At 74.8% G+C, this 115343-nt stretch carries 92 protein-coding genes and 4 pseudogenes (2 of these 96 cut by a window edge); 60 read left to right on the forward strand and 36 right to left on the reverse strand.

The window, feature by feature from the left end; translation table 11 throughout:
• The 4 genes from ABFY07_RS19475 to dhaK all read right to left on the reverse strand — a co-directional run.
• Position 1 carries a 1-nt sliver of a polysaccharide lyase family 8 super-sandwich domain-containing protein gene (locus ABFY07_RS19475; RefSeq protein ID WP_346175707.1) on the reverse strand. Its footprint begins 2564 nt before the window's first position, so a 1-nt sliver of its 2565-nt coding sequence is all that appears in the window; only part of the start codon is in view: it crosses the left edge, with 1 base visible at position 1; its stop codon lies beyond the left edge, outside the window.
• 131 nt (positions 2-132) lie between these two features.
• On the reverse strand, positions 133-576 hold the full coding sequence (locus tag ABFY07_RS19480; protein WP_425428877.1) for a PTS-dependent dihydroxyacetone kinase phosphotransferase subunit DhaM: 444 nt from the start codon (positions 574-576) through the stop codon (positions 133-135).
• Positions 573-1178: a dihydroxyacetone kinase subunit DhaL gene (gene dhaL, locus ABFY07_RS19485; protein WP_346175797.1), complete on the reverse strand. Its 606-nt coding sequence runs from the start codon at positions 1176-1178 to the stop codon at positions 573-575. The genes ABFY07_RS19480 and dhaL overlap by 4 nt, the downstream gene beginning before the upstream one ends.
• 110 nt (positions 1179-1288) lie before the next feature.
• Positions 1289-2281, reverse strand: a complete 993-nt coding sequence (gene dhaK, locus ABFY07_RS19490) for a dihydroxyacetone kinase subunit DhaK (RefSeq protein WP_346175708.1) — start codon at positions 2279-2281, stop codon at positions 1289-1291.
• A 141-nt stretch (positions 2282-2422) separates the two neighbouring features.
• Here dhaK and ABFY07_RS19495 point away from each other — a divergent pair, with 141 nt between their 5' ends.
• From ABFY07_RS19495 to aroQ, 13 genes are all read left to right on the forward strand, one after another.
• Entirely contained in the window at positions 2423-4522 is a 2100-nt protein-coding gene (locus ABFY07_RS19495; protein WP_346175709.1) for a pyridoxamine 5'-phosphate oxidase family protein, read from the forward strand.
• Positions 4523-4705: 183 nt separating this feature from the next.
• The gene (locus tag ABFY07_RS19500; protein WP_346175710.1) at positions 4706-5620 is read left to right on the forward strand and encodes a carbohydrate ABC transporter permease; all 915 of its coding nucleotides are present in this window, start codon (positions 4706-4708) and stop codon (positions 5618-5620) included.
• A complete protein-coding gene (locus ABFY07_RS19505; protein WP_065967514.1) occupies positions 5617-6474 on the forward strand; it encodes a carbohydrate ABC transporter permease in 858 nt (285 codons plus the stop codon). The genes ABFY07_RS19500 and ABFY07_RS19505 overlap by 4 nt, the downstream gene beginning before the upstream one ends.
• Complete coding sequence (locus ABFY07_RS19510; protein ID WP_346175711.1) at positions 6471-7817, forward strand: ABC transporter substrate-binding protein; 1347 nt, start codon at positions 6471-6473, stop codon at positions 7815-7817. Before ABFY07_RS19505 ends, ABFY07_RS19510 begins: the two co-directional genes overlap by 4 nt.
• Positions 7814-8536, forward strand: a complete 723-nt coding sequence (locus ABFY07_RS19515; RefSeq protein WP_346175712.1) for a glycerophosphodiester phosphodiesterase — start codon at positions 7814-7816, stop codon at positions 8534-8536. The genes ABFY07_RS19510 and ABFY07_RS19515 overlap by 4 nt, the downstream gene beginning before the upstream one ends.
• A 163-nt stretch (positions 8537-8699) precedes the next feature.
• Positions 8700-9899, forward strand: coding sequence for an acyl-CoA dehydrogenase family protein (locus tag ABFY07_RS19520; protein ID WP_346175713.1), 1200 nt, complete (start codon positions 8700-8702; stop codon positions 9897-9899).
• Between the two features lie 347 nt (positions 9900-10246).
• The gene (locus ABFY07_RS19530; protein ID WP_346175714.1) at positions 10247-11149 is read left to right on the forward strand and encodes an oxygenase MpaB family protein; all 903 of its coding nucleotides are present in this window, start codon (positions 10247-10249) and stop codon (positions 11147-11149) included.
• A gap of 57 nt (positions 11150-11206) precedes the next feature.
• Entirely contained in the window at positions 11207-13555 is a 2349-nt protein-coding gene (locus tag ABFY07_RS19535; protein WP_346175715.1) for a serine/threonine-protein kinase, read from the forward strand.
• A gap of 54 nt (positions 13556-13609) precedes the next feature.
• Entirely contained in the window at positions 13610-15163 is a 1554-nt protein-coding gene (locus ABFY07_RS19540; RefSeq protein WP_346175716.1) for a phytoene desaturase family protein, read from the forward strand.
• A gap of 108 nt (positions 15164-15271) precedes the next feature.
• Positions 15272-16375: an NAD(P)H-dependent flavin oxidoreductase gene (locus ABFY07_RS19545; RefSeq protein WP_346175717.1), complete on the forward strand. Its 1104-nt coding sequence runs from the start codon at positions 15272-15274 to the stop codon at positions 16373-16375.
• Between the two features lie 88 nt (positions 16376-16463).
• Entirely contained in the window at positions 16464-18023 is a 1560-nt protein-coding gene (locus ABFY07_RS19550) for an acyl-CoA synthetase (protein ID WP_346175718.1), read from the forward strand.
• Positions 18024-18042: 19 nt separating this feature from the next.
• Entirely contained in the window at positions 18043-18738 is a 696-nt protein-coding gene (locus tag ABFY07_RS19555; RefSeq protein ID WP_346175719.1) for an alpha/beta fold hydrolase, read from the forward strand.
• A 59-nt stretch (positions 18739-18797) separates the two neighbouring features.
• Entirely contained in the window at positions 18798-19436 is a 639-nt protein-coding gene (aroQ, locus tag ABFY07_RS19560) for a gamma subclass chorismate mutase AroQ (RefSeq protein ID WP_346175798.1), read from the forward strand.
• Here aroQ and ABFY07_RS19565 read toward each other — a convergent pair.
• On the reverse strand, positions 19414-19800 hold the full coding sequence (locus tag ABFY07_RS19565) for a saccharopine dehydrogenase family protein (protein ID WP_346175720.1): 387 nt from the start codon (positions 19798-19800) through the stop codon (positions 19414-19416). The genes aroQ and ABFY07_RS19565 overlap by 23 nt on opposite strands.
• 36 nt (positions 19801-19836) lie before the next feature.
• Between ABFY07_RS19565 and ABFY07_RS19570 the strand changes: the two are divergent.
• Positions 19837-20173: pseudogene (locus ABFY07_RS19570) on the forward strand (helix-turn-helix transcriptional regulator); the annotation flags it as partial.
• Here ABFY07_RS19570 and ABFY07_RS19575 read toward each other — a convergent pair.
• On the reverse strand, positions 20125-21756 hold the full coding sequence (locus ABFY07_RS19575; protein ID WP_346175721.1) for an acyl-CoA synthetase: 1632 nt from the start codon (positions 21754-21756) through the stop codon (positions 20125-20127). The pseudogene ABFY07_RS19570 and the gene ABFY07_RS19575 sit on opposite strands and share 49 nt — an antisense overlap.
• A gap of 162 nt (positions 21757-21918) precedes the next feature.
• On the opposite strand from ABFY07_RS19575, the gene ABFY07_RS19580 reads away from it, so the two are divergent.
• The 5 genes from ABFY07_RS19580 (at position 21919) to ABFY07_RS19600 (ending at position 26424) form a co-directional block, all read left to right on the forward strand.
• Positions 21919-22725, forward strand: a complete 807-nt coding sequence (locus ABFY07_RS19580; protein ID WP_346175722.1) for a crotonase/enoyl-CoA hydratase family protein — start codon at positions 21919-21921, stop codon at positions 22723-22725.
• Between the two features lie 35 nt (positions 22726-22760).
• Positions 22761-23720, forward strand: coding sequence for a Zn-ribbon domain-containing OB-fold protein (locus ABFY07_RS19585; RefSeq protein ID WP_346175723.1), 960 nt, complete (start codon positions 22761-22763; stop codon positions 23718-23720).
• Positions 23717-24817 (forward strand): thiolase domain-containing protein, encoded by a 1101-nt coding sequence (locus tag ABFY07_RS19590; RefSeq protein WP_346175724.1) that lies wholly within the window; start codon positions 23717-23719, stop codon positions 24815-24817. Before ABFY07_RS19585 ends, ABFY07_RS19590 begins: the two co-directional genes overlap by 4 nt.
• A gap of 31 nt (positions 24818-24848) precedes the next feature.
• Entirely contained in the window at positions 24849-26015 is a 1167-nt protein-coding gene (locus ABFY07_RS19595) for a thiolase domain-containing protein (RefSeq protein ID WP_346175725.1), read from the forward strand.
• 166 nt (positions 26016-26181) lie between these two features.
• Positions 26182-26424, forward strand: a complete 243-nt coding sequence (locus ABFY07_RS19600; protein ID WP_346175726.1) for a DUF397 domain-containing protein — start codon at positions 26182-26184, stop codon at positions 26422-26424.
• A gap of 71 nt (positions 26425-26495) precedes the next feature.
• Here ABFY07_RS19600 and ABFY07_RS19605 read toward each other — a convergent pair whose 3' ends face one another.
• Positions 26496-27224, reverse strand: a complete 729-nt coding sequence (locus ABFY07_RS19605) for a leucine-rich repeat domain-containing protein (protein ID WP_346175727.1) — start codon at positions 27222-27224, stop codon at positions 26496-26498.
• 33 nt (positions 27225-27257) lie between these two features.
• Entirely contained in the window at positions 27258-27980 is a 723-nt protein-coding gene (locus ABFY07_RS19610; RefSeq protein WP_346175728.1) for a maleylpyruvate isomerase family mycothiol-dependent enzyme, read from the reverse strand.
• A gap of 51 nt (positions 27981-28031) precedes the next feature.
• Here ABFY07_RS19610 and ABFY07_RS19615 point away from each other — a divergent pair, with 51 nt between their 5' ends.
• Together ABFY07_RS19615 and ABFY07_RS19620 are read left to right on the forward strand one after the other, a co-directional pair.
• Entirely contained in the window at positions 28032-28634 is a 603-nt protein-coding gene (locus tag ABFY07_RS19615; RefSeq protein ID WP_346175729.1) for a CGNR zinc finger domain-containing protein, read from the forward strand.
• A 121-nt stretch (positions 28635-28755) separates the two neighbouring features.
• Entirely contained in the window at positions 28756-30801 is a 2046-nt protein-coding gene (locus tag ABFY07_RS19620; protein ID WP_428836961.1) for a phosphocholine-specific phospholipase C, read from the forward strand.
• A 61-nt stretch (positions 30802-30862) separates the two neighbouring features.
• On the opposite strand, the gene ABFY07_RS19625 is transcribed toward ABFY07_RS19620, so the two are convergent.
• The gene (locus tag ABFY07_RS19625) at positions 30863-31948 is read right to left on the reverse strand and encodes an isoafricanol synthase (RefSeq protein ID WP_346175731.1); all 1086 of its coding nucleotides are present in this window, start codon (positions 31946-31948) and stop codon (positions 30863-30865) included.
• Between the two features lie 249 nt (positions 31949-32197).
• On the opposite strand from ABFY07_RS19625, the pseudogene ABFY07_RS43175 reads away from it, so the two are divergent.
• A pseudogene (locus tag ABFY07_RS43175) lies at positions 32198-35281 on the forward strand (ATP-binding protein).
• 96 nt (positions 35282-35377) lie between these two features.
• Positions 35378-35878, forward strand: a complete 501-nt coding sequence (locus ABFY07_RS19640) for a hypothetical protein (protein ID WP_065967485.1) — start codon at positions 35378-35380, stop codon at positions 35876-35878.
• Positions 35879-36004: 126 nt separating this feature from the next.
• Here the strand turns inward: ABFY07_RS19640 and ABFY07_RS19645 are convergent, their stop codons facing one another.
• Positions 36005-38014: an N-acetylmuramoyl-L-alanine amidase gene (locus ABFY07_RS19645; protein WP_346175734.1), complete on the reverse strand. Its 2010-nt coding sequence runs from the start codon at positions 38012-38014 to the stop codon at positions 36005-36007.
• A 254-nt stretch (positions 38015-38268) separates the two neighbouring features.
• Positions 38269-39366, reverse strand: coding sequence for an aminoglycoside phosphotransferase family protein (locus tag ABFY07_RS19650; protein ID WP_346175735.1), 1098 nt, complete (start codon positions 39364-39366; stop codon positions 38269-38271).
• A 243-nt stretch (positions 39367-39609) separates the two neighbouring features.
• Here ABFY07_RS19650 and ABFY07_RS19655 point away from each other — a divergent pair, with 243 nt between their 5' ends.
• The gene (locus ABFY07_RS19655; protein WP_346175736.1) at positions 39610-41133 is read left to right on the forward strand and encodes a DNA-binding protein NsdB; all 1524 of its coding nucleotides are present in this window, start codon (positions 39610-39612) and stop codon (positions 41131-41133) included.
• A 65-nt stretch (positions 41134-41198) separates the two neighbouring features.
• On the opposite strand, the gene ABFY07_RS19660 is transcribed toward ABFY07_RS19655, so the two are convergent.
• Complete coding sequence (locus ABFY07_RS19660) at positions 41199-42695, reverse strand: PP2C family protein-serine/threonine phosphatase (protein ID WP_346175737.1); 1497 nt, start codon at positions 42693-42695, stop codon at positions 41199-41201.
• Positions 42696-43015: 320 nt separating this feature from the next.
• On the opposite strand from ABFY07_RS19660, the gene ABFY07_RS19665 reads away from it, so the two are divergent.
• The 5 genes from ABFY07_RS19665 to ABFY07_RS19685 all read left to right on the forward strand — a co-directional run bounded on the left by ABFY07_RS19665 (position 43016) and on the right by ABFY07_RS19685 (position 51583).
• The gene (locus ABFY07_RS19665; protein ID WP_346175738.1) at positions 43016-44440 is read left to right on the forward strand and encodes a HEAT repeat domain-containing protein; all 1425 of its coding nucleotides are present in this window, start codon (positions 43016-43018) and stop codon (positions 44438-44440) included.
• Between the two features lie 558 nt (positions 44441-44998).
• The gene (locus tag ABFY07_RS19670; RefSeq protein ID WP_346175739.1) at positions 44999-46129 is read left to right on the forward strand and encodes a glycosyltransferase family 4 protein; all 1131 of its coding nucleotides are present in this window, start codon (positions 44999-45001) and stop codon (positions 46127-46129) included.
• Positions 46130-46167: 38 nt separating this feature from the next.
• A complete protein-coding gene (locus ABFY07_RS19675; RefSeq protein ID WP_346175799.1) occupies positions 46168-47376 on the forward strand; it encodes a glycosyltransferase in 1209 nt (402 codons plus the stop codon).
• Positions 47373-50987: a hydantoinase B/oxoprolinase family protein gene (locus ABFY07_RS19680; protein ID WP_346175740.1), complete on the forward strand. Its 3615-nt coding sequence runs from the start codon at positions 47373-47375 to the stop codon at positions 50985-50987. The genes ABFY07_RS19675 and ABFY07_RS19680 overlap by 4 nt, the downstream gene beginning before the upstream one ends.
• 269 nt (positions 50988-51256) lie before the next feature.
• Entirely contained in the window at positions 51257-51583 is a 327-nt protein-coding gene (locus ABFY07_RS19685) for a WhiB family transcriptional regulator (RefSeq protein WP_346175741.1), read from the forward strand.
• Here ABFY07_RS19685 and ABFY07_RS19690 read toward each other — a convergent pair.
• Positions 51499-52545 (reverse strand): iron-containing redox enzyme family protein, encoded by a 1047-nt coding sequence (locus ABFY07_RS19690; protein WP_346175742.1) that lies wholly within the window; start codon positions 52543-52545, stop codon positions 51499-51501. The two genes, ABFY07_RS19685 and ABFY07_RS19690, sit on opposite strands and share 85 nt — an antisense overlap.
• Positions 52542-54197 carry an FAD-dependent oxidoreductase gene (locus ABFY07_RS19695; protein ID WP_346175743.1) on the reverse strand — a complete coding sequence of 552 codons (1656 nt, stop codon included), beginning with the start codon at positions 54195-54197 and terminating at the stop codon, positions 52542-52544. The genes ABFY07_RS19690 and ABFY07_RS19695 overlap by 4 nt, the downstream gene beginning before the upstream one ends.
• 116 nt (positions 54198-54313) lie before the next feature.
• Between ABFY07_RS19695 and ABFY07_RS19700 the strand changes: the two genes are divergently transcribed.
• Positions 54314-54982: a HemK2/MTQ2 family protein methyltransferase gene (locus tag ABFY07_RS19700; RefSeq protein ID WP_346175744.1), complete on the forward strand. Its 669-nt coding sequence runs from the start codon at positions 54314-54316 to the stop codon at positions 54980-54982.
• Positions 54954-55187 (forward strand): annotated as a pseudogene (locus tag ABFY07_RS19705) (CDGSH iron-sulfur domain-containing protein); the annotation flags it as partial. The gene ABFY07_RS19700 and the pseudogene ABFY07_RS19705, both read left to right, overlap by 29 nt.
• A 112-nt stretch (positions 55188-55299) precedes the next feature.
• Here the strand turns inward: ABFY07_RS19705 and ABFY07_RS19710 are convergent.
• Together ABFY07_RS19710 and ABFY07_RS19715 are read right to left on the reverse strand one after the other, a co-directional pair.
• Positions 55300-55806, reverse strand: a complete 507-nt coding sequence (locus ABFY07_RS19710; protein WP_346175745.1) for a mycothiol transferase — start codon at positions 55804-55806, stop codon at positions 55300-55302.
• Between the two features lie 107 nt (positions 55807-55913).
• A complete protein-coding gene (locus ABFY07_RS19715; protein ID WP_346175746.1) occupies positions 55914-57011 on the reverse strand; it encodes a hypothetical protein in 1098 nt (365 codons plus the stop codon).
• A gap of 272 nt (positions 57012-57283) precedes the next feature.
• Between ABFY07_RS19715 and ABFY07_RS19720 the strand changes: the two genes are divergently transcribed.
• Positions 57284-58693, forward strand: a complete 1410-nt coding sequence (locus tag ABFY07_RS19720) for a S1 family peptidase (protein WP_346175747.1) — start codon at positions 57284-57286, stop codon at positions 58691-58693.
• 24 nt (positions 58694-58717) lie between these two features.
• On the opposite strand, the gene ABFY07_RS19725 is transcribed toward ABFY07_RS19720, so the two are convergent.
• Genes ABFY07_RS19725 through ABFY07_RS19735 form a run of 3 tightly spaced genes read right to left on the reverse strand, consistent with a single transcriptional unit; the run spans position 58718 to position 61646 of the window.
• Entirely contained in the window at positions 58718-59005 is a 288-nt protein-coding gene (locus tag ABFY07_RS19725; protein ID WP_346175748.1) for a DUF1876 domain-containing protein, read from the reverse strand.
• Positions 59006-59015: 10 nt separating this feature from the next.
• A complete protein-coding gene (locus ABFY07_RS19730) occupies positions 59016-60407 on the reverse strand; it encodes a nicotinate phosphoribosyltransferase (protein WP_346175749.1) in 1392 nt (463 codons plus the stop codon).
• Positions 60408-60452: 45 nt separating this feature from the next.
• Positions 60453-61646 carry an acyltransferase family protein gene (locus tag ABFY07_RS19735; protein ID WP_428836962.1) on the reverse strand — a complete coding sequence of 398 codons (1194 nt, stop codon included), beginning with the start codon at positions 61644-61646 and terminating at the stop codon, positions 60453-60455.
• A gap of 256 nt (positions 61647-61902) precedes the next feature.
• Between ABFY07_RS19735 and ABFY07_RS19740 the strand changes: the two genes are divergently transcribed.
• Positions 61903-62808, forward strand: a complete 906-nt coding sequence (locus ABFY07_RS19740; protein WP_346175750.1) for an endonuclease/exonuclease/phosphatase family protein — start codon at positions 61903-61905, stop codon at positions 62806-62808.
• 30 nt (positions 62809-62838) lie between these two features.
• Here the strand turns inward: ABFY07_RS19740 and ABFY07_RS19745 are convergent, their stop codons facing one another.
• Positions 62839-63717, reverse strand: a complete 879-nt coding sequence (locus ABFY07_RS19745) for a LysR family transcriptional regulator (protein ID WP_346175751.1) — start codon at positions 63715-63717, stop codon at positions 62839-62841.
• Between the two features lie 182 nt (positions 63718-63899).
• On the opposite strand from ABFY07_RS19745, the gene ABFY07_RS19750 reads away from it, so the two are divergent.
• The 3 genes from ABFY07_RS19750 to ABFY07_RS19760 are packed head-to-tail and all read left to right on the forward strand — an operon-like array spanning position 63900 to position 66113.
• Positions 63900-64280, forward strand: coding sequence for a YybH family protein (locus ABFY07_RS19750; RefSeq protein WP_346175752.1), 381 nt, complete (start codon positions 63900-63902; stop codon positions 64278-64280).
• Between the two features lie 2 nt (positions 64281-64282).
• Positions 64283-65419 carry an FAD-dependent monooxygenase gene (locus ABFY07_RS19755; protein WP_346175753.1) on the forward strand — a complete coding sequence of 379 codons (1137 nt, stop codon included), beginning with the start codon at positions 64283-64285 and terminating at the stop codon, positions 65417-65419.
• A gap of 10 nt (positions 65420-65429) precedes the next feature.
• A complete protein-coding gene (locus tag ABFY07_RS19760) occupies positions 65430-66113 on the forward strand; it encodes an alpha/beta fold hydrolase (protein WP_346175754.1) in 684 nt (227 codons plus the stop codon).
• Positions 66114-66144: 31 nt separating this feature from the next.
• On the opposite strand, the gene ABFY07_RS19765 is transcribed toward ABFY07_RS19760, so the two are convergent.
• On the reverse strand, positions 66145-67095 hold the full coding sequence (locus ABFY07_RS19765) for an anti-sigma factor RsbA family regulatory protein (protein ID WP_346175755.1): 951 nt from the start codon (positions 67093-67095) through the stop codon (positions 66145-66147).
• A gap of 232 nt (positions 67096-67327) precedes the next feature.
• On the opposite strand from ABFY07_RS19765, the gene ABFY07_RS19770 reads away from it, so the two are divergent.
• From ABFY07_RS19770 to ABFY07_RS19785, 4 genes are all read left to right on the forward strand, one after another.
• A complete protein-coding gene (locus ABFY07_RS19770) occupies positions 67328-68215 on the forward strand; it encodes an alpha/beta fold hydrolase (protein WP_346175756.1) in 888 nt (295 codons plus the stop codon).
• A gap of 189 nt (positions 68216-68404) precedes the next feature.
• Positions 68405-68728, forward strand: a complete 324-nt coding sequence (locus ABFY07_RS19775; RefSeq protein WP_346175757.1) for a hypothetical protein — start codon at positions 68405-68407, stop codon at positions 68726-68728.
• 54 nt (positions 68729-68782) lie between these two features.
• The gene (locus ABFY07_RS19780) at positions 68783-69613 is read left to right on the forward strand and encodes an SAM-dependent methyltransferase (RefSeq protein ID WP_346175758.1); all 831 of its coding nucleotides are present in this window, start codon (positions 68783-68785) and stop codon (positions 69611-69613) included.
• A gap of 161 nt (positions 69614-69774) precedes the next feature.
• On the forward strand, positions 69775-70524 hold the full coding sequence (locus ABFY07_RS19785) for an N-acetyltransferase (RefSeq protein ID WP_346175801.1): 750 nt from the start codon (positions 69775-69777) through the stop codon (positions 70522-70524).
• Between the two features lie 42 nt (positions 70525-70566).
• Here ABFY07_RS19785 and ABFY07_RS19790 read toward each other — a convergent pair whose 3' ends face one another.
• Positions 70567-73365, reverse strand: a complete 2799-nt coding sequence (locus ABFY07_RS19790) for an AfsR/SARP family transcriptional regulator (protein ID WP_346175759.1) — start codon at positions 73363-73365, stop codon at positions 70567-70569.
• Positions 73366-73601: 236 nt separating this feature from the next.
• Positions 73602-74468, reverse strand: coding sequence for a pentapeptide repeat-containing protein (locus ABFY07_RS19795; protein WP_346175760.1), 867 nt, complete (start codon positions 74466-74468; stop codon positions 73602-73604).
• Positions 74469-74716: 248 nt separating this feature from the next.
• Here ABFY07_RS19795 and ABFY07_RS19800 point away from each other — a divergent pair, with 248 nt between their 5' ends.
• On the forward strand, positions 74717-75388 hold the full coding sequence (locus tag ABFY07_RS19800; RefSeq protein ID WP_346175761.1) for an enoyl-CoA hydratase-related protein: 672 nt from the start codon (positions 74717-74719) through the stop codon (positions 75386-75388).
• Positions 75389-75423: 35 nt separating this feature from the next.
• Here the strand turns inward: ABFY07_RS19800 and ABFY07_RS19805 are convergent, their stop codons facing one another.
• Both ABFY07_RS19805 and lxmK read right to left on the reverse strand, forming a co-directional pair.
• Positions 75424-76482, reverse strand: a complete 1059-nt coding sequence (locus ABFY07_RS19805; protein ID WP_346175762.1) for a T3SS effector HopA1 family protein — start codon at positions 76480-76482, stop codon at positions 75424-75426.
• Positions 76479-77627, reverse strand: coding sequence for a class V lanthionine synthetase subunit LxmK (gene lxmK / locus ABFY07_RS19810; protein ID WP_346175763.1), 1149 nt, complete (start codon positions 77625-77627; stop codon positions 76479-76481). Before lxmK ends, ABFY07_RS19805 begins: the two co-directional genes overlap by 4 nt.
• A gap of 328 nt (positions 77628-77955) precedes the next feature.
• Between lxmK and ABFY07_RS19815 the strand changes: the two genes are divergently transcribed.
• Complete coding sequence (locus ABFY07_RS19815; RefSeq protein ID WP_346175764.1) at positions 77956-78123, forward strand: hypothetical protein; 168 nt, start codon at positions 77956-77958, stop codon at positions 78121-78123.
• Positions 78124-78299: 176 nt separating this feature from the next.
• On the opposite strand, the gene ABFY07_RS19820 is transcribed toward ABFY07_RS19815, so the two are convergent.
• On the reverse strand, positions 78300-78773 hold the full coding sequence (locus tag ABFY07_RS19820; RefSeq protein ID WP_065967456.1) for a helix-turn-helix domain-containing protein: 474 nt from the start codon (positions 78771-78773) through the stop codon (positions 78300-78302).
• Between the two features lie 170 nt (positions 78774-78943).
• Here ABFY07_RS19820 and ABFY07_RS19825 point away from each other — a divergent pair, with 170 nt between their 5' ends.
• Complete coding sequence (locus tag ABFY07_RS19825; protein ID WP_346175765.1) at positions 78944-81481, forward strand: LuxR C-terminal-related transcriptional regulator; 2538 nt, start codon at positions 78944-78946, stop codon at positions 81479-81481.
• Here the strand turns inward: ABFY07_RS19825 and ABFY07_RS19830 are convergent.
• The 3 genes from ABFY07_RS19830 to nsrR form a co-directional block, all read right to left on the reverse strand.
• A complete protein-coding gene (locus ABFY07_RS19830) occupies positions 81429-82709 on the reverse strand; it encodes an MAB_1171c family putative transporter (protein ID WP_346175766.1) in 1281 nt (426 codons plus the stop codon). The two genes, ABFY07_RS19825 and ABFY07_RS19830, sit on opposite strands and share 53 nt — an antisense overlap.
• On the reverse strand, positions 82702-83265 hold the full coding sequence (locus tag ABFY07_RS19835; protein WP_346175767.1) for a ParH-like protein: 564 nt from the start codon (positions 83263-83265) through the stop codon (positions 82702-82704). The genes ABFY07_RS19830 and ABFY07_RS19835 overlap by 8 nt, the downstream gene beginning before the upstream one ends.
• A gap of 189 nt (positions 83266-83454) precedes the next feature.
• Positions 83455-83898: a nitric oxide-sensing transcriptional repressor NsrR gene (nsrR, locus tag ABFY07_RS19840; RefSeq protein WP_065967451.1), complete on the reverse strand. Its 444-nt coding sequence runs from the start codon at positions 83896-83898 to the stop codon at positions 83455-83457.
• Between the two features lie 129 nt (positions 83899-84027).
• Here nsrR and ABFY07_RS19845 point away from each other — a divergent pair, with 129 nt between their 5' ends.
• From ABFY07_RS19845 to ABFY07_RS19870, 6 genes and pseudogenes are all read left to right on the forward strand, one after another.
• Entirely contained in the window at positions 84028-84507 is a 480-nt protein-coding gene (locus tag ABFY07_RS19845; protein WP_346175768.1) for a cupin domain-containing protein, read from the forward strand.
• Between the two features lie 544 nt (positions 84508-85051).
• On the forward strand, positions 85052-86341 hold the full coding sequence (locus ABFY07_RS19850; RefSeq protein ID WP_346175802.1) for a beta-ketoacyl synthase N-terminal-like domain-containing protein: 1290 nt from the start codon (positions 85052-85054) through the stop codon (positions 86339-86341).
• 66 nt (positions 86342-86407) lie between these two features.
• Entirely contained in the window at positions 86408-93013 is a 6606-nt protein-coding gene (locus tag ABFY07_RS19855) for an SDR family NAD(P)-dependent oxidoreductase (protein WP_346175769.1), read from the forward strand.
• A gap of 279 nt (positions 93014-93292) precedes the next feature.
• Positions 93293-95971 carry a YfhO family protein gene (locus ABFY07_RS19860; RefSeq protein WP_346175770.1) on the forward strand — a complete coding sequence of 893 codons (2679 nt, stop codon included), beginning with the start codon at positions 93293-93295 and terminating at the stop codon, positions 95969-95971.
• A gap of 28 nt (positions 95972-95999) precedes the next feature.
• Positions 96000-96986 (forward strand): glycosyltransferase family 2 protein, encoded by a 987-nt coding sequence (locus ABFY07_RS19865; protein ID WP_346175803.1) that lies wholly within the window; start codon positions 96000-96002, stop codon positions 96984-96986.
• A pseudogene (locus ABFY07_RS19870) lies at positions 96983-97399 on the forward strand (GtrA family protein); the annotation flags it as partial. The gene ABFY07_RS19865 and the pseudogene ABFY07_RS19870, both read left to right, overlap by 4 nt.
• A 425-nt stretch (positions 97400-97824) precedes the next feature.
• Here the strand turns inward: ABFY07_RS19870 and ABFY07_RS19875 are convergent.
• Positions 97825-98367 (reverse strand): response regulator transcription factor, encoded by a 543-nt coding sequence (locus ABFY07_RS19875; RefSeq protein WP_346175771.1) that lies wholly within the window; start codon positions 98365-98367, stop codon positions 97825-97827.
• Between ABFY07_RS19875 and ABFY07_RS19880 the strand changes: the two genes are divergently transcribed.
• The 9 genes from ABFY07_RS19880 to ABFY07_RS19915 all read left to right on the forward strand — a co-directional run bounded on the left by ABFY07_RS19880 (position 98353) and on the right by ABFY07_RS19915 (position 106264).
• Entirely contained in the window at positions 98353-98988 is a 636-nt protein-coding gene (locus ABFY07_RS19880; RefSeq protein WP_346175772.1) for an ABC-2 transporter permease, read from the forward strand. The genes ABFY07_RS19875 and ABFY07_RS19880 overlap by 15 nt on opposite strands.
• A gap of 16 nt (positions 98989-99004) precedes the next feature.
• Positions 99005-99598, forward strand: coding sequence for a GNAT family N-acetyltransferase (locus ABFY07_RS19885; RefSeq protein ID WP_346175773.1), 594 nt, complete (start codon positions 99005-99007; stop codon positions 99596-99598).
• Positions 99599-99619: 21 nt separating this feature from the next.
• On the forward strand, positions 99620-101113 hold the full coding sequence (locus tag ABFY07_RS19890; RefSeq protein ID WP_346175774.1) for an ABC transporter substrate-binding protein: 1494 nt from the start codon (positions 99620-99622) through the stop codon (positions 101111-101113).
• Positions 101114-101157: 44 nt separating this feature from the next.
• On the forward strand, positions 101158-102897 hold the full coding sequence (locus ABFY07_RS19895) for an ABC transporter permease subunit (RefSeq protein ID WP_346175775.1): 1740 nt from the start codon (positions 101158-101160) through the stop codon (positions 102895-102897).
• A complete protein-coding gene (locus ABFY07_RS19900) occupies positions 102894-104168 on the forward strand; it encodes an MFS transporter (RefSeq protein WP_346175776.1) in 1275 nt (424 codons plus the stop codon). Before ABFY07_RS19895 ends, ABFY07_RS19900 begins: the two co-directional genes overlap by 4 nt.
• A gap of 153 nt (positions 104169-104321) precedes the next feature.
• Positions 104322-104402: a putative leader peptide gene (locus ABFY07_RS43180; protein WP_428836965.1), complete on the forward strand. Its 81-nt coding sequence runs from the start codon at positions 104322-104324 to the stop codon at positions 104400-104402.
• Positions 104403-104612: 210 nt separating this feature from the next.
• Positions 104613-105176 carry an NADPH-dependent FMN reductase gene (gene ssuE, locus ABFY07_RS19905; protein ID WP_346175777.1) on the forward strand — a complete coding sequence of 188 codons (564 nt, stop codon included), beginning with the start codon at positions 104613-104615 and terminating at the stop codon, positions 105174-105176.
• Between the two features lie 46 nt (positions 105177-105222).
• The gene (locus ABFY07_RS19910; protein ID WP_346175778.1) at positions 105223-105711 is read left to right on the forward strand and encodes a nuclear transport factor 2 family protein; all 489 of its coding nucleotides are present in this window, start codon (positions 105223-105225) and stop codon (positions 105709-105711) included.
• 148 nt (positions 105712-105859) lie between these two features.
• The gene (locus ABFY07_RS19915) at positions 105860-106264 is read left to right on the forward strand and encodes a VOC family protein (RefSeq protein WP_065967439.1); all 405 of its coding nucleotides are present in this window, start codon (positions 105860-105862) and stop codon (positions 106262-106264) included.
• A 48-nt stretch (positions 106265-106312) separates the two neighbouring features.
• Here ABFY07_RS19915 and ABFY07_RS19920 read toward each other — a convergent pair whose 3' ends face one another.
• Genes ABFY07_RS19920 through ABFY07_RS19940 form a run of 5 tightly spaced genes read right to left on the reverse strand, consistent with a single transcriptional unit; the run spans position 106313 to position 111482 of the window.
• A complete protein-coding gene (locus tag ABFY07_RS19920; RefSeq protein WP_346175779.1) occupies positions 106313-107062 on the reverse strand; it encodes a DUF6182 family protein in 750 nt (249 codons plus the stop codon).
• On the reverse strand, positions 107059-108288 hold the full coding sequence (locus ABFY07_RS19925; protein ID WP_346175780.1) for a hypothetical protein: 1230 nt from the start codon (positions 108286-108288) through the stop codon (positions 107059-107061). The genes ABFY07_RS19920 and ABFY07_RS19925 overlap by 4 nt, the downstream gene beginning before the upstream one ends.
• Complete coding sequence (locus ABFY07_RS19930) at positions 108285-109145, reverse strand: class I SAM-dependent methyltransferase (RefSeq protein WP_346175781.1); 861 nt, start codon at positions 109143-109145, stop codon at positions 108285-108287. The genes ABFY07_RS19925 and ABFY07_RS19930 overlap by 4 nt, the downstream gene beginning before the upstream one ends.
• Positions 109142-110851, reverse strand: a complete 1710-nt coding sequence (locus tag ABFY07_RS19935; RefSeq protein WP_346175782.1) for a GH3 family acyl-acid amido synthetase — start codon at positions 110849-110851, stop codon at positions 109142-109144. Before ABFY07_RS19935 ends, ABFY07_RS19930 begins: the two co-directional genes overlap by 4 nt.
• Positions 110838-111482: a hypothetical protein gene (locus ABFY07_RS19940; protein ID WP_346175783.1), complete on the reverse strand. Its 645-nt coding sequence runs from the start codon at positions 111480-111482 to the stop codon at positions 110838-110840. Before ABFY07_RS19940 ends, ABFY07_RS19935 begins: the two co-directional genes overlap by 14 nt.
• Positions 111483-111935: 453 nt before the next feature.
• Here ABFY07_RS19940 and ABFY07_RS19945 point away from each other — a divergent pair, with 453 nt between their 5' ends.
• Complete coding sequence (locus ABFY07_RS19945; protein ID WP_428836963.1) at positions 111936-114077, forward strand: AfsR/SARP family transcriptional regulator; 2142 nt, start codon at positions 111936-111938, stop codon at positions 114075-114077.
• Here ABFY07_RS19945 and ABFY07_RS19950 read toward each other — a convergent pair.
• Complete coding sequence (locus ABFY07_RS19950) at positions 114052-114969, reverse strand: methyltransferase domain-containing protein (RefSeq protein ID WP_346175784.1); 918 nt, start codon at positions 114967-114969, stop codon at positions 114052-114054. The two genes, ABFY07_RS19945 and ABFY07_RS19950, sit on opposite strands and share 26 nt — an antisense overlap.
• A 28-nt stretch (positions 114970-114997) precedes the next feature.
• Between ABFY07_RS19950 and pdxR the strand changes: the two genes are divergently transcribed.
• Positions 114998-115343: the start of a MocR-like pyridoxine biosynthesis transcription factor PdxR gene (gene pdxR, locus ABFY07_RS19955; protein WP_346175785.1), read on the forward strand. The gene runs 1208 nt beyond the window's last position; only the first 346 of its 1554 coding nucleotides appear in the window; its start codon is at positions 114998-115000; its stop codon lies beyond the right edge, outside the window.

A 115343-nucleotide genomic window follows, 5' to 3' on the forward strand; every position in this document is an offset into this window, starting at 1 on the left:
CGGGACGCTCCAGGGGGTCGGCCGGAAAGCGCTCGGCGCATTCAACCAACCCGGAGGTGCGCTGTCACTAGCCCGGACGCGCGTGGCCGGCACCGGCGTCTTCCCCATCCCGGGGGCGCTCCGCCGCAGGGGTCAGACCTTGCGGTAGTCGTACGCCTCCTCGGCGGCCCGCGCGACCGCGTCCACGTCCGCCCCGGCCGAGGCGGCGACGACCGCCGCCACCGCGCCCTCCACCAGGGGCGCGTCCACCAGCCGGGAGCCCTCGGGCAGCTCGTCGCCCTCGGCGAGCAGCGCCTTCACGGTCAGCACGGCGCTGCCCAGGTCGACGAGGACCGCGACCCCCGCGCCCCGGTCGACCGCGTGGGCGGCCTCGGCGACCAGCTCGGGGCTGGTGCCGAGCCCGCCGTCCGGGGTGCCGCCGGCGGGGAGGACCGGAGCGGTGGCGCCGCCGCCGGCCAGTCCGGTGGCCAGTCGCGCCACGGACTCGGCGACCGCGGCGCTGTGCGACACCAGAACCACGCCGACCAGCTTCTCCTCGCCCGCGTCACGCGGCGCGTCGTCGCTCACGGGACTCACGCCGCCACCTCCGCCAGGGCCGCGAACAGCAGGGCCGACGAGGTGGCGCCGGGGTCCTGATGGCCGATGCTGCGTTCGCCCAGATAGCTGGCCCGGCCCTTGCGGGCGAGCATCGGCACGGTCGCCAGCGCGCCCTTGTCCGCGGCCTCGCTCGCCGCGGCGAAGGACCCGCCGTCCGCGGCCAGCGCGTCCACCGCGGGGACGAGCGCGTCCAGCATGGTCTTGTCACCGGGCGCCGCCCCGCCGAGCTGGGCCACCGCGTCCACCCCGGTCCGCAGCGCCTCGGCCAGCTGCCGGACGGTGATCCGCTCGTCGTCGCCGAGCGCCTTGCCGGCCCGCCGCAGCAGCGTGCCGTACAGCGGGCCGGAGGCGCCGCCGACCTTGGAGATCAGCTGACGCCCGGCCAGGACGAGCGCGGCCCCGGGCGTGCCCGGCGGCTCCTTCTCCAGGGCCGCGGTCACGGCCGCGAAACCGCGCTGCATGTTGCTGCCGTGGTCGGCGTCGCCGATGGCCGAGTCCAACTCGGTCAGTCTGGTGGCCTCGCGGCTCACCGCCGCGGCCGCCGCGGTGAGCCAGCGGTGGAAGAAGGCGGTGTCGAACACCGGCTCGCCGGCGGATTCCCTGCTGGACGCGGACGTGGACACAGACGCCTCCTCAAATCGAACGGCCACCACGGGGACAGCGTGCGCGGCGGTGGTGGGGCGGGCCCCGGTCAACAGCCCCAGCGCAGTCCGGCGGTCCGGACCGGCGCGTCCCACAGCCGCAGCAGTTCCTCGTCGACCCGGCACAGGGTCACCGAAGCGCCCGCCATGTCGAGCGAGGTGACGTAGTTGCCGACGAGCGTACGTGCCACCGCGACCCGGCGCTCGCCGAGCACCCGGTGGACCTCGGCGGCGAAGCCGTACAGCTCCAGCAGTGGTGTCGCGCCCATGCCGTTGACGAGCACCAGGACCGGGTCGTCGGTCCGCAGGTCCTCCAGCACCGCTTCCACCGCGAAGTCGGCGATCTCGCGGGAGGTCATCATGGACCGCCGCTCGCGCCCGGGCTCGCCGTGGATGCCCACGCCCAACTCCAGCTCCCCGGCCGGGAGGTCGAAGGTCGGGCCGCCCTTGGCGGGGGTGGTGCACGCGCTCAGCGCGACGCCGAAGCTCCGCGACGACTCGTTGACCCGCCGGGCGAGCGCCGCCACCCGGTCGAGCGGGGCGCCCTCCTCGGCCGCCGCGCCCGCGATCTTCTCCACGAACAGGGTGGCCCCGGTACCGCGCCGCCCGGCCGTGTAGAGGCTGTCGGTCACCGCCACGTCATCGTTGACCAGGACCTTGGCGACCTGGACGCCCTCGTCCTCGGCGAGTTCGGCCGCCATGTCGAAGTTGAGGACGTCTCCGGTGTAGTTCTTGACGATGAACAGGACCCCCTCGCCGCTGTCCACGGCGGCCGCGGCCCGCGCCATCTGATCGGGCACGGGGGAGGTGAAGACCTCCCCGGGGCAGGCCGCGTCCAGCATCCCGGGGCCGACAAACCCCCCGTGCAGCGGCTCGTGACCGGATCCGCCGCCCGAGACCAGCCCCACCTTTCCGGCGACCGGGGCATCCCGGCGGACGATCACCCGGTTCTCGACGTCCACCGTCAAGTCGGGATGCGCGGCGGCCAGTCCGCGCAGGGCATCGGCGACCACGGTCTCGGCGACGTTGATCAGCATCTTCATATGCGTGTCCGTTCTCCGCCGGGTGGAGCTGTATGCGGGATGAAAATCCTACGGATCCGCTGCGCTCCTGGCACCCCTTGCGTATTGAGCCGGATGGATCAATGCGGAGAAAAAGGTATAAAAGCGTCATATGGTTCGCGCATGGAGAATACTGCCGCACCGGCGGCCGCGACCTCGCGCCCGCGCCCGCAACCCTTCGAGCCGGCGCGCCCCCGCCGCCACGCGCCCTGGCTCGGACTGGTGGCCGCCGGCTACGCCCTCGTCCAGCTCCTCGTGGTCATCCCGCACACCGCGCACGCGCTGGGCTGGGACGAGTCGGTGTACGTCTCCCAGGTCGACCCGCGCAACCCGGCCGCGTACTTCAGCGCCCCCCGCTCCCGCGGCATCAGCATGCTGGTCGCCCCGGTGGTCGCGGTGACCTCCTCCGTCACGGTGCTGCGGGTACTCCTCGCGGTGCTGTCCGCCGCCGCCCTGTACGCCGCCTTCCGGGTGTGGCGCCGGATGCTCGGCCCCGGCACGGTCGCCCTGGCCGCACTCCTGTTCGCCGGACTGTGGATCACCCAGATCAGCGGACCGTCGGTGATGCCGAACCTGTGGGTGGCGATCGGCGCGGTGGCCGCTCTCGGCTGGTTCCTGCGCGCGTCCGCCGAGCGCAACGCCCGCTGGTGGCTGGCCGCCGTCATCGCGGGCGTCACCCTCGTGCGCACCCCCGACGGCGGCTGGCTGGCCCTGCCGCTGCTGGGCGCGGCCGTCGCCGTCCGGGCCTGGCGGCCCGCCCTGCCCGCGCTGCTCGGCGGGCTCGTGCTGGGCGCCGCGCAATGGGTGGGCGAGGCGTACGCCCGCTTCGGCGGCGTCCTGGACCGGCTGCGGGTCTCCAGCGACGTCGAGGGCGGCATGGGGCTGCACTTCAACGTCGGGGCCGCGCTGCGCAGCCTGAACGGGCCGCAGCTGTGCCGACCGTGCGAGGTGCCGCTGCGCCACCCGGAGCTGACCGTGTGGTGGCTGGCCCTGCCGCTGCTGACCGCCGCCGCGATCGTCGTCGCCGTACGGGACCGCCGCGACCGCCGGGACCGCGTGGCCCGCCCCGGCGCCCCGCACCACGGTCACCCGCTGGCGCTGACCGTCCTGCCCACCGTCTGCGCCGCCTCGCTCGCCGTCCCGTATCTGCTGCTGATCGGCTACTTCGCCCCGCGCTTCCTGATGCCCTCCTACGCCCTCCTCGCGCTGCCCGTCGCCGAGCTGGTGCTGCGCACCGTCAAGGCCGCGCGCTCCCCGCAGCCCGTGGCGGTCGCGCTGGGCGTGGTCATCACCCTCCAGCTGGCCTCCCAGCACGTCGTGCTCGGCCACTTGGCGGCCCAGTCGGAGAAGGTCAACGGGGACTACCGGACGGCCGCGGAGGGCTTGCGCCGACTGGGGCTGCGGCCGCCGTGCCTGGTCGTCGGCGACCGCGCGCTGCCCATCGCGTACCACGCGGGCTGCGCCTCCGCCCAGACCAGCGGGAACAACCGGTCCATCACACCGGCGGCGCTCGTGCTGCGCTCCGCCCGGGAGCCCACCGCCCTGCTCACCCACCGCTCCCGGCCGCGCCCGCCGGCCTACGCCCAGACCTGGGTCGCCTTCCGGCTGCCCGGCACCGGCTGGACCGCCCATCTGCCCCCGGATCAGGCCCGCGAGCTGCAATCCAGACAGAAGGTGTCCGGTAATCCAGGGAGCATGGGCCCCATGACGACTGCGACGACGACCAGTTGGGCCGGTTTCGAGGCGGCGGAGCCCGAGTTCTCCGCCGTGGTGCGGGAGCGGTTCCAGCGCTATCCGCACCATGTCCTGGCCACCGTGCGCCGGGACGGCAGCCCGCGCGTGACCGGCCTGGAAGCGGACTTCCGGTTCGGGGAGCTGTGGCTCGGCATGATGCCGGACTCCCGCAAGGCCCTGGACCTGCGGCGCGACCCGCGCTTCGCGATGCACGCCAACCCCGGCCCCGACTCCGGGATGGACGGCGGCGACGTGCGGGTCAGCGGGCGCGCGGTGGAGGTGACCGACCGGGAGACGCTCGCCCGCTACGCCGAGGCGGTCCACCCGCCGGAGCCCTTCCACCTCTTCCGCGTCGAGCTGACCGAGGTGGTGCGCACCGCGGTGGAGGGCGAGGAACTGGTGCTGCAGACCTGGCGCCCGGGCGATGTCGTGCGGACCACCCGGCGGGGCTCGGACGACACCGCGTGGCGTGCGGAGAGCGGGAGTTGAGCCCTCGCCGCCCGAGATCAGTTCACGGAAGGAGTGAGAAAACGCCAGCCGCACATGTGAAGTAGGCCAAGTTGTAACACGACAAGGTGTTTCCTTCTCATCAACTCTGTTGGTATCCCTTGGGGCTGTCACCAGCACGTCCCAGGGGACCCTCGGGGCGCAGTTCGGAAGGATCCACTCTCCTTGTCTGCCATCGACGACGCCGGCCGCCGTCTGCGTGCCAGGCGCAGACGGCGCGACTATTTGCTCTTCGCCGCTTTCGCCGCCCCGAACTTCCTGTTCCTCCTGCTCTTCGCCTACTGGCCGGTGGTCTACAACGGCTATCTCAGCCTCACCGACTGGGACATGATCTCCCCGGCCAAGGACTTCGTCGGGCTCGGCAACTACGCCGACCTGCTGACCGACCCCGACTTCCGCACCACCTTGTGGACCACCGTCGTCTTCGTCGTCGGCATCGTGGCCGGCGGCATCGTCCTCGGGCTGGCCACCGCCCTGCTGCTGAACCAGCGGCTGCGCGGCCGCGACGTGGTGCGGACGCTGACCTTCGCCCCGTACGTGCTCTCCGGGGCCGCCGTCGGCACCCTCTGGCTGTTCGTGTTCGACCCCAACTACGGGTTGATACGCCCGCTGATGGCCCCGCTCGGGCTCACCGCCCCGGCGATGACGACCGACTCCAAGTGGGCGCTGACCGGCCTGATCCTGGTCTACCTCTGGAAGAACATCGGATTCGTCGCCGTGGTCTACCTCGCCGGCCTCCAGGGCCTGCCCCGGGAGGTGTACGAGGCCGCCGCCCTGGACGGCGCCGGCCCCTGGACACGACTGCGCCGGATCACCCTCCCGCTGCTCTCACCGGTCACCTTCTTCCTCCTGGTGACCTGCACCATCAGCACCTTCCAGGCGTTCGACGTGCTGGCCGTGATGACCGGCGGCGGCCCGGGCACCTCCACCTCCACCCTCAGCTGGTTCATCTACGACCAGGGATTCCGCGCCTTCGACGCGGGACGCTCCGCCGCCGGCGCGATGATCATGTTCGTGGTGCTGCTGCTGATCACCGCGGGACAGGCCCGCTACCTCGAGCGAAAGGTGCACTACCAGTGACCGCCCTCGACCCGGCGGCGCCCACCCGCCGCCCCGGCGGCCGGGCCCGGCGCCTGGGCCTGTACGCGCTCCTCGTCCTCGTCGCGCTCATCGCGGCCGGCCCGCTGTACTGGCTGGCCTCCTCGGCCCTGAAGACCAACCCCCAGATCTACGCCTACCCGCCCCACTGGGTCCCCACCGACCTGCGCTGGAGCAACTTCTCCGACGCCTGGAACGCCGCCCCCTTCGACCGGTTCTTCCTCAACTCCCTCGTGGTCTCCGTGGTCGGCACCGCCATCGAACTGTGCGCTGCGCTGCTGTGCGCGTACGCCTTCGTCTTCCTGCCCTTCCCCGGCAAGAAGTGGCTGTTCCTCTTCCTCCTCGGCGCCATGATGGTCCCCGGCCATGTCACCCTGCTGCCCAACTTCCTGACCATCGCCCAGCTGGGCTGGGTCAACACCTGGGCCGGGCTGATCGCCCCGGGCCTGGGGTCGGTCTTCGGCACCTTCCTGCTGCGCCAGCACATGCTGACTCTCCCCAAGGAAGTCATGGACGCGGCCCGGATCGACGGGGCCGGCCATCTGCGCACCCTCTTCCGGGTCGTGCTGCCCATGTCCCGGCCCATGGTGATCACCGTCGCGATCGTCGTCATGGTGACCAAGTGGAACGACTTCATCTGGCCGCTGATCGTGACCAGCAGCGCCGACATGCGCACCCTGCCGGTCGGCCTCCTCTTCCTGCGGGACCAGGAGACCTACGCCAACTGGGGCGCCATCCTGGCCGGCACCGTGATGGTGATCCTGCCGGTGCTCGTCGTCTTCTTCATCGCCCAGCGCTACATCATCGCCGGGCTGACCCAGGGAGCCGGGAAGTGAGCCACAGCCTCCCCAGCCGCCGGCGCTTCCTCGCCCTCGCCGCCGGGGCGCCCGCGGCCGCCGCGCTGCTGAGCGCCTGCGGCGCCACCACCGGGCCGGTGAACCAGCCGGGCGGCTCGGTCCCCGACCGGTACGCGGGGCGCACCCGCACCGTCCTGTGGTCCACCTTCGCCGACGTACCCGGCCGCGCCCTCCAGGACCTCGCGGACACGTTCAACCGGCAGCAGCGCGACATCTACGTGGACGTCCAGTTCCAGGGCACCTACGACGAGTGCGCCCAGAAGGCGGTCGTCGGGCTGCTGGCCGGCCAGGCGCCCGACCTGTGCGTGCTGTCCGACGTGAAGTGGTACCGCTTCTACTTCGGCGACGCGCTCGAGCCCTGGGACGAGTACATCGACCCCGGCGAGCTGCGCGCCACCTACAACGCCAGGCTGCTGGGGGAGGGGCGCGTCAGGGGACGCCACTGGTGGCTGCCCCTGGCCCGCTCCACGCCGCTCTTCTACTACAACCGCACCCTCTTCAAGAAGGCCGGAGTACCCGACCGGGCGCCCGAGACCTGGGAGGAGATGTACGGCTGGGCCAAGGAGATCACCCGGCTGAGGACCCAGGGCAAGCGGGTCGCGATGGAGGCGTACCAGAAGATCGACGGGGACTGGCAGTTTCAGTGCACCGCCTGGCAGTGGGGCGGCGCCTACTCCCACGGCCTGGACGTCACCATCGACCACGACGCCACCGTCGCGGCCGGGGAGTGGCAGCGCAAGCTGGTCCACAAGGACCGCATCGCCTACATGTCCACCGACCCGGCCGGGGACATGGGCAACCAGCTGATCGCCACCCTGATCACCTCCACCGGCGGGCTGCGCAAGATCTCCGAGATGGCCAAGGCGGGCGGCTGGGAGCTGGGCACCGGATTCCTGCCCCGCCACAAGGAGTTCGGCGTGACCACGGGCGGCGGCGGGCTCGGCATGTTCAAGCGGGTGCCCAAGGAGCGCAAACAGGCCGCGGCCGAGTTCGTACGCTTCCTGGCCAGGCCGGAGAACGCGGCCCAGTGGACCGTCCAGACCGGCTACCTGCCCGTCGTCCCGGCCGCCACCAAGTCCCCGGCGCTGGCCGGGCTGCTGAAGAAGGACCCCAACTTCTCCACCGCGGTCAGACAACTGCCGCACACCCGCAAGGGCGACCAGGTGCGGATGATGGTGCCCAACGCCAACGTCCAGATCTACACCGGACTCCAGAAGATCTGGACCGGCAACACCCCGGCCCGGCAGGCGTTCTCCGAGGTGGCCACACGGCTGCGCAAGGGCGTCGACCGGCACCGCCAGTCCATCGAGGAGCACCTGTGACCCCACCCGCCACCGCCGCCCCGCCCCCGGCCGCCCGCCCCCTGGTCTACGGCCACCGGGGCGCCAGGGCGGACGAGCCGGAGAACACCCTGCGCTCCTTCCGCCACGCCCACCGGGTCGGCGCCGAGGGCGTCGAACTGGACGTACGGGTCTCCCGCGACGGCCGGCTCGTGGTGATCCACGACGCCACCGTGGACCGCACCACCGACGGCACGGGCGAGGTCGCCTCGCTCTCCCTGGCCGAACTGCGGGAACTCGACGCGGGCCGGGGAGAGCGGATCCCCACCCTGAGCGAGGTCCTGGACGCCTTCCCGGGCCTGGTGCAGGTGGAGATCAAGGCCCCCGAGGCGGTCGAGGCCCTGGCCGAGCTGGACCGGCGCACCCCGCTGCCCCCGCGCGCGGTCCTCACCTCCTTCCACGCCGACATCCTCGACCGCGCCGCGCGGCTGCTGCCCCGGGTGGAACGGGGGCTGATCACCGCCACACCCGGCGAGGACCTGCCCGCCCGCGCCGCCGAGCTGAACGCCACCTGGGTCTGCCCGGAGCTGATACCGGAGCTGACGACCCGGCTGGTGGAGCGGTGCCACGCCCAGGGGGTGCGGGTGGACGCCTGGCCGGCCGCCGACCCCCGACTGCTGGCGCGCTGTGTGGCCCTGGGCGCCGACGCGGTCACCACCGACCATCCCGCGCTGATCGACGGGTGGCTGGGAGCGGCCTGACCGCCCCCGGGCCACCGCCGGTTCGGCCGGGATGTGCCGGGCCCGGACGCCGCCTCGGCGGATGCGACGTCCGGGCCCGCGACCCTTCCGAATTGTTGGAACACGTTCTACCGTGCCCCTCGATGACACGTGGCCGGGCCGACGTGAGACTCCAGGAGGGGCCGTGCACCTCGACTACACCCCCGACCAGCGGCGACTGCGCACCGAACTGCGCGCCTACTTCGCCGAACTGGTCCCCGACAACGCCTACGCCCGCTTCGCCGACCCGGCCGGCCAGAAGCGGTTCTACCGCGAGACCATCCGTCGGCTCGGCGCGGACGGCTGGCTGGGCGTGGGCTGGCCCCGGGAGTACGGCGGGCGGGGGCTGGGCCCGATGGAGCAGTTCATCTTCTTCGACGAGGCCGCCCAGGCCGGCGTACCGCTGCCCCTCATGGCACTCAACACCGTCGGGCCCACCCTCATGCGGTACGGCACCGACGAACAGAAGGAGTACTTCCTGCCGAGGATCCTCTCCGGGGAGATCGACTTCGCCATCGGCTACAGCGAGCCCGACGCGGGCACCGACCTGGCCTCCCTCAAGACCCGTGCCGTGCGCGAGGTGGACGGTGAAGGCAAGCCGACCGGCTACTACACCGTCAACGGACAGAAGACCTGGACCACCAACGGCGACACCGCCGACTGGGTCTGGCTCGCCGTCCGCACCGACCCCGAAGCCAAGCCCCACAAGGGCATCAGCATCCTGCTGGTGCCCACCAGCGACCCCGGCTACTCCTGCACCGTCATCACCACCCTCGCCTCCCACGACACCACCGCCAGCTACTACGAGAACATCCGGGTGCCCACCACCCGCCGGGTCGGCGCCGAGAACGAGGGCTGGCGGCTGATCACCACGCAGCTCAACTACGAGCGCGTCACCCTCGCCGCCCACGGCACGACGGCCATCCGTGCCCTGCGCGGCGTCCGGCAGTGGGCCGCCGACACCAAGCTCGCGGACGGCCGCCGCGTCATCGACCTGGGCTGGGTACGCGGCCGGCTGGCCCGCACCCACGCCAGGCTCGACGCCATGAAGCTGCTCAACTGGCAGATGGTGGACGCCCTCCAGCGCGACACCCTCACCCCCCAGGACGCCTCCGCCGTCAAGGTGTACGGCTCCGAGGCGCGCCGCGACGCCTACGCCTGGCTCATGGAGGTCGTCGGCGCGGCCGGCCCCCTCAAGGAGGGCTCGGCGGGCGCGGTGCTGCACGGCGAACTCGAGCGCGGCTACCGCAGCAGCGTCGTGTTCACCTTCGGCGGCGGCAACAACGAGGTGCAGCGGGAGATCATCTCCTGGATCGGTCTCGGGATGCCCCGGGTGCGCCGCTGAGCCCGAGATATTCCGTGCAGGCGTCGACGGGCCAATGGTGCGCTGTGCCGAGACGTCGGTGACACGGCCACCGGCACGGTCCGGCCGTCCAGCGGGACGTAGAGGGTGTCGCCGATGCGCTCGGTCCCGGAGCGCACCAGAGCCGGCGCGAACGTCCGCCCCAGGGCGTCGCTGCGGTAGCCGGAGGACGTGGCGGGGTTCGAGGCGGCGATCCGCGGCGTGATCTGAGCGTCCCCGTCCCGTGGCGGCCGGCGGCCGCTTCGAACGCTCGCCGCCGGGTCACGGACCCGACCCCCTCCCGCCTGACGGTCGCCGCGCGCATAGTCTGGTCGCGGGAGGTGATGGCCATGGCGCGCGGCCGGACGACGGGCGACCCGGGGCTGTACGGACCCGGTTCGGTCACCTGGCAGACCCACGGCGATCCCATGATGTGGATCGCGGGCGTGCGCGCGCTGTACCTCCAGGCGCTGCACCCGCTCGCGGTGCGCGGCGTCACGCAGAACTCCGACTTCCGCCAGGACGCCTGGGGCCGGCTGCTGCGCACCGCCCGCTTCGTCGCCACCATCACCTACGGCACCACCGAGGAGGCCGAGCGGGCGGGCGCCAGGGTGCGCGGCATCCACCGCCGGCTCACCGTCACCGACCCGGGCACCGGCGCCCGGCGCCGCGTCGACGACCCGGATCTGCTGCTGTGGGTGCACTGCGCCGAGATCGACTCCTATCTGCACGTCGTGCGCCGCTCCGGCTTCCCGCTCACCGACGCCCAGGCCGACGCCTACGTGGCCGAGAACCGCGAATCCGCCCGCCTGGTCGGCCTCGACCCCGCCCGCGTGCCCGCCGACACGGCGCGGCTCGCCGCGTACTTCAAGGAGGTGCGCCCGGCCCTGGCCCACACCCCCGAGGCCGGGGAAGTCGACGCCTTTCTGCGCCGACCGCCCGTCCATCCCCTGCTGGTGCCGGCGCGCGCGGCGTTGTGGGGGCGCGTCGCGGCACTCGCCTACGCCGCCCTGCCCCCGTACGCCCATGAGCTGTACGGCCGCCCGGCCCCCGACCCCGACGTGGTGACCCGCCGGCTCCGCGCGGCCGGCCGGGTGCTGCGCCGTATCCCACCCACGCTTCGCTGGCAGCTGCCGCCCAAACACATCCTGCGGGCCGTCGAACGGCTCGGGCCCGGCACGCGCCCTTCGGTCTACACCTTGCGCCACAACGCGGCCATACTGGACAACGGGGACGCGTCGAGGGCTCCATGACGAGCCGTCGGCTTCCACGGGGGCGGCGGGGGCACTCCCGCCGGAGGCAGGGGGACCATGGCGGAGACCAGGCTGATCCAGGGCCGGTACCGGCTGCTCGAGCTGATCGGGCGCGGGGGGATGGGTGAGGTGTGGCGGGCGCTCGACGAGTCGCTCGGGCGGCGCGTCGCCGTCAAGTGCCTCAAGCCGATGAGGCCGCAGCGCGACCCGTCCTTCGCGGAGGCGCTGCGTGAGCGGTTCCGCCGCGAGGGGCGGGTCGCGGCCTCGCTGCAGCACCGCGGGGTGACGGTGGTGCACGACTTCGGGGAGCACGGAGGCGTCCCGTATCTGGTGATGGAGCTGCTGGAGGGCCGCAACCTCAGCCAGCTCCTGGAGGACAACGAGCGGCGTCCGCTGCCGGTCCCCGATGTCCTGGACATCGCCGGCCAGCTCGCCGTCGCCCTCGCGTACACCCACGACCAGGGCGTCGTCCACCGGGACCTCAAGCCCGCCAACATCATGCGGCTGGCCGACGGATCGGTGAAGATCTGCGACTTCGGCATCGCCCGGCTCGGCCGTGACATCGGCTTCACGGCCCGGCTGACCGGGACGGGCATCGCCATGGGCACCCCGCACTACATGTCGCCCGAGCAGATCGCGGGCGGCTCCGTCGACCACCGCAGCGATCTGTACTCCCTCGGCTGCGTGCTGTACGAACTGTCCGCCGGCGCCCCGCCGTTCGACCTCGACGACGCCTGGGCGGTGCTCGTCGGCCACCGCGACACCACGCCCGAGCCGCTCCGCGGGCAGCGGCCGGAGATCCCCGAGCCCTTCGAGCGGGTGATCCTCGACCTGCTCGCCAAGGACCCCGAGGACCGGCCGCGCGACGCGTCCGACGTGGCCAAGCGGATCGCCCTCGCCCGGGCGACCTGGGGAGCCGGGCAGCCGCTGGTCCCCGCGTGGACCCTGCCGGGGTCCGGCGCGGACCTCCCCGCCCGCCCACGGCCGCGCCTGCCCGCGTGGGCCCGGCACATGAGCACCGGCACCCCGGCGGCCCCGGCCGCCCGGGCCGCAGAGCGGCCGGTCCCGCCGGGCGGCACCGGCGGGGGCGCGTGGACTGGCGGGGGCGCGAAGGGCGACGGGGGCCCGTCAGCGGGGGAGGGCGGGCTCACCGGGGCGTGGACCGGCGGCCCGGCCCCGCCCGCCCGGCCGCCCACGCCCGGTCCACCGCCCCCGCCGTCGGGCCTGCTCGCCACGCTCCGGCCGCCCACGCCCGGTCCACCGCCCCCGCCGTCGGGCCTGCTCGCCACGCTCGCCGTCCGGCACACCATCGGGGCGAGCCTGGCCCTCCAGGGCCGCTGGGAGGAGGCGGGCCGGACCCACCGGGAGGTCGCCGCCGAGCGGGAGCGCCTGCTGGGCCCCGACCACCCCGACACCCTCGCCAGCCGCTACGAGGCGGCATGCGCCCTGGGGCGGCTGGGCCGCCACGGTGACGCGCTGGACGAGCACGGGCGGGTGGCGGCGGGCCGCGAGCGGGTGCTCGGGCCCGACCACCCGGACACGCTGGCCGCCCGGCAGGAGACCGCCCTGGCGCTGAGCCGCCTCGGCCGCCACGCCGAGGCCCACCGGGTCTACGCCGCCGTGCTCGCGGCCCGCGAGCGGACCATGGGCGCCGACCACCCCGACACGCTGCGCTGCCGCCACAACCTCGCCTTCAACCTGGGCCGCCTGGGGCGGCTCGAGGACTGCCACCGCATGGCCTGCGAGGTGGCCGCCGCCCGCGCCCGGGTCCTCGGCCCCGACCATCCCGACACCCTGGTCACCCGCTATGAGGTGGCGTACGCGCTCGGCCGGCTGGGCCGCTGGAGCGAGGCGCTCCGCACCTACCGCGAGGTGGCCGCCGCCCGCGCCCGGGTCCTCGGCCCCGACCACCCGGACACCCTCGCGGCCCGCTACGAGGCCGGCATCAGCCTGGGCCGGCTCGGCCGCGGCGCGGAGGCCGAGGTCCTCTATCGCGCCCTCGTCGACGACCGCACCCGCGCCCAGGGCCCCACCCACCCGGAGACCCTGCGCGCCCGCCACGCCCTCGGCGTCAACCTGGGCCGCCTCGGCCGCTGGGAGGAGGCCCTGGCCGAGGCCCGCGACGTCGTCGCCCTCCGCGAGCGCGCCCTGGGCCCCGACCACCCCGACACCCTGGTCAGCCGGCGGGAGGTGGCGGTGGCCCTCGGCTGGCTCGGCGAGTGGACCGACGCCCTGGAGCTGTACCGCCAGGTCGCCCGGGCCCGCGAGCGGGTCCTGGGCGCCGACCACCCCGACACCCTCGCCGGCCGCGACGACGAGGCGCGCTGCCTGGAGCAACTGGGGCGGCACACGGAGGCCGGCGAGCTGTACCGGCGGACGGCGTCGGCGCCGCGCCGGCAGGCGTGAGACCCCGCCCCGCCGCGTCTGGCCCCGGGGATCACCGCGTGCTAGTCAGGAGGTATGCCTCACAGCGACGCGTACGACGCCGTCATCGTCGGCGGCGGCCACAACGGCCTGGTCGCCGCCGCCTACCTGGCCCGCGCCGGCCGCAGGGTGCTCCTCATGGAGCGGCTCGGCCACACCGGCGGCGCGGCCGTCTCCACGCGCCCCTTCGCCGGGCTCGACGCACGCCTCTCCCGCTACTCCTACCTGGTGAGCCTGCTGCCGCGGCGGATCGTGGACGACCTGGGCCTGCGCTTCTCCCTCGCCAAGCGGACCGTGTCCTCGTACACCCCCGCCGTCCGGGGCGGGCGTCCCACCGGGCTGCTGGTGGACGGCGACACCGCCCGCACCCGCGAGTCGTTCGCCCGGATCACCGGCTCGGAGCGCGAGTACGAGTCCTGGCGGCGGTTCTACGGGATGACCCGGCGGGTGGCCGAGCGGGTCTTCCCCACGCTCACCGAACCGCTGCCCACCCGCGAGGCGCTGCGCGCGCGGATCGGCGACGAGACGGCCTGGCGGGCGCTGTTCGAGCGGCCCCTCGGCGAGGCCGTCGAGGCGGCGTTCGAGGACGATTTGGTCCGGGGCGTGGTCCTCACCGACGCGCTGATCGGCACCTTCAGCCACGCCCACGACCCGTCGCTGCGTCAGAACCGCTGCTTCCTCTACCACGTGATCGGCGGCGGCACCGGCGACTGGGACGTGCCGATCGGCGGCATGGGCGCGCTGACCGACGCGCTCGCGGACGCGGCCCGCGCGGCGGGCGCCCGGATCGCCACCGGCTGTGAGGTCACCGCCATCGCCACCGACGGGAAGACCGCGGAGGTGATGTTCCGCGACGCGGACGGGGAGGGCCTGGTGGCGGCCAGGCATGTGCTGGTCGGCGCCGCCCCGCGGGAGCTGGCCGGGCTGCTGGGCGACGAGCCGCCGGCCCCGCCCGCCGAGGGCGCGCAGCTCAAGGTGAACATGCTGCTGCGCCGGCTGCCCGCGCTGCGCGACCCCGACGTCGACCCGCGCGAGGCGTTCGCCGGTACCTTCCACATCGCCGAGGGGTACGGCGACCTGGAGGCCGCCTACGGCCAGGCCGCGGCGGGCAAGCTGCCGTCGCGGCCGCCCTCCGAGATCTACTGCCACTCGCTGACCGACCCGTCGATCCTGGCCCCCGAACTGGCCCGCGAGGGCTGTCAGACGCTGACCCTGTTCGGGCTGCAGACCCCCGCGCGCCTCTTCGCCGGGGACCACGACACCGCGCTCGCCGCGCTCCTGGAGGCCACCCTCGAACTGCTCGACGCCCAGCTCGCCGAGCCGATCGCCGACTGCCTCGCGTACGACGCCGAGGGCATGCCCTGCATCGAGGCCAAGAGCCCGCTGGACCTGGAACGCGAGCTGCGGCTGCCCGGCGGCAACATCTTCCACCGCGAGCTGGCCTTCCCCTACGCCCAGGAAGGGACGGGCCGCTGGGGCGTGGAGACGCGCCACGCCAATGTGCTGCTGTGCGGCGCGGGCGCGGTGCGCGGCGGCGGGGTGAGCGGGATCCCGGGGCACAACGCGGCCATGGCGGTCCTGGGCCGGTAGGGGTCTCTCCGAATTGCCTGGCCGCGCGGCCCCAGGATGCAAGAAAATTCTGACGGAGCGTCAGAAAAACTCTTCCTTCGTCCGGCCCGCTGCGGCATCCTGCCGCCCATGGAGACGGGCCTGAGCAAGAAACTGGGTGTCGAGCACGCCATCTTCGGCTTCACGCCGTTCCCCGCCGTCGCCGCGGCGATCACCCGGGCCGGCGGGTTCGGCGTGCTCGGCGCGGTCCGCTACGGCGCGCCGGACGAGCTGGCGCGCGACCTGGACTGGGTGCAGGCACACACCGACGGCAAGCCGTACGGCCTCGACGTCGTCATGCCCGCGAAGAAGGTCGAGGGGGTGACCGAGGCGGACATCGAGGCGATGATCCCCGAAGGACACCGCCGGTTCGTCCAGGAGACCCTCGCCAAGCACGGCGTGCCCGAACTCCCCGAGGGCGAGGCCTCGGGCTGGCGGATCACCGGCTGGCTGGAGCACGTCGCGCGCGGCCAGCTGGACGTCGCCTTCGACTATCCCGTGAAGCTCCTGGCCAACGCCCTGGGCTCGCCGCCCGCCGACGTCGTCGAACGCGCCCACGACCACGGCATCCTCGTCGCCGCGCTCGCGGGCAGCGCGCGCCACGCGCTCCACCACAAGGACGCGGGTCTCGACATCGTGGTCGCCCAGGGCTACGAGGCGGGCGGCCACACCGGCGAGATCGCGTCCATGGTGCTCACCCCCGAGGTGGTCCGGGCCGTGGACCCGCTGCCCGTGCTCGCGGCCGGCGGCATCGGCAGCGGTGAGCAGATCGCCGCCGGGCTCGCGCTCGGCGCGCAGGGCGTCTGGCTCGGCTCCATCTGGCTCACCACCGACGAGGCCGCGCTCACCTCACCCGCCCTCACCCGCAAACTGCTCGCCGCCGGATCCGGCGACACCGTCCGCTCCCGCGCCCTCACCGGCAAGCCCGCCCGGCAGCTGCGCACCGAATGGACCGACGCCTGGGAGGACCCCGAGGGCCCGGACCCGCTGCCCATGCCACTGCAGGGGCTGCTCGTGGCCGAGGCCGTCTCCCGCATCCAGAAGTACGAGGTGGAGCCGCTGCTCGGCACGCCCGTCGGGCAGATCGTCGGCCGGATGGACACCAAACGCCCGGTGCAGGCCGTCTTCGACGACCTGACCCGCGGCTTCGAGCGCGCCATCGACCGGATCAACCGCATCGCCGGACGCGCCTGACACCGCCCGCCTCCCCGCCCCGCCGCCCCACCGCCCCACCGCCACCGAACCCCGCCCGTCACGCCGCCAGAAGGAGGACCGGACCCTCATGTCCCGTACACCCAACGGCTTCTGGGCCCAGGCCGCGCTCGAACCCGACCGCACCGCCCTCATCGCCCCCGACGGCGAGGAATGGACCGCCGCCCGGCTGCACGCCGACTGCAACCGGCTCGTCGACGGGCTGCGCGCCGCGGGGCTGCGGCGGGGCGACGCCTTCGCGGTGGTGCTGCCCAACGGCGCCGAGTTCTTCACGGCCGCGCTCGCCGCCACCCAGGCCGGCTTCTACCTGGTGCCCGTCAACCACCACCTCGTCGGCCCGGAGATCGCCTGGATCGTCTCCGACTCCGGCGCCAAGGTGCTGATCGCCCACGAGCGCTTCGGCCGGCAGGCCACCTGGGCCGCCGACGAGGCCGGCCTGCCCGCCACCCACCGCTACGCGGTCGGCGCCGTGGACGGCTTCCGCCCCTACGCCGAGCTGCTGGAGGGGCGCTCCGAGCGGCCCCCCGCCGACCGCGAGGTGGGCTGGGTGATGAACTACACCTCCGGCACCACCGGCCGCCCGCGCGGCATCCGGCGCCCACTGACCGGAGCCCTCCCAGAGGACGCCCACCTCGGCGGCTTCCTGCGCTTCTTCGGCATCAAACCCCGCGACGAGGAGCCCGACAACGTCCACCTGGTCTGCTCACCGCTCTACCACACCGCGGTGCTCCAGTTCGCCTCCTCCGCCCTGCACATCGGCCACCCCCTGGTCCTCATGGACAAGTGGACGCCCGAGGAGATGCTGCGCCTCATCGACACCCACCGCTGCACCCACACCCACATGGTCCCCACCCAGTTCCACCGGCTGCTCGCGCTCCCCGAAGAGGTCAGGCGGCGCTACGACGTGTCCTCCATGCGCCACGCCATCCACGGGGCCGCGCCCTGCCCCGACCACGTCAAGCGCGCGATGATCGACTGGTGGGGCGGCTGTGTCGAGGAGTACTACGCTGCCAGCGAGGGGGGCGGAGCCTTCGCCACCGCCGAGGACTGGCTCAAGAAGCCGGGGACGGTCGGCAAGCCCTGGCCGATCAGTGAACTGGCCATCTTCGACGACGAGGGCAACCGGCTCCCGGCCGGCGAACTCGGCACCGTCTACATGCGGATGAGCACCGGAGGGTTCGCCTACCACAAGGACGAGGCCAAGACCCGCAAGAACCGCATCGGCGACTTCTTCACCGTCGGCGACCTCGGCCTGCTCGACGAGGACGGCTATCTCTACCTCCGCGACCGCAAGATCGACCTGATCATCTCGGGCGGCGTCAACATCTACCCGGCCGAGATCGAGGCCGAACTGCTCACCCACCCCGCCGTCGCCGACGCCGCCGCCTTCGGCATCCCGCACGACGACTGGGGCGAGGAGGTCAAGGCGGTCGTGGAGCCCGCCCCCGGCCACGAACCGGGCCCCGAGCTGGAGCGGGCACTGCTCGCCCACTGCGAGGGCAGGCTGGCGGGATACAAGCGCCCCAAGTCGGTGGACTTCGTGACCGAGATGCCGCGGGACCCCAACGGCAAACTCTACAAGCGGCGGCTGCGCGAGCCGTACTGGAAGGGACGTGAGCGAGCGGTGTGACGCGGGTACTCTCGCCCCTATGCACACACTTGACGCGGTCGAGGTGGACGGGGTCGAGCTGACCTACCGGGTGTGGGGCCGGCGCGAGGCGCCGCCCGTCCTGCTGCTGGCCGGACTCGGCGCGGACGGCACCGACTGGCTGGGAATCGCCCCCGAACTCGCCCGCGCCCTGCGGGTGTACGCGCTCGACCTGCGCGGTCACGGGGCCAGCGACTGGCCCGGGGACTACGCCCTGGAGCGGCTGCGCGACGATGTCGCCGGCTTTCTCGCGGCCCTCGGCCTGCCCCGCGTCTCGGTCGTCGGGCACTCCTACGGCGGGGTGGTCGGCTACCTCCTGGCCCAGCGGTACCCGGGCCTCGTCGAGCGGCTGGTGATCGAGGACGCCCCGCCGCTGGTGCCCCAGGACCCGCCACTGGAGGTGCCCCCGCGCCCGGAGGGGCGGCTGGCCTTCGACTGGGCGGTCAAGACCCAGTTCATCGAGCAGCGCAACGCGCCCGACCCGCGGTGGGTCGAGGACATGGCGGCCATCACCGCCCCGACCCTGGTCATCGGCGGCGGCCCGGACAGCCCCATGCCCCAGGAGCTGCTGGCCGACATGGCCGAGCGAATACCCGACTGCCGGCTGGTCACCATCGACGCGGGCCACCTCGTCCACGAGAAGCGCCCCGAGGAGTTCCTGGCCGCCGTCCGGCCCTTCCTGGAGGCGGGGGAGTGACCGCGCACACCACCCGACCGCTGCGCCGCGCGCTGACCGCCGCCGCGGCCCTGGGCCTGATGGCCGCCGCGGCCCCGGCCGCCGCCGCGACCGGCCCCGGCCCGGCCGCCGCCACGGGTCCCGCTTCGGTTTCCGCTACGGCTTCCGCCTCCACGGGGGCGCCGGCCCGTCCGTACGACCGGCTGCTGCCGGTGGCCGACCTGTCCGCCCAGCGGCTGCTGACCGCCGATCAGGTGGCCGCCTCGAAGTACCGATATCCGGCTCCGCCGGGCGGGGGCACCGACAGCCCCATCGACGACCCCGTCCGCGAGCGGCAGGTCCTGGAGGCCGTGGCCGCGCGCGCCCGCGAGCTGGGCGCGGACCCGGAGGCGACCGTACGCGTCTTCCGCGACCAGATCGAGGCCAACAAGCTCGTCCAGCGCGATCTCTTCCGGCGCTGGGACGCCGACCCCGCCCAGGCGCCCACCGAACGCCCGGACCTGGCGAAGGTCCGGCTGGAGATCAACCGGATCAACGGCGAACTGGTGCGGGCCATCGCGGACTCGGCCGGGGCCCGGGCGGAGCGGTCGTGCGCGGGATGGCTCACCGCGGCCGCGGCCCACACGCGTCACGACAGGCGGCTGGACGCGTTGCACACCGCGGCGCTGGAGCGGTCGCTGCGCTCGGTGTGCGCGGCTACACCTGACGGGCGCCGCTGACGGACCAGCTGACCCCGTGGTCCCCGAGGAAGTCGAGGAAGCCGGCGGCGTCGAAGGCCTGGGCCGGGGCGAGGACCCCCGCCGGGGCGCCGTCGGCGGCGAGGCGGCGGGCCGCCTCCACCGCGATCACGGCGGTGGTGCCGTACGCGTCCGAGCCGCGCACCTCGCCCCGGGCGCTCCGGCCGCCGGCGCCCAGCACCTCCACCGCGAAGGCCCATCGCATCGCCTGGCGCTGCGCGGCCGTGGGGCCTTCCGGCACCTGCTCCGCCAGCTCGGGCGACAGCCGCGCGAACAGCTCGTACACCCCCTGGGAGGCGAGCCCCTCCACATGGCGGGTGGGCACATGGCGGGGGACCGTCACCACCGCGGGCAGCGGGAACCGCACCACGGCCGTCGGCGCCGAGCCGTCCACCGCGACCCCGCCCACCCCTGGACGGTGGAGACGCTGGGGGCAGGCCGCGGGGCTCTCCCGGGCGGCCTTCGCCCGGCGCTTCACGGCGCTCGCGGGCCGCTCGCCGCTCGCGTATCTGACCTGGTGGCGGATGACGCTGGCGGCCCGGCTGCTGCGCGAGTCGGAGCTGCCGCTGCGCGCGGTGGCCGAGCGTAGCGGCTACACCTCGGAGTTCGCCTTCGCCAAGGCCTTCAAGCGGGAGTACGGGGTCGCGCCCGGCGGCTACCGGCGGCGCGGTCAGGAGTCCGAGGCGGCGCCGGCCGCGACGTCCCTGGCCCAGCGGTAGTCCGCCTTGCCGCTGGGCGACCGCTGGATGTGGTCGCTGAAGACGACCGTACGCGGGATCTTGTAGCCGGCGAGCCGGGTGCGGCAGTGCGCCCGTACGGCCTCGGCCGTGAGCCGGTCCGCCCCCTGGCGGGGCTGGACGACGGCCGCCACGCGGCTGCCCCAGCGCTCGTCCGGCACGCCCGCCACCAGCGCGTCGTACACATCCGGGTGGGCCTTGAGTGCCTGCTCGACCTCTTCCGGATAGACCTTCTCGCCGCCGGTGTTGATGCACTGCGAGCCCCGTCCGAGGACCGTGATCACGCCGTCCTCGTCGACCGTGCCCATGTCGCCGAGCAGCACCCAGCGCTCGCCGTCCGCCTCGAAGAACGTCTCGGCGGTTTTCTTCGGGTCGTTGTAGTAGCCGAGCGGCACATGGCCGCGCTGGGCGATACGGCCGGGCTCGCCGGGGGCCACGGGCCGGTGCGTCGCCGGGTCGATCACCCGGGTGCGGGCGTTGACCCGCAGCCGGAAGCCCGTCTGGGGGCCGGCGTCCTCGGTGGCGGTGCCGTTGAACCCGGACTCGGAGGAGCCGAAGTTGTTCAGCAGCACGGTGTGCGGCGCCAGCGCGGCGAACTGGGCCCGCACGGTGTCCGACAGCACCGCCCCGGAGCTGCTGACGCTGAACAGCGAGGAGCAGTCGACGCCCTTGAGCGGGCCGGCCAGGGCGTCCACCAGCGGGCGCAGCATCGCGTCGCCGACCAGGGAGACGCAGGTGACCTTCTCCTTCTCGACCGTGCGCAGCACGTCCTCGGGCACGAACTTCCGGTGGAGGACCACCTTCTGGCCGAAGTTGAAGGCGATGAAGGCCGTGAGCGTGGAGGTGCCGTGCATCAGCGGCGGAGTGGGGAAGAACACCAGGCCCTCGCCGCCCGCCGCGACCCGCTCGGCCAGCTCCTCGGGGCGGCCGACCGGCTCGCCGGTGGGCGCCCCGCCGCCGAGCCCGGAGAAGAACAGGTCCTCCTGCCGCCACAGCACCCCCTTGGGCATGCCCGTGGTGCCCCCGGTGTAGATGATGAACCGGTCGTCGCCCGAGCGCGCGGGGAAGTCGCGCACGGGCGAGCCCTGGGCCTCGGCCTCCTCGAAGGGCACGGGCGCGGGGTCAGGCACCGGGCCGTCCCCGGCCGGGGCGCCGACCCGGACGAGGTGGCGCACGGTGCCGGCGCGGGGGAGCGCGGCGGCCACCCGGTCGCCGAACTCGGCGTCGTACACCAGCGCCGCCAGGTCCGCGTCCCGGTAGAGGTAGACCAGCTCGTCCTCGACATAGCGGTAGTTGACGTTCACCGGCACGGCCCGGATCTTCAGGCAGGCCAGGGAGGTCTGGAGGTACTCCACGCCGTTGTACAGGTGCAGGCCGACGTGTTCTCCCGGACGCACGCCGGATTCACGCAGATGGTGGGCGAGCCGGTTGGCGGCCGCGTCCAGCTCGGCGTAGGTCAGCCGCCGCTCGGCCCCGGTGCCGGGGTGGTCGAGATACACCAGCGCCTCTCTGCCGGGCACCGTGTCGACGATCGACTCGAACAGGTCGGCAAGGTTGTACTCCACGGCTCCTCCTGACCTGGCAGCGGCGGGCTCGGCGGTCATTGGAGCGCCGTACGGAAGAGATGTGAAGGCACACGGCCAATAAATCTGACTGGTCATCAGATTTCTCTTGAAGTCGTCCGGCACCTCCTGCAACCTGTTCTGGGTCGAGACGGGAGGACTGCCGTGACAAGCGGGACCGAACACCTGACGGTGGAGCGCGTCGGCGCGACGCTGGTACTCACCCTGAACCGTCCAGAGGCCAGGAACGCGCTCTCGCTGCCGATGCTGGTCGGCCTCCACGACGGCTGGGCCACGGCCGACGAGGACGACGACATCCGCTCGGTGGTGCTCACCGGGGCCGGCGGCTCCTTCTGCGCGGGCATGGATCTCAAGGCCCTCGCCGGCGGGGACGGAATGGCCGGACAGCACTACCGGGACCGGCTGCGGGCCGATCCCGACCTGCACTGGAAGGCGATGCTCCGGCACCACCGGCCGCGCAAGCCGGTGATCGCCGCCGTCGAAGGCCACTGCGTGGCGGGCGGCACGGAAATCCTCCAGGGCACCGACATCCGCCTCGCGGGCCGCGGCGCCACCTTCGGACTCTTCGAGGTCAGACGCGGGCTGTTCCCCATCGGCGGCTCCACGGTCCGCCTCGCCCGCCAGGTCCCGCGCACCCACGCGCTGGAGATGCTGCTGACCGGACGCCCCTACACCGCCGAGGAGGCCGAGCGGATCGGCCTGATCGGCCGGGTCGTGCCCGACGGCACGGCCCTGGAGACGGCCCTGGAGATCGCCGGGCTGATCAACGCCAATGGCCCGCTGGCCGTCGAGGCCGTCAAGGCGTCCGTGTACGAGACGGCCGAGATGACCGAAACCGACGGCCTGAAGTCCGAACTCGAACGCGGCTGGCCCATCTTCGACACCGCCGACGCCAAGGAGGGCTCGAAGGCCTTCGCGGAGAAGCGCCCCCCGGTCTACCGCCGGGCCTGAACACCTACCCGGCCGCGACGAAGGAGACGCACACCATGACACCGGCCCCCGCGCCCGAGGTGCTTTCCGCCCCTCTGGCCGTCGAGTTCCCCTTCACTCGCTCCCTCGGCCCCGTCCAGAGCGCGTTCCTGACCGGGCTGCGCGAGCGCACCGTCCTCGGCGTACGGACCGCCGACGGCCGGGTGCTCGTGCCCCCCGTCGAATACGACCCGGTCACCGCCGAGGAGATCCGCGACCTCGTCGAGGTCGGCACCGCCGGCACCGTCACCACCTGGGCCTGGAACCCCGCCCCGCGCCGCGGACAACCCCTCACCACCCCCTTCGCCTGGGCGCTGGTGCGGCTCGACGGCGCCGACACCGCCCTGCTCCACGCCCTCGACGCGCCCGGCCCCGACGCCGTGCGCACCGGCATGCGGGTGCGCGTCCGATGGGCCGCGGAGCGGACGGGTGCCATCACCGACATCGCCTGCTTCGAACCGTACGAGAGCGAGCCTGACCCGCGCGGAGCCCCGCACGACGGCGAGTTCGCCGACCCCGTCCGGGGCATCGTGGCGCCCGCCCGCCTGGACTACGTGTACTCGCCCGGCCGCGCCCAGTCCCGCTACATCGCCGCCCTCGCCGGCCGGCGGACCGTGGGGGAGCGCTGCCCGTCCTGCCGCAAGGTGTACGTCCCGCCCCGCGGCGCCTGCCCCACCTGCGGCGTCGCCACCGACGAACAGGTCGAGGTCGGTCCGCGCGGCACCGTCACCACCTTCTGCATCGTCAACATCAAGGCCAAGAACCTCGATATCGAGGTGCCGTACGTGTACGCCCACATCGCCCTGGACGGCGCGGACCTCGCGCTCCACGGCCGCATCGGAGGCATCCCCTACGACCAGGTGCGCATGGGGCTGCGCGTCGAGCCGGTGTGGACCGAGGGCGGGCGCTACCCCGACCACTACCGCCCCACCGGCGAACCCGACGCGGACTACGACACCTACAAGGAGCTGCTTTGAATCCGAGGCGCGTCGCCATCGTGGCCTTCGCACAGACCCGCCACCGGCGGCGGTCCGCGGAGCTCTCCGAGGTCGAGATGCTGATGCCGGTGCTGCACGAGGTGCTCGCCGCGGTCGGCCTGCGCACCGGCGAGATCGACTTCACCTGCTCCGGCTCCGCCGACTATCTCGCCGGCCGGGCCTTCTCCTTCACCATGGCACTGGACGGCGTCGGCGCCTGGCCGCCGATCTCCGAGTCGCACGTGGAGATGGACGGCGCCTGGGCCCTGTACGAGGCATGGGTCAAGCTGCTGGCCGGGGAGGCCGACACGGCGCTCGTCTACTCCTACGGCAAGTCCTCGCCGGGACAGCCGCGCGACGTCCTCACCCGCCAGCTCGACCCCTACTACCTCGCCCCCCTGTGGCCCGACTCGGTGTCCCTGGCCGCACTCCAGGCCCAGGCGCTCATCGACGAGGGGACCACCGACGAGCGCGCCCTCGCCGGGGTCGCCGCGCGCAGCCGCGCCGCCGCCCAGCACAACCCGCACGCCCAACTGGCCGGATCGGCGGCCCCGGACGCGCTGCTCGACGACCCGTACCTGGTGCGGCCGCTGCGCCGGCACGACTGCCCGCCCATCGGCGACGGCGCGGCCGCCGTCGTCCTCGCCGCCGAGGACACCGCCCGACGGCTCTGCCCCCGCCCCGCCTGGATCCGCGGCATCGACCACCGCATCGAGCCGCACGGACTGGGCGTACGGGACCTCACCCGCTCCCCGTCCACCCGGCTCGCCGCGCGCCACGCCGGCCTGTTCGACGACGACGCCCCGCCCGTCGACACCGCGGAGCTGCACGCGCCCTTCACCTCACAGGAGGTGATCCTGCGCCGCGAACTGCGGCTCGACGACGGCGTACGCGTCAATCCGTCCGGCGGCGCGCTCGCCGCCAACCCGATGATGGCCGCCGGGCTGATCCGCCTCGGCGAGGCCGCCGCCCGCATCCACCGCGGCGAGTCCGACCGGGCCGTCGCACACGCCACCTCGGGGCCCTGCCTGCAGCACAACCTGGTGGCGGTCCTGGAAGGGGAACGGGACGGGCGACCGGAAGGGGACCAGGGATGAAGTGCGCCAAGACCGAGCGGGAGGAGGGGCCATGAGCAAGGAACCCATCGCCGTCGTCGGCGTCGGCCAGACCAAGCACACCGCCGCCCGCCGGGACGTGTCCATCGCCGGGCTGGTCCGCGAGGCCGCTCTGCGCGCCCTCGAGGACGCCGAGCTGACCTGGGCGGACATCGACGCCGTCGTCATCGGCAAGGCGCCCGACTTCTTCGAGGGCGTCATGATGCCCGAGCTGTACCTCGCCGACGCGCTCGGCGCGGTCGGCAAACCCATGCTGCGGGTGCACACCGCGGGCTCGGTCGGCGGTTCCACCGCGCTGGTCGCCGCCAACCTGGTGGCCGCCCGCGTCCACCGGACCGTCCTCACCCTCGCCTTCGAGAAGCAGTCCGAGTCCAACGCCATGTGGGGGCTCTCCCTGCCCATCCCGTTCCAGCAGCCGCTGCTGGCCGGCGCGGGAGGCTTCTTCGCCCCGCATGTCCGCGCGTACATGCGGCGCACCGGCGCCCCGGCCGCCATCGGCTCGCTGGTCGCCTACAAGGACCGCCGCAACGCCCTGCGTAACCCCTACGCCCACCTCCACGAGAAGGACCTGACGCTGGAGAAGGTGCAGGCGTCCCCGATGCTGTGGGACCCCATCCGCTACTCGGAGACCTGCCCCTCCTCCGACGGCGCCTGCGCCATGGTGCTCACCGACCGGGCCGGCGCGGCCCGGGCGCCCCGGCCGCCGGCCTGGGTGCACGGCGGCGCCATGCGCAGCGAGCCGACGCTCTTCGCGGGCAAGGACTTCGTCTCGCCACGGGCCGGCCAGGACTGCGCGGCCGACGTCTACCGGCAGGCCGGGATCACCGACCCGCGCCGCGAGATCGACGCGGTGGAGATGTATGTGCCGTTCAGCTGGTACGAGCCGATGTGGCTGGAGAACCTCGGCTTCGCCGCGGAGGGCGAGGGCTGGAAGCTCACCGAGTCGGGCGTGACCGGGATCGACGGCGATCTGCCGGTCAACCCGTCGGGCGGGGTGCTGTCCACCAACCCCATCGGCGCCTCGGGGATGATCCGCTTCGCCGAGGCGGCGCTCCAGGTGCGCGGGCAGGCGGGGGAGCACCAGGTGGAGGGCGCGCGCAGGGCGCTCGGCCACGCCTACGGCGGGGGGTCGCAGTTCTTCTCGATGTGGCTGGTGGCGGCCGACCCCCCGGCCGGCTGACCGCCGCCCCCTCGGCCGGATGCCCGTCGTCGTCCCGACGCACTCGCGCCGTACGTCCCGCCGTACGTCCGCCTGTGCGGTGCCGTCCTTCTTTCGCGGCCTGTCCGGCACCGGCGGCGATCGCTAGGGTGGGGCCGGGACGACGACCCGGGAGGAGCCGAATCACGTGGCCGAAACCACCACCGAACAACCCCTGGCAGGCAGCGCCGAGAAGCCCGACCTCGACCTGAGCACCGCGCAGTGGAGGTCGAGCAGCCAGGGCGTGGGCGATGTGGAGATCGCCTTCGTCGAGGGCTACATCGCCATGCGCCACGGCCGCCGGCCGCAGGACCCGGCCCTGATCTTCTCCCCCGCCGAGTGGCGCGCCTTCGTGATCGGCGCGCGGGCCGGAGAGTTCGACCTGACCTGAGCCACGGCGTTGCGGGGCCGAGCCGTCCGGGGGGATACCACCGGGCGGCCCGTCCTCGTCCGGGGCGGCGGTCAGGTGAGCACGGCGCAGCCCCTCTCCCGCAGGGCCCGCAGCGATGGCAGGTCGTCCCCGCGCACCTCGAATCCGTTCCAGCGCAGATCGAGCTTTTCCAGGGACGGCAGCTCCGCGACCCAGTCCGGAATCCCGCGCAACCGGTTGCTCCGCAGATCGAGGTGGCGCAGCAGCGGCAGCGCGCGCAGCGGCTCGGGCACCGACTCCAGGGCGTTGTCCCGCAGTTCGAGGTGGCGCAGTCGGCCGAGCGCGGAGAAGGCGGTGGGCAGGGAGGTGATGCGATTGCCGCGCAGCCACAGCTCCCGCAGCCGGCCGAGCCGCCCGATCGACTCGGGCAGCCCGGTCAGCTCGTTGTGTTGCGCGCGCAGCTCCACGAGGCCCGCCATGTCGCCGATCTCCGGCGGCAGTTCACCGATCCGGTTCTCACCGACGTTGAGGTACTCCAGCCCGTCCAGCCGGCCCAGCTCGGGGGGCAGCCGGGTCAGGTGGTTGTCGTGCAGATACAGATACCGGGTCAGGCCCCGCAGCTCGCCCAGCTCACCCGGTGCTTCGGCGAGCCGGTTGTGCCCCAGGTCGAGCGTGTGCAGCCGGTGGAGGCGGCCGATGTCGGGGGAGAGGCGGATGAGCCCGTTGTCCGCGAGGATCAGCACCCGCAGCCCGGTGCGCTCCCACACGTCCTCGGGCACCTCGCCGAGGCCCGCCTTCCAGAGGTTGAGTACATCCGTCATGAGGGCGGACTCTACGAGTCGCCCGGGCGCCCCCTAAGGCCAGGGGCGGAGTTCGGGGAGCGGGGCCGGGCCGCTGTCCAGCGGGCCGGTGGGGGCGCGTCCCGCCAGCCACGCGGTGAGATCGGTCAGCCGCCCCCGTACGGTCAGCGGCTCGCCCGAACCGTAGGCGCGCCGCTCGGGGCCGTCGGTGGCCTCGAGGGTCAGCAGGGTGGCCAGGGGTGCGCGAGGGGCCAGGAAGTCCCACAGGTGCCCGCAGAAGTCGCGCGACCAGTCGTCCGGGCCGTAGCCGAGCAGCGCGTCCGCCGTGTGGATCTCCAACTCCCGCCACCAGCACAGCAGGACCGCCCGGACGTCGCCGTCGCGGTAGCGGACGGGCCGCTCCCAGTCCTGGGGGCCCACCGCGGTCAGGGCACCCTCCGCCTCCGCGAGGGTTTCGGCCACGGCCTGCCGCAGCTCGTCCGCCGTGCGCTTGGAGCCCGCCTCGATCCCGGCGTCCCTGGCCGGCCGGCCGCCGTCGTACACCTCGATCAGCTCGCCCCGCAGCGCGAACCTGGCCTGCCGGGCGAGGGCCGACCCGACGCCCCCGATGTGCGCCAGCACATGCGCGCGGCTCCAGCCGGGCAGCGCGCTCGGCTCGCGCGCCGCGGTGTCGGTCAGGCCGTCCAGCAGGGTGCGCAGCCGCCGGTGGCCGGCGAGTACCGCGGAGAGCACCCGCTGGGCTCCGTCCGCGTCCGGGTGCGTGTTCGTCTCGTCCATGCGTCCGTCCCCCTGGGGCTAATGGTTGAGTCGGGAGGCTACCATTAAGTCATGTCCGATGACCGACTCGCCCTCGCGCTCGCCGTCACCCTCCGCCACGACGGGAACGGCGGGGTGGCCGACGACCTGGCCACGCCGGACGGGCTGACCGCCTGGGTGCGGGAGCTGGCCGAACCGCTCCGGGACGCGCTGGACGCCCAGGACTTCACCGCGGACGAGGCGGCGCTCGACGCCATACGGGCTCTGCGCGCCGCCGTCCGCGCGCTGTTCGCCCGCGCGGTCCGGCCCGGTCCGCCGAGCTCGGCCGACGCCCACCGGCTGCTGCCCGAGGACCTGGCCGTGGAGCGGCTGAACGCCGCGGCGGCCCGCGCCCCCGGCGCCCCGCGCCTGGAATGGCCCGAGGATGGCGCCCCGGTGGTCCGCGCCGCGCGGCCGCCGGGCTCCACGGACACCGACCGGCTGGTGGCGGCGCTCGCGCGCGACGCCATCGCGTTCCTCGCCGGGCCGGACCGCGAGCGGCTGCGGGCCTGCCCCGCCCCGCGCTGTGTGCGCTACTTCGTCAAGGACCATCCCCGCCAGGAGTGGTGCAAGCCGTCCTGCGGCAACCGCGCCCGCGTCGCCCGCCACCACCGCCGCCACCGGGCGCTTTCCTAGCCCTACCGCCCTCCGGCCCGGCCGGCGGAGAAGGAAGGCCGCGGATCGCCTTACAAATTTCGCCTGTCCGCCGGGAGTCGTTGGTCTCCGTCCGGTGACACTGTGCGGTATGACATCAGCAATGGACCGTCGCAGATTCATGCGGCTCGCCGGTGGCACCGCCGCTCTCTCCGCGCTCTCCACCAGCATCGCCCGCGCCGCGGAGATCCCGGCCGACCGCCGCACCGGCAGCCTGCGGGACGTGGCGCACGTGGTCGTCCTGATGCAGGAGAACCGCTCCTTCGACCACTACTTGGGCTCGCTGCGTGGCGTACGCGGCTTCGCCGACCCGCATCCGGTGACGCTGCCCAGCGGCAAGCCGGTCTGGCACCAGTCCGACGGCGCCAAGGAGGTCCTGCCCTTCCGGCCGGACGCGGACGACCTCGGGCTCCAGTTCATCCAGGATCTCCCGCACGGCTGGAACGACGGCCACGCCGCCTTCAACCACGGCAGATACGACCGCTGGATCCCGGCCAAATCCACCACGACCATGGCCTACCTGACGCGCGAGGACATCCCCTTCCACTACGCGCTCGCCGACGCGTTCACCGTCTGCGACGCGTACCACTGCTCGTTCATCGGCTCCACGGACCCCAACCGCTACTACATGTGGACCGGGTACACCGGAAACGACGGAAAGGGCGGCGGTCCCGTCCTCGGCAACGAGGAGGCCGGCTACTCCTGGACCACCTACCCCGAGCGGCTGGAGAAGGCCGGGGTCTCCTGGAAGATCTACCAGGACATCGGCGACGGGCTCGACGCCGCCGGGTCCTGGGGCTGGATCCAGGACGCCTACCGGGGCAACTACGGCGACAACTCCCTCCTCTACTTCAACCAGTACCGCGACGCCAAGCCGGGCGACCCCCTCTACGACAAGGCGCGCACCGGCACCGACGCCAAGTCCGGCGACGGGCTCTTCGACGCGCTGACGGCCGATGTGAAGGCCGGCAGGCTGCCGCAGGTCTCCTGGATCGCGGCCCCCGAGGCGTTCACCGAACACCCCAACTGGCCGGCCAACTACGGGGCCTGGTACATCGCCCGGGTCCTGGACGCGCTGACGGCCGACCCGGAGGTGTGGAGCAGGACGGTCCTGCTGATCACCTACGACGAGAACGACGGCTTCTTCGACCACGTCGTGCCACCCTTCCCGCAGCCCGGCCGCTCGACGGTCGACACCACCGGCGAGCTGTTCACCCCCTCCGGCTCCGACACCCGTGTCCCCGGCCCGTACGGGCTCGGGCAGCGCGTCCCGATGTTCGTGGTGTCCCCCTGGAGCACCGGCGGCTGGGTCAACTCCGAGGTCTTCGACCACACGTCGATCATCCGCTTCATCGAGCGCCGCTTCGGCGTCCACGAGCCCCATGTCTCGCCCTGGCGGCGGGCCGTCTGCGGCGATCTGACCTCGGCCTTCGACTTCTCCCGGTCCGACACCGCCATCCCCGCGCTGCCGGACACCGCCGCCTGGCAGCCGCCGGACCACGACCGGCACAAGGACTATGTGCCGACGCCCCCGGCGAAGCCCGCCCTCCCCCGGCAGGAACCCGGACCGCGCCCGGCGCGCCCGCTTCCGTACGACCTGTCGGCCGACGCGGCCGTGCCCGTGGCGGGCCGGCTCTCGGTGGCCTTCGCGAGCCACGGCCGCGGCGGCGCCGTCTTCCACGTCACCTCGGCGACCGACCCCGACGGGCCCTGGACCTTCACCGTGGAGTCCGGCGGGCGACTCGACGGCCACTGGGACACCACCGCCGGCGGCTACGACTTCTCGGTGCACGGCCCGGCCGGGTTCTTCCGCCGCCTCAAGGCCGGCTCCGCCGCGCCCGGCCCCGAGGTCACCGCCCGCCACCAGCGGCGCGGACAGAAGGTGCGCCTGCTCCTCGCCAACGGGGGCACCTCGGTCGTCCGCCTCACCGTCACGGACGCCTTCGCCAAGGGGAAAACCGCAGAGTACCGTCTGCGTCCCGGCGCCCGTGCCGTGCACACGGCGGACACCGGGACCGGCCACGGCTGGTACGACCTGTCGGTGACCTCGGACCAGGACCCGGACTTCCTGAGGCGGCTGGCCGGACACGTGGAGACGGGCCGCCCGGGGACGAGCGATCCACGGCTGTCACAGCACCCGGCTCCGTAGGGAGCGGCCGTCGGCCCGACCGCGCCGGAAGCGCGGCCGGGCCGACGGCGGGCCACACCGGTCAGGGCAGGGGCCGGCCGGACACCGGCACCGCGCACGCGCCCAGGCCCGCCCACGGCCGCTGCCGCCCGCTGCTCACCGCCGCGATGCCGCGCTCGTCGTACCGGGCCGTCAGAAACGACCAGGCGAGATTGCCCCGCATCACATTCCGCATGCCGTCGACGTAGTGCCCGACGTGCAGCCGGGTCTCCGCCCCCGTCCCGGCCAGGAGGGCGGGCAGCCGCGCGGCGGTCTCCTCGAACCACCGGTAGCGGGAGTCGGCGAGGCCGGCGATGTGGCGCACGGCCTCCTCCAGGGTGCCGCCCGCCAGCTCCCGTTGAACGATCACGCTGTTGTGGACGTCTCCCGCGGCCAGCTCCTTGCCCAGGGAGACGATGTCATTGGTGAAGACCACGACGTCGTCGGTGGCCTCCCGCATCTGCGCCAGCGGGAAACCGCCGTGCAGCGCGTCCGGCAGGGTGTACCCGCCGAAGCGCTCGTTGAGGTCCAGACACGGCTGCACCCCGATCGAGTGGCGGCGCAGGGCGACCACCGCCTCCACCGAGCGCGGACGGCTCCGGGTGCGGTCCAGCGCCTCGCGGTGGTAGGAGGTCAGATATTCCATCCAGTGGTGGCGGAAGCGGTCCCGCCACACCCGGGGCCTGCCCTCGTGGATGCGCCGCCACAGGTCGCGGAAGCTCTCGACGAGAGGGCCCTCGGGGGCGTGCCCGGCGGCCCTCCCGGCAGGCTCCCCGACCTCCCGCGTCACCTGGACGATGGGGTCCAGCAGCCGTGACACCTCACCGGGCCGGCACCCGAGCTCGCCGTCGAACTGATCGTCGAAGACGAAGTACCATCCGCACAGGTCATTGCCCAGGGCCAGGTCGGCGCCCGTCTCACCCGGGTAGAAGTAGGCCGCCAGCAGATCGAACCGCAGCGCGTCGTACTCCGCCACCGACGCGTCGCCCGGAAAGACGCCGTACCGCGACAGCCACTCGATGGTGTGCCGCCGCGCCGCCTCGGCGTCGGGGCTGATCAGATCGGCGGGCGGGAAGCCGAAGAGCGCCGCCGACCGGGCCGCCGATGGTAACGCAACCGCCTGATCCATGGTCCGTATCCGCCCCCTCAGGACATACGGGACCGCGTCGGCGCCGGGGACCGGCCCCTCCACGCCACGGTCCTCGCCGCACCCGGACATGGTGGCCCGGTCCGCACCCCCTTCGATAGGGCGCCCGCCGAATTGGCGTGTGCCAATGGCAATGCCGCCAGAAAATTCCGCGCATACGGCGCTACGCAGCGTCTCGATCGGGCTACGCTCGGCTGTACCTGCCGAAGGGGTACGAGCGTGGCGGAGAAGATGAGACGACAGAGCCCGGGACGCCGGACGCTGCTGGAACGGGAGTCCGAACTCGGCGCGGTGGACGCCGCGTTGACCGAGCTGTGCGGCGACCCGTCCGACGGCCCGGCCGGGCCGCGCACCGGCGGGGTCATGGCCTTCGCGGGGCCGGGCGGCGCCGGCAAGACCGCGCTGCTCGCCGAGGCCCGGCGGCGGGCCGCGGCCCGGGGCTGCACGGTGCTCTCGGCCCGCGGCGGCGAGCGGGAGCAGGGCGTCGCCTTCCATGTGGTGCGCCAGCTCTTCCAGCCCGTGCTCGCGGCGACCGGCGAGGAGACCCACCGCGAGATCCTCGCCGGCTGGTACGACATCGTCGCGCCCGCCGTGGGCCTGGTGGTCCCGGACGGCGGCGGCTCGCCCGACCCGCACGGCGTCCGCGACGGCCTGGACTGGCTGGTGACCCGCTTCGCCGTCCAGCACGCCCCCGTCGTCATGGTCCTGGACGACGCCCACTGGGCCGACACCGAATCCCTCGACTGGCTCACCCGGTTCGCCCCGCGCGCCACCGACCTGCCCCTGCTGCTGGTCGTCGCCTACCGGCCCGAGGAGCTGCCGGCCGACGCCGCCGCGCTGCGCGGGCTCACCGAGCGCCAGGGCTCCCGGGCCCGGCTGCTGGCCCCGCTCACCCCGGGCGCGGTCGGCCGGATCGTGCGCGAGGCGCTCGGCGAGGAGGCGGACGACGCGTTCTGCCGCGAGTGCTGGGCGGTCACCGGCGGCAACCCCTTCGAGGTCGTCGAGCTGACCGCCAAGGTCCGCGAGCGCGATCTGAAGCCGCGGTCGGTGAACCTCGTCCACCTGCGCGAGCTGGTCTCCAGCGCCCTGGACAGCGGACTGGGCGACCGGCTGACCCGCCTCGGCACCGCCGCCGTCCGGCTCGCCTGGGCCGTCGCGATCCTCGGCAGCGAGGCCACCCCGGCCCTGGCGGCCGATGTCGCGGGCCTGTCCACCACCGACACCGCCGACCTGGCCCTCCGGCTGGCCGACGCCCGCTTCTTCGCCCCGCCGCGCCCCGCGTCCCAGGAGCGGCCCCCGCCGGCCGGCCCGCCCCGGGAACCAGGAGCCGGGACCGTCACCGCCATGCGGCTACCGCCGCGCGGCCGACCCGCGACAGGGGCCGAAGCGCTTCCGGAGGCGCCTGACGGCGGTGGCCGGCCGGGCACCGGGTCCGGAAGCCTCGAATTCCTCCACCCGACCATCGCCACCGCCGTCTACCGCGCGATCCCCGCCGCCCTGCGCGTGGCCATGCACGGCAGCGCCGCCTCCGCGGTCCTCGCGGCGGGCCGCGGCTCCGGGGCCGCCGGCCGGCACCTGCTCGAGCTGCACCCGGAGGCCGACCCCTGGGTGGTGCGCCATCTGCGCGCCGCCGCCCGCGAATACCTGCGGGCCGGCGCACCCGACGCCGCGCGCCGCTGCCTCGCCCGGGCCCTGCGCGAACCGCCCTCCCTCCAGGAGCGGCCCGCGGTGCTCTACGAACTCGGCTGCGCGGCCCAGCTCAGCGAGCCCGTGGTCACCGTCAACCACCTGCGGGCCGCCCTGGAGGAGCCCGCGCTCGACCCCGAGCTGCGCGAGGCGGTCACCTACCGGCTCGCACAGGCCTACGGTCACAGCGGCCGCATGGAGGAGGCCGCGCAGGTCGTGGCCGCCGAGGCCGGGCGGGCCCGCAGCGCCCGCACCCGGCTGCGGATGCAGACCGAACAGATCATGTGGAACATGTTCCGCGCCGACGGCCAGGACGCGCCCGCCCGCTCCCGGCGGCTGGCCCGGCTGGCGGGCCGCCTCTCCGGCCGCGGCATGGCCGAGCGCTACCTGCTGGGCCTGCGCGCCTTCGACGCGATGACCCGCGGCGAACCGGCCGCCACCGCCCTGCGCCATGCCGAGGAGGCCCTGGGCGACGGCCTGACCTGGACCGACGACGAGTGGGGCTTCTAGGTGCCCATCCTGGTCGCCCTGACCTTCCTCCACTGCGACCAGCCGGGCCGCGCCGAGGAGCTGTTCGCGGACGGCGTCGCGGAGTGCGAGCGGAAGGGCTGGCGCGGCGCGCACCTCGCCTTCGGCCTCACCCTCCTCGGCTACGTCCGCTACCGCCGCGGGGCGCTCGCCGAAGCCGAGGAACTCGCCCGCGAGGGGCTGCGGATCGCCGACCTGGTCGGGCCGCAGACCCCCGCCCACTGGACCGCCGTCGGCACCCTCGTCGAGACCCTGCTGCGCCGCGGCCGCCTCGAGGAGGCCCAGCGGTTCGCCGCCGAGCACTCCTGCGGCGGGAACCTCCCCCAGGCCCTGCTGTGCCCGGACGCGCAGACCGTGCGCGGCGAGCTGCTGCTGGCCCGCAACATGCACCGCGAGGCCCGGCAGCGGCTCGCCGAGACCGGCCACCGGATGGACCGCCGCGGCATGCGCAACCCCACCTGGTGCCCCTGGCAGCTCCACCTGGCCCAGGCCCTCGCGCTCACCGAGCCCCGGCAGGCCGCGGAGGTGGCCCAGGACGCGGTGCGCCGCGCCCGCCAGTTCGGCGCCCACTCCACGATCGGCCGGGCGCTGCACACCGCCGGACTGGTGGCCCAGGGGTCGGAGCGGATCAGACTGCTCGCCGAGGCCGTCGACCACCTCGAACGCTCGCCGTCCGGCTACGACCTGGCCCTCGCCCTGGTCGACCACGGCGCCGCCCTGCGCCGGATCGGGCTCCCGCTGGAGGCGGGGGAGCGGCTCTACCGCGGGCTGGAAGGCGCGGTGCAGTGCGGGGCCGACGCGCTCGCGACACGGGCCCGCGACGAGCTGTCCGCCACCGGGCTGCGCCCGCTGCAACTGCGGACCGACCACGGCTCCCCGCTGACCTCGCGGGAACAGGCCGTCGCCGAGCTGGCCGCGCTCGGCCGGCCCGACGACCGGATCGGCGAGGAGCTGGGCCTGGCGGAGCGCGAGGTGACCCGGGTGCTGTCCGGGGTCTACCGCAAGGTGGGCACCGACCGCGCCGGGCTGGCCAAGGCGATGGGCGGCCCGGCCGGCCCCGCCGTCGGCACCCGCGTACCGCGCTCGGTGACCGGACGCTGACCCCGGCCGCGCCCGGTGCGCGCCCCCCCACGCGCCGGGCGCCGCCCCGCCGCTCCCCCGGGCGGATTCCGGCGCCGGTACACGTACCATGTCCGCATGTCGTTCCTCCGCCGCCGCACCCCCGCCACGCCCGCCGGTCCGGACTTCGACGTCCTGGCCATGGACCCGGGGGACTGGCCCGGCGATCTCGGGGCCGGGCTGCTGCCCGCGCCCGACGGCAGCTGCCAGGGCGTCTTCCTGCGCTACGACCTGTTCGGCGGGCGCGGCCCCGCGATGATCATCGGGAATCTGCCCGAGGGGTCCCCAGCCCGCGAGCTGGCCGAGGGACAGCCGCCGTTCGAGGTGACGCAGCTGCTCGCGGCCCTCGGCAACGACGAGCCGGTCCATGTGGTGGACATCGAGGACAGCCCGGTCATGCACGAGGACAACCTCCTCATCGTGCGCCGCATCAAGCTCTCCGAGGGCCGGATCTCCTGCGCCCAGTTCGACCGGAGCGACGGCATCCTGGTCACCATCGCGAGCTGGGACCGCCCCATCACCGACGACCTCTACCGGCTGCTCAAGCCGCTGCCCGCGGAGATGTTCCGGCAGGGCTGAGACCGGCGGGGCCGAGACCGGCAGGGGGCTGAGACCGGCACGCGGAAGGGCCGCGAGGCGGCCGGCCGGCATGAAGCCGGCCGGCCACGCCCGCGGCCCTCGACCGTCGGCGAACCTGCCCGCGGGCTACTTGTCGGACCGCTCGATCCGCACATCGGCGGCCCGCACGAACGCCACCCGGTGCCCGAACTGGATCTGGTAGTACGTGTCCTGGCCGCGCACCACCTTGTGACCCGCCGGGTCGAAGGTGGTCGCCCACAGATACTCGCCCTGGGTCTTCAGCCCCAGCGCGTACCGCTGCCCCGCGAGCAGCTTGTACGGGAGCGGCGAGACGGCCTGCACCGGCACCCCCGCCGGGTACGCCTCCTTCTCCGGGTAGGCGCGCCCGTACACCGGCACCTCCGCCGCGCCCTCCTTCGGAGTGACGACCAGGCCCTTGGTGTTGACCGCGGTCGGCCGGCTCCTGGGGTTCTCGAACCACGCCTTCTGCCCGAGGTACCAGATGGCCGTCCAGTCGCCCCGGCGCTCCGCCACCGCGAACCGCTGCCCGGTCGAGGCGCGGGCACCGGTGTCGTTGACCCCGGTCGTGGAGTCCGACCCGTCGGGGCGCAGCCCGATGTCCTTGACCAGCGGGGCGTCCGCACTCGGCGCGGTGTGCAGCCGCACCGCGCCCGAGCCGTGCGGAGTACATGCCACACCGGCGGTCTCACAGCCGGTGTACACCGGCTGGTGGGTCTCGTAGTCGGGGCGGACGGTGACCAGCCCGCCGCCCGGGCCCGCGGTGGCGTGGAAGGGCGCGCCCAGGAGGGTGAAGTAGTGCGCCCAGTCCCAGTAGGGGCCCGGGTCGGTGTGCATGCCCTTGATGTTCGGGGTGGTGGTGCCGGGCACGTTGTCATGGCCCAGGATGTGCTGGCGGTCCAGCGGGATGTCGTACTTCCGGGCGAGATAGCGCACCAGCCGGGCCGAGCTGCGGTACATCGCCTCCGTGTACCAGGCGTCGGGGGAGGTGAGGAACGCCTCGTGCTCCACGCCGATCGACTTGGCGTTGACATACCAGTTGCCCGCGTGCCACCCCACGTCCTTCAGCGCGAGGTGCTGGGCGATGTGCCCGTCGGCCGAGCGCAGGGTGTACTGCCAGGACACATACGTCGGGTCCTTGATCAGCTTGAGGCAGACGTCCCAGGTGCCCTCGGTGTCATGGATGACGATGTAGTCGATCGACTGGGACTCGGGGCGGTTGCCCAGGTCGTGGTTGCCGTAGTCGTTGTCGCCGAACTGCTCGTAGGGCGCCGGGAACCACTCGATCGAGACGCCCTTGGGGGCCTCGATGTTCGGATCCCGCTCGACGGAGGGCAGCCCCAGCGCCCGCAGCTGCCGGGTGTCGGGGGACACCTCGGGCGCGGCCGGGAGCGAGACCGTCTCACCCGAGGCCGTGGTGCGGCTCGCGCCGTCGCGGATCACCTCGAACACGTCGTCGGCGAAGACGGCGGCCGCCGTGGCGTTGTCCGAGCCGGCATACGCCGCCACCGCCGCGTACCAGTCGGCCGGGTCCTCGCTCAGCGGCAGCCCCAGCCTCTTCTGCTCGGCGGCCAGCAGCGCGGCGCCACCGCGCACATTCGCCGCCTCGTCGCCGCGCAGCGCCTCGGCGGACAGCCCGGTCAGGTCGGCGGCACGCTCCAGCGTCCGCAGCCGCGCGGGCAGTTGCCGCGCCCGGGGCACCTCGGTGCCGGGCACCTCGCGCGGGCGCGCCGCATCGCCGCGCGCGTCCTCCGTGCCGTGGCTGTGGTGCGGGGTGCGGGCCAGGGCGGTGGTCACATCGGTGAGGTGCATGGGGCCATAGCCGCCGGTGACGCTCGGCGCGCCGCCGTGACCGTCCCAGCGCGACTGCAGATACGACACGCCCAGCAGCACGCTCAACGGGACGCCGTACTCCTGCGCCGCGGCGGCGAAGGCCCGCTGCAGGGCGTCGCCGCCCGGCCGCGCCTCGTCGGCCAGGGCGGCCGGGGCCTGCGACGCCAGAGGGAGCAGAAAGGCCGCCGAGGCGGCCGCACCGGCGGTCCGCAGGGCCGTCCGCCGCGTGGGGCCGGGCGCCGGTCTGTTCGGGTCGTGCGCGCTGTCCTGTGCGGATCCTCGCATTGCAGCCTCCTCAAGGCGGGCCGACGTGCGCTGGGTGTGCGCTGGTCATGCGTGCGGGCCGAGCCCACCTAGAGGTATCCGGTGCCAGGCGATCCGTCAATGATCTGCGGCCGCCCGGGTGTTCGCACGTCAACGCCCATGCCAGGGGATTCCCGGGACGGGTGCGCGGGGTTTCCCGGCACAGGCGGACGGGCCTGCGGCGCGTCACTGGTCCAGACCGGTGGCGCGCCCCGTGGTGCGACGGGCGCCGCGGTTCAGCGGGTGCCGACCGCGGCCCGCACGGCACGCCGCGCGAGGGAACAGTCGTCGTGCAGGCGGCGCAGCAGCAGGCGCTGCTCCTCACCGGCCCCGATCGCGCCCGGCGCCGGCGGGGCGGGGTCGTGCATGGTGCGCTGCACGGCCGTCTCGCACTGGCGGATCTCCCGCGTCAGCACGAGCATCAGATTCACCAGGAAGGCGTCCCGCGCGTCGGGCCCCGCCGCCTGCGCCAGCTGGCTGATCTGGCGCCGCGGCCCCGGGGCGTCGCCGAGCGCCGTCCACAGGGTGGCCAGGTCGTACCCGGGCAGATACCAGCCCGCGTGGTCCCAGTCGATGAGCGCCGCCCCGGCCGGGGAGAGCAGGATGTTGTTCAGTAAGGCGTCGCCGTGGCAGAACTGCCCCTGGCTCTGCCGTCCGGAGCTGTGCGCCAGCCCGCGCAGCAGCTTCCGCAGATCGCCCATGTCCCGGTCGGTGAGGAGCCCGAGCTCGTGGTAGCGGGCCAGCCTGGCCGCGTAGTCGATCGGCGCGTCGAACAGATCCGTGGGCGGCCGCCACAGATTGATCCGGCAGATGGCGCCCAGCGCGGCCCGCACATCGGCCCGCGGCGGCGGCTCGGCGGGATGGCGCTGGGACGCCGCCACCCGCCCGGGCATCCGCTCGATGACCAGGGCGCAGTTGTCGGGGTCGGCCGCGATCAGCCGGGGCACCCGGACGGGCGGACGGTGGCGCACGAACGTGCGGTACATCGCTATTTCCCGCCGGAACCGCTCGGCCCAGGCCGGGGAGTGGTCCAGCAGGCACTTGGCGACCGCTGTGGTGCGGCCGGTGGTGCCGACCAGGAGTACGGACCGCCCGCTGCGCCGGAGCACCTGGACGGGGTTGAACTCCGGACAGATGCGGTGGACCGACGCGATCGCCGTGCGCAGCTGTGCTCCTTGCGGGCCGGACATGTCGAGTCTCCCGCTCAGCGGGCCGGGGCTCGGGGCCCGCCTCGCCCGCCCGCCGGCGGCGGGATCCAGGAACGGCCCGGCGCCTGGCGGCTGCCGACGGTACGGCCGGGGCGGGGCGGACACGGAGGACGATGCTGCGTACATGGACAATACAGATCCCTTCGTGTGCCGACGAGTCGCGCGCCTCCCGGCCCCGGGGCGAGGCCGCACCCTGGGGAATGCGGCCCGTTCTCGCTGATCGCCGCCGGGCCGGGTGGCGCGGTCCTACACCACACCCACCCGCGGGTGGCACACCATCTGGCGGACCCTGGCGAACCCTGGCGAATAGTCGCACGGGCCGTGACTGGCCCGTTACTGTCAAGTCAGCCGAGAACCTGGGGGCTTGACATGACGAGGGAACCCAACACCCGTCTCGCGGACCTGTTCGGCCTCGCCGGCTGGTCCAAGGGGGAGCTCGCGAGGCTCGTGAACCGGAAGGCGGCGGCCATGGGCCATCCGCAGCTGGCGACCGACACCTCGCGGGTGCGGCGTTGGATCGACACCGGCGAGATGCCGCGCGATCCCGTGCCCAAGGTTTTGGCCGCCCTGTTCACCGAGCGCCTCGGTCGAGTCGTGACCATCGAGGACCTCGGTTTCGCACGGCAGGGGCGCGCGGGGAAGGGGCAGTCCGGGGACGGGCTGCTCTGGGCGCCCGAGTCCACGGCCGCGGTCCTCACCGAATTCACGGGAATGGACCTTATGTTCAACCGACGCGGCTTGGTGGGTGCGGGCGCCGCGCTCGCCGCAGGATCAGCCATCACCGGTGCCATGCACGACTGGCTGCTCAGCGACCCGACGCTGGCTTCCGACGCCCCCCGTACCGACGAGCCCCTGTCCGCGGACTTCGCCGGCTTCGACCGCTACGAGGCGGCCCCGGTGGGCTCCCAGGAGATCGACGCGCTGGAACACTCGGTCGACATCTTCCGCGCCTGGGACGCCGCCCGCGGCGGGGGACTGCAGCGCAAGGCCGTGGTGGGCCAGCTCAACGAGGTGGGCGGGATGCTCGCCTATCGCCACCCCCCGGCTCTGCAGCGCCGGTTGTGGGGCGTCGCGGCCAACCTGGCCGTGCTCGCCGGCTGGATGTCACACGACGTGGGCCTGGAGCCCACCGCCCAGAAGTACTTCCTCATCGCCGCGCACGCGGCCCGTGAGGGGGGCGACCGCCCCCGGGCGGGGGAGGCGCTCTCCCGCGCCGCCCGGCAGATGGTCCACCTGGGCCGGCCGGACGACGCACTCGATCTGATGAAACTCGCCAAGTCCGGCGCGGGCCAGGAGGCGCTGCCCCGCACCCGCGCCATGTTCTGCACCATCGAGGCATGGGCGCAGGCGTCCATGGGCCATGGGCAGGCGGTGCGCCGCACCCTGGGCCAGGCCGAGGAGCTGTTCGTCTCCGACAAGGGCGACGTACCGCCGCCGAGTTGGATGCAGCTGTTCAACGAGGCCGATCTGCACGGCATGGAGGGGCTGGTCTACCGCACCCTCGCGGAACACGAGCCCGGCGCCGCCGCGATCGCGCAGCGCCACGCCAAGGAGGGGCTGCGGATGCGGGAGGAGGGCCGCGACCGGTCGCAGATCTTCGACCACATCTCGATCGCCTCGGCGTGCTTCATCGGCGACGACCCGGAGCAGGCGGACAAGTACGCGCGCCTGGCCCTGCTGACCATCGAGCACAACTCCTCCCACCGCACCTGGGACCGGCTGCGCGAGATGTACCGGCTCACCGGCCGTTACTCCTCGCGCCCCGACATCCGGAGACTTCGCGAGGAGATCGAGCAGAAGGCGCCGAAAGGGCTGGGGCCCAAGGGTGGCCCGGGTGCCAGGATCCCGGGCGGCAGAACACCGGGCGGGGACGGGAAAGCCGCCGCCGTATAGGCGTTGCGTACAGGCGCTGCGTACAGGCGTACGGCCAAGGCACTACAGGTGCGTACAGCCGGACGCTACGGGGCGACCCTCGCGATCAGCACACACGCGTCGTCCTCGCGCCGCTCGTCGTCGAACGCCTCCACCACGGCCCGTACGCACTCCTGTGCGCTGCGAGCGGTGGCGAACCGTGGGGCGAGCCCGAGCAGCCGCTCGGCTCCCGTGTCGCCGCCGGTCTCGGTAGCAGTGTTGGTGTCGGGGTGCGTGCTGAACGGCCGGAGCCCTCCGGTGTGCAGCACCAGCAGATCGCCCGGCTCCAGCCGCTCACCGGCCTGGGCGTACCGCGCGCCCGGCGTGGCGCCGAGCAGCACGCCGTCCGGGGGCTGGAGGGCGCGCCCCGTCCCGCCGCGGAAGAGCAGCGGGGCGGGGTGAGCCGCCTGGGCCCACAGGAAGGCGCGGGTGGCGGGGTCGTACCGGCCGCACACGGCGCTTCCCAGGGCGGGCCGGGCCGAGGTGTCCAGCAGTTGGTTGAGGCAGCCCATCAGGGCGCCCGGCTCCAGCCCGGCCACCGCCATGCCGCGCACCGCGCCCAGCAGCGTGGCCACGCCCGAGGTCGCGGCCACGCCGTGACCGGTGAGGTCGCCGACGCTGAGCAGGGTCCGGCCGTCGGGCAGATGCAGCGCGTCGTACCAGTCGCCGCCGATCTGCGCGCTGCTGGAGGAGGGGAAGTAGTGGGCGGCGAGGTCCAGCGTGGCCGTGGCCCCCCGGGAGGGCGGCGGGGCACCGCGCCACACCGGCAGCACGGCCTCCTGCAGCTCGACCGCGACCCGGCGCTCGGTCCGCGCGATGTCCCGTCGGCGCCGCACCGAGTCACGGGCCTCGCGCACCGCCCGCTCGCTGCGCCGCAGCTCGCTCACATCGCGCAGTACGGCCCACATGGACGCGGTGCCGCCGTCCTCGTCGAGCACGGGCTCGCCCGACATGTGGACCGTGCGGACGACGCCGTCGGGGCGCACGACGCGGAATTCGCCGTCGATCGGCTTGCCGTCGACCAGACAGTCGGTGACCAGCGCGGTCAGGATCGGCTGGTCCTCGGAGAAGACCCAGGAGGGAAGCTCGTCCAGGGTCAGCCCACCGTCCTCGGGGGCCCGGCCGAAGATCTGGAACAGCTCGTCCGACCAGGTGACGGCGTCGGTGAGGAGATTCCATTCGGCGCTGCCCACCCGGCTCAGCAGCGAGCCGCGCTCCCGGGGCCCGGCGTCCGGCGCGGAGGCGGCGGCGGAGGGGGCGTGGGCGGAGCCCGGCGGCGGGGGTGGGTCGGCGGGCAGTCCCTCGCGGAGCTGGTCCAGATGCCGGCCCAGGTCGTCCAGCTGGTGGACCGCCAGGTCGCACAGCGCGCGCTGCCAGCGCTGCTGGGGGTCGTCCGCACGGTCGATGCCACCGGTGGTGTCGCGGCGGACCGCGGCCACACCGCCCCGCAGCCGCCTGGTCTGGGAGATGAGCGCGTCGACCGTGTCCCTCGGGGGGTGGGGAGGCTGGGCTGCGGAATGGTCCGCGGAGCGGGGGGACGGCATGACGTTCTCCGATAGGGGCACGGCGCGGCCGGGTCGTGCGGAAGGGACCGGTAACGACTCTTGCACAGCGTGCGACGTCGCGTAAGCGGTTTGGCAATACCCGATCCGGTGGTGCTTTTGGCATATGCCAGTGGCTTTCCGGGGCATGTCGGGCACGACTCGGCGGAATCGACTCCTCCGGGTAGGCTGCGGCGCTCGGGATCCCGTGGTCCTCGGCGTCGATCCGCGTTCATCGCGCATATCGCGCCCGGACACCGGCAAGAATGCCGATCGACGGAAATCCCGTTGCCACCGAACCCCCCGCACCGGATGCTGACCTCATGTTCGATCCAGACATAGCGCCCAGCGGCACCCTGCTCGGCCTCCTGCAGCGAGGCCGTGGCGACGGGACCCTGCACGCCCTCGCCGCGCCGCGGGCCGAGGCGCTCGCGGCACTGCACCACTGTGTGCTGCGCGACCCCCGGCGCGACTGGCAGGTGGAAAACCGCTCCCTGTACTACGCCCGGCTCTGCCTCGACCTCGACGCCGGGCTCGACGAGATCGAACAGCACCTCTTCCACCCCGACGACCTCATCGACACCGCCGAGGAGCGCACCGGCCTCGCCCTCGCCGTCCTCGGCCACCTCGCCTCGTACGGCCGCGAGGACGCCCTCCGCCTGCTCCGCCGCTACGCGGCCACCGGCGGCAACTGGCAGTGGGCGCTCGACGAGCTGGCCCTGCGCGACGACGATACCGGGCTGCGCGCCCTCGCCCCCGCCGTCCTCGGCCGCTTCCCCCGGACCCCCGAAGGCGACGCCGAACTCGCCGCCGCCGTGCGCGGCGCCTATGAACCCCGGCCCTGGCGACTGTGGGCGGACGACCCGCGCCACGGGTCCCGCGTGCGCGCCGCCCAGGAACACGGATCCTTCGACCGCTGGCAGCGCCAGCTGCGGCCCTCGGGCCCGCGCCCCGGCTGGAGCGTCCACGACGTGCTGGTGTGGGCCCAGCAGGAGGACGACCTGCGGCCCGGTGCCCGCCGCCCCGAGGCCGCCGCCCGCTGCCTGGCCGCCGTCGCCGGCCCCGAGGACCGGCCCGAACTGCTCGCCGCCGCGGCCGCCGCCCCCGACGCGGCCCGGGCCGCGGCGCTGCGGCACCTCGCGGAGACCGGCGACCCGGAGGTGCTCGACCTGATCGAAGCGGCCGTCACCGACCCCTCCGCCTCCGAACTGGTCTCCCAGGGCGCCCTCGCCGCCTTCGAGCGCATGCGCAGCGTGGCCGCCCTCGACCGGGCCCGGCTCTGGGCCACCCGCCCCGACGCCCTCGGCGCCGCGGCCGCCGCCATGCTCGCCTGCCGGGGCGGCCACTACGACGCGCCCCTCGTGCTCTCCGCCCTGCGCGCCACGGTGCGGGGCGAAGGCCCCGACGCCCAGGCCCTGTGGACCCTCGTCGACGGCGCCGGACGCCTGAGAATCGCCTGCGCCGCGCCCGTGCTGCGCCACATCTACCGCGAGACCGCCTCCTCCCACCTCCGCGGCCGCGCCGCGCGCGCCCTGGCCGCCACCGATCCGTCCTTCGGCGCGGGCTTCGCCGTCGAGTGCCTCTGGGACTGCGAGGAGAGCACCCGCGAACTGGCCGCCCGGCACGCCGCCACCGCCGACGACCGCGTCGTCGAGCAACTCCGCAGACTCGCCGCCGACCCCGTGGAGGAGGCGGAGGTCCAAACAGCCGTCCGCAGCCGCTTCGGCCCCGACGCGACAGCGGTCTGACCCCGGAGGCCCTGCGCCTCGGCCGCCCGGCCCGAGGGAGCGAGCGGCTTGTGTACGTCCGTACGCGTCGGCCGCCCCCGACCGCCCGGCCCCGGCACCGAGGACCACCGCGCCGACCCCTGAGGTGCACGCCGCCGACCTCCAGCCGTGAGAGGCGCGCCGCCCGCCCCGCCCGAGCCGCCGGTTCCGAGGCCCGAGCCGCAGACCCCGCCCGAGCCCCCGGTTCCGAGGCCCGAGCCGCAGACCCCGCCCGAGCCGCCGATTCCGAGGCCCGAGCCGCAGACCCCGCCCGAGCCCCCGGTATCGGGGGCCACCCGCCGCCCCGCTCGGGTCGCCGGCTGTGAGGCCGGAGCAGCCGACCCCGTCGTGGGGTACGCCGCCGGCTCAGGCCGAGCCGAGCTGCCGACTCGAGGGCCACCCCGTCGCTCCCCGGCCGTGAGGCCGGAGCCCCCGGTGCCGGTCGGCCCGGCGGGCCCGGGGGCGAACGCTCATGGGACGTTCCACGGGGCGAAAGCTGGGCGACGCCGGGGCCACCCCTCGCGCGCCGAGAACACCCGTATGCGTGTCGCCATCGTCACCGAATCCTTCCCGCCCGACGTCAACGGGGTGGCTCACTGCGCCCTGCAGACCGCCCGGCACCTGCACCGGCGCGGCCACCATCCGCTCGTCATCGCGCCCGCCGGGCCGGGCGAGGGGCCGGCGGATCCCGACGCCTCCCGCCCCTACCCCGTCCTGCGCATCCCGTCCCTGCCCCTGCCCGGCTACCCCCAGGTTCGCGTCGCCCTCCCCAGCCGGCGGCTCGCCGCCGCGCTCAGCGCGCACCGGGCCGACGTGGTGCACCTCGCCGGCCCCTTCGTCCTCGGCGCCCGCGGCATGACCACCGCGCTGCGGCTGCGGATCCCCGCCGTCGCCGTCTACCAGACCGACCTGGGCGGCTACGCCCGTACGTACTTCGGCGCCGGCGAGAACGCCGCCTGGCGGCGGATACGCGCCGTGCACACCGCCGCGGACCGCACCCTCGCGCCGTCCACCGCCGCCGCCCGCGACCTCGACGACCACGGGGTGCCGCGGGTGCGGCTGTGGCCGCGCGGTGTGGACACCGAGCGCTTCACCCCCGAGCGCCGCGACACCGGGCTGCGCCGGACCCTGGCCCCCGGCGGCGAGCTGATCGTCGGCTACGTCGGCCGGCTCGCGCCCGAGAAGAACGTCGAGCTCCTCGCCCCCGTCTGCGCGCTCCCAGGCGTCCGGGTGGTCGTCGTCGGGGACGGCCCCAGCGAGCCGGCGCTGCGCGCCGCGCTGCCCGGGGCCCGCTTCCTGGGCCGGCGCACCGGCGACGAGCTGGCGCGCGTCTTCGCGTCCCTCGACCTCTTCGCGCACACCGGCCCGCAGGAGACCTTCTGCCAGACGGTGCAGGAGGCCCAGGCCAGCGGCGTCCCCGTGATCGCCCCCGCGGCCGGCGGCCCGCTCGACCTGGTGGACCACGGGCGCACCGGGCTCCTGGTGCCGCCCAGGGACGCGGCCGCCGTCGCCGACGCCGTGTCCCTCCTCGCGGCCGACCCGCGGCTGCGTTCGGCACTCGGCCGCGCGGGGCGGGAGGCGGTCCGGGGCCGCACCTGGGAGGCGGTCGGGGACCAGCTGATCACCCATTACACCGAGGTCCTCGCGGCCCGCACGGCGGTGGCCGCGTGAGCGCCGCGCCGCCGCCCGGCACGGGAGCGGGCGCGGCGGTGCCGGCCCAGGGCCCGGACGGCCCGCGCGCGCCCCTGCGGATCGTCAGACTCGCCAACTTCGTCACCCCCTCCTCCGGCGGGCTGCGCACCGCGCTGGGCGAGCTCGGCTCGGGCTACCGGGCGGCCGGGCACGAGCCCGTCCTGGTCGTGCCGGGCGCACACGCCTCGGACGAGCTCACCCCGCAGGGGCGGGTGATCACCGTCCCGGGGCCGCGGGTGCCCGGCACCGGCGGCTACCGCGTGCTGACCGACCGCCGACGGCTGACCCGGCTGCTGGACGGGCTCGCGCCCGACCGGCTCGAGGTGTCCGACCGGACCACCCTGCGGTGGACGGGGGAGTGGGCGCGCCGCGCCCGCGTGCCCTCCGTGATGGTCTCCCACGAGAGCGCCGACGGCGTGCTGCGCGCCTGGGGCGTCCCCGAAGCCGCCGCCCGGCGGGCCGCCGACCGGCTGAACCGGCGCAGCGCGCGGGCGTATTCGCGCGTCGTCTGCACCACCGAGTGGGCGGCGCGCGAGTTTGTACGGATCGGCGCGCGCAATGTCGTACGCGCCCCCTTGGGCGTGGACCTGGACCACTTCCACCCGGCCCAACGCGACCCGGCGCTGCGTGACCGGCACCGGGGCGGGGCCGCGGTGCTCCTCGTGATGTGCTCGCGGCTGTCGCCGGAGAAGCGGCCGGGCCGCGCGCTCGACGCGCTCGCCGAGCTGGGCCGGCGGGGCGTCCGCGCGGCCCTCGTGGTCGCGGGCGACGGCCCGCTGCGCCCCCGCCTCACGGCCCGCGCCCGGGCGGAGCGGCTCCCGGCCGCGTTCCTGGGCCATGTGGCCGACCGCGGCGCGCTCGCGGCGCTCCAGGCGAGCGCGGACGCGGTGCTGGCCCCGGGGCCCGCCGAGACCTTCGGACTGGCCGCGCTGGAGGCGCTGGCCTGCGGCACGCCCGTCGTCGTCAGCGAGCTGTCCGCCCTCCCGGCCGTCGTCGGCCCCGCGGGCGCGACGGCGGCCGACCACGGGGCCGCGTTCGCGGACGCCGTCGAACACGTCCTGTCCCGCCCCGAGCCCGCCCGCCGCGCCACGGCCCGCGCCCGCGCCGAACGCTACGGGTGGCCCGCGGCGGTGGCGGCGTTCCTCGCCGCCCACGACGCGCCGCCGGTCGGCGGCGCGGTGTCCGGCCACGCCGCCCCCGCCGATGGGGCGACAATGGCGGGGTGACGGCAGGACGCTGGGAGTTCTGGATCGACCGCGGCGGGACCTTCACGGACGTCGTGGGCAAGCGCCCGGACGGGCGCCTCGTGACCCGCAAGCTGCTGTCGCACCACCCCGAGCGGTACCGGGACGCCGCCGTCGCCGGCATCCGGCTGACGCTCGGGCTGGGACTCGACGAGCCCATCCCGGCCGACCGGATCGCGGTCGTCAAGATGGGCACCACCGTGGCCACCAACGCCCTGCTGGAGCGCACGGGCGAGCCGACCGTCCTGGTCGTCACCGAGGGGTTCCGGGACGCGCTGCGCATCGCCTACCAGAACCGCCCGCGCCTGTTCGACCGGCGGATCGTGCTGCCCGAGGCGCTGTACGAGCGGGTCGTGGAGGTGCCCGAGCGGGTCGACGCGCACGGCGGCGTCGTACGCGAGCCGGACCTGGAGGCCACCGCGGACGTGCTGCGCGCGGCCCACCGGGACGGCTTCCGCAGCGTGGCCGTCGTGCTGCTGCACGGCTACCGCCACGCCGCGCACGAGCAGGCGGTCGAGGCGGTGGCCCACGAGCTGGGGTACACACAGGTGAGCTGCTCACACGAGGTGAGCCCGCTGATGAAGCTGGTGCCGCGCGGGGACACCACCGTCGTGGACGCGTATCTCTCCCCGATCCTGCGCCGCTACGTCGAGGACGTGGCCGCCGAGCTGCGCGGCGTCCGGCTGATGTTCATGCAGTCCAACGGCGGGTTGCGGGAGGCCTCGCACTTCCGGGGCAAGGACGCGGTGCTGTCCGGGCCCGCGGGCGGGGTGGTCGGCATGGCGCGCGCCTCCGGGGAGGCCGGCCACCACCGGGTCATCGGCTTCGACATGGGCGGCACCTCGACCGATGTGTCGCACTACGCGGGCGAGTTCGAGCGGGCCTTCGGCACCGAGGTGGCGGGGGTGCGGATGCGCGCGCCGATGATGAACATCCACACCGTCGCGGCCGGCGGCGGCTCGGTGCTCCACTTCGACGGGCGGCGCTACCGCGTGGGGCCCGACTCCGCCGGGGCCGTCCCGGGCCCGGCCTGCTACCGGCGCGGCGGCCCGCTGACCGTGACCGACGCGAACGTGATGCTGGGCCGGATCCAGCCCGGACACTTCCCGGCGGTCTTCGGCCCCGGCGGCGACCGGCCCCTGGACGCGGAGACGGTGCGCGCCCGCTTCGCCGCGCTCGCCGGTGAGATCGCGGCGGCCACGGGCGACCGGCGCGGACCGGAGGAGGTCGCGGCGGGTTTCCTGGACATCGCGGTCCTGGGCATGGCCAACGCCGTCAAGAAGATCTCCGTGCAGCGCGGCCACGACATCACCCGCTACGCGCTCACCAGCTTCGGCGGGGCGGGCGGCCAGCACGCGTGCGCGGTCGCCGACGCCCTCGGCGTGAACACCGTGATCGTGCCACCGCTGGCGGGGGTGCTCTCCGCGTACGGCATCGGCGTGGCCGACGCCACCGCCATGCGCGAGCAGGCCGTCGAGACCGAGCTGAGCGACGCCACGCTGCCGCGCGTACGGGAGACGTGCGCGGAGCTGGAGACGCGGACGCGCGCCGAGCTGCGCGCGGACGGTGTCCTTGACGAGACCGTCACCACCTCGGCCCGGGTCCATCTGCGGTACGCGGGCACCGACTCCGCCATCCCCGTCCCGCTGGACACCGCCGGGGCGATGGCCGAGGAGTTCGTCCGGGCGCACCGCGCGCGCTACGCCTTCACCATGGACAAGCCGCTCGTCGCCGAGGCGGTGTCCGTGGAGGCCGTGGGCGCGGCGGGCCCCACGGCCCCGGTGGCCGGGCCCACGGGTGGCGGGCCGCCGCGCGCGGGGGAGCCGCGCCCGGCGGACACCGTGCGGATGTTCGCCGAGGGCGCCTGGCGGGACGTCCTCCTGTACGAGCGTGCCGGCCTGCGTCCGGGGGACGCCGTCACCGGGCCGGCGATCATCGCCGAGGAGGACGCCACCACCGTCGTCGACCCCGGCTGGCGGGCCGCCGCCGAAGAGCGCGGCCACCTGCTGATCACCCGGGCGCGGCCACGGCCGCCCACGGTGGCCGTCGGCACCGAGGTCGACCCGGTGATGCTGGAGGTGTTCAACAGCCTCTTCATGGCGATCGCCGAGCAGATGGGCCTGCGCCTGGAGAACACCGCCCACTCCGTGAACATCAAGGAGCGGCTGGACTTCTCCTGCGCCCTCTTCGACGCCGAGGGGAACCTGATCGCCAACGCCCCGCACATCCCGGTGCACCTGGGGTCCATGGGGGAGTCCATCAAGGAGGTGCTGCGGCGCAACGGGGACGCGATGCGGCCCGGCGATGTGTACGCCGTCAACGACCCGTACCACGGCGGCACCCACCTGCCGGACGTCACCGTCGTCACCCCGGTCTTCGACGAGCCGGGCGCCGAACTGCTGTTCCTCGTGGCCTCGCGCGGCCACCACGCCGAGATCGGCGGCATCACCCCCGGCTCGATGCCCGCCTTCAGCCGCCGGATCGAGGAGGAGGGGGTGCTCTTCGACAACTGGCTGCTGGTCCGGGACGGTCGGCTGCGCGAGGAGGAGACCCGCGAGCTGCTGACCTCGGGCCCGTACCCCTCGCGCGCCCCCGGCGCCAACCTCGCCGACCTGCGGGCCCAGATCGCCGCCAACGAGAAGGGCATCCACGAACTCCGGCGGATGATCGGGCAGTTCGGCCTGGACGTCGTGCACGCCTACATGGGCCATGTGCAGGACAACGCCGAGGAATCCGTGCGCCGCGTCGTCGGGCGGCTGGGGGACGGCTCGTACCGCTACGAGACGGACAGCGGCGCGGTCGTCCAGGTCGCCGTGCGGGTGGACCGGGAGGCGCGCGCGGCCGTGCTGGACTTCGCCGGCACCTCACCGCAGCAGCCGGGCAACGCCAACGCGCCCAGCTCGGTGGTGATGGCGGCGGTGCTCTACGTCTTCCGGACGCTGGTGGCGGAGGACATCCCGCTCAACAGCGGCTGCCTCAAGCCCCTGCGGGTCCGCATCCCCGAGGGCTCGATGCTCGCGCCCGTCTTCCCGGCCGCCACGGTCGCGGGCAACGTGGAGACCTCACAGGCCGTCACCGGTGCGCTGTACGCGGCGCTGCGGGTCCAGGCCGAGGGCTCCGGCACGATGAACAACGTGACCTTCGGCAACGACCGCGTGCAGTACTACGAGACCGTCGCGGGCGGCTCGGGCGCCGGCGAGGGCTTCGACGGCGCGGACGTCGTCCAGACCCACATGACCAACTCCCGGCTGACCGACCCCGAGGTGCTGGAGTGGCGCTACCCGGTGCGCGTGGACGCCTTTGAGGTGCGGAACGGCAGCGGCGGCCGCGGCCGCTGGCGGGGCGGCCACGGCGCCACCCGGCGCATCCGCTTCCTGGAGCCGATGACCGTGGCGCTGCTCACCGGCCACCGGAGGGTGCCGCCGTACGGCATGGCGGGCGGCAAGCCGGGCGCCTGCGGGGTGAACCTGGTCGAGCGCGCCGACGGCACCGTGGACCGGCTCGGCGGCTGCGACGCGACGGAGGTCGGGGCGGGGGACGTGCTCATCGTCCACACGCCGGGAGGTGGCGGCTACGGGCCGCCGCCCGCCTGAGCGCCCCGCGCTGACGCTGTGTCAGCGCCGTTTGGCCCGCTGCCCGATGTTCGTCACCCCTGAGGCCGTTTGCGGTCGCGGCGGTGGGAAACCCGCCACACGTCAAGCCCGCAGAGCCCGCCCGCGGCGGCGCCGACCTTCCGCCCCGACCGCACGAAGCACGCGTGAGCACGCGTCCGGGGCGAGGAGAGCGAGGTCGGCGCGCACAAGTGCCGCGGCCGGGCCGGCAGCGGGACCCAGTACGGCGACCAATAGCTGAGGAGGCGGCCATGGAGTGGTGGCGGCACGCCGCGTGCGTGGACGAGGACCCGGAGCTGTTCTTCCCCGTGGGCGTGGCCGGCCCGGCGGCCCAGGAGCAGCAGGCGCGGGCCAAGGAGGTCTGCGCCCGCTGCCCGGTGAGCGGCGAGTGCCTGGAGTACGCGCTGGGCGTGGGGGTGACCCACGGCGTGTGGGGCGGCACGAACGAGGAGGAGCGCCGGGCGCTGCACCGCCGCGCCCGGCGCCATGCGCGTCAGGCGTCGAGCGGCAGCCGCAGCGAGGAGCGGTCGGCGTCCCACGCCGCGAGCAGGTGGTCCGACCAGCGCGCCTCGAGGTAGTTGGTGGCCTGGATACCGAAGGCGACGGCCGCGGCCTGCTCCGGTTCGCGGTCGAGGAGGTCGCCGATCACGCAGCGGCGCATCAGCTGCTCGTGCACCGCGTCGGCCTCGATGTGCTCGGTGAAGAAGTGGACGCACCGGGGCTCGGCGCCCAGCCGCTCCAGAGCCCGGGCCAGCCGCTGTGAACCGGGCGACGAGGTGATCTCCAGGACGGCGAAGTGCCCGGCCATGGCGCCGCGCAGCGAGCGGTGCAGGCCCAGCAGCGACATCAGGTTCACGGTGGCGAGCGTCGGGGCGGGCGCGTGGTCCACATAGCGGCCGTAGGCCGGGTCCAGCCCGGCGCCGGCCATGAGGTCGGCGAAGAGCCGGGCGTGCACCCGGTCGCCGTGTCCCGCCCCGAACTCGTCGAACTCCACCGCCACCAGTGAGGCCTTGGCCTGTCCCGTCAGCCGGGGGATCAACCATGCCTGCGGATCGGCCTCTTTGAGCTGGTAGAGCGAGCGGTGGACCAGGTACTCCCGCATCCGCTCCCAGGTGCCGTGGCTCTTCAGGCGGTGGCTGACGCCCCGCGCGCCCAGCGGCTCGACCAGCAGCGCGTCCAGCTCGCCGGTCACGTCCGTACCGCCCGGCACCGCCTCGCGCAGCGCGGCCAGGAAGCGATCCTCCAACACCCCGCGCAGCCGCAGCAGATCCGGCTGCCACTCCCAGCTCTCCGCGACCCCCGCGAACCCCCGGTAGTGCAGCTCGTAGCAGACGTACAGCGCGAGCTGGGCGTCCTCGCCCAGCGGGTCGGCGGCGCGGGCCCGGTCCAGCGGCAGCGCCGCGTGCTCCGGGGGCGGGGCCTGGGCCAGCGCGTCGCGTACGGCGGCGGAGACCGGGCCGCGGGCCTCGGGCAGCGGCGGCCCCGCCGGAGGCGCGTCGGCACGTGCGCCGGTGGAGGTGCGGTCGGCACCGACGGTCACCGCTGATCACCTCCCGGGGCGCCGTCGGGACCGGAGGCGTGCGGCTCGGGGGCGCCCGGCTCCGGGGCGTCGGGTCCGGGGGTGTCGGGTTCCGGAGCGGCCGGGTCGGGCACGTCGTCGCACCGCTCCAGCGGGCGCACCGCGGGGCCCTGCAGCACGCTTCCGTCCGGGGCGAACCGGGACCCGTGGCACGGGCACTCCCAGGCCCGCTCGGCGTCGTTGAACCGCACCAGGCACCCCAGATGGGTGCAGCGCGCGGACACCGTGTGCAGGGCTCCCTCCTCGTCGCGGTGGACGGCGCGCTGCCGGCCGCCGACGCGTACCACCGCCCCGCCGCCCGGCGGGATGTCCCGCACCGAGCCGGCGCCCGCGCCCGAGAGCCGGTCGCCGATGAAGTGGCGGGCGACGTGGGCCTGCAGCCCCAGCAGCGCCGGGGTCTCGCGCAGCGGGTTCAGCCGCACCGGGTCGTACAGGTCGGCCCACTCCGGCGGCTCCCCGGTGATCCGCCCGGCCAGCAGGCGTCCGGCGAGCACTCCGCCGGTCATGCCCCACCCGGCGAAACCGGTCGCCACATACGCGTGGTGCGCGGCCGGGTGCAGCCGCCCCACGAACGGCACGTGGTCGGTGGTCCAGTTGTCCTGCGCCGCCCAGCGGAAGGCGGGCTCGGCCCCGGGGAAGCGCCGCCGGGTCCAGGAGATCAGCCGCTCGTAGCGGCCGCTGACATGGCCCACGCCGGGGGTGAACTTCTCCCCGGTGACGATCAGCAGCCGCCGCCCGTCGCCGTACGGCGCGGTGCGGACCGAGCGGGTGTCGTCCTCGGGGGTGATGTACATGCCCAGCGGATCGCGGTCCGCCGGGAGCACCGCCGCGACGACCAGCTCCCGCCGCGGCTCCAGCCGGGCGAACAGCAGCGAGCGGTCGAAGATCGGGTAGTGGGTGGCGACCACGACGTCCCGGGCGCGGATCGACGCCCCCCGGTCCGTGCTCAGCCGGCACGGATCGCCCTCCTTGAGGCCCACCACCCGGGAGTTCTCGAAGACCCGGCCGCCGCGTGCGACCAGGTCCCGGACGAGCGCCAGCAGATATTTCCGGGGGTGGAACTGCGCCTGCCCGCTCACCTTCACCGCGCCCGCCACGGGGAACGGCAGATCCGTCTCGGTGACGAACGAGGCGTCCAGGCCGGCCTCCGCGGCCGCCTCCGCCTCGCTCCGCACCGCCCGCAGGGCCTCCTCGGACTCGGCGTAGGTGTACGCCGGGACGTCCTCGAGATCGCACTCGATGCCCAGCTCGGCGACCACCTCGACGACCCGGTCCAGGGCGTCGGCCTGGGACCTGGCGTACAGCCGGGCCGCCTCCTCGCCGCGCGAGGAGCGGATGTCCTGGTAGGCGAGGCCCTGCAGCGCGGAGAGCTTGGCGGTGGTGTGGCCGCTCACCGCGGCGGCCACCCGCCCGGCCTCCACCAGCGCGACCTGGCGTCCGGCGCGGGCCAGCTCCCACGCCGTGCAGATGCCCGCGATCCCGCCGCCGACCACGGCGACATCGACGTCCGGTCCGGCGAGCCCGGGGCCGGGCTCCAGGGTGGGATACTCGGGTCCTGGCGCCGACTCCATCCAGTAGGACGAGGGCGCAAACCCGGTGGGAAGACTCGTCATCGGCAACTCCTCTCCCGTCCGCGAGTGCCCCCCTTCGCCCGCCTCGATCACCTTTTCGCGCTTTCGGCCCGCCGGCGCCGCCGTTTGGACCGCCGTGGCGGAGGTACCCGGGGACCATGCGGTTGATCAGGCCACCCGGGGTGTATCCACCACAGGACGACACCGTGCTGCTGGCCGAGGCGGTGTGGCGGGAGCCCGGCGTGTCCGGCGGCCGCGTCCTGGACGTCGGCACCGGCACCGGCGCCCTGGCGCTGCTCGCGGCCCGCCGCCGGGCCGCCGAGGTGCACGCCGTCGACGTCACGCCGCGCGCCGTGGCGACCGCCTGGTTGAACGCCCGGCTGCGGCGCGCGCCGGTCCGGGTGCGCCGGGGCGGCCTGCCGGACCCGGCCACCGCCGGCCGCTTCGACGTGGTCCTGGCCAATCCGCCGTACGTGCCCGCGCCGTCCTCCTCCAGCCTGCCACCGCACGCCCGCGCCCGCTCCTGGGACGCGGGGCCCGACGGCCGGGCCGTGCTGGACGACCTGTGCGCCCGGGTTCCGGCGCTGCTGCGGCCCGGAGGCGTGCTGCTGCTCGTGCAGTCGGCGCTGAGCGGGGCCGGGACTACGCTGGAACAGCTGCGGACACAGGGCCTGCGGGCGGAGGTCACCGCACGCCGCATGATCCCGTTCGGACCGGTGCTGCGCGGCCGCAGCGCATGGCTGGCCTCCCGGGGGCTGATCGCTCCGGGAGAGGACAAGGAAGAGCTGGTGGTGATCCGTGCCGTCCGCGCCGTCCACGCCGTCTGAGGCCCACGAGCCGCCGGCCGACCGGGCCCCGGCGCGGCGCGTGATCGTCGATCCCGAGGGCCCGCTGCTGGTCGAGGGGCCGGTGGAGGTCGTCCTGGAGGACGGCACCACGGTGCGCTCCGACCGGGTCGTGGTGGCCGTGTGCACCTGCCGGCGCAGCGGCCGCTACCCGTGGTGCGACACCAGCCACCGCCGCCGCGTGCGGAGGGGATCGGGCGACGCGGGAGCCGGCGACACGGGATCCAGTGGCAGGGGATCCAGTGGCAGGGGATCCGGCGGCACGGGCGCGGGCGCCACAGGAGCCGGTCACACGGGAGCTAGCGGCGCCGCAGCACCCCGCGGATGAAGGCCGCCTGACCGGCGTGCTGCAGATCGTCGGAGATGACGCTGACCAGCCGGACCCCCAGCGTCACCGGCGGGGTCCACGTCTCGTCCACGACGGCGTCCAGATCGGAGTCCCGCAGGCCCCGGACGAAGTCGGCGGTGCGCTCGTGGACCGCGTCGTGGTACCCGAGCAGCAGCTTCGCGGGCACCCGGACGGCGTCCACGTCCTTGGCCCGGTGCCCGTAGCCCGTCGCCGACGCCGAGAAGGGCAGCCCGAACCGGTCGTACCAGCCCTGCTCGGTCCAGACCTGCTCGGTATCCGCCACCTCGGAGACATGGTCGTCCTGAATCCGCGTCAGATGCCACACCAGCCAGGCGACGGTGTTCGCCTTGTCGTCGAGGCGCGTGGCCAGCTGTTCGGCCGTCAGCCCCTTCACGGCCTCGTGGACCGTCTCCCGTACGCGGCCGAAACCGTCGGCCAGAACGTCAGCGCTGTTCATCTCACGATCGTAGGCCGCCCGCCCGCGAGGCGCGGGAGCGACAGGCGCGCCCCGAACCCGGCGGTGTGCCCGGCCTCCCTCCCGGCCTCACTCGTATCCGACGTGACTCACTCGTACATGACGTAGTCCGGCCGCGGCCGGAGGGCGAGCACGTCTTTCGGGGTCATCAGCGAGCCGCCGCCCTGGGTGTCCTCGTCGTAGAAGAGCTTGAAGCCGGTGCACAGTCCGTCGGGCAGGTCCGCGACGAGGCGGCGCCAGGTCTCCCGCTTCATGCCCGGCGAGCCGATGCCGTCGGCGCTCTTGATCATCATCACCCCGGGCTGGGGGCGCAGGGCGGACTGGTCCCGCACCACGGACTCGGCGACCTGGTGGAACACCAGCGGCTTCTCCGGCAGGTCGTGGTCGGCGACGAGGCCGGAGAGATAGCGGGCCACCCGGGTCAACTCGCCGCCCGTGGTGTGGCCGTAGCGGTGGCCGGGCACCTCGCCCGGGCCCATCTGCCACTCCGGGTCGAGCGCCAGCCCCACATCGGGGTGGACCAGCCACTCGCGCAGGGCCTTCACCTCGTCGAGCACCGGCGCGCGGCCCGGCTGGACGTTCAGCAGCAACAGGGCGCGGTGGCGCCGGGCCGCCCGGTGGAAACGGCGGATCGTCGCCGCGGGGGTGCGCGAGCGGTAGCCGCCGTCCGGGCCCGCCGTGCCCTGCGCGACGGTCGCCAGGAGCTCGAGGACAGGCAGCGGCTCCCGGTCGGTGGCGTAGGCGCGGGCGGTCCTCTCGATCTGGGCGATGCGGTCGCCGAGGTCCCCGGTGCCGAGGCGGCCGAGCGCGGCGGCGCCGGGCAGGCCGCAGTAGCCGACCAGCCGGTAGCGGGACAGCCGCCGCCCGCCGCGCGGGAGTTCGGGACGCCGCCTGGCCGGCCGCCGCGACGGGGACGGGCCGGGGGCGCCCGCACCGCCGCTCCTGGACGAGGACGAGGACGGGCCGGACGCGGACTCGGCCTCCTGCCCCGCGCACCCGGCCAGCGCGCCCAGGCCGGCCGCCGCCGTCGCCGCGAGCAGCCCACGCCGGGTGGGCGATGGCGCGCCCCGGCGGGACAGCCGTCCGGCGGTGTCCGCGGCGGGGCCGGTGGCCTCGGCGGTGTCGTCGGCCACCTCGCCGGGCGGTGTCGGGTCCGGTACCGGGTGCCGGGGCGTGTGATGAGCCACGTTCCTCCCTCCGTGGTGCCCGGACGGGGGCCGGGCACCTGCGTGTCCTGTGTGCCGATCAGTCCCCCCGTGCCCTGCGACTTCCACGGACGCGGCACCCGAAACGATCGACGGCACATTTCAGGGCCGTCCGGCGCCGCGGTGAGCGGAACGGCGCGGCGGTCCGTATGGAAGGGGGCCGTGCCGGTGTGGCCCCTGGCGGCCGAGCGGCGGCGCGGTGCTGGACCGACGTGCGGGAAACGACGTGCCGGAACGACGTGAGGAGGCAGGTGGTGGGACATCCGCGGCGCAGCGCGCACCGTGTCGCACGCCTCGTGGCCATCGGGGCAGTGTTCTGCGGCGGACTGATGGTCTCTCAGGCCGCGGCGGACGGGTCGCCCGCCCAGGGGCCCGGTGGCCGACCCGCCCGGGTCCTCCAGGACACCCCGGGCTCCCCGGAGGCCCAGCTGGCCAGGAGCCTGGTGGACCGGCTGGGCGCCTCCCGCACGGCGGGCAGCTGGATCGGCGCCGACGGAAGGGCGGTGGTCGCGGTGACCGACGCGGCCGCGGCCGCCGAGGTCGACCGGGCGGGGGCGCGGGCCAAGCAGGTGCGGTACAGCATGCGGCGGCTGCGCTCGGCGGCCGAGACGCTGCGGCGGGCCCCCCGGGTGGCCGGGACCGCGTGGGCGGTGGACGCCACGGCCAACAAGGTGGTGGTGCTCGGCGACAGCACCGTCTCCGCCGACCAGTGGTCGCGGATGAAGGGCGTCGCCGCCGGCATCGGCGGGGAGGTGCGCATGGAGCGCACCACCGGCTCGTTCACCACCCGGACCGCCGGCGCCGAGCCGATCTTCACCCGGGGCGGGCGCTGCTCGGCCGGTTTCAACGTCACCGACGGCCAGTCCGGCTACATCCTGACGGCGGGGCACTGCGGCCCGAACGGCACCGCCTGGTTCGCGGACAGCCAGGGCACGGCCGGCGTCGGCACGACGGTCAGGAGCGACTTCCCCGGAAGCGACTTCTCCCTCGTGCGCTACCAGAACCCCGCCTCGGACCAGAGCAGTGTGCTGAACGCCGGGGACGGCCAGGTCGTGCGGATCACCGCCGCCGGCGATCCGGTCGTCGGCCAGAAGGTCTTCCGCAGTGGCAGCACCTCCGGGCTGCGCTCCGGCGAGGTGACCGCGCTGAACGCGACGGTGAACTACCCGGAGGGCACCGTCAGCGGCCTCATCCAGACCAATGTGTGCGCCGAGCCCGGAGACAGCGGGGGCCCGCTCTTCGACCGGAACACGGCGCTCGGGGTGACCTCCGGCGGTACCGGCGACTGCACGAGCGGGGGCGTCACCTTCTTCCAGCCCGTGACCAGAGCACTCACGGCCCTCGGCGTGAGGATCCCCGACGTCCCCGCGAGCGACGGCGACGCCGCCGGCGCCGCGCCCACCGCGCCCACCGACGGCTCCGGCGCCGGCGCCCAGGCCCAGCCGGGGGCTCCGGACCGGCCGGGGGCTCCCTCCCAGCCGGTGGCCCCGATCATTCCAGGCACCCAGGGCGACACCTCGACGCTCGCCGGGATCGTCGGCTACGCCCAGCGCCTCGGCCCGGGGCTGGCGCTCGTCGGCGCGGGCCTCCTCGGGTTCCTCGCCACCCTGGTCATCCGGCCGGGCCGACGGCGGTACCGCGGCTACTCGACGCGGTGGGGGTGACCCGGCGGGCGCTGCGGCGCCGGGTCACAGGGCCCATCCGGGCGCCGGCCGGATCCGCGGCCGGCGCGCGGCCACCTCGCCCTCGATGTCGCGTTCCGCGGCGATCAGCAGTTGCTCGCCCAGGTCGTGCATCGCCCGCCCGGCCGCCAGCTCGTCGCCGATCTCCGGTACGTCGCGGTCCTCGGGGGCGCAGCGGGCGACGCCGCGGCCGGTGAACGAGGTGTCCTTCGTGTCGAGCACCACGCGCGCCTTCGTCGTTCCCTCGTCCTCGTAGAGGTAGAGGTGGACCTTCCATTCCACTGTGTGCGGCATGGCCGACTCCTCACCTGATGGTGGTCGGGTATGTTGCGGGGCCGGGTGGCCCCGCCCACGCGGCGACGGCGTCCAGCTCGCGGACGATGCGGCCGCGCACCTCCTCCTCCAGCGCGGCCAGGCGCTCGGAGACGAGGGGGCGCTGGGCGGCGGGGGCGCGGATCCGGCGGGCCGGGTGCGGGAGGTCCGCCAGGTCGGCGCGGAGCCGCTGCCGGCACTCCGCCAGAGTGGCGCGCCCGCCGGTGCGCCGACCGTCCCGCATCACCGTCTCCAGCACCGGCCGGCCGTACGGGGCGGGGTCCTCGTCCGCCACGCCGATCACGTCCGGCCGCCCGGCGCGGCGGAAGACCTGCTTGGGGCCGGGGGCGGTGACCTTCGCGGGGGAGAGCTTCATCACCGGCCGCCCGGCGTACGCGACCATCTTGTAGGCCGAGTCCAGGTACGGGGCGTCGGCGGAGACCCCGACGCGGGTGCCGACCGCGTAGACGTCGATGGGCGCCCCGGAGCGGACCAGGTCGTCCACCGCGAACTCGTCGAGCCCGCCGCTGACCACGATCCCCACATCCGCCAGCCCGGCGGCGTCGAGGATGTCGCGCGCCCGACCGGCCAGGAGGGCGAGGTCGCCGCTGTCGAGCCGGACCGCCGAGCCGGGGCCCCGGGCGCCCCCGTCCAGGTCGCGCAGCACGCGCGCCGCCACCCGCACCCCCGACTCGGTGTCGTACGTGTCGACCAGCAGCGTCACCGGTCCGGGGTGGGCGCGCGCGAAGGCCCGGAAGGCCGCCTCCTCCGAGTCGAACGCCTCCACGAAGGAGTGGGCCATCGTGCCCACCGCCGGCAGCCCCTCGGCGCGGGCGGCCGCCACATTGCTCGTCCCGGCGAACCCCACCACCCCGCCGAGCCGCGCGGCGTGGAAACCGGCCTCGGGCCCGTGGGTGCGGCGCAGCGAGAAGTCCACGACGGGGTGCCCCGCCGCCGCGAGGACGCACCGGACGGCCTTGGAGGCGATCGCGGTCTGGTGGCTGAGCCGGTTGAGCAGGTACGTCTCGACCAGCTGGGCGACCGGCAGCGGTGCGGTGACCTCCAGCAGGGGTTCCCCGGCGTGCACCACCCGGCCCTCCGGCACCGCCCGCACCTCGCCGTCGAAGGCGAGCCCGAGCAGCGGCCGCAGATCCTCGGCCGGCCGGTGCAGCACCGCGGCGAAGTCCGCCACGTCCTCGGGGCCGACGCGGTAGTCCGCCAGGAAGTCCAGGCCGGACTCCAGGCCCGCGGCCACCAGGAAGCCGCGGTCGGGCGGCAGGTCCCGGACGAAGAGGCTGAAGGTGGCCGGTCCGGTCATCCCCTCGCGCAGATAGGACATCGCCATGGTGACCTCGTAGAGGTCGGTGATCGTCGCCTCGGACATCGACGGCACCTCCTCAGTGCCCGCTCCGTGCCGGTATCACCTACTTTAGTGAGTGTTCTGCCCTGCTTTGGCGCGCTCCATCGTATTCGTGGCTTTCCGGGTGCTCGCGGTGCTCTCTGCGCTCGCGGTGTTCTCGTTGCTCGCGGAGGCGCTCCGGTCCGATCGTCCGGCCTCGCGCCGGAAGGCCCAGGCCATCCGGGGCTCGACCAGGGGACGGAAGAGGCGCCGTACGGGGGCGGTGCACAACACGGTGATCATGGCGATGGCGGCGGCGGTGACCGTCAGCTCGCCGAGGGGGGTGTGCAGCCAGGGGTGGTCGTACCACCCCCAGAACCGGGACGACTTGATCACGAAGCCGTGCAGCAGATAACCGTACATCGTCCCGGTGCCGAGCGCGGTGATCCACAGCCGCCGCCCGGGCACCCAGGCCAGGAACGCGGCCGTCAGCACCAGCGCCAGCAGGAAGAGCGCGGGCGTGGTGAACACCCCCGCCCAGGCCGGCACCCCCAGCCCCGCCACGCTCCCGCGGTGGTAGAACCACCCCGCGTCGAGCCGGGGCGCCACCGCGTACGCCGCGATCAGCGCCCCCGCGCCGACCGGCAGCGCGGCCAGCCGGGCGCGCCGGGTGCGCAGCCGTGCGAAGTGCTCCGGCCGCAGCGACAGCCCCAGGACGAAGAAGGGCAGAAACGCCAGCACCCGCTGCAGGGCGAGATCGCCGCCCATCTCCGGGGAGACCGAGGCGAGGACGGCAAAGGCCAGCGCGACCGGCACCGGATGGCGCAGGGCCGGCCACAGCGGGGTGGTGAGCCGCCAGATGAACAGCGCCACCAGGAACCACATCACATACCAGGGGTCGAGCAGGCTGATCGGATAACCCGGGTCGTCCTGCGCCCACCGGTAGAACAGGGTGTAGGCGACCTCGAAGACGACGTACGGCGCGGCGACCCCGGTCAACAGCCGCCGCAGCCGTTTGGGCCCCAGGTCGAAACCGCGCGAGAAATAGCCCGAGATCAGCGCGAAGGCCGGCATGTGGAAGGCGTAGACCGTGAGATAGACCGCGGTGACGGCCCGGCTGCCGTAGGTGAGCGGCTCCCAGGCGTGACCGCAGGCCACCAGCACAATGGTGAGGTACTTCGCGTTGTCGAAGTACGGATCGCGCGTCCGGCCGCCCGACCCCCCGCCCCGGAGCGGAGCGTCGGTCGGCGGCGTCGGCACACGCGCGGGACTGTCCTGCTGCACTGCGTCTCCCGGGCACCCTCGAGCGGATCGTCGTCGGACCCGGTGGCGCCTGCCCGGTGCGGCCCTTCTCATGCGGCCCCGGTGCCGTTGTGCCGTTTGGAAATAGTGTGCCAAGCGGCAACAGCGGCCACTGGGGCGGTGGATCGGCGGCCATCGACGGGTAGTCCTACGTTTCGAAGCACGGTCACCGCAGGTCACTTCGCCCACACCGCGAGGCACCAGACTCGGGGGCCTCGCCGGACCTCACGGAGGAGCCATGCCCGCACCTGTGTTCAGCCGTCGCCACGGTATGCGCGCCGCGGCCGCCGCGGCCCTCGTCCTGCCGCTCGCCGCCACGTCCCAGGAGGCCGCCGCGGCCGCCTCCGGCCCGCAGCACGACACGCGGCTGCGCGTCATGACCTTCAACCTCCGCTTCGCCTCCGACACCGAGCCCAACTCCTGGGCGGCGCGCCGCCCGGTGATGCGGGAGCTGCTGCGCCACGAGGCACCCCATCTGCTGGGCACCCAGGAGGGGCTGTACGGCCAGCTGCGGGACATCGCCCACGATCTCGGGCCGCGCTACGACTGGCTGGGCACGGGGCGGGCGGGCGGCAGCCGCGATGAGTTCATGGCCGTCTTCTTTGACAGCGGTCGGCTGGAACCGCTGCAATACGACCACTTCTGGCTGTCCGACACCCCGTATGTGATCGGCTCCAACACCTGGGGCGGGGCCGTGGTCCGTATGGTCACCTGGGTCCGCTTCCACGACCGGCGCACCGGCGGGCAGTTCTACGCCCTCAACACCCACCTCGACCACCGCAGCCAGCCCGCCCGTGAGCGCGCCGCCGCGCTGATCACCGAGCGGCTCGGCGGCCTGGACGTGGCCCTGCCCCGCATCGTCACCGGCGACTTCAACGTCGCCGCCCACGGCAACCCGGTCTACGACGCGATGCTCGGCGGTGGCTCCCTCGTCGACGCCTGGGACGCCGCCGAGCGGCGCAGCGCGCAGTACGCGACCTTCCACGGCTACCGTCCGCTGGTCCCGGACGGCGACCGGATCGACTGGATCCTCACCTCGCCGAGCGTGCGCACCCACTACGCCGCCATCAACACCTACTCCCGCGACGGCCAGTTCCCCAGCGATCACCTTCCGGTGCAGGCCGTCCTGGAGCTCGGGGTGTAGCCGTCCGCCCGTCCGCCCCTCTGTGAGGCCTCAGGCCCCGAGCAGCCGTCGCGCGCGTCCGATGAGGGCGCGGGCGGCGGGGCTGACGGGGCCTTCGGCACGCCAGGCGAGCGCGAGGGCGCCGCGCAGCGCGGGGCGGGTGATGGTGAGCGCGCGCAGGTCGTCGCGTCTCTTCGCGATGCCCTCGGGCACGATCGCGATGCCCAGCCCGCGCGCCGCGAGCTGGGCGAGCACCGTGGGGGTGCCGGCCTCGAAGGCGATGTGCGGGGCGAAGCCGGCGGCGGCGCAGGCCTCGTTGAGCAGTGAGCGGATGCCGGTGCCCTGCGGCAGGCTGATCAGTACCCGGTCGCGCAGGGCGTCGAGGGGGATCGTCGACCGCTTCGCCAGTTCGTGGTCGGGGCCGACGGCCGCGACCACCGGCTCCTCGGTGACGATGTGGAGGGCGAGGCCGGGTGGGGGCGTGGTGCCGAAGGCGATGACGGCCGCGTCCAGCCGGCCGCCGCGCAGCCCCTCGACGAGCCGGTCGGAGCTGTCCTCGGTGAGGGTGATCTCCACCGCCGGGTGGTCCTCGTGGAAGTCCGCCAGCAGCGTGGGCAGATCGACGTTGTGGGAGGTCACCGTGCCGATGGCGACATGCCCCCGGACCAGCCCGGTCAGCTCCTCGACGGTGAGCCGCACCCCGGAGACCGCGGCGAGCGCCGCCCGGGCGTAGGGGAGGACCGCCGCGCCCACCTCGGTGGTCCGCACCGAGCGCCCCGAGCGGTCGAGCAGCTCCTGCCCCAGCTCGCGTTCAAGGCGGCGGATCTGCGCGCTGACGCCGGGCTGGGCCACATGGAGCCGCTCCGCGGCCCGGGTGAAGTTGGCCTCTTCCACCACGGCCACGAAGTATTCGAGCTGCCGGAGTTCCATGGCGGAAACTCTATCGGCATTCATAACGATTGCTTCTGGTGAGCAGCACAACCAGCTCTTGGACTTCTGACCCGGGCTGCTCCAGGGTGGAGGTGTCAGGGAGCGGGACACCCCCGGACACCAGCAAGAACACCAGCAAAAACACCAGCGAGAACACCATCCCCCCGAGCCGAGGAGCAGCCATGGCCGACCGGACCACCACCACCGCCACCACCCGCCGCGGCGCCATCGAGCCCGAGGACCTGGCCCGCCTGTTCGTGGAGCGGGCCAACGCCGGGGACGCCGAGGGCCTCGCCGAGCTGTACGAGCCCGACGCCGTGCTCGCCTACCCGCCGGGGTCCCGGACGGTCGGCCGCGAGGCGATCCGCGCCGTGTTCGAGCGGATGCTCGCGCAGGTGCCCCGCTTCGAGGTGGAGCCGGCCCTGCCGACCGTCCGCAACGGCGACCTCGCCGTCACCTCCACGCGCCCCGCCGACAACACCGGCGGACGGGTCCAGGTCGTGCGCCGGCAGCCCGACGGGACCTGGCTGCGCGTCATCGACCGCCCCGAGATCAGGGACTGACCGTGGGAGTGCTCATCGCCGGGGCCGGGATCGGCGGGCTGACCGCCGCCCTGGCCCTGCACGCCGCGGGCATCGAGGCCACCGTGGTCGAGGCCGTCCGCGAACTGCGCCCGCTGGGCCTGGGCGTCAACCTGCTGCCGCACGCGGTGGGGGAGTTGACCGCGCTCGGCCTCGGCGACGACCTCGCCCGCATCGGGGTCGCCACCGCGCGGAACGTGTACTGCGACCAGGCGGGGAACACGCTGTTCACCGAGGAGCGCGGGCTGGCCGGGGGCTACCGGTGGCCGCAGTACTCGGTGCACCGGGGCCGGCTGCAGTCGCTGCTGCTGGCCGCGGTGCGCGACCGGCTCGGCCCGCACGCCGTGCGCACCGGCGCCCGGCTGCTGGACTTCGAGCAGGACACCGACGCGGTCCGGGTCCGGGTCCCCGGGGCCGAACTCGAGGCCGAGGCGCTGATCGGCGCGGACGGCCTGCACTCCGCGGTGCGCGCGCGGCTGCATCCCGACCAGGGCCCGCTGCTGTGGGCCGGGGTGCGGATGTGGCGCGGGGCGGCGGAGGCCGGGCCGTTCCTCGACGGCCGCTCGATGGTCATCGCACGCGGCGACCGGAACGCCGAGCTGATCGCCTATCCCCTCGGCCCGTCCTTGATCAACTGGGTGGCCATGGTGCCGGTGGCCGAGCCCGGGCCGCTGCCCGGCGACGCCAACTGGAACCAGCCCGGCCGCGCCGAGGAGGTCCTGGAGCACTTCGGCGGCTGGACCCTGGGCCGGCTCGACGTGTCCGACCTCATCACGGGCAGCCCGGCGATCCTCGAATACCCGATGGTCGACCGCGACCCGCTGCCGGCGTGGGGCCGGGGGCGGGTGACCCTGCTCGGCGACGCGGCGCACCCCATGTACCCGGTCGGGGCGAACGGTGCCTCGCAGACCGTCGTCGACGCCCGGGTGCTGGCCGGCGAACTCGCCCGCGACATCCCCCGGGGCCTGAGGGCCTACGAGAACAAGCGACGGGAGGCGACCGCCGCCGTCGTCGCCGCCAACCGCGAGATGCAGCGCTCGTGGCACGCGCGGTCCCCGGAGGAACTCGCCCGCGTCACCACGACCTACCGGCGCGCCACCCGCGCCGACCACCAGCACTGAGGAGCATCACATGGCCACCTTCGTCCTCGTCCCCGGCGCCTGCCACGGCGGCTGGTGCTACGAGCGGATCGGCGACCAGCTGCGGCGGCACGGCCACCGCGCGCACGCGCTCACCCTGACCGGCTTCGGCGACCACGCCCGGCCGATGAGCGGCACGGTGAACCTCGACACCCACATCCAGGACGTGGTCGACGTGCTGACGGCCGAATCGCTCGAGGACGTGGTGCTGGTGGGGCACAGCTACGGCGGGATGGTGATCACCGGGGTGGCCGACCGGGTGCCGGAGCGGGTGGACTCCCTGGTGTACCTGGACGCGTTCGTGCCCGAGGACGGCGACTCCGTCTGGACGCTGACCTCCGAGGCGGAGCACGAGTGGTACCTGAGCGCGGGGGAGACCGGCTACGCGGTCCCGCCGCTGCCGTTCTTCGACCCCCGCGCCACAGCCCACCCGCTCGCCTCGCTCGTCCAGCGGATCCGGCTCACCGGCGACCTCGGGCGCTTCCGGCGCCGGGAGTACGCGTACGCCACGCTCTGGGACGGCCCGTCGCCGTTCACCCCCACCTACGAGCGGCTGCGCGAGGACCCCAGCTGGACGGTGCACCCGCTGGAGGGACGGCACAACCTCATGCGGGACGTGCCGGACGACCTGCTGAAGATCCTGCTCGACGTGGCGCCGCCCGGGCCCGGCCACTGACCCTCGCCGACCCGGGCGGCGCGCGGGCCGCTCAGATACGGGTGCGCAGCCTGATGGTCGTGCCGTCCGCGTCGGTCTGCATCTGCACCACATCGCACAGCATGCGCACCCCCCACAGCCCGAAGGCGGGCTCCGATCCGCTCGGCGGAGTGAAGCCCCACAGCGCGTCCGGGTACCAGTGGCCGGGGCCGGACATCTCGCAGACCAGGTCGCCGTTGTCGGTCCACATCCGCAGCTCCGCCGGCGCGCTCCCGTGCCGGACGGCGGTGGTGGCCACCTCGGCGACGGCGGACACCATGTCGCGCAGCGCGTCGCCCGCCAGCCCGTGGCGAGCGGCCCGCTCGGCCGCGAACACCCGCGTCGTGTCCAGGTCGGCCGGGTTGATCGACAACGTCTCGGCCAGCCGCGGGGCGCGGGGCAGCGGCCGCCGGTCGCAGGTGGCGCTGAACGGGCCGGGGTCGGTGTACTCCTCGCTCCTGCGCGGCCCGTGGCCGTCGATGATCTCGGGGTGGGTCTGCCGCGCGTAGCCGAGGATCTCCGGGTGCAGCGCCCGCCGGTCGTAGCAACAGATCGCGTGGGCGCCGGAGTTGCTGAACGCGGCGTTCACGATGGACTCGTAGCGCGCCCACTCCACGACCTCCAGCGGGGTGCGCCCCTGCCACACCGGCTCGGCGATCACCCGGGCCCGGCGGGGCGCCTCGGCCTTGACGTAGGCGTCGTACGCGGCGATGGTCCGCACGGGGTGCTGGTACCAGTTGAGCGCGTCCTCGAACTGCACCGACGAGGCGTCCTGGCCCAGGGCGTCCCGCAGCGCGATGACGTTCGACTTGGCGGCGACCACGACCACGGCGTCGTCGGCTTCGAGACCCGCGCGCAGGAAGGGCACGCACACCGAGACCACCTCCTCCTCGTCGTGGTAGAGGAATCCGCGGTGCACCATGGAGGCGCGGTGCTCCGCGACTCCACTGCTCTGGCCGGTCATAGGGGCTCCCTCGGGCTGCGCCGGAAAATCGCACGCGCGTCCATCGCTTGAATGTCAGGACGGTGTGGTGTGCAGTCTGCCACCCCCGGCCGCGCGCCGCACGGGGACCCTCAACATCGAACAATGCCTGAACGCAACGGCGTTGCGGGACGAACGGGCCGGGTGGAGCGGCGCCCCACAGGGGTGGCGACGGCGCATGGACGAGCCCCTGGGGGTGGCATAGCATCCCGGCGTGACACAGCTGAAATACGTCAACGCCAATGAACTCGAGTTCGCATATGTCGAAGCGGGCCCCGCTGACGCGCCGTTGGCGCTCTGCCTGCACGGCTTCCCCGACACCGCGCACACCTGGCGCCATCTGCTGCCCGCCCTCGGCGACGCGGGCTACCACGCCGTCGCCCCCTTCCTGAGGGGCTACGCGCCCACCGGCATCCCCGCCGACGGCGCCTACCAGGCCGGTGCGCTCGCCTCCGACGCCAACGCGCTGCACGACGCGCTCGGCGGCGACGGCGACGCGGTGCTCATCGGACACGACTGGGGCGCGATCGCCGCCTACGGCGCCACCGCCCACGCCCCCGAGCGCTGGCGGCGGGCCGTGACGATGGCCGTCCCGCCGCTGGGCGGGGTGCTGGCCGACTTCTTCGACTACGACTACGACCAGTTCAAGCGGTCGTTCTACATCTTCCTGTTCCAGACACCGCTGGCCGAGGCGGGGGTCGCGGCCCACGACATGGCGCTCATCGACGGCCTGTGGCGCGACTGGTCGCCGGGCTACCACCACGCCGAGCAGGACATCGCCCACGTCAAGGAGAGCCTGCGCGAGCCGGCCAACCTCGAGGCCGCCATCGGCTACTACCGCGCCCTGTTCGACCCCTCGCGCCACCTGGAGAAGTACGCCGCCGAGCAGGAGGCCATCACCCGGACCGGCGAGCGGCCCACCCTCTACCTGCACGGCACCGCCGACGGGTGCATAGGCGCCGACGTGGTCGGCAGCGCCAAGGACAACCTCCCGCCCGGCTCGCGCGTCGAACTGGTCGAGGGGGCGGGACACTTCCTCCACCTGGAGCGGCCCGAGGCGATCAACCGGGAGATCCTCACCTGGCTGGGCGCCGTTTCCTAGGGGCTCGGTTCTCCCCCAGCTACCGCTGGGAGGTGCCCCCGGCCGGGTCGCTGGGCTTGGCACGGGCGGCGGGCCGGTATACCCGGTCCGCCGCCCGGTTTACCGCCGCTATACCGCCGCTACCCCGCCCTCTTCGATGCTGGAGGCATCGCTACAGCCGCCCGGTAGGGACGCGTCTGGAGAGGGCCTGTGAACGTCGACGAACACCAGCAACAGCACACCGAACACGAAGCCCTCTACGCCTGGAGTACCTACCAGGTCTCCGGCGGAGTGGAAGGATCCGGCCCGAGCGGCACCTGCCGCGCGGAGAAGACCGCCCGTGCCTGCCTCGAAGCCGCGCTGCAGGCGGCGGCGGTCCACTCGGACGTTTACTCCTGGGGGCAGCTCAGCCGGGTGCGGGCGGATGTCGATCTGCCCTTCCACCTGTGGTCCCGCGCCCCGCTCGCCTGGGCCGAGCCGGGCCCGCGGGAAACGGTCACCTGGCGGCCCGGACCCGCGCCGCACGGGCAGTGACACGTATCGGCATGCGGTGAGGCGGTGGCAGTGCTCGTGGCAGGGGAATTCGGGATGAACAGCAGCGGGGCCGGGATCGGTCTCAGGACACCGGGGAGCCGGCAGCAGGCCGCGGACGGCCACCTCCAGGGCCGTGCGGCCAATCCGGCCCGGGTCTACAACTATCTCGTCGGCGGCAAGGACAACTACCTCGCCGACTACGAGCAGGCCCAGCGGTTCCTGCGGATCGCGCCGGAGGTCCGGGACACCGCGCTGTCCAACCGGCGTTTCCTGGCCCGCGCGGTGCGCCACGTGGCCGGCGAGGGCATCGACCAGTTCCTGGACATCGGCGCGGGCCTGCCGGTGAACCCGAACGTGCACGAGGTCGCGCGGGCGGTCGAACCACGGGCCCGGGTGGTCTACGTGGACAACGACCCCATCGTGGCCAGCCACGGCCGGGCCCTGCTGACCGGCTCCGGCACCACCACCATCAGGGCCGATCTGCGCACCCCCGAGCGGATCCTGGACCACGACGAGCTGCGCCGGCTGCTGGACCCGCGGCAACCGGTGGCGATCGTGCTGACCTTCGTCCTCGACTACATCGCCGACGCGGACGACCCGTGGGGCCTGGTCGCGCGGCTGATGGACTGGGCCGCGCCGGGCAGCTGTCTGATCCTGTCCCATGTCACCGGCGACTTCACCGAGAACCCGTACCGGGACTGGTCCGGCTTCACCACCCCCGTCTCGTCCGCGGCCCGCGACCGGGCGGGGATCCAGGAGTTCTTCGCCGGGCTCGACCTCCTGGAGCCGGGCCTGGTGCAACTGCCCCTGTGGCGGCCGGGCATCGGGGCCGAGCACGACCCGTCCCGCGTCTGGGCGTACGGCGGAGTCGCCCGCAAGGCATAGTGCGGCCCGGGGACCGCTCGACCAGGGAAAACATTTGGCACCGAGCCCCGGTTGTGGCAGCGTTCCCGGCCGTGACCGACACCAACACTCACACCGACACCAACACTCACACCGACGCCGGCACTGACGCCGGCACCGGCAGCGGCGCGGGCACCGACGGCATCCGGATCACCCGGCTCGCCGACCGTCCCTCGCTGACCGACCGCGTCTACGAGATCTCCGAGGCCTGGCCCACCTTCATCGCCCACGACCTGGTCGCCAACGCCCTGATGTCCCGGGTGGTGGAGGAGTTCCCCGAGTACTGCGTGGTGGCCACCGACGGCGACCGGGTCGTCGCGCGGGGGTTCGCCGTCCCCTTCAACGCCGAGCTCGACGGCCGCGAGGAGATGCCGGACCAGGGCTGGGACCGCGTGCTGGCCTGGGCGTTCCGCGACCGCCGCGGCGGGCATCCGACCACGGCGGCCAGCGCCCTGGAAATCACCGTGGACAGCGACTACCTCGGCCGCGGTCTGTCCTACCGCATGCTGGAGGCCCTGTGCGACGCGGTCGCACACCAGGGCCACGACGCGCTCCTCGCCCCCGTGCGCCCCACGGCGAAGCACCGGGAGCCGCACGTCCTCATGGCCGACTACCTCGCCCGGCGGCGCGACGACGGGCTGCCCAGCGACCCCTGGGTACGGGTGCACGTCAAGGCCGGCGGCACCGTCGAGAAGATCGCTCCGGCGTCGATGACGGTCAGCGCGTCCCTGGCGCAGTGGCGGCTCTGGACCGGCCTGCCCTTCGACCGCGACGGCGAGGTCGAGGTGGACGGCGCCCTGGTGCCGGTGCGCTGCGACACCGCCCATGACCACGCGGTCTACGTCGAACCCAACGTGTGGATCCGCCACCGCCTGCGCCCGCGCTCCGCCTGAGGGTCCGGGGCACGCCCGGGAGGGTTCGGCGGGCCGCGCGGCTCAGCGCGGCCCGGGCCCGATGTCCAGGGTCATACAGGCGGGGAAGAGCCCGCTCCAGGTGTGCCCGCGCCAGCTCTCGTAGGTGCCCGGCTGCTTCCACACCGGCAGGGCCTGGTCCAGGTGTGTCCGGCCCTCGGGAAACCTGCCCTGCTCCATGTACGTGATCCCCATCTCGTACAGGGCGAACCCCTCGTGGTGGATGTTGCCGGCCCGCCGGGCGCCCTCCAGGCTCTCCTTGAAGCAGGTCAGGGCCTCCTCCGGCCGGCCGAGACCGCGGTGGGCCCGGCCCAGGTTGCCCAGGCCGATCACCTCGGCCGCCAGGTCGCCGGTCTTCCGGGCCAGGGCGAGCTGGCCCTGCTGCACCTCGATGGCCTCCTCGTGGAGCCCCAGCTCGCACAGCGCGTCGGCGAGGTTGCACAGGGACCGCAGCTCGCCCTCGTGGTGGCCCAGCTCGCGCCAGATCTCCAGTGCGTCCTCCAGGCACGCCCGCACCTCCCCGTACGCGCGCCGCAGCCAGTGCGCGCCCGCGAGGTGGTCGAGGCCCCACGCCTCGCTCTCCAGGTCGCCGAGGCGGCGGGCGGCCTGGATGGCCAGCTCGTTGACCGTCTGGAGGTCCTGGGCGTGGGCCCGCGGATAGAGGAACCACTGCAAGGACTGGGCCAGCCGAACGCCGAGGCGCGCGACCGGCTCCGGCCCGTCCACGGCGTAGGCGACGGCGGCCAGCAGATTGCGCAGCTCCGCCTTCAGCCAGGCCTCCGCCTCCGCGCCGTCGGAGAGCGGGACCGCGGCACCCTCGACGGGGTGCCGGGGCCAGGGGCGGAGCGGATCGAGCAGGGTGACCGCCTGCTGCGCGGTGGCCAGGTAGCAGGACAGCCCGCGCGCCACCGCCGCCGACCGCTCGGCCTCGGAGTCCTCCTGCTCCGCCCGCTCGGACGCGAACAGTCTGAGCAGGTCGTGCATGTGGTAGCGGATCGAGTCCGGGCTCTCCAGGAGCTGTGCGTCGACCAGCCGCTCCAGGGCGCTCTCGGTCCGGCCGGGGGTGAGGCCCAGCAGGGCGGTGGCCACCGGCAGGCTCACATCCGGCCCGGGCAGGGCGCTGAGCAGTCGGAACGCGCGCGCCGCGTCCTGGTCGTCGGAGCGCCGGCCCTCGCGGAAGCCGTCGTAGCTGACCTGGAAGCTGGTACGGACGGCCAGGTCGCCGAAGCTCAGCTCGTCCAGCCGCCCGCGCGCGTCGGTCAGCTTGGTCACCAGGGAGCGCAGGGAGCGGCCGGGGCGGGCGGCCAGCCGGGCCCCGGCGATCCGCAGGGCCAGCGGCAGGCCGCCGCACAGCCGGGTGATGGCCTCGGCCTCCTCCGGCTCGGCCCGGACCCGCTCCGCGCCGACGATCCGCTCCAGCAGTGCGACGGCCTGGTCGCGGGGGAGGACGTCCAGGTGCAGATGGGTGGCGCCCTCCAGCGTGGTGAGCATCTCGCGGCTGGTGACCAGCGCGCTGCAGCCGGGTCCGGCCGGCAGCAGCGGGCGGACCTGCTCCACGGAGGCGGCGTTGTCCAGGATCACCAGCAGCCGCCGGCCCGCCGCCAGGGAGCGGAACTGGGCGGACGCCTCGTCGGTGTCGCCGGGGACCTGGGAGCCGTCCACCCCGAGGGCGCGCAGGAACCGGCCGAGCACCTCGCCGGGGTCGAGGGCCGTGAGCCCGGCCGTCGCGCCGTGCAGATCGACGTAGAGCTGGCCGTCGGGGAACCGGTCGGCGAGCTGGTGGGCGGCGTGGATGGCCAGGCTCGACTTGCCGACCCCGCCGGTGCCGTCGATGGCCGCGATCACCACCGGACGCCCGCTCGCGCCCCCTGCGCCGCCGTCGGCCCCGTCGGCTCCCTCGGCCCCGTGCCGGTCCTGCTCCTCGAGCAGGGTCCGTATCACCGCGACCTCGCCGTGCCGCCCGGTGAAGGCGGGGCTGGCGGGCGGAAGCTGCCGGGGGCCCCGGGAGGCGGCCCGGCGAGCGGGCGCGGGTCGCTCCTCGCGGCGCTCCGGCGACGGCATCAGGGCCTCGTCGCCGGCCAGGATCCGCTGGTGGAGCCGCTGAAGCGCCGGGGTCGGCTCCACGCCGAGCTCCTCGGCCAGCGAGCGGCGCAGCGCGCGGTACGCGGCCAGGGCGTCGGCCTGCCGTCCGGACCGGTACAGCGCCAGCATCTGCCGGCCGCGCAGGTCCTCCCGGAAGGGGTGCTCGGCCGTCAGCGTCTCCAGCTCGCCGAGCACCGAGGCGTGGCGGCCGCACCGCAGATCGGCCTCGACCCGGGCGTCCACGGCCTGCAGGCGCAACTCCGTGAGCCGGGCGGTCTCCGCCTGTACGGAGGGGGCCGGGGGCACGTCCTGGAACGGGGCGCCGCGCCACAGCCGCAGCGCCTCGCGCAGCCGCTCGGCGGCGGCCTCCGGGCCGTCCCGGTCCAGCCCGCGCCGCCCCTCCTCGACCAGCTGCTCGAACCGGTGCGCGTCGAAGTCGGCGGCGTCCACGGCGAGTCGGTAGCCGTGGGCCTTGTAGCCCTGCTTGTCGGTGATCAGGACCTCGCCCGACTCGTCACCCAGGGTCTGCCGCAGCCGCGAGACATAGGTCTGGAGCAACTTCCCGGCGCTGCGCGGCTGTCCCTCCTCGCCCCACAGTTCGTCCAGGAGCCGCTCGGTGGGCACGGTCCGGTTGGCGTGGCACAGCAACACCGCGAGCAGCATGCGCCACTTGGCGGGGCCGAGGGAGATCCATCGGTCGCCGCCGCGCACTTCCAGCGCTCCCAGGACCCGATACCGCACCCGTTACCTCCGAGGCCCCCGGACCGAGCCCGGCCCCTGTCTCGTCCGTCTCTTCCGGCTGGTCTGTCTTCCGGCCGGTGTGTGTCCCGTCCGGCCGGTGTGTTCTGACACGTCAACTCACCGCTGTTGAAACGGTTATACCTTCCCGCGGGCCGTTCCCGTGCATCATTCACCGGTCGCGAAGGCCCCTCGTCGGCCCTGAGCGGTGAGGTTGGCCGAAACCGACTGCGGGTGCGTCAGGACGCGGTGGCGGACACCCAGTGCGCGGGGTGGCTCAGGGCCCGGGGCAGTTCGGTGGTGGCGTCCCCCTTGGCCGCGTCGAGCTGGGCCTGGGTGAGGAAGATCGCTCCCGTGAGGTCGGCGCCGGTCAGATCCGCGTCGCGGAAGTCCACCCCGATCAGATCGGCCTCCCGCAGGTCCGCGCCGCTCAGGTCGGCCGCGATCAGACGGGCGCCGCGCAGGTTGGCGCCGCGCAGGTCGGCCCCCTTGAGGCGGGCGCCGATGAGGTCGGCGCCCCGGTGGTTCTTCTTGCGGCCGGGGACCTTGGCCCGCACCAGCTCGCCGGCGCGCAGCAGCAGGACGTTCACCTCCTGGCGGAGCGCCGCCACGTCCAGCCGGGCCAGGGATTCGGCGCTGCCGCGCGTGTGGCGTTCCAGGTTCTCCCGGGCGAGGCGGAGGTCGGCGTGGATCGGGCGGGCCGGGCGCAGGGTCAGCGCCTCGGCCACGTACCACAGCAGTTCGTGCAGCGCCCGCATGACGGGGAACACCTCGAACATCCGCGGTGCGGTGTCGGGGGCCTGCCGCCAGTCCCGGCCGCCGAAGGTGACCTGGGAGACCTTCTGGCCCGCCCCGAAGCAGTCGAAGACCGTGCAGCCGGAGAAGCCCCGCTCGCGCAGCCGGGTGTGGATGCCGCAGCGGAAGTCGGCCTGGAGGTTCGCACACGGCCGCCCGGCCGGCTTGTCGACCGCGAAGTCGGCGGAGCGGGCGAAGGGCAGGGCGACGCAGCACAGTCCGAAGCAGTTCGCGCAGTCGGCCCGCAGGTCGGGCCGGTCGGGGCCGGTCGCGGGGGTGCCGGCCGACGGGGTTTCGCGCTTCCGGGACAACGTGCCTGGTCTCCTGCCGTGAGATGAGCGCCGCTCGCCGCGTGCTCGGGACGGGTGTCCATTCTCCCTCAGGTCCCCGGCGCCCCGGCGCTCGGGCCGGGCCCGGCCCGACCTCGGGGGGCACCCCCTTGTACGCGCTGTGCCGCACCCCTTAAGTTACTGACAGGTAGGGCTGTCGGGGAGGCGGTGGGTTTTCCGGGCCGTGCCCCGTCGTCACGCCTGTCCCCGCCCAGCTCGAAGGAGCCGCCATGCCCACGCTCGACCGCCACGACAACGTCTTCGTCCTCGATCTCGGAGACGGCGAGAACCGCTTCCACCCCGACTGGCTCGCCTCGGTGGACGCCGCCCTGGAGGAGGTGGAGAAGGCCGAGGGCCCCCGCGCCCTGGTGACGGCGGCGACGGGGAAGTTCTACTCCAACGGCCTGGATCTGGACTGGCTGTTCGCCCACTCCGACCGGCACCGGGACTACGTGGTCTCGGTCCATGAGCTCTTCGCGCGGCTGCTGTCCCTCCCGGCGATCACCGTGGCCGCGCTGCAGGGGCACACCTTCGCCGCCGGCGCCATGTTCTCCCTCGCCCACGACTTCCGGGTGATGCGCGCCGACCGGGGCTACTGGTGTCTGCCCGAAGCGGACATCAACATTCCCTTCACGCCCGGCATGAGCGCCCTCATCCAGGCCCGGCTGACCCCGCGGACCGCCCATGAGGCCATGCTCACCGCCCGCCGCTACGGCGGTACGGAGGCCGAGGCCGCCGGCGTCGTCGACCGCGCGGTCGACGAGGAGTCCGTACGCGCCACCGCCGTGGAGATCGCCCAGGCACAGGTGAACAAGGCCGGAGACACCCTCGGCACCATCAAGGCGAGGATGTACGCCCCGGTCCTGGCCACCCTGCGCGACACGGCCAACCCCCTCGGCTGACGACGCGTGCGGCGCCCGGGGCGTCGGAGGATTCCTCAGGGGAGGGGGCGGGAAGCCGGCCGCGACGTCAGCAGGGCCGAGGTGGGCAGGCCGGGGGAGGAGTGGTTGCGGGCGGGTTCCGCCGGGTCGGCCCCCGCGCGGTGCAGCGAGGCCGCGACCTCCCGGGCCAGGTCCGTGCGCTCGCGGTCCGCGGCGTGCCGTAGGACGCCCTCGGCGACGGCCGCCGCCCGGTGCTGGCCGAAGCTCTGCCCGTGCCGGCCGGGCCGGGCATCGCGCGGCTCCCAGGCCACCGCGACCCCCGGAAGCAGCCGCCGCGTGAAGACGGAGGTGTCCGCGCCCACCCCCGGCAGTCGGCGCACGGCCGCCGCCAGCGGGAACACCGCGTCCGCGCGGTCCGCGTCGAGATAGACCACGAGGGCGTCGCGGCGCGGATACGCCCACGGACGCGAGAGAACCTTGGCGCGGTACGGCACGGACCGGGCGGTCAGCTCCGCCAGCAGGACGCCCCACACCCGCGGCGCGGCGTCCGCGTACCGCAGATGGACGTACATCCGCAGCAGCTCGCGGCCCGCACCGTCCGCGGGGCGCCCGTCCGCCCCGTCCACCAGCCAGAAACCCGGTGACAGGGCCGGCCGTACGGCGGGCAGTTCCACGACCACCCGCGCGCCCGCGCCCGGCGGCCCGCCACCCGGGCCCCCGCGCACCGCGTCCGGCGGCAGGCTCACCCGAACCCGCCCCAGCTCCGCGGTGAGCACCCCGCCGCCGGGCGCCGGCGGGGTGCGCACCACGGCCTCGGCCGGCGTGTGCGCGTGCGGTGTCGCCCCGATCAGCCGCGCCTCGAAGGGGTGGTCGCGGCGCGGCGGGAGGGCGGGCGCGTCCGGCTCGCGCGCCGTTCCCGCGTGCCACCGCTCGTACAGCGCGGCGGCCAGGGCCTGCCGTACCTCCCGCACCGTGTCGCCGGGGACGCGGAGCCCCTCCAGCCGGATGTCGGGCGTGCCGTCCGCCCGGGTGTCGCACAGCCGCAGGTGGGTCAGCGCGGCCCGCAGGGCGGGGGACAGCGGGCCGTGTCCGGCCGGCTCGGCGGTGCCGGTCACGCGTCCCCCAGCCCGAGCACGTCGACGAACCGGCCGGGGGCGAGCAGCGCGCTGCGGCCCACGCCCGCGGTCCCCCGCTGGACGGCGGTCAGCCGCGCGCTGTGCGCGGCGGCGGCGAGCACCCGGTCGAACAGGTGCCACCCGGCGTAGGCCACCGCCCGCTCCGCGAGGCCCGGGTCGGCCACCGGCCGGGCCTCGCGGTACCCCTGCCAGAACGCGGCGATCAGCGGCCGTACGCCGTCGAGCCGGCCGGCGCCGGCACGCACCAGGGACGCGTGGGTGCCGCCGTCGGCGCCTTCCGGGTCCCCGGGGGCGTCGGGCTCGAACTCGGTGAACATCAGCGTGGCCGCGCGGAACAGCCACTGTCCGACGAAGCCGCCGACATCGCGGGCCGGGTCGGCGAGGCGGAACTCCTCCCAGTCACACAGGTGCAGTTCGTCGCCGCGCAGCAGGAACTGATCCAGCCTCAGATCGCCGTGTGCGGGCACCGGCCCGGCGGCGGCCGAGCGCTCGCCGAGCGCCCGCAGCGCCGCCCGGAGGCCCTCGTCGTGCTGCAGCAGCGCCCAGAAACCGAGTTCGCCCCCGCTGCTGCGGGCGTACTCCGCCACGGTCAGGGCGGACAGCCGGGAGGCCAGTCCCCCTGTCCCTCGGGCTGCCGCGCGGGGGACCCCGCCGGGGTGGAAGCCGTGCAGCTCTCCCACCGCCCGTCCGGCGCGGCGCGCCAGGCCGGTGTCGAACGCGCCCCGCTCGGCCAGGACCGCCCCGGACACCGCCCCCTCCAGGAGGGCGTAGACCAGGACCAGGGCCTCGCGGTCCCCGCCGAGGAAGGCCGGGGCGCTCCAGCCGAGCGGGCCGGCCGCGGCCCGCGCCACCTGGAAGGCGTACGCCCGGTCGAAGCGCGCCGCCGCGTCGGGCGCCCCCCGGTCCAGTCGCTTGACGAACACCCGGCGGCCGTCCTCGGTGCGGCCGGCCCAGTTGTCATTGCGTCCCGGGTGGCCGACGAGCCCGTCGGGCACCAGAGGCCGGAGGCCGAGTCGCGTCAGCGCGAGGCCGACCTCGGGGGCCTCGGTGAGCGGCACCGGGGCGAGATCGTGCCGTGGTGCGGCCGGTGCGCCGTGCACGTCCGCCGGAATCGTCGCTGTCATGCCCGGAACGCTAGGCAGGGGCGGGACCGGACGGAAAGTGACAGGACTTGGCCTGGCAGGCGCCCGTCGGGAGCCACCGGCCCGGCCCCCCGGGGGGCAAGGTTCTGCCGGTTTCGCGCGGTGGCGGGGCGCTCCCGCCCCTCGCCGCCGCGCCGACCGCCGCCGGCGCCCCGGGGTTGGGCCAGTTTCCTGCGGGTGTCCGTGCCGGGCGACGGCTGCTGGGATCGAGGCACGGACGGGGAGGCGGGGCCGGGGCGGATCGCGACCGGCCCCCGCGCACCCGACACCGACCCCGACACACGACACGCGACACGAGGAGACAGCAGCCATGAGCGCCATCGACCTGATGGGCGGTTACGCCGCCTACACCACGCCCGACGCGGCCGTCGCGGAGCTCGCCACCACCGGCAACGCGGCGGACCAGTCCACCATCACCATCGTCACCACCACGCTCTCGCTGATCACCACCATCACCGCCGGCGACGCGCCGGTGTGAGCGGCGGGGGCCTGACGGCCTGTCGAAACGAGCCCGTCATGACCCCGTAGCCCCGAACGGGCCCCGTCGACGCCCCCGTCGGCGGGGCCCGCCCGTGGTGTCACGCGGGGGATCGGCTCCGGCTGCGGCTCCGGTGCCGGCTCGGGGGCCTGCCGCCTCGGGCGCCCACTCGGGTGTCAGCGCCGGTCGGGGCGGCGCCCCGCACCCTTCTCCGCCTCCGCCTCCGCTTCCGCCGCGGCCCGCGCCTCGCGCCGGGCGATCGCCTCGATGACATCGCGGATCCTGCCCAGCCCCTCCGGGGAGAGGTTCACCGCGCGCAGCGCCGCGTCCCGGACGCCCGCGTCGCGCAGCGCGCCGAGCAGCTCCAGTTCGCGGGCGATCTCCGTGCCCTGCTCGTCGTCGAAGAAGTAGGCCGGAGGGACCTGGAAGAACCGCGCCAGCGCCTCCAGATGGCGCTTGGTCGGGTTGTCCCGCCGCCCGGTGCGCAGTTGCCACAGATAGGTGGCCGAGAAGGTCTCACCGGTGGCCTCGCGGCAGGCCCGGGCCACTTCCTCGTGGCTGTACTGCTGGCGGTCGGGTCTGCGCACGATCTCGAAGAGAGCGTCGATCCTGTCGGCCAGCGCCGACCGCGTGGGCTCCTCCCCTGTCACGGCGCACCTCTCCCGTCGCTCGTCGGCGCCCGCCGCGGCTGTCCGGCGGATATCAGCACACATGGGTCTTCAACCCGTCGCCGATTCATTCTAGTTGACAGGTCGTCGAGCTGCTGTGCAGGATTTTCCTCACCATATTCATCTCAGCTCATATCCCTCGGGGGGCGGCCGTGACCGATCCGCACGACCGCGAGATTTTCGGACGGGACCGTGAGGTCTCCGAGCTGCTGGCGCTCCTGACCGACACCCGCACGCCCGGCGTGGTGCTCTCCGGCGGGCCGGGTATCGGCAAGGCACGGCTGGCCCGAGCGGTCGCGTCCGCGTACGCGGCGGCGCGTGGCGCCGAGACGATCGCCTTCGACCCCACCGCCCACGAGAACCCGGGCGCGGAGCTCCGCCGCCTCCTCGAACGCCCCGGGCGCGCCGGGGCCGGCCCGCTCCTCGTCGCCGAGGGCCTGGCCCCGGCGCACCTCCAGGGGCTGCCGGCCGCCGTGGCGCGCGACGGCGCCCGGCTGATCATCACCACCCGCGAGCCCCTGGCCGCCGTGGGCGCCGAGGGGTTCGCCGGGCGCGTGGTCGGGCCGCTGCCCGTCCCGCTCGACTGCTCGGCGCTCGACCTCGACGGCCTGTGCCGCATCCCGTCCGTGCGGCTGTACGTGGCCTCCGTACGCGCGCTGAACCCCGCCTTCCGCGTCCGGCACCACAACCAGGAGGCGGTCGCCCGCACCTGCGCGGAACTGCGGGGCGTCCCCGGCGCGCTGGTCCTGGCGGCGCGGATCGCCGCTCTGGAGGGCCCCGAAGTGCTCTGGGCCGCGCTGGAGGGTCGCTTCGACCCCGGGCCGGCAGGCCCGGCGGGGGCCGGGGGCGACAGCGGGAGCCTGGCGCGGCTGCTCGACGCGTACGGCGGCCCCGCGCCCGCCCCGGCCCACCCCGTGGAAAGATCCGCACCGGCGGGGACCGGCCCCCACCCGGGCGACACCGAACGCCGACTGCTCGCCTGCTCCCGGCTCTTCAGCGGCGGGGCCGGGCCCGAGGCGCTGCGCCGGATCGCGGGCGTCCCCCTCAACGCCTTCCCGCGGGCGCTGGAGAACCTGCTCGGCCGCCATCTGCTGGCCGTGTCCGCCCTCCCCTCCGGCCGCCTGGACGGTTTCACCCGGACCCGGCTGCACCTGCCGTTCCAGTTGTCCGCCGCCGGGCCGGGCCCCGCGCCGCGCGGCGACGACCTCCGGCTCGCCCACGCCCGCTACTACGCCGAGCTGGCGCGCAGCGCGGCGCGCCGCATCGCCGAGGGCGACCAGCAGACGGGGATCGCGGCTTTCCGGAGCGAGGAGCGCAACATCCGCTGCGCCCTGGACACCCTGATCGACGTCGGCTCGGCCGACGAGGCGATCGCGCTCGTCGACCACGCGCGCGCCTACTGGTGCGCCTCGGGCACCCCGTTCACCTGGGCCGAGCGGCTGACCGCCCTGCCGGCGGCGCCGGCCGCCGCGCCCTGGCGGATCCGGCTCGACCTGTTGCTGGCCGAGGCGGCGATCCGGGCCGGGGAGCCGGAGGCGGCCCTCGCGCTCCTCGCCCAGACGGACGCCGACCGGGCCGGCGCGGACGGGACACCCGGGGCCGCCCTGCTCGCGGCCAGGTCGCTGCACCTCAGGGGCATCGCCGAGGCTCCGTACCGGCCGCGCGAGGCGCTGACCGCCCTGCACGCGGCGGTCGCGGCCCACCGGTCGTACGCCGGCGACGGACAGGCCACCCACCGCGTCGTGCTGGACGCCTCGCTCGCGGAGTTCCTCCACGGCGGCCTGACGAAGGCCACGGCCCTGGCGGTGGAGGCCCTGTCGGGCGCCACCCGGCGCCGGGACGCGCTGGTCTCCGGGACCGCCCTGCTCCAGCTCGGCGTCTTCGCCGCCGCCCGTGGCCGGGCGGCCGAGGCCGACGGCTGCTTCGACCGGGCCGTGGCCGGGCTGCGCACCCTCGGCACCCCCGCCGTGCTCGGCGCCCTGGTGTCGGTGCTGGGCACTCCCCTGCTGCCCGGGACCGCCGCCCGCGCCGCCGAGGTGGTCCGGTGCCTGGGCGGCTGCCACGCCGCGCGCGGCCCGGGCGGGCTGCTCGACGAGCCCGCGCACCCGGACTTCACCATGGGGCGGCTGGAGGGCCACATGCGGCGGTATCTGGGCGAACGGGCCTTCTTCGCGGCCCTGTCGGAGGGGGCCGGGACGCCGCTGCCCGACCTGGTCAAGCAGTTCGCGTCCCGGCACGGCCCCATGCGGCCGGACGGGGCCCCCGGCCCGGGCGCGGCCCTCGACGCCACGCCGGGCCGGAGCGCGCCCGCGGCCCCCGGGCGGGGACGTGGCCCCCGGGAGGCCGGCGCCCCTGAGCCCCGCCCGGCCGCCCCCCGGCCGTGCGCGGGGCCGGCCGCGGACCCGCCGCCGGCCCCCGGCCGGGGCGCCCCCCTGCCCGGCGACCCGCTCACTCCCCGTCAGTCCCAGGTCTCCGCCCTGATCACCCTGGGGCTGAGCAACAAGCAGATCGCCCGCCGGCTGCAGATCTCCGAGTGGACGGTGGTGAACCACATCAGGGAGACCATGCGGAAGCTGGGCTGCTCCTCACGGGTCGAGATCGCCAACTGGGTGCACCACACCTCCGACGCCTCCGCCTTCAGTCCTTCCGTCCCGGCGCCGACGCCGGTGCCCGCTCCCGCCCCGGGGTGAACGGTGGCCCGGCGGTGGCCCGGGCGCGTGTGGCCCGCCGCTCCGCCGCCGCGTCCCCCGCGGACCGGGCGAACGCCTCCGCCACCCGCACCAGCCAGGCCGCCTCCGCGTCGACGCTGCCCCGCACCGGCCGGACGGCGGGGCGGGGGCCGGTGCCGACCGGGTCCCGGGTCGGGGCGTCGGGCCGTACGCCACCCCTGGCCGCGTCGAGCGCCGCCGCGACGGCGGCGGCCTCCGCCTCGGCGCCCTCGCCGTCCCCGGCCCGGCCCACCGCGAGGGTGCCGCACTGCGGGACGTACGGGCGCAGCGCCAGGTAGCCGTCGCGGATCTCGATCACCCTGCGGTACAGCGCGAACTCCGCGCTGCGCGGCGGCAGCCACGTCGGCCGGCGCGTCCGCGCCCGCAGGGCGATCCCGGGCACGGCGGTGTGGAGCGCAGACCAGAGCGGTTCCAGGGCGCGGTAGCTGCGGTAGGCGCGCAGCCAGCGGGCCGGCGTCGTCAGGGCGCCGCCCCACCGGGCGGCGGTCGCGCCCAGGCCGGCCAGCACCAGGCAGGCGCCGCCCAGCGCCAGCGCGACCGGGTCCTGGCCCGCGCCCTGACGGCCGGTGCGGGCCATGTTCGCGACGCCCGCCAGGCCCCACACCGCCCACAACCCGCCCAGACACGCGCTCGCGGTGACCAGCCGCAGACCGGTGCGGAACGGGCCCGGGCCCGAGCGCCGGACCTGGGCGTGCACCGGGAGCGCGAACAGGGCCAGGCTCCACAGGCTGTACAGCGTGAACAGCACGTCGAAGGCGACCAGGGCGGCCCTGCCCGCCGTCCCGGGGACGGTGATCGCGCCTTCCTCCACGGTCGCGCGCGAGACGAGGAAGCACGCGGTGGCCGCCGCGCACACGGCCACCGTGACCCACGGGTGCCACCGCGCCGGGAGGCGCCGTGAGTCGGGCAGGCCGAGCTCCGCCGCCGCCAGGGCCAGAGCGCACAGTGCGGCCATCTCCAGTTGGCGGCCGAGGAGGTGCGGCCAGGCCGTGGCCGCGGTGGGCAGCACACGGGCGGCCGCCGCCGCCGTCGCCGGGGCGAGGACCGCCATCGCGGCCCCCATGCACAGCCCGAACAGACACAGCGGGCGGCTGCCCGGGGGGAAGCGGCGGCCGCGCGCCGGCCGCAGTTGGTACCAGCCCACCGCCATCGCCGCCGCGGCGGGCAGGTAGGCCAGGAGGTCACCCACGGCCGGGTGCGCGGTCCGGCGCCTGAGCCCCGGCCGGTCCGCGCGGTGGGTGCGTACCGCCCGGCCTCGCGCCGACGAGCGGGCCGAGCCGGGCCTGGCCGGGGCTGGGCGTGCCCGGACCCCGGTCGTTGCGCAGCGCCCGCTGCCGGATCAGGGAGGCCAGGTACTCGGCTTCCCGCTCCTGCGGCTGGGTGTACACGGTCCTGCCGAGCACCCGGCGCACCAGGGAGGCCGTCAGATGGGGTGTCAGCAGGCCCACGGCGGCCGGGTCGGCCGTGCCCTCGTGGCCCCACAGCAGGTGGGCGGCCTCGTGCAGCACGATGTGCTGCCGGTGGAGGTCGGTGGTGTCCGCCGCGTAGCAGATGTAGTCGGCCCGGTCGGTGGTCGCGAGCAGGCCGCACGGCAGGGAGCCGCGCACGGTGACCGGCAGCAGCTCGATCGGGCGTCCGCGCCGCTCGGCCAGCAGGGCCACGAACGCGGCCGGGTCGAATGGGCTCGGCAGGTCGAGACCGTCGATGAGCCGGCGGCTGCGCCACCATAATCGCGCGCGGTTCACCGGCCGCCCGCCAGCCCGCGCATAAGCCGCCCCCTTCAACCGCCCCGCGTTCGCCCGGCATGGGCGACTGTACCGGCATCCGGGGAATCCACAAGCGCGAGAAGCGGCCTCACTCCTGGCCGAGCCACAGGTCCGGGCCGAAGACCTCGTAGTGGATCGCGGCGGCGGGCCCCCTGGCGGGGGCGCGGGTCAGTCGGGGCGGCGGCCGGTCAATCCGACCAGCACCGGGCCGGTGGGCGCGGTCACCAGGTCCGCCACGGTCAGCGGGTCGAGCGCGCGATGGAACGCCTCCTGCGCCTCGCGCAGCGCCCCGCGGAGCCGGCAGGCCCCGCGCAGCGGGCAGGGCGTGTCACCCTCGCAGGTGACCACCTCGTCCTCCCCCTCCAGCTCGCGCACCAGCCAGCCGACCGAGGCGGTGCGCCCGAGGCCGGTCAGCTCCAGTCCTCCGCCGCGCCCCCGCCTGGCCTCCACCACGCCGAGGTGCTGCAGCCGGGTGATCACCTTGGCCATGTGCGCGTACGGCACGTTGACCGCCTCGGCCACCTCGCGCGTGGTCAGCGGGGTGCCCCCCTCGAAGACCGCGAGCCGCATCACGGCTCGCAGTGCCAGATCCGTGAACTTGGTCAGTCGCACAACACGACGTTATTAAATCAGCATGCTAAATTCCAGTTATCGGCGGGCGGGGCTGGTGTGGTATGCGTCTCAGGCATCCGGCCGCCCGTGGCCGTGAGGATGCGCAGGGGTTCGTACGGAGGGAAAGAGATGCCGCCGGTTTCTGGTGTGCTGGGGAGGGTCTCCGAGCTGCTGCGCGAGGCGGCGGCCGACCGGGGCGGGGCGCTGTGGCGGCTCGACGCCGAGGGGCGCCAGCTGGACTCCAATGTGATCCGGCTGCCCGCCGGGGCCGGGGTCGACGTCCATGTGGAGCCCGACCTCGACGTGGTGCTGTTCGTGGCCGAGGGCGGCGGATGGCTCGAGACGGCGGACGGGCGCCAGGAGCTGACCCCCGGCTGTGTGGTCTGGCTGCCGCGCGGCAGCCGCCGCGCCCTGTCCGCCGGCCCCGGCGGCCTGGCTTACCTCACGGTGCACCGCCGCCGCCCCGGCCTGGCCATCCGCGCCGCCGCCCCGCAGGGCGGCGAACCGGCCTGCCTGCTCCATCGGGTCTGCGCGGAGTGCGGGCGCCTCGCCCAGGAGTCCGACGCCCGCTACTGCGCCCGCTGCGGCGCCGGCCTGCCCTCGGACTGACACCCCGCCGGCTTGCGCGACGGCGACGGCGACGGCGGCACCGGCCGGTTCACCGGGCCCGCGCCCAGAGCCCCGAGCCCAGAGCCCCGAGCCCAGAGCCCCGAGCCCCGAGCCCAGAGCCCCGAGCCCAGAGCCCCGAGCCCCGAGCCCAGAGCCCCGAGCCCCGGGCGCCGGGGGCGCCCGCGCGTGCGACGGGGCGCCCGCGCGGGCGACCGGCGCGCGGGGCAGGGGGCGGGGCCCGGAGCCCCTCGCCGCCCGCCCGCGCGCCGTCCCGCGGAACTCCGCGCGGCGGCGTACCCACTTCCCCCGCCCTGTACCACCTTGTGTATCGGCGCTCCCTTTTTCTTCCCGACGCCGCGGCGTAGCTTGGCAATTCCACAAACCGTTGAAGCGTGATGCGACGGTTCTCCCGGCCGGCCGAGGCAAGGACTCGCGGCCGACTCCAGCGCATGGGATGCATGGAAATGACTCAGCTCAGCTCCGGCGGGCCGTCGTGAGCCGGCCCGACGGCTCCGGCGAAGGCCGCGAAAGCCCCAGGGACGCCGTGGTGACCGGCCTGGGCTTCTGTCTGCCGGGCGAGGGCGGCCCCTCCTTCACCGCGGGCCAGGTATGGAACGTCGCCTCCCGGGGCGGCTGTTGCCTCGGCCGGGACGGGACGTACTACGGCTCGGTCGACCTGACCGACGAGATGTTCGCCGAGCGCGTCCCCGGCATCCCCGAGTTCTTCTCCCGCCAGTTCACCGACGCCCACCGATTCGGGCTGGTGTCGCTGGTGGAGGCGTGCGCGGACGGCGAACTGGACATCGAGGCGGGGGATCTGCGGGACGCGGCGCTGCTCGTCGGGCGCGGCGGCATCGACAGCAACGTCAACAGCTATCTGGCCGCCTCCCGCGCCGACCCCGAGCACACCGGGCCGCTGGACGCGCTGGAACTGTTCATCGCGGTGGGCCAGTCCGCCATCCCCTCCGATGTCGCCCTCGTGCAGGGGACGCTGACCCGCACCACCGGACCGTGCTTCACGGTGGCCTGCGGCTGCGCCTCCGCGGGCGTGCAGATCGGCCACGCGCAGCGCCTGATCGCGGCGGGCGAGATCGACCTCGCCGCGGTGACCGGCGTCGACGTGTTCGACAGCGAGGTGGTCGGGAGGGCGGAGCGCCTGCTGGAGAGCGCGCGGCGCGCCTACGCGGCCAAGGGCGGCGAACCCGGCGCGCTGGGTCCCACCCCCTCGTCCGGGTCCCTGATGCGGCCGTACGACCGGCGCTCGGACTGCATCAACTACGGCGAGGGCGCGGCGACCGTCATCGTGGAGAGCCGCGAGCACGCCCAGCGGCGCGGCGCGCACATCTATGGCCAGGTGCTCGCCACCGCCCTCACCCGCGACGGGCTGGCGAACCCCCTGGGCGCCGACGACAGCGGCGCCCAGCTGGTGAACGCCGTGCGCCGGTGCCTGGGGGAGCGGTGGCGGATCGAGCAGGTGCCGTACATCCACAGCTGCGGCGACGGGGACCCGGCCGTGACCGCGGTCGAGGCCAACGCCGTCCGGACCCTGTACGGGGCCACGGCCGGCCCGGTGCTGGTCACCTCCCAGGACGCGTGCTTCGGCCACCACGGGGCCCCGGCCGGCTGCCTGGGCGTCGGCCTGACGCTGATGATGATGGAACAGGGCGCGGTGTGCCCCACCGCGAACTGCGAACAGCCCATGGAGGGCCTCCCCTTCGACCCGGTGCCCGGGACGCGCGCCCGGCCGCTCCACTTCGACCACGCGCTGTGCTTCAGCTACCAGACCGGTGGTGTCAAGCACGCCATGCTGCTCGGCGGCCCGGGCGTCACCTAGTGCCGGTGCCCGCGCGGAACCACCCCCACGGCCGACCCGGCCGTCGCACCATCCTCGGAGATCCCGATGAGCCAGCACACACGCATATCCCGTCGCCCTCCCGGCCGTATCGCGGTGATCGGCGCGGGCTGCCGGTTCCCCGGGGACGTCGACTCGCCCGCCGCCCTGTGGCGGCTGCTGACCGAGGGGCGGGAGGCGCTCGGGGACCCGCCGGCCGAGCGGGCGCGGCTGTGGACGCCGGACGGCGCCCGGCCCCCTGCCGCCCAGGGGCCGGCGGACGGCACCGCGGTGCCCGTGCGCGGCGGCTACCTGCGCGATGTCTCCGGCTTCGACGCCGACTTCTTCGGCGTCTCCGGCCGCGAGGCGGACATCCTCGACCCCCAGCACCGACTGCTGCTGGAGGTGGCCTGGGAGGCCCTGGAACACGCCGGGACGCCACCGGAGCGGCTGGCCGGCACCTCCACCGGCGTCTTCACGGGCCTCAGTTACGAGGACTACACGGCCTGCCTCGACCGGCAGCCGTACGAACACGAGGGCTCGGTCCTGGCCAACGGGCGGTGCGTGGCGGCGGGTCGGATCTCCTATCTGCTGGGGCTGCACGGCCCGTGCGTGGCCCTGGACACGGCCTGCTCCTCCTCGCTGGTCGCGGTGCACCTCGCGGCCCAGGCGCTGCGCGCGGGGGAGTGCGACCTCGCCCTGGCCGGCGGGGTCACGCTGATGTTCGACGACAGGACCACGCGCGCCTTCACCCGGATGGGCATGCTCTCGCGCAGCGGCCACTGCCACTCCTTCGACGCCGCCGCCGACGGATTCGTACGCGGCGAGGGCTGCGGGATCGTGGTGCTCAAACGCCTCGCCGACGCCGTGCGGGACGGCGACCGGATCCTGGCGGTGCTGCGCGGCTCCGCCGTCAACCAGGACGGCCGGTCCGACGGCCTGGCCGCGCCCTCGGCCACCGCCCAGCGCGCCCTGTACCAGGAGGCGCTGGCCCGGGCCGGGGTCGACCCGCGCGACGTGGGGATGATCGAGGCACACGGCACCGGCACCCCGGTGGGCGACCCGGTGGAGTTCGCCGGCCTCGCCGAGGTGTACGGGACCGGCCCCGGCCGGTGCGCGCTGGCGTCGGTCAAGACCAACCTGGGCCACCTGGAGCCCGCCGCCGGGGTGGCCGGGCTGATCAAGGCGGTGCTGTGCCTCGGGCACGGCACCATCCCGCCCAACCTGCACTTCACCCGCTGGAACCCGGCCATCGAGAACCCCGGCGCCACCCGTCTGTTCGTGCCCACCGAGCCGACGGGTTGGCCGGTGGACACGCCCGCACGGCTGGCCGCCGTGTCCTCCTTCGGGTTCTCCGGGACCAACGCCCATGTGCTGCTGGAGGAGCCGCCGGCCACGGCGGCCCGCCGGCGGACTCGGACACCGCGGCGGGAGCGGCGCGCCACGCCCCTGGTCTTCCTGGTGCCGGCGGGCTCCCGGGCCGCGCTGCCGGCCGCCGCGGGGCGGCTCGCGGACTGGCTCGAGGGCGACGGCGCGGCCGTACCGCTGGGCGACATCGCCCACACCCTGGCCCTGCGGCGGAGCCACGGCCGCGGACGGCTGGCCGTCACCGCGGCGTCGCGGGACGGCCTCGTGCGAGTTCTACGCGCGTCACAGGCGGGGCGGGCCCACCCCGCCGCGGTGACCGGCGAGGTGGGGGCCGCGGTGTCCCGGCGGCCGGTGTGGGTGTTCTCCGGCCAGGGCTCGCAGTGGCCCGGCATGGGGCGCGGCCTGCTCGAGCACGAACCCGCCTTCGCCGCCGCGCTCGCCGAGGCCGACGAACTGATCGCCGCCGAGGCCGGGTTCTCGGTGCTGGACGTGGTGCGCTCCGGCGAGCCGGTGACCGGCTGCGCACGGGTCCAGCCCGTGCTGTTCGCCCTGCAGACCGCGCTCGCCGCGGCCTGGCGCGCGCACGGTGTGGAACCCGCCGCGGTCATCGGACACTCCATGGGAGAGGTCGCCGCCGCGGTGGTGGCCGGGGCGCTGTCCCTCGCCGACGGGGTACGGGTGATCTGCCGCCGCTCCGCGCTGTTGACCCGCGTCGCCGGGCGGGGCGCGATGGCCACCGTGGGCCTGGGCGCCGACGCGGTCCAGGCCGAACTCGACGCCCGCCTCGGCGGCGGACCGGGCGCCGGACGAGACGCAGGGCGAGACGCCTCGGGAGCCGCAGGCGCGGTCACGGTCGCGGTCATGGCCGCGCCCGACGCCACGGTCGTGGCCGGGGACACCGGGCCGCTGGAGCGCCTGGTCGCCGGCTGGGAGGCGCGCGGCATCCCGGCCGCCCTGGTCGCGGTGGACGTCGCCTCCCACTCCCCGCAGGTCGAACCGCTCCTGGCCGATCTGCGCGCCGCCCTCACCGACCTGACGCCCCGCCGGCCACGCGTGCCGTTCTACTCCACGGTGCTGGACGATCCGCGCACCGTCCCCGCCTTCGACGCCGACTACTGGTGCGCCAATCTGCGCCGCCCGGTCCGGTTCGCCACCGCCGTCGCCGCCGCCGCGGCCGACCGCCACCTGGTGTACGTCGAGATCGCCCCGCACCCCGTCGTCACCCACTCCGTCAGCCGCTGCCTGGAAGACCTGGCCGGCCCCGCCGGGACGGCCGGGCCGGCCGGGGCCCGGGTCGTGCTGCCCACCCTGCGCCGCGACGAGGACGAGACGGCCACCTTCCGCACCCAACTGGCCGCCCTGCACTGCGCGGGCGTCCCCGTGGACTGGTCGCGGCTGTGCCCGCGTACCGCCCTCGCCGACGTCCCCACCCTCACCTTCGACCGCAAACGCCACTGGACCGCCCCCGCCTTCCCGGCCGCACCCGGAGCGTCCCCGGCACCCGTGGCCGGCCCGCTGCCCGGCGGCCACACCGAGGTGCCCGGCGAACCGGTCCGGCACACCTGGCACGCCCGGGTCGGCACCGCCACCCTGCCCTGGCTGGACGACCACCGGATCCACGGCGCCCCCGTGCTCCCCGGGGCCGCCCACTACGCCCTCGCGCTCACCACCGCCTGCGAGGTCTTCGACGCCCGGCCCACCGAGGTCGAGATCACCGATGTGCGCTTCCGGGAGCCGCTGCGACTGGCCGCGCACACCGACATCGGCACCACCCTCACCCTGGCCGCCGCCGACCGCGCCGACTGCGAGATCTTCGGGCGAGGCGACGACGGCTCCTGGACCCGGCAGTCCACCGCGGTGGCGCGCCGGCTGGCCGTACCGCCCAAGTCCCGCCCCGCGTCCGTGGAAACCCTCGCCCTGCGCCACCCGGTCCCCCTCCGACCGGCCGACCTCTACGCCCGCATGCGGGCCCGAGGTGTGCGGCACGGGCCGGCGTTCACCGGGATCACCCGGATGCACGCCTCCCGCCGCGGCGACAGTTTCTGGGCGCGGATCCGACTGCCCGAGGCCGCGCGCACCCCCGCCCACGCGCTGCGCGTCCACCCCGTCCTCGTCGACCTGTGCGCCCAGCTCCTCGCGGCGGCGCTGCTCCACGGATGCGGCCACGGGCTGATCCTGCCCGTGCGGATCCGCACCGTACGGGTCCTCGGCGACCCCGCCGCCGCGGTGTACTGCCACGCCCGGGTCGTCGAGAACACGGCCGACACGCTCCTCGGGCACATCCGGCTGCTCGACGGGACGGGCAGACCGGTCCTGGCCATCGACGGACTGCGGCTGGTGCGCCACACCGCCCCCGAGGCGCCGGAGGCCGACCACTGGTTCCTGGAGACCGGCTGGCACCGCGCCGCCCGGCCGGAGCCCGCGGCCACCGGGCGGGCGGGGGAGTGGCTGGTCGTCGGCGAGGGCGGCCCGGACCCCTCCGCGCGCGAACTGGCCGGGGCGCTGCGCGCGGCCGGGGCGCGGGCCGTGGCCTGGGACTGGCCGGCGCGCGACCGCCGCCTCGAGGCCTGCCGGGAGTCCATGGCCGGCCGCCTGGCCCGGGGCGACACCACGGCCGTGGTGCTGCTGTGCGGCGCGCGCGCCGCCGCCGACCCGGGCGCGGAGGCCCTGCGCCGCACCCGCAGGGCGCTCGGCGCCGCACAGGCGATCGCCGCCCACGCGGCGGAGCCGCCCCGCCTGTACCTGGTCACCCGCGGCGCCCGGGCCGTGGCGCCCGGGGAGGTGGCCGACCCGGCGCAGAGCTCCCTGCGCGGGCTGGTACGGGTGCTCGCCCTCGAACACCCCAGGATGCGGGCCACCCTGGTCGACACCGCCCCCGCCACCGGAGCCGACGTCGATGCCGGGGTGGAGGACACCTGGCCGGCGGACCTCGCCGCGGAACTCCTCGCCGGCGCCCCCGAGGACGAGGCCCCCGAGGCCCTCGAGGCCGCCGAGGCCGTCGAGGAGCAGGCCGTGGAGGACGAGGTGGCCCTGCGCGGCGCCACGCGCCACACCGCCCGGCTGGCATACGCGCCGCTCACGGACGCCGAACGCGCCGCGGCCACCACCCGCACCGTGTGCTACGGCGCGGACGGCTTCCGGCTGCGGGCGGGCCGGCTGGGGGACCTGGACAGCCTGGAGCTCGCCGCCACCGGACGGCGCCGGCCGGGGCCCGGCGAGGTGGAACTGCGCGTGAGCGCGGCCGGGCTGAACTTCCGTGACGTCCTCACCGCCATGGGGCTGATCCCCGGCGACGGCGACGTCCGCTACCGGATCGGCTTCGAGTGCGCGGGCGAGGTGACCGCCGTCGGGGCGGGCGTGACCCGCCCCGCCGTCGGCGACCGGGTGGTGGCGGCCGATGTGAACGGCGGCGCGTTCGGCTCGTTCGCCGTCGTCCCCGCCGAGGTGGCCGCCCCCGCCCCGGCCGGGATGGACTCGGCCACCGCGGCCGGGCTGCCCATCGCGTTCCTCACCGCCTGGTACGCCCTGCGCCACGTCGCCCGGCTGGCCCCCGGGGAGCGGGTGCTGATCCACTCGGCCACCGGCGGGGCCGGCCTGGCCGCCGTCGCGGTGGCCCGGCTGCTGGGCGCCGAGGTGCTGGCCACCGCGGGCAGCGAGGACAAGCGGCGCTGTCTGCGCGGCATGGGCATCGCCCATGTGATGGACTCCCGCTCGCTGGACTTCCTCGCGCAGACCAGGGCGGCGACCGGAGGCCAGGGCGTCGACGTCGTCCTCAACTCGCTGTCCGGGGCGGCGATCCGGGCCGGGCTCGAAGCGCTGCGGCCGTTCGGCCGCTTGGTCGAACTGGGCGTGCGGGACATCCTCTCCGACGCCCCGCTGGGCCTGGCCCCGCTGCGCCACAACATCACCCTGAGCACCGTGGACCTGGGCGAGCTGTGGCGCGAGCGCCCCGCCGAGTTCGCCGCCGCGTTGCGCGAGGTGCTCGCCGAGCTCGCCGCGGGGCGGCTGGGGCCGCTGCGGTGCACGGCGTTCCCGCTGTCGGCGGCCACCGACGCGTTCCGGCTGATGGCCGGGGCCGGCCACATCGGAAAGCTGGTGCTGACCGTGCCCGAGGAGGGCGAGACCGGCGCCGTGCTGCCCGACGGGCCGCGGCCGGTGCGCGAGGGCGCGGCGTACGTGGTCACCGGCGGGCTGCGCGGACTGGGCCTGGCCACCGCCCGCTGGCTCGCGGCCCAGGGCGCCGGACACCTGGTGCTGGGCGGCCGCACCGCCCCCACGGCCGCCACCGCGCGGGCGCTCGGCGAACTGTCCGCCGCCGGGACCCGGATCAGCGTGGTGCTCGGCGACATCGCCCGACCCGGCACCGCCGAGCGCCTGGTGGCCACCGCCACGGCGGACGGCACACCGCTGCGCGGCGTGGTGCACAGCGCCATGGTCCTGGACGACGCGGCGATCACCAACATCCGCGACGACCAACTGCGGCGGGTGTGGGCGCCCAAGGCCACCGGCGCCTGGCGGCTGCACCAGGCCACCGCCGGGCACGCGCTCGACTGGTTCGCGGTGTACTCCTCGATGGCCGCCCTGCTGGGCAACCCCGGCCAGGGCGCGTACGCCGCCGCGAACGCCTGGCTGGACGGGTTCGCCGCCTGGCGCTCGGCGCGCGGGCTGCCCACCCTGGCGGTCGCCTGGGGCCCGTGGGGCGAGACCGGCGCCGCCACCGACTTCGCCCGCCGCGGCTACGAGACCATCCCCACCGACCGGGGCCTGCGGGCGCTCGGCGCCCTCCTGGGGCACGGGCGGGTGCACACCGGGGTGATCCCCGGCGAGCCGGGCACCTGGATCCCGGCGGCCGCCCGGCGGTCCCCGTTCTTCAGCCGGCTGGCCCCCGCCGACGCCGGCCACCCCGGCGAGGCCGACGGCGCGCGGAACGCGGGCGACGCGCCCGGCACCACCGGCACCGCCGACCCTGCCGACACCGACGACGTCCGCGCCCGGCTGACCGCCCTCCCCGCGGGCCTGGCCCGGCGCTCGGCCCTGGAGGCGTACCTGGGCGACCACATCCGCACGGTGCTGCGGCTCAGCGGCCCCACGCTGGACCCGCAGACCTCGCTGAAGGCCCTCGGCTTCGACTCCCTGCTGGCCATGGAGCTGCGCGTACGGCTCGAATCCGCCCTGGGCGTCAGGCTCGCCGCCAACTTCGTCTGGCAGCATCCGACGGTGGCGGAGCTGGCGGCCGGGCTCGCCGAGCACATGGGACTCGACCTCGGCGGGGACCCGCCGGGCGGCCGACGGCTGACCGCCGACTGACCGCTGGCCCGGGCCGGTGAACTCGCGCCCATGCGTGGCCGTTCACCGTCGGCAAGGTGAATACGGGAAATCCGAAGGATTAATTCCAGGGGCCATCCCATCTGTTTGTAAATTCCCCGGACCGCGGGGCAACCAATCACGGATTCGCAGGGTCAAACAGGCTGAATGAACGCGCCACACATTCCAATTGGGGGAGTCGCGCGAGGTCCACTGCGGCGTGCAGCCGAAATTCACGCCGTCCACCGGAACGGGATCCTGACGAATTCCATGCGATCGCTGATGACCGGCCGACCGGCCCGCACCCCGCCGGAAGACCAGCCGAGCACGTCCGGCGCGCCGCCCGCGCCGGACGCCTCGCCCGAGGCGCCGCCCCGCGCCCCCCGCGGCGTCCGCGCCCGGGCCGCCGCGCTCGACGCGCTCGTCGCGGTGGCCGCCTTCTGCCTCGGCGACGCCGTGGCCCGCTGCTTCCCCTTCGGACCCAGGACCCGCGGCGTCAACGACCTGGGCAACCAGTTCGTGCCCTTCCACGCCCACCTGTGGGACCTGCTGCACGGCCGGGGCACCGGCGGCCTGTTCCTCAACTGGCAGTCCGGGTACGGCGCGAGCTTCCTGCCCGATCTCGGCACCTACCTCGGCAGCCCGTTCGCCCTGCTCGTCGCCCTCTTCCCGCGCGACCGGATCGACCTCGCGGTGTACGTGATCACGCTGCTGAAGACGGCCGCGGCCGGCGCGGTGATGGCCCAGTGGCTGCTGACGCTGCGGCCAGGACGGTGGTGGGCGGCGGGGGCGCTGGGCGCCTCGTACGCGCTGTGCGGCTGGTCCCTGGCCGAGGCCTCGTACAACCCCATGTGGCTGGACGGGCTGATCGCGCTGCCGCTGCTGTGCCTGGTCGGCCACCAGGCGCTGGCGGGCCGGTGGTTCGCGCTGGGCGCGCTGCCGGTCGCGCTGGTGTGGGTCGCCAACTTCTACACGGCGTACATGGCCACCCTCGGCGCCGTGCTGATCCTGCTCACCGGCCTGCTGGCGGACCACGCCCCCGGCGGCGGCCCGCCGCCGCGGCGCCTCGCGCCGCTGGGCCGGCCGGTGGCGCGGCTGGCGGGCGTCCTGGCGCTCGGCGTGGGCCTCGCCGCGCCCCTGGTCTCCGTGGTCTTCCTCGGCACCCGGCACGCCTACCCGGGCCGGGTCGTGGAGTTCACGCCCAAGCCGTGGACGGACGTCCTGGCCCGGCTGCTGCCGGGCACGTACAACTTCAGCAGCCCGGCCGTCTACGTCGACACCGTGGCGCTGCTGCTCGCCCTCACCCTCCCGTTCAACCCGGCGGTCCCCAGGCGGCTGCGCGGCGGCTGGACGCTGCTGGTCGCGGCGGTGACGCTGTCCCTGCAGTGGGGGCCCACCCAACTGGCCTGGCACGCCTTCAGCGTGCCCAACGGCAGCCAGTACCGGGAGACCTTCGTGCTGGGCGGGCTGCTGGTGACCGCCGCCTGGCTCTCCTTCGCCCACGGCATGCCGGGCCGGCGCCCGCTGCTGGCCGCGGGCGCCCTGCTGGCGGCGATCGCGGCGGCCGCGTCCCGGGCGACCGGGCTGATCCGCCCCTGGACCTACCCGCTGCTGCTGGCCGGCGTCGCGGCCGTGGCGGCCGCCCTGCTGCTGGCCCGCCTCGCCCGCCGGCACCGCCATCCGCTGCCCGCCGCCCTCGCCGTCGTCCTGCTGATCGGCGCCCAGGTGGGCCAGTCCGCGGCCACCACGGCCGTCGCCGACCGGCTGCGCCTGGGCCACCTGGACGACTACGCCCCCTGGGGGCAGCGCCAGCGGACGCAGAGCGAGCTGATCGCCGAGGCCGAGGGCTGGCCCCGCTACCGTACGGACCCGGGCCGCGAGCAGACCGTCGGCAACGACCCGCTGCTGGTCGGCGGGCAGGGCGCGCAGTACTACAGCAGCCTCACCTCCGATGTGCTCAGCCGCACCATGACCGCCCTCGGCGGCGGCTGGACCTCGCGCGGCCGGTCCGTGCAGAGCCTGGACAACCCGGTCACCGACGCGATCTTCTCGGTCGGCGCCCGCGTCCACTCCCCGCCCGACCCGCACCAGGACCGGCAGGCGCCGACCGGCGCCGAGCCGTACGTCACCCGCCAGGTCGTACCGCCCCTCGTCACCCTCCGGCCGGACCCGAAGGAGCCGCCCGCCTTCGGCCCGTCGCCGTTCCGGAACCAGGAACTGCTGCTCGGGGCCCGGGTGTACACCCTGCCGCGCGACGTCGCCGTGCGCGGCGCGGACGGCCGGCCCGCGGCCCGCGCCCCCGACGGGGGCTACCGGCTGCCTCCGGGGCCGACCAAGCGGTCCCGCCCGAAGGCGCTCCTGACCGCCACCTGCCCGCGCGACTCCCAGGTGTTCCTGTGGGCCCCGCACTACTGGGGCGTCGCCGCGATGCGCGGCGCCGGCCGGCCCCCGGTCGGCTTCCGGGGCGACCACCCGGTCACCAAGATCGCCCCCATGCAGCCGCTCGGCGCGGCCCCGGCCTCCGGGCGCGTCGAGGTGGTGCTGACCGTCCAGAAGGGCGGCACCGTCCCCGCCGGGTCCATCGGCTGCCTGGACCCCGCGCGGCTGCGCGCCGCCGTGGACCGGCTCCGGGCCCAGGGCGCCACCGAGGTCCACGTCTCCGACACCGGCATCCGGGCGAAGCTGCCACCCGGCTCCCGGGGCATCGCCGTGGTCGCCGCCCCGCGCATCGCCGGCTGGCGGTGCGCCGCGGACGACGGCCGGCACCGCCCGGCCGACGGCTACCTCGGCCTGCTCGCGGTCGAGCTCGACACCTCGGCCACCTCCGTCGACTGCGCCTTCCGCCCGCCCGGCCTGCGCCTGGGCACCGCCGTCGGAGCCGCCGCGCTGCTCGCCCTGACCCTGCCCGCCGCGTATCGGCTCCTGCGTGCCCGACGGGAGCGCCGCCATGCCCACCACTGACGCCCGCGAATCAGCCCCGGGGGAGACCATGCTCATTTCCGTCGTCGTACCCTGCTACAACGAAGAATCGGTGATCGGTCGTTTTCATGAACACCTCACCCGGGAACTCGCGGTGATCGACCACGACTTCGAATTCCTTTATGTCGACGACGGCAGCAAGGACCGCACGCTTTCCCTCCTGAAACAGCTCGCAGAAAGCGAGCCCCGGGCCCGCTACGTCTCCTTCAGCCGCAATTTCGGCAAGGAGGCGGCGATGCTGGCCGGGCTGCGGTACGCCTCGGGCGACGCCGTCGTCATCATGGACGCCGACCTCCAGCACCCGCCGGAGCTCGTGAAGCGCATGGTGGAGCTGCACGCCCAGGGCCACGACCAGGTCATCGCCAAGCGCACCCGCGACGGCGACCGGGTCACCCGGGTGCTCACCGCCCGCGCCTACTACCGGCTCATCAACCGCTTCGTCGACGTGGAACTCGTCGACGGCGTCGGCGACTTCCGGCTGCTGTCCCGGCGCGCGGTGGACGCCGTGCTGGAGCTGACCGAGTACAACCGCTTCTCCAAGGGGCTGTTCGCCTGGGTGGGCTTCCCCAGCGTCACCTTCGAGTACGAGAACGCGGCGCGCGAGGAGGGCCGCAGCAAGTGGACCTTCGGCCAGCTGCTCAACTACGGGGCCGACGGGCTGATCTCCTTCAACAACAAGCCGCTGCGCGCCGCGGTCTACCTGGGCCTGCTCCTGGTGTCGGTGGCCGCGCTGTACGCGATGTGGATCGTGGGCAGCGCGGCGGTCAACGGGATCGACACCCCCGGCTATGTGACCCTGCTGGTTGTCATCACCGCGCTGGCCGGCGTCCAGATGGTCATGGTCGGCGTGATCGGTGAGTACATCGGCCGCGTCTACTATGAGGTCAAGCGGCGTCCCCACTTCCTGGTGCAGTCGACCAACGCGGTTCCCGCCGCCGCCCCGCGGGACCGGATGGGGGACCCGATGCGGGACCGGATGAAGGACCTCGTGCGATGACGCCCCGCCCGGCGCGCCGGCGCCCGCCGGTCCTCGGCCAGCTGGTGAGATTCGGCCTGGTGGGCGTCGTCAACACCGCCACCTACTACGGCATGTACCTGTGCTTCCTGCGCCTGCTGCCCTACCTGGCGGCCCATGTCGCCGCCTTCGCGCTCAGCACGGTCGGCTCCTTCCTCCTCAACTCCTGGTTCACCTACCGCACCCGCCCGACCTGGCGGAAGTTCCTGCTCTTCCCCCTGACCACGGCCGCCAATTTCGCCATCACCACCGGCGGGGTCTACGTTCTCGTCGACCTGCTGCACACCGGGGACCGGACAGCTCCGCTGATGGCCGCGGCGGTGGCCGTGCCGATCACCTTCGTCCTCTCCAGGACGATCATGCTCGAGCCCGGGCGCGGCACGCCGGTCGAAGAAGAGCCCCGCGCGGAAGGAGAGCCGCACGTGGAAGAAGAGTCCCGTGTGTACGAGATCCGGGTCCACTGCTACGGCGCCTCGGAGGAAGCCCTCGCGCTCCAGGAGCCGATCGCCCGTCTGCTGTGCCCGGACGCCAGGCACGACGGCCCGTGCGAGGTGCCCTGGGAGTTCACCCTCGCCGGTGCCGGGCGGGCCGGGGGCGACGCGGCCACGGTGCTCGTGCTCGGCGTCCACACCTCCGGTGCGCGGGCGGCGGAGGTGGCCGACCGGGTGCGGGCGGCTATCGGCGAGACCCGGCCGGTCGAGCTGTGCGAGGGCGACGCCGAGCGGTTCGAGGCACTGGTGGAGCAGTACCGGATCGAGAGCGGCGCCCGCCGGATGTGACGGCCCGGCCGCGGCCCGGCGGCAGCGCCTCCCGCCCGGCCTCAGCCGACGGGGCCGGCGTCGCGGACCAGCAGGGCGGCCTGGACCCGGTTCGTACAGCCCAGCTTGGCCAGCACCCGGCTCACATACGTCTTGATGGTCTTCTCGCTCATGTGCAGCCGCCGGCCGATCTCCGCGTTGGACATGCCCTCGGCCACCAGGCGCAGCACCTGCGACTCGCGCTCGGTGAGCGCCGTCAGGCGCTCCGCGGCCTCCCGGCGGCGCCCGGCCGCCACGGGGGCGATCAGATCGAGCACCGGGCGGGTCACCGCCGGGGACAGATAGGCCTCGCCGCCGTGTGCCGCGCGCACCGCGCGGATCAGTTCGTCGGGGGTGCAGTTCTTCAGGACGAACCCCGCCGCGCCGCTCTGCACCGCGCGCAGCACGTTCGGCTCGTCCCCGAACGCCGTCAGCACCACCGTGCGCAGCGCGGGCGCCCGCCGCCGCAGCTCCTCCAGGGCGGCGAGCCCGTTTAGGAACGGCATGTTGATGTCGACCAGGGCCACGTCCACCGCGAGGGGTGCTCCGGGATGGACCGGGAGCACCGGGAGAACTTCGACCCCGTCGCGGCCGGCTTCCTGGGCCTGATGGTCGGCCAGATCTCCCTCGTCACCTTCGGGGTGCTGCAGATCGGCGCCGAGTACACCAGCGGCACCATCCGCGCCTCGCTGCTGGCGGTGCCGCGACGGGGGCTGTTCTACGGCGCCAAGGTGGCGGTCGGCACGCTGACCGCGATGGTGTTCTCGCTGTTCACCGTCCACCTCACCTTCCTCGCGGCCCAATGGGCGCTCGGCCCGCACGGCATGTCCCTCGGCGACCCCGGTGTCCCGCGCGCGACCCTCGGCGCCTGGGCGTATCTGACGCTGATGTGTGCCTTCTCGATCGGCGTGGCCACGATGCTGCGCAGCACGGCGCTCACGCTCGGCATCCTGATCCCGCTGCTCTTCCTCAACTCGCAGGGTCTCGGCAACGTCCCGAGGATCCGGACGGTCGCGCAGTTCCTGCCCGACCAGGCCGGAGCGGTGATGATGCAGGTGGTCAGGGTGGACGAGTCGTTCGTCACCCACCGGGACTTCGGCCCGGGAACCGCATTGGCGATCATGTTGCTCTGGACGGCCGCGGCCCTGCTGGGCGGGTACGCGGTGCTGCGCCGCCGCGACGCTTGATGCATATGATGTGCAAGTGCATGACTACCGCATCAGGACGGCCACCCCCGAGGACCTCGACGGCGCCCGGAGCGTGATGCTGGACACCGTCTACCGGGACTTCGGCACGGGCTATGTGCCGCGCTGGCACGGCGACATCGTCGATCCGGAGCGCGCCTACCTCCGCCCCGCGCGGCACACCCTGCTCGTCGCGGTCGACGGGCGCGACGAGCGGGTGGTGGCGACGGCCGCGCTCGACTCGCGCGGGCCGGCGCATCCCCCCAACCCCCGCCCGCTCGCCGAGCGTTACCCCTCGGGGGCGACCGCGCAGCTGCGCCGGGTGTACGTACGGCCCGAGCACCGGCGGCGGGGGCTCGCCCGGCTGCTGGTGGGCCGCTTGCTGGACTTCGCGGCGGCGGACGGCGGTTATCGCGCGGTCTATCTGCACACCGACCCCGCCGTGCCCGGGGCCGAGGCCTTCTGGCGGTCCCTGGGCGAGGTGGTGTGCGACGAACGGACGGCGCCCGGCGGGGGAAACGCGGTGGTGCACTTCGAGGTGCCCATGTCGCGGACACCCCGGACGGCTGGTGAAAATGATAATCATGTAGTGTGCATGGCGTCCCGCTCGTAAACCCCGTGGAGAACGAGGTCCATGCGCTTCGCCCGCCGCCGTCGGCTGGCCTCCGGCCTGCTGCTCGTCCCCCTGCTGTCCGGCTGCTTCGCCTCCGGTGACCCCTCCCCGTCCGGCTCGGCGTCCGGCGGACGGCTGCGCGTCGCGCTCGCCTTCCCGCCCTCCGAGAACTTCTCGCCGTACGGCGGTGACGCCACCCTGCTCAGCCGGCTCGGCGTCACCGAGGGGCTGACCCGGCTGGACGCCAACGGTGCCGCGTCCCCCGCGCTCGCCGAGTCATGGCGTCAGGAGAACGGCCGCAGCTGGCTGTTCACCCTGCGCGAGGCCCGCTTCCAGGACGGCACCGACGTCACCCCGGCCGCGGTGGCCACCGCCCTCACCCACGCCGCCCGGGCCGAGCCCGGCCCCGCCGCGCTCTCCGGGGTGCGGCTGACCGCCGAGCCCGCCGGAGAGCGGCGGGTCCGCGTCACCACCGCCGAACCCGACCCCGTGCTGCCGCTGCGGCTGTCCAGCCCCGGCCTGGCCGTGCTGTCCGCCAAGGCGTACCGGAAGAAGGGCACCGCCGACCCGGTCGGCACCGCCACCGGGCCCTTCCGGCTGACCAAAGCCGGCGGCGGCGACCGGGCCACCCTGGACCGCTTCGACGACTACTGGGGCGGCCTGGCCCACGCCTCCGGCGTCGACGCGCGGTTCATCGCCGACGGCACGGCCCGCGCCAACGCCCTGCGCACCGGCGACGTGGACATCGCCGAAGCCGTGCCCGTCGCGCAGATCCCCTCCCTCGGCAAGGGCACCGCCCGCGAACTGGCCACCGCGCGCACCACCAGCCTGCTGCTGAACACCCACTCCGGCCCCTTCGCGGACCCGGGGACGCGGGCCGCCGCCCGCGCGGCGATCGACACCTCCGTCCTCGCCAAGGACGTGTACGAGGGCCACGCCGACCGCGGCCAGGGCGTGTTCGGCCCCGCCCTGACCTGGGCGGCGGGCAAGCGCGAGGAGCCGAAGGGGCGGGCCCGGGCCGCGCGTGTCCACGGCACCGCCATCACCCTCGCCACCTACGACAACCGGCCGGAGCTGCCCGAGGTCGCGCAGGTGCTGCAACAGCAGCTCGAAAAGGCCGGCTTCACGGTCGAGGTGGAGGTGCGCGAGTCCTCCCGGATCGAGGGCGACGCGCTGGCCGGGAAGTTCGACGCGTTCGTCGGCGCGCGCAACACCATGCTCGACACCGGCGACCCGGTCTCGATCCTCGCGAGCGACTTCACCTGCGACGGCGGCTACAACCTGGCCCTGCTGTGCGACAAGCGGGTCGACCGGGCGGTCGCCGCCGCCGAGGCCACCGCCGACCCGGCCGAGCGGCAGGACGCGGCGATGGCCGCGGAGGCCCGGATCCTGCGCACGGACGCGACCGTACCGCTCGTCCACCAGCGGATCGTCCACGGCGTGGGCACCTCCGTCCGGGGCGTCCTCCTCGACCCGTACGAGCGCGCCCTCATCGGCCCCGGGACCCGGCGCTGAGCGCCGTACGCCGCGGCGCCCCCGGCGCGCTGTGGCGCCTCGCCGTGGCCGCGGCCCTGCTGTGCGGCATCGGCCTGCTGCCGTGGCTCTCCCGCACCGACCCCGCCCGCACCGTGCTGGAGGCCCGCTCGGCCGAACGCGACCCCGCCCCCGACGTGCTGGCCGCCGTACGCGACGAACTCGGTCTCGACGCCGGCCCCGCGCGTCTGCTCGGGCAGTGGCTCGGCGGGCTGGTGCGCGGCGACGCCGGCCACTCCTGGGTCTCCGGCGGCGCCGTGCTGCCCGGTGTGGCCACCGCCCTCGGCGCCTCGCTGCTGCTCATGGCCGCGGCGCTGACCGTGGCCGTGGCCACCGCCGCCGCGGTGTGCGCCCGCACCCTCGCCCTGGGGGCGCGGCGCGGACTCGCCGGGCGGCGCACCGGCGGCGCGGCGGCGATGCTCGCCGCGCTGCCCGAGTTCCTGACCGCCTCCCTGCTGGCCACCGTGGTCGGGGTGCAGCTCGGCTGGCTGCCCGCGCTCGGCTGGTACGGGCCGCGCTGGCTCGTCCTGCCCGCGCTGGCCATCGGCCTGCCCACCGGGGCGCTCCTCGGCCGGATGCTCGACGACGCGCTGCCCGGCGCCTTCGCCGAACCCTGGGCGCGGGCCGCCACCGCCCGGGGCGTCCCGGGCCGGCGCGTCGCCCGCCACGCGCTGCGCCGCTGCCTCCCCGGACTGCTGCCCAACCTCGGGCTGTTCGTGGTCGGCCTCACCGGCGGCGCGGTCGCCGTGGAGCAGATCTTCGACATCCCCGGGCTCGGTCGGCTCACCCTTCAGGCCGCGCTCGCCCAGGACCTTCCCGTCCTCCAGACCGGCACGCTCGCCCTGGTGGCGCTCGCCGCCGCCGTGGGCGCCCTGGCCCGGCTCGCGGGCCGCGCCCTGCTCGGACCCGCGCTGCGCGACGGCGCGCTGGCCTCCCTGCACCGGGACACCGCACCGGGCCGCGGCGGGCTTCCGCTGCTCTACGGAGCGCTGCTGCTCGCCGTCATCGGGCTCGGCCTGGCCCGCGACCCCCTGGCCGTGGACACCGCCGCCCGGCTCGAGGCCCCCTCCTGGGCGCACCCGTTCGGCACCGACGCGCTGGGCCGCGACCTCCTCGCCCGGATCGGCCACGGCGCCCTCACCACCCTGGCCCTCGCGCTCGCGGTCAGCGCCGCGGCGCTGCTGGCCGGGGTGGTGCTCGGCCTGGTGCCACGGGTCTCCGCGGCCCTCGTCGACACCGCCAACGCCGTTCCCGCGGTGCTCGCCGGACTGCTCGTCACCGGCGTCACCGGCGGCGGCCCCGCCACGCCCGCCCTCGCCGTGGCCGCGGTCGCCTGGGCCCCGCTGGCCGCCCACACCTCGGCCCTGCTGCGGCAGGAACGCGCCACCACCCACCTCACCGCCACCCGCGCGCTCGGCGCCGGACGGGCCCATGTGCTGCGGCGCGTCCTGCTGCCCGCCGTGCTGCCCCCGGTGGCCCGGCACGCGCTGCTGCGGCTGCCCTCGGTGGCGCTCGCCCTCGCCTCCCTCGGCTTCCTCGGCCTCGGCGCCCAGCCGCCGTCCCCCGAGTGGGGACTGCTGCTGGCCGAGAACCACCCGTACGCCGAGCGCGCCCCCTGGGCGGTCCTGGCCCCCGCCGCGATGCTCGCCGTCCTCGGGGCGCTGGCGGTGACCGCGGCCGGCGGGGTGCGCCGGCCCCGGCCCGGCCGCGCCCGGCGCGGCGACGGGGCGCCCGCCACCCCGGGGGTACGCGAGGAGGGCGGATGACCGGGACCCCCGCCCGGGCGGCCCCCTCGGCCGGGGCACGGGCCCGGTGGCGGCGCGGTGGGACACCGTCCCTGCCGCCACTGCCGCCCCTGCTGCGGCTGCTGATCGGGACCCAGCTCGCCTTCAACATCGGCTTCTTCGCCGTCCTGCCCTTCCTCGCCGAACACCTCGGCACGGCCGTCGGCATGGCCGGCTGGCTGGTCGGACTGGTGCTCGGCCTGCGCACCTTCAGCCAGCAGGGGCTGTTCGTGGTCGGCGGCGCCCTGGCCGACCGGTACGGGGTCCGGCCGGTGGTGCTGGCCGGCTGCGCGCTGCGGATCGCGGGCTTCGCGTGGCTCGGCTGGGCGGAGAGCACCTGGGCGGTCATCGGCGCGGTGCTGCTGATCGGCTTCGCGGCCGCGCTGTTCTCGCCCGCCGTGGAGTCCGAGGTGGCCCGCCAGGCGGTGTGCTGGGAGGAGGGCGGTGGCGGGCCCCGCACCCGCGTCCTGGCGCTGTTCACCGTCGCCGGGCAGGCCGGCGCGTTCGTCGGACCGCTGCTGGGCGCCCTCCTGCTGGCCGTGGACTTCCGCACCGTATGCCTGGCCGGGGCGGCGGTCTTCGTCCTCGTCCTGGCCGGCCATCTGCGGCTGCTGCCCCAGCACATCCCCGGCCGGGCGGCAGCCCCGGCCCCCGGCGGGGCCCGCGCCCTGCTGCGCGACCGGCGCTTCCTCGCGCTGTGCCTCGCGTACGGCGTCTACCTGCTCGCGTACAACCAGCTCTACCTCGCGCTGCCGCTGGAAGTCGAGCGCGCGGCGGGCTCACAGGCCCCGCTGGCCTGGCTGTTCGCCCTCTCCTCGGCGCTCGTGGTGACCGCCCAACTGCCCGTCACCCGCTGGGCGACCGCCCGGCTGGACCTGCGCCGCTCCATGGCGGCCGGGCTGCTGCTCATCTCCGCCGGCTTCGCCGCCGTGGCCGCCACCCGCCCCGCCGCCTGGACGGGCGGCGCCGCACTGCTGCCCTCGGCGGGCCTGGTCGTGCTGCTCACCCTCGGCCAGATGCTGCTCGCCCCGGCCGCCCGGGCCTGGGTGCCCGACCTCGCCGGCGAGGGCAGGCTCGGGCTCTACACCGGCGCGCTGTCCTCCGTCTCCGGCCTGGTCGTGCTGGCCGGCAGCGCGCTGACCGGCTCGCTGCTCGAGGCGGGCCTGCCGGCCGCGGTGCCCTGGCTGGTGCTCACCGCGCTCCCGGCGGCGGCGGTCGCCCTGCTGCCGCGCCACGGGCCGGTCCGTCCTTGACACAATGCCCCCCGTCTCCGTCGGCGGACGGGCCGTGAGCTGATCGACGAGGGGGTGGCGCGCTGATGCCGCGCCACCCGACCGCGTCCGCGATGCGGAATGCCGCTCGGGCCTCCTTGACCCGATGTAGACGCCACTGATTTGATCGAGCACATGAAGCGACAGGACCTCACGCGGCGGCGCCACGTCGATCTCCTGCGTGTCTCCAGCGCGTTCTGTCGCCGCCGGGTCTGAGCGGGCCCGCCCGCACCCTCCCCGCGTCCCCGCCGCGCCGCCCCTGACGAACTCCGGCCGCGCGGCCCGACACGGCGTTCTCCCCGCCGCGACCTCGCCGTCGCGGCTCCCGTCGTTCGCCCCGACGCCCCGTCACTCCGCTCGCGAGCACGCCCTGCCCGGCCGATCGGCCGGACCGCCGCATCGCACCGCCTTCCCGAAGGGTCCGCCATGGCCACTGTCCTGTCCGTCTCCGGAAGTCCCTCCGCCACCTCCCGCACCGCCCGGCTGCTGCGCCACCTGGACGCCCGGCTGGAGCGGCACGGACACGAGGTGATACCGCTGGACGTCCGCACGCTCCCGGCCGCCGCGCTGCTCGGCGCCGACTTCGCGCACCCGGCCATCGCCGAGGCCGCCGCCCTGTTCGCGCGGGCCGACGGCGTCGTCATCGGCACACCCATCTACAAGGCGGCCTACTCCGGCCTGCTGAAGTCCCTGCTCGACCTGCTCCCGCAGTACGCCCTCGAAGGCAAGACCGTACTGCCGCTGGCCACCGGCGGCACCCTCGCCCACGTCCTGGCCATCGACTACGCGCTGCGGCCGGTGCTGGGCTCCATGGGCGCCGGACACATCCTCCAGGGCTGGTTCACCCTCGACAAGGACCTCGAGGTCGGCCCGGACGGCGCGCTGACCATCGCCCCCGGCTCCGCCGAGGCCCTCGGCCAGGCCGTGGACCGGTTCTCGCTCGCCCTGGGCCCGGGCCCGGCGGTTGCGCGAGAACCATCGTTCTCGTAGAGTTCCCGACGGGGAGAACGATGGTTCTCGCCTGTGAGGAGCTGATATGTCCCAGGACCCGACGGCCCAGGAGCCGCGTCCCCCGTTCCCGCCTTTCACCCGGGAGACCGCCACCCGGAAGGTCCGCGCGGCCGAGGACGGCTGGAACTCCCGCGACCCCGAAAAGGTCGCCCTCGCCTACACGGTGGACTCCCGCTGGAGGAATCGCGCGGAGTTCGTCAACGGCCGCGAGGAGATCGTCGCCTTTCTGACCCGAAAGTGGCGCAGAGAACTGGACTATCGGCTGATCAAGGAGCTGTGGTCGTTCGACGGCGACCGGATCGCCGTGCGCTTCGCCTACGAGTGCCACGACGACTCGGGCAACTGGTACCGGTCGTACGGCAACGAGAACTGGGAGTTCGACGAGAACGGGCTGATGAAGCGCCGCTACGCCTGCATCAACGACCTCCCGATCAAGGAGTCCGAGCGCAGGTTCCGCTGGCCGCTGGGCCGCCGCCCGGACGACCACCCGGGGCTCAGCGACCTCGGTCTGTGAGGGGCCGGGCCCGTGCGGTGTCCGCCTGGCCCCCGCTCGACGTGGCGGGTGGCCGTCGACTAAGTTCATGAGCACGGCATCGCGTGTCGGTCACCGGCTGGGTGAGGCATGGAGGTGCCCGGGACATGCCTTATGGAGGCATTCCGCCATGTCAGTCGAGTTGAACCACACCATCGTGCACTCCCGGGACAACCGGGAATCCGCCGAGTTCCTGGCGAACATCCTGGATCTCGAGGTCGGCGCCGAATGGGGCCCGTTCATCCCCGTGGCCACCAGCAATGGAGTCACCCTGGACTTCGCCACGATCCCGGCCGAGTCCATCGTCATGCAGCACTACGCCTTCCTCGTCTCCGACGAGGAGTTCGACGCGGCCTTCGGGCGCATCAAGCAGGCGGGAATCACGTACTACGCCGATCCGCACGGGAAGCAGCCGGGCGAGATCAACCATCACCACGGCGGGCGCGGCCTGTACTTCATGGATCCGGCCGGCCACGGGATGGAGATCATCACCCGCCCCTACGGCAGCCATGAGCAGGGGACGCCGGAGTCCTGAGGCGGTGACCGGCCGAGGCGCGCGCCTCGGCCGGTGGCGCTCCACCCCCTAAGCCCCCGCTCCCACGCTCTCCCCGGTCAGACAGGCGTACGCCCGCAGCCGGCCCGGGTGTTCCGGCTCCGCGCCGACCCGCAGCGCCGCGTACGGCCCGGGCAGCCCGATCAGGCGCGGCACCTGACGGACCGTCAGGGTGTCCCCGGGGGCGAGCAGTCCGTCCAGGACCGCCTCGACGAGCAGGTGGTTGAGGTGGACCAGGGTGTCCGCGACGGTGATTCCGGCCGTGGCCACATACAGCTTGCGCCGCACGGGTGGCCGGTGGCGCGGGCCGATGGCCTCCGGGATCCGGACGGGGGTGTCGGGGCGGGGTGGCAGACCTCGGGAGCCGTCGAACAGCCTGAGCAGTCTGCGCAGCCCCGCCGAGGCGGCCGCCGGGGCCGGCCCCGCCCACGCGGCGGAGCCGTCCTCGGCGATGTGGTCGAACCGGAACCGGTCGCCGAGGTTGTCCGGGTTCCCGGCCAGGAAGATCGTCCGGGAGAAGGAGCGCCGCCACGCCGCCAGCCGCTCCGGCGCCATTCCGATGGCGAACTCGCAGGTGGCGCGGGTCCACGCGGCGAGTTCGAAGCGGCGCACCACGGACACGGCGAGCAGCCCCTCCGCGTCGGCGGACTCCTGGATCCGGGCGTGCGCCTCCGCCAGGGCGGCGGCGGTGGACAGGTCGAGACCGGCGGCCAGATCGGGCCGGGCGACCTGGACGCGCCGCGCCGCCTCGGCCCGCAGCAGGTCTTGGGAGAGCTTCACAGGAACACCGCCGGCAGCAACTCGTGGAGCGGGGCCGGGCGGCGCCTGGCCAGCAGCCCGGAGGTCAGTCGGTACGGGTCGACGGCATGGGCGTGGGGGGCGCGCTGCCGCGCCAGGAAACCGGTCAGGTCCCCACCGGGCGGATCCGCCGGGCCGCCGTGTCCGCTCAGCATCCGCTCGGCGCGGATCACGCACTGGCGCAGCAGGTCCGGGCGGAACGACTGCTGGTCGCCCGGCCCGAGCGTGGCGATGAAGTACAGCCGCGTCCCGAGCCGCAGCGCCGCGTCGTCGTGGTCGGCGCCCAGGGCCTCCAGCAGCGCGCCCGCCGAGTGGCCGCGCCAGTCGCCGTGGCGCGCGGAGCGGATCCGACCGTCGATCGGCACCCGCCCCACCGGCACCCGCCGCACCACCGGGCCGAGCGCCGACAGCACGCGCTGCAGCAGCTGGTAGTCGGGGCCCAGCTCCGGGTCGTGGAGCAGCACCACCTCGTCGTAGCCGGGGACGAGGGGGATCAGCTCGCGCAGCGCACAGGCCAGGTAGTTGGGCCGGCCGCGCGCCGTGGCGATCTGCCGCAGGGGCAGCCCGTACCGGGTGGCGTCGAGGTAGACCGGCCCCCCGTACTCGCGCATGTCCAGACACAGCCCCAGCGGCCCGAGGCGGTCCAGCACCTCGTCGAGGGCCATGCCGGGCGGCTGGTGCCCGACCAGGCCGGGGTCGTGCAGCCCCAGCCGCGCGTACTGCGCCGACCACAGCTCCAGGACCCGGGCGCCGGCCGGGTGCACCCAGCCGTGGTGCTCGATCGCGTCCAGGTAGGGCCCCAGCGCGGACACCGGGGTCGGGCGGCCGGCGGCGCGGTAGCCGACGTACAGCTCGCCGATCTCCTCCTCGGTCAGCCCGGAGTAGTCGGTGTCACCGAGCGTGTGGTCCAGATACTCCCAGAAGCCGAGGGTCTGGTCGGTGGGGTGGTAGGTGGTCGGGCTGTAGCGGTAGGTCACCTCGGCGAGCCGCGCGGTGGCGCGGTACATCACATCGACCCACAGCAGGCCCTTGAGGTGGCTGGGGGTCAGCGGCTTGCAGGGGGTGACGGTGACCGGGGCGAGCAGAACCCGGGGCCGGCCCTGCCGGGGCGCGGCCGGTGAGCCGGGGACACCGGGGAGCGCGGTCGGGGCGTGCGAGGGCGCGGGGCCGCCGCCGAGCAGCGGTATCGGTTCCGCCGTGCCGGTCATGCCGACCGGCCCCCGTGGACCAGGAACACCCTCTCGGCGCCCTCGGCCGACCTCGGCGGCACCGGGTCCCGCCACCTGCCGTAGTGGGCCGACGGCTCCCCGGGCTGCACCGCCTCCACGGTGAAACCGTGCCGCTCGAACAGCGCCTCGGGCTCGTCCGTGCCGAACACCCACGGACAGCCCCAGCGGGCGAACACCTCCAGCAGCCCCCGCACCCCGGGGGCGGTCAGCGCCACCTCGTTGACCAGGTCCGCGGCGATGCGGCTGCCGGGCGCCGTCAGCGCGGCCACCCGCTCCAGCAGCCCGTGCACCTCGGCCTCGGAGAAGTAGTACAGCAGCCCTTCGAACAGCCACACCGACGGCAGCCCGGGGTCGTAGCCCGCCTCCCGCAGGGCGTCCTCCAGGCCCGGGGCGAGCAGGTCGGCGGGGACCGGGCGGCGGTCGGTGGCCGGCCGCTCGGCGGCCAGCAGCTTGTCCTTGACCTCCAGGACCGCCGGCCGGTCGATCTCGAAGAAGCGGACGTGGTCCGGCCAGGCGAGCCGGTAGGCCCGCGCGTCCATCCCCGCCGGGGCCAGCACGATCTGCGTCACCGACCCGTCGGCGGCGGCGCGTTGCAGCCAGTCGTCGAAGAACCGGGTGCGGATGGGGTTGAAGTCGAAGGTGCTGGGCACCGTGCGCGGGGCGCCGCCCTCCGGGAAGGTCGCCGATGTGATCTCGGCCAGCAGCCCGGGGCCCGCCTCGCCGACGAGCAGCCCGGCGTACGGATCGTCGTAGAGCCGGTCCTCCCTGCGGCTCTCCCCGGCCCTGAGCGCGGCGGTCAGCAGACAGGTCCGCTCGATGGCGTCCAGTTGCGTCATGATCGGTCTCCTTGCCGGGCGGCGGCGGTCAGCTGCCGCCAGTTCTCGGGGTCCTGTCGGAAAAGCCGGTCCTTGACCTGGGGCGGGCGCACTCCGCGGGCGACGGTGTCCTGCCACTCCCGTAAGTACGCGTCGGGGTCGAGCAGGAGCAGCGCCACCGGGCCCAGCCGTCCCGCGTCCCGGGCCGCCCGGTAGCCCGCCGACTCCCGGGCGAGCCCGGTGTCCAGCGCGGCGGTGATCCGCCGTGTCTCGTCCGCGCTCCACACCGACTCGCCGGCGAGCGCGAACACATACCGGGGCGCCCCGCCCTCCGGGGTCTCCACATGGCAGGCCGCGTTGCGCGCGGCGAGGCCGACGGCGCCCAGCGCCGACCGCAGCGCCCGGACGACCTGGGCGTCGCGCAGCCGCTCCCCGGCCGCGTCGGACACGTTCCGGCGGCCGGCGTACGACAGCCGCGGCACCCCGTCCACCGTGTCGACCACGCGGACCACGTCCCCGCCCGCGTACCGGTAGAGCCCGCCGACATGGCTGTGGATCACGTGGTACTCCCGGCCCGCTTCCAGTTCGTCGGGCCCGAGCGTCGCCACGTCGGGGCCCAGCTCCCGGTCGGCGTCCACGAACTCGTACACCGAGGCCGTGACGACCAGGCTGCCCGCCGTCGGATGGCGGTCCAGGGCCACGCCCACCGGGCCCTCGGAGGCCGCCACGGGTGCCGGCAGGGCCGTCACCGCCGGGCCGAACTCCTCGCGGAGCCGGGGGAGGTAGAGCGAGGCGAGGCCGGTGGTCCAGCAGAACAGCAGCCTCATGTTCGGCCAGACGTGGGCGGGGCGTACGGTCCCGAAGTACGCGGCGAGCCGCTCCAGTTCGGCGGCGCGCTCCCGGTTGGGCGCGCGGTACGGATGGCCCCCGAGCGTGCCGTCGCGGACGTCCTTGACGATGCGCGGCCACCACTGCCGCAGCTGGTACGGCAGCGCGGCCACCATCGCCGGGTTGATCCCGATGACGCAGCGGACATCGCTCTCCACGGCCATGCGCAGCCGCAGGTACATCTTCTCCAGGTAGTCGTCGGCCGCCACCGGCACCGGCAGGGTGGCCCAGGGCGCGGCGGTGCCCGGCTCGGCCGACAGGTGCTCGCCGAACATCTTCCCGAAGTCGACCTGGCTGGCGCCCACATGGGGGCGCCCGGAGGCCGTGGTCGGGTGGGCGGCCACCGGGTCGTGCTTGAGGTTGAGCACGGCGTCCGGACGGGTGAGGACGTCCGGGAAGTGCTCGGCCATCGGGGCCCACGCGGCGTAGTAGAAGGGGAAGAAGGTGGTGCGCATGAAGCGCGGGGTGACCGGGATCTTCTTGTGCGCTCCCGTGCTGCCGCTGCTGGTGAAGAACACCGCGGGCTGGTCGGCGGTCAGCACGTTCGGCTCGCCCTCGGCCATCCGCTCGATCCACGGCGACAGCGCCGCGTAGTCCTGGACCGGAACCGCCGCGCGGAGGTCGTCCAGGGTGCGCAGGCGGCCGAAGTCATGGGCCTTCCCGTAGGCGGTCCCCGCGTTGAAGGCCAGCAGGTCGGCGAGGACTCCCCGCTGCCGGGCGGCCGGGTCCGCGAACGCCTCCCGCAGCCGGTCCCGCTCCAGGAACACCCGCGCCCGGTAGCGGTCGAGACGTTCCTCGCCGGCCGGGGGCCCGTCGGTCGTGGTCTCAGCGGTCTTCATCCGACAACACCTCTCGTATGGCCCGCGCGGTCTCGACGACATCGCCCCGCGCCCGGATCACGGTGACCGGCAGATGGCTGACCTCGTCCAGCATCAGGCGCCGTAACCGGGTCTGGAACGCGGCGAAACCCGCCCGGTCGGGGCGCTCGCCGTAGTACTCGAGCCGGTTGGTGGCCGCGCCGTTGCCCGACCGCCGCCAGGCCGCGGCGGGCGAGACATCCAGGAACACCACGCGCCGCGGCTGCGGGAAGGAGCGCCACCATGTGAACATCGGGTTGTCGCGCAGCCCGGCGAGCCTGCACTTGGCCAGGATCTTGTAGTAATAGGAATCAACCAGCGTGGGTACGGCCTTGTCGCCCTCCTCGATCCGGTCGCGCAGATGCACCACCGCCGTCTGCAGCAGACTGGCGGTGAATTCCGGGGAGTAGTCCCGCCCCAGGGACGGGAGCACATCCACGGCCAGGTCCCTGCGCAACCTGCCGATCAGCGCGTGAGCGGGCTCGAGGAAACCCTCGTCCGTGGAAATCAGCCGCCAGGACGGGGACGCCCTGGCGAACTCCGACATCACCGAAGACTTTCCGGCGTAGTCCGGCCCCAGAAGAACGGAAAAGCCGGCATGGGTCGTGCGCACGATCGGCACTCCTCACGTAGTTCAGGCGCTCACCACCGCGGTCGGCCGCGTGGCGGCCCGTCGGTCGGCTGCCGGGGTGCCGTCCCGGCTGGGTGGATGAAGTCAACATCGCCGCGATAGGCATCCGGTCAGGAGGCGTTGGGAGTCCGCGCGGACCGGGGCGGCGGGACGGCGCGAAACGGAGCGGCGGCTGGCGGATCGGCACTGACGTCGTACGACTCGCCGCGCGCACGGGCCCGCCGCGCGCGGGTCGGTGTCCATATCCTGGTCCGGCACGCGGCACGGCCGCACCGAGGACCGGAAGAACGGACTTTCTCCCGGACTTTCCCCGTCGGCCTCCCGGGTTCCCCGCCCCGCCTCCCGGCTCTCCCGCCGCGGAAACACCGCGGCGCGCCGACCCCGCCGACTACAGTGATCCACGAGCGTCGGGGGACAGGGCTCGGAGGCGGGGGAATGCGGGGGACGGCGTTTTCGCGTGCGTGCGAGGAGCGGCGGTGGACGCGGCCGGCGGTCTTCCTCGCCGTCTACGCGGCGGTGGCCGCGCGGCTCGGAGAGCCCCAGGAGCTGACCGCCCGGCAGTTCCACCGGTGGCGGCAGCCCGGACCGCCCTGCCCCCAGCCCGCCGCCCAGCGGGTCCTGGAGGAGATGTTCGACACGCCACTCCACCACCTCGGCTTCGACGTGCCCGCACACCGCCGGAGGGACACCGTGGCCGTCCGGGCGGCCACGGCCGAAGCGCCGCGGGCCGCCTTGCGGTTCACGGTCCTGGGGCCGGTGCGGGTACGGCGCGGCGAGGAGGAACTGGCCGCGGGGCGGCCGCAGGAGCGCGCCCTGCTGTGTGCCCTCCTGCTGCGCCGCGGCCGCACGGCCACCGCCCAGGAGCTGGTGGACGCGGTGTGGGGCGGCAAACCGCCGCGGAGCGCGCTGCCGACCCTGCGCACCTACGCCTTCCGGCTGCGCAGGACACTGGGGCCGGGCGTGCTCGTCTCCGACTCCGGCGGCTACGCGCTCCACACGCCGGCCGACGCGCTGGACCTGATGGTGTGCGAGAGCTACGAGGCGCAGGCCAGGAGCGCCAGGGCCGCGGGCGATCCGCCGCGCGCCCGGAGCCTGCTCCACCAGGCGCTGGCCCTGTGGCGCGGCGAACCCCTCGGCGGTGTCCCCGGACCCTACGCGCAGGCACAGCGCGCCCGCCTCGCCGAGTGGCGGCTCACGCTCCTACAGGCCCGGCTGGAACTCGACCTGGACCTAGGACACCACACCGAGGCCCTCGCCGAGCTCACCGCGCTGTCCGTCGAACACCCGCTGTGGGAGCGGCTGCGCGCCCTGCAGATGCTCGCGCTGTACCGCGGCGGCCGACAGGCCGAGGCGCTGCGGGTGTACACCGACATCCGCCACCTGCTCGCCGAAGAGCTGGGCGTGGACCCCGGACCCGAACTGACCGAGCTCTACCGGAACGTCCTGTGCGCCTCCCCGGCCCTCGCCCCCGCCCCGCCACCGCGGCGGCCGCCCGCCGAGGCCGCAGGGCCCTACCACGCGCCGCGCCCGGCCCAACTCCCCTCCGAGCCGGCCGACTTCACCGGCCGCGACACCCTCGTGCGGCGTCTGACCGGGCGACTGGCCGGCGCCCCCGACCCGGTGCCGCCCGTCCTCGCCCTGCGCGGGCCCGGCGGCGTGGGCAAGACCGCGCTGGCGTTACGGGCCGCCCACGCGGTCCGCGGCCACTTCCCCGACGGACAGCTGTACGCCGACCTGCTCGGCCAGGACCCCGCCCCCGCCGATCCGGCGGCCGTCCTCGGCGCGTTCCTGCGCGCCCTGGGCATCCCGGCCCCCGCCGTCCCCGACGGCACACCGGAGCGGGCCGCGCTCTACCGCTCCACCCTGGCCGGCCGCCGGGTGCTGATCGTGCTCGACAACGCCCGCGCCGGAGCCCAGGTCCGGCCCCTGCTGCCCGGCGCCCCCGGCTGCGCCGTCCTGGTCACCAGCCGCGCCCGGCTCGCCGACCTCTGCGGGGCCCACGCGGTGGACCTCGACGTGATGAGCCCGGGGGAGGCCCTCGCCCTGTTCGCCCGCGTCATCGGCGAGGAGCGCGCCGCGGCGGAACCGGAGGCCTGCCGGGGGGTCGTGGCCGCCTGCGGGTTCCTCCCGCTGGCCGTCCGTATCGCCGCCGCCCGCCTGGCCGCCCGCCCCGCCTGGACCGTCGCCGCCCTGGCCGCCCTGCTGGCCGACGAGCGCGGCAGGCTGGACGAGTTGCGGATCGGCGACCTCGCCGTCGCGTCCTGCTTCGCGCCCGCCTACGGGCGGCTGGCACCGGAGCAGGCGCGCGCCTTCCGGCTGCTGGCCCTCGCGCACGGCCCCGAGCTGTCCGCGACCACGGCCGCCGCGCTGCTCGGCCGCGACCGGCGCGACCCGTCCGTCGGAGCCCTCCTCGAATCCCTCGTCGACAGCGGCCTCCTGGAGTCGCCCGCCCCCGGCCGCTACCGCTACCACGAGCTGCTCCGGCTCTACGCACGCCACCGCGCCGACGTCGAGGATCAGCCCTTCACCGCCACCGCGCCGACGTCGAGGATCAGCCCTTCACCGCCACCGCTTTGAAGAACGTGTAGTGAAACGTCCCGCCGTCCTCCGCCGTCCGGCGCAGATCGGCCATGCCCCGGTCCCAGTCGGCCGGGGTGACCGGCCCGGCGGCCAGCGCGTCGGCGCGGACGGACTCGATCATGGCGATGAAGGTGTCCCGGGTGAAGCCCTCCACGAGCGCCGGGCGGGTGCGGTCGGCGTAGACGGTCCGCGGGCCGACGACGATGTCGCCGTACCCCGCCCCGGCCAGCAGCGGCTGCAGCTGACGGCCGATCAGCGCGTTGCCGCCCGCCGCCGACTGCAGCCGCACCTGGCCGGCGATCGCCGCGTCGGCGTACGCGCTGGCGGGGTGGAAGAACGCCGACCCGTGGTCCCCCTCGATCACGGTGATCGTGCCCCCGGGCCGCAGCACCCGCCGCAGCCCGGCCAGCGCCAGGCCCGGGTCGCCCAGATGCTCCAGGAGGAAGCAGACGAAGACGTGGTCGAACGACCCCTCCGCGAACGGCAGGTCGAACACGTCGGCCCGGCGCCACTCCACCCGGGCCCCGGGCGCCTGGGCCGTCACGCGGGCCCGGGCCCGGTCCAGGGAGTCGGCGGAGATGTCCGCCGCGACGATGTGCGCCCCGGGGCTGGACGCGAGCAGATGCACGGTCTGCGCGCCGACCCCGCATCCCATCTCCAGCACCCTGCTGCCCGCCGGGTACGCGGTGCCGGTGTGCAGCAGCGCCGCCAGCGTGTCCGCCTGGTCGCCCAGACGGCGGGCCTCGTGCCGCGAGTAGCCATGGACGTAACCGGGCGCCGTGGCCGGGTCCACGGCCGTGTCGCTGCCCGTGTCGCTCCCCGTGTCCATGCCCGTGCCTGTGCCCGTGCCCGTTCCTGTGTTCGTGTTCAGGTTCGTGTTCGTGTGCATGTGATCACCGTGTCGCGATAATGGCCCGGTGAACAGGTCCAATCAGAGCCTCTCCGACCGGTCCATAACCCCCGCCCCCGCCACCCCCGGCCCTGCCACCCCCGGCCCTGCCGCCTCCGGCTCCGACTTCCTCCAGCTGGACATCGCCCAGGCCCCGCCGGGCGGCCTCGCCGACTGGCTCGCCCGGAAGCTTCGGGCCGCGATCGCGGACGGCCGGCTGCCGGTCGGCAGCAGGCTGCCGGCCACCCGAGTGCTGGCCGGGGAGCTGCGGGTGTCCCGTGGTGTGGTGACCGAGGCCTACCGGCGGCTGACCGAGGACGGGCATGTCGCCGGGCGCGGGCGGGGCGGGACCGTCGTGGTCGCCGCTCCGGTGT

Source organism: Streptomyces sparsogenes subsp. cuspidosporus, assembly GCF_039532705.1.
In the GTDB taxonomy this organism is placed as follows: Bacteria; Actinomycetota; Actinomycetes; order Streptomycetales; family Streptomycetaceae; genus Streptomyces; species Streptomyces sparsogenes.

Excerpts from the sequence above, each read along its gene's own strand:
- ABFY07_RS19595 (WP_346175725.1), top strand. The coding sequence starts at position 24,849 with ATGAGCAAGGAACCCATCGCCGTCGTCGGCGTCGGCCAGACCAAGCAC.
- ABFY07_RS19710 (WP_346175745.1), bottom strand. The coding sequence starts at position 55,806 with ATGAACAGCGCTGACGTTCTGGCCGACGGTTTCGGCCGCGTACGGGAG.
- lxmK (WP_346175763.1), bottom strand. The coding sequence starts at position 77,627 with ATGACAGCGACGATTCCGGCGGACGTGCACGGCGCACCGGCCGCACCA.
- ABFY07_RS19645 (WP_346175734.1), bottom strand. The coding sequence starts at position 38,014 with ATGCGAGGATCCGCACAGGACAGCGCGCACGACCCGAACAGACCGGCG.
- ABFY07_RS19860 (WP_346175770.1), top strand. The coding sequence starts at position 93,293 with ATGACCGGCCGACCGGCCCGCACCCCGCCGGAAGACCAGCCGAGCACG.
- ABFY07_RS19935 (WP_346175782.1), bottom strand. The coding sequence starts at position 110,851 with ATGAAGACCGCTGAGACCACGACCGACGGGCCCCCGGCCGGCGAGGAA.
- ABFY07_RS19545 (WP_346175717.1), top strand. The coding sequence starts at position 15,272 with ATGGAGACGGGCCTGAGCAAGAAACTGGGTGTCGAGCACGCCATCTTC.
- dhaK (WP_346175708.1), bottom strand. The coding sequence starts at position 2,281 with ATGAAGATGCTGATCAACGTCGCCGAGACCGTGGTCGCCGATGCCCTG.
- ABFY07_RS19845 (WP_346175768.1), top strand. The coding sequence starts at position 84,028 with ATGCCGCCGGTTTCTGGTGTGCTGGGGAGGGTCTCCGAGCTGCTGCGC.
- ABFY07_RS19625 (WP_346175731.1), bottom strand. The coding sequence starts at position 31,948 with ATGGATCAGGCGGTTGCGTTACCATCGGCGGCCCGGTCGGCGGCGCTC.
- ABFY07_RS19535 (WP_346175715.1), top strand. The coding sequence starts at position 11,207 with ATGGCGGAGACCAGGCTGATCCAGGGCCGGTACCGGCTGCTCGAGCTG.
- ABFY07_RS19730 (WP_346175749.1), bottom strand. The coding sequence starts at position 60,407 with ATGTCCGAGGCGACGATCACCGACCTCTACGAGGTCACCATGGCGATG.
- ABFY07_RS19865 (WP_346175803.1), top strand. The coding sequence starts at position 96,000 with ATGCTCATTTCCGTCGTCGTACCCTGCTACAACGAAGAATCGGTGATC.
- ssuE (WP_346175777.1), top strand. The coding sequence starts at position 104,613 with ATGGCCACTGTCCTGTCCGTCTCCGGAAGTCCCTCCGCCACCTCCCGC.
- ABFY07_RS19610 (WP_346175728.1), bottom strand. The coding sequence starts at position 27,980 with ATGGACGAGACGAACACGCACCCGGACGCGGACGGAGCCCAGCGGGTG.
- ABFY07_RS19670 (WP_346175739.1), top strand. The coding sequence starts at position 44,999 with ATGCGTGTCGCCATCGTCACCGAATCCTTCCCGCCCGACGTCAACGGG.
- ABFY07_RS19880 (WP_346175772.1), top strand. The coding sequence starts at position 98,353 with ATGGACCGGGAGCACCGGGAGAACTTCGACCCCGTCGCGGCCGGCTTC.
- ABFY07_RS43180 (WP_428836965.1), top strand. The coding sequence starts at position 104,322 with ATGAAGCGACAGGACCTCACGCGGCGGCGCCACGTCGATCTCCTGCGT.
- ABFY07_RS19950 (WP_346175784.1), bottom strand. The coding sequence starts at position 114,969 with ATGCACACGAACACGAACCTGAACACGAACACAGGAACGGGCACGGGC.
- ABFY07_RS19660 (WP_346175737.1), bottom strand. The coding sequence starts at position 42,695 with ATGCCGTCCCCCCGCTCCGCGGACCATTCCGCAGCCCAGCCTCCCCAC.
- ABFY07_RS19605 (WP_346175727.1), bottom strand. The coding sequence starts at position 27,224 with ATGACGGATGTACTCAACCTCTGGAAGGCGGGCCTCGGCGAGGTGCCC.
- ABFY07_RS19530 (WP_346175714.1), top strand. The coding sequence starts at position 10,247 with ATGGCGCGCGGCCGGACGACGGGCGACCCGGGGCTGTACGGACCCGGT.
- ABFY07_RS19740 (WP_346175750.1), top strand. The coding sequence starts at position 61,903 with ATGCCCGCACCTGTGTTCAGCCGTCGCCACGGTATGCGCGCCGCGGCC.
- ABFY07_RS19915 (WP_065967439.1), top strand. The coding sequence starts at position 105,860 with ATGTCAGTCGAGTTGAACCACACCATCGTGCACTCCCGGGACAACCGG.
- ABFY07_RS19900 (WP_346175776.1), top strand. The coding sequence starts at position 102,894 with ATGACCGGGACCCCCGCCCGGGCGGCCCCCTCGGCCGGGGCACGGGCC.
- ABFY07_RS19745 (WP_346175751.1), bottom strand. The coding sequence starts at position 63,717 with ATGGAACTCCGGCAGCTCGAATACTTCGTGGCCGTGGTGGAAGAGGCC.
- ABFY07_RS19615 (WP_346175729.1), top strand. The coding sequence starts at position 28,032 with ATGTCCGATGACCGACTCGCCCTCGCGCTCGCCGTCACCCTCCGCCAC.
- ABFY07_RS19890 (WP_346175774.1), top strand. The coding sequence starts at position 99,620 with ATGCGCTTCGCCCGCCGCCGTCGGCTGGCCTCCGGCCTGCTGCTCGTC.
- ABFY07_RS19700 (WP_346175744.1), top strand. The coding sequence starts at position 54,314 with ATGCGGTTGATCAGGCCACCCGGGGTGTATCCACCACAGGACGACACC.
- ABFY07_RS19540 (WP_346175716.1), top strand. The coding sequence starts at position 13,610 with ATGCCTCACAGCGACGCGTACGACGCCGTCATCGTCGGCGGCGGCCAC.
- ABFY07_RS19685 (WP_346175741.1), top strand. The coding sequence starts at position 51,257 with ATGGAGTGGTGGCGGCACGCCGCGTGCGTGGACGAGGACCCGGAGCTG.
- ABFY07_RS19750 (WP_346175752.1), top strand. The coding sequence starts at position 63,900 with ATGGCCGACCGGACCACCACCACCGCCACCACCCGCCGCGGCGCCATC.
- ABFY07_RS19815 (WP_346175764.1), top strand. The coding sequence starts at position 77,956 with ATGAGCGCCATCGACCTGATGGGCGGTTACGCCGCCTACACCACGCCC.
- ABFY07_RS19800 (WP_346175761.1), top strand. The coding sequence starts at position 74,717 with ATGCCCACGCTCGACCGCCACGACAACGTCTTCGTCCTCGATCTCGGA.
- ABFY07_RS19925 (WP_346175780.1), bottom strand. The coding sequence starts at position 108,288 with ATGACCGGCACGGCGGAACCGATACCGCTGCTCGGCGGCGGCCCCGCG.
- ABFY07_RS19495 (WP_346175709.1), top strand. The coding sequence starts at position 2,423 with ATGGAGAATACTGCCGCACCGGCGGCCGCGACCTCGCGCCCGCGCCCG.
- ABFY07_RS19760 (WP_346175754.1), top strand. The coding sequence starts at position 65,430 with ATGGCCACCTTCGTCCTCGTCCCCGGCGCCTGCCACGGCGGCTGGTGC.
- ABFY07_RS19550 (WP_346175718.1), top strand. The coding sequence starts at position 16,464 with ATGTCCCGTACACCCAACGGCTTCTGGGCCCAGGCCGCGCTCGAACCC.
- ABFY07_RS19930 (WP_346175781.1), bottom strand. The coding sequence starts at position 109,145 with ATGACGCAACTGGACGCCATCGAGCGGACCTGTCTGCTGACCGCCGCG.
- ABFY07_RS19665 (WP_346175738.1), top strand. The coding sequence starts at position 43,016 with ATGTTCGATCCAGACATAGCGCCCAGCGGCACCCTGCTCGGCCTCCTG.
- aroQ (WP_346175798.1), top strand. The coding sequence starts at position 18,798 with ATGGCCGCCGCGGCCCCGGCCGCCGCCGCGACCGGCCCCGGCCCGGCC.
- ABFY07_RS19640 (WP_065967485.1), top strand. The coding sequence starts at position 35,378 with ATGTCGTTCCTCCGCCGCCGCACCCCCGCCACGCCCGCCGGTCCGGAC.
- ABFY07_RS19655 (WP_346175736.1), top strand. The coding sequence starts at position 39,610 with ATGACGAGGGAACCCAACACCCGTCTCGCGGACCTGTTCGGCCTCGCC.
- ABFY07_RS19910 (WP_346175778.1), top strand. The coding sequence starts at position 105,223 with ATGTCCCAGGACCCGACGGCCCAGGAGCCGCGTCCCCCGTTCCCGCCT.
- ABFY07_RS19650 (WP_346175735.1), bottom strand. The coding sequence starts at position 39,366 with ATGTACGCAGCATCGTCCTCCGTGTCCGCCCCGCCCCGGCCGTACCGT.
- ABFY07_RS19620 (WP_428836961.1), top strand. The coding sequence starts at position 28,756 with ATGGACCGTCGCAGATTCATGCGGCTCGCCGGTGGCACCGCCGCTCTC.
- ABFY07_RS19555 (WP_346175719.1), top strand. The coding sequence starts at position 18,043 with ATGCACACACTTGACGCGGTCGAGGTGGACGGGGTCGAGCTGACCTAC.
- ABFY07_RS19725 (WP_346175748.1), bottom strand. The coding sequence starts at position 59,005 with ATGCCGCACACAGTGGAATGGAAGGTCCACCTCTACCTCTACGAGGAC.
- ABFY07_RS19945 (WP_428836963.1), top strand. The coding sequence starts at position 111,936 with ATGCGGGGGACGGCGTTTTCGCGTGCGTGCGAGGAGCGGCGGTGGACG.
- ABFY07_RS19765 (WP_346175755.1), bottom strand. The coding sequence starts at position 67,095 with ATGACCGGCCAGAGCAGTGGAGTCGCGGAGCACCGCGCCTCCATGGTG.
- ABFY07_RS19855 (WP_346175769.1), top strand. The coding sequence starts at position 86,408 with ATGAGCCAGCACACACGCATATCCCGTCGCCCTCCCGGCCGTATCGCG.
- ABFY07_RS19585 (WP_346175723.1), top strand. The coding sequence starts at position 22,761 with ATGACACCGGCCCCCGCGCCCGAGGTGCTTTCCGCCCCTCTGGCCGTC.
- ABFY07_RS19695 (WP_346175743.1), bottom strand. The coding sequence starts at position 54,197 with ATGACGAGTCTTCCCACCGGGTTTGCGCCCTCGTCCTACTGGATGGAG.
- ABFY07_RS19780 (WP_346175758.1), top strand. The coding sequence starts at position 68,783 with ATGAACAGCAGCGGGGCCGGGATCGGTCTCAGGACACCGGGGAGCCGG.